General features: G+C 75.1%; 112 protein-coding genes, 1 tRNA gene, 1 other RNA gene and 2 pseudogenes (2 of these 116 cut by a window edge). 54 read left to right on the forward strand and 62 right to left on the reverse strand.

The annotated features are described in order from the left end of the window. From FN207_RS05550 to FN207_RS05570, 5 genes are all read right to left on the reverse strand, one after another. Positions 1-112, reverse strand: the 5' end (the start) of a protein-coding gene (locus FN207_RS05550; RefSeq protein ID WP_221888061.1) for an ABC transporter substrate-binding protein. It extends 821 nt beyond the left edge of the window; the window shows 112 of its 933 coding nt (coding positions 1-112); its start codon is at positions 110-112; its stop codon lies beyond the left edge, outside the window. Positions 113-230: 118 nt separating this feature from the next. Beyond that, on the reverse strand, positions 231-677 hold the full coding sequence (locus FN207_RS05555) for a nitroreductase family deazaflavin-dependent oxidoreductase (protein WP_142457361.1): 447 nt from the start codon (positions 675-677) through the stop codon (positions 231-233). Positions 678-740: 63 nt separating this feature from the next. Continuing rightward, positions 741-1,658 carry an LLM class flavin-dependent oxidoreductase gene (locus FN207_RS05560; RefSeq protein WP_221888062.1) on the reverse strand — a complete coding sequence of 306 codons (918 nt, stop codon included), beginning with the start codon at positions 1,656-1,658 and terminating at the stop codon, positions 741-743. A 73-nt stretch (positions 1,659-1,731) separates the two neighbouring features. Beyond that, entirely contained in the window at positions 1,732-2,955 is a 1,224-nt protein-coding gene (locus FN207_RS05565; protein ID WP_142457362.1) for a glutathionylspermidine synthase family protein, read from the reverse strand. Beyond that, positions 2,956-3,336, reverse strand: coding sequence for a hypothetical protein (locus FN207_RS05570; protein ID WP_142457363.1), 381 nt, complete (start codon positions 3,334-3,336; stop codon positions 2,956-2,958). 128 nt (positions 3,337-3,464) lie between these two features. Here FN207_RS05570 and FN207_RS05575 point away from each other — a divergent pair, with 128 nt between their 5' ends. The 4 genes from FN207_RS05575 (at position 3,465) to FN207_RS05590 (ending at position 7,712) form a co-directional block, all read left to right on the forward strand. Next, positions 3,465-4,310: a formate/nitrite transporter family protein gene (locus tag FN207_RS05575; RefSeq protein ID WP_142457364.1), complete on the forward strand. Its 846-nt coding sequence runs from the start codon at positions 3,465-3,467 to the stop codon at positions 4,308-4,310. A 26-nt stretch (positions 4,311-4,336) separates the two neighbouring features. Further along, positions 4,337-5,923: a helicase HerA-like domain-containing protein gene (locus FN207_RS05580; protein ID WP_142457365.1), complete on the forward strand. Its 1,587-nt coding sequence runs from the start codon at positions 4,337-4,339 to the stop codon at positions 5,921-5,923. Positions 5,924-6,001: 78 nt separating this feature from the next. Continuing rightward, on the forward strand, positions 6,002-6,928 hold the full coding sequence (gene ypfJ, locus FN207_RS05585; RefSeq protein ID WP_142457366.1) for a KPN_02809 family neutral zinc metallopeptidase: 927 nt from the start codon (positions 6,002-6,004) through the stop codon (positions 6,926-6,928). Between the two features lie 4 nt (positions 6,929-6,932). Further along, positions 6,933-7,712: an enoyl-CoA hydratase/isomerase family protein gene (locus FN207_RS05590; protein WP_142457367.1), complete on the forward strand. Its 780-nt coding sequence runs from the start codon at positions 6,933-6,935 to the stop codon at positions 7,710-7,712. 12 nt (positions 7,713-7,724) lie between these two features. On the opposite strand, the gene FN207_RS05595 is transcribed toward FN207_RS05590, so the two are convergent. Then, the gene (locus FN207_RS05595; RefSeq protein WP_142457368.1) at positions 7,725-8,567 is read right to left on the reverse strand and encodes a siderophore-interacting protein; all 843 of its coding nucleotides are present in this window, start codon (positions 8,565-8,567) and stop codon (positions 7,725-7,727) included. 303 nt (positions 8,568-8,870) lie between these two features. On the opposite strand from FN207_RS05595, the gene FN207_RS05600 reads away from it, so the two are divergent. The 5 genes from FN207_RS05600 to FN207_RS05620 all read left to right on the forward strand — a co-directional run bounded on the left by FN207_RS05600 (position 8,871) and on the right by FN207_RS05620 (position 12,925). Then, complete coding sequence (locus FN207_RS05600; protein ID WP_142457369.1) at positions 8,871-9,740, forward strand: hypothetical protein; 870 nt, start codon at positions 8,871-8,873, stop codon at positions 9,738-9,740. A gap of 3 nt (positions 9,741-9,743) precedes the next feature. Next, on the forward strand, positions 9,744-10,361 hold the full coding sequence (locus FN207_RS05605; RefSeq protein WP_142457370.1) for a phage holin family protein: 618 nt from the start codon (positions 9,744-9,746) through the stop codon (positions 10,359-10,361). A 39-nt stretch (positions 10,362-10,400) separates the two neighbouring features. Beyond that, positions 10,401-11,105 carry a DUF3618 domain-containing protein gene (locus FN207_RS05610; RefSeq protein WP_142457371.1) on the forward strand — a complete coding sequence of 235 codons (705 nt, stop codon included), beginning with the start codon at positions 10,401-10,403 and terminating at the stop codon, positions 11,103-11,105. 142 nt (positions 11,106-11,247) lie between these two features. After that, positions 11,248-12,429: a sensor histidine kinase gene (locus FN207_RS05615; protein WP_142457372.1), complete on the forward strand. Its 1,182-nt coding sequence runs from the start codon at positions 11,248-11,250 to the stop codon at positions 12,427-12,429. Between the two features lie 73 nt (positions 12,430-12,502). Continuing rightward, positions 12,503-12,925 (forward strand): hypothetical protein, encoded by a 423-nt coding sequence (locus tag FN207_RS05620; protein ID WP_142457373.1) that lies wholly within the window; start codon positions 12,503-12,505, stop codon positions 12,923-12,925. On the opposite strand, the gene FN207_RS05625 is transcribed toward FN207_RS05620, so the two are convergent. The 4 genes from FN207_RS05625 to budC all read right to left on the reverse strand — a co-directional run bounded on the left by FN207_RS05625 (position 12,907) and on the right by budC (position 16,261). Then, positions 12,907-13,596 (reverse strand): response regulator transcription factor, encoded by a 690-nt coding sequence (locus FN207_RS05625; RefSeq protein WP_142457374.1) that lies wholly within the window; start codon positions 13,594-13,596, stop codon positions 12,907-12,909. The two genes, FN207_RS05620 and FN207_RS05625, sit on opposite strands and share 19 nt — an antisense overlap. A 109-nt stretch (positions 13,597-13,705) precedes the next feature. Continuing rightward, positions 13,706-14,890, reverse strand: coding sequence for an acyl-CoA dehydrogenase family protein (locus tag FN207_RS05630; protein WP_142457375.1), 1,185 nt, complete (start codon positions 14,888-14,890; stop codon positions 13,706-13,708). A 33-nt stretch (positions 14,891-14,923) separates the two neighbouring features. Next, positions 14,924-15,472 carry a class I SAM-dependent methyltransferase gene (locus FN207_RS05635; protein ID WP_142457376.1) on the reverse strand — a complete coding sequence of 183 codons (549 nt, stop codon included), beginning with the start codon at positions 15,470-15,472 and terminating at the stop codon, positions 14,924-14,926. A gap of 12 nt (positions 15,473-15,484) precedes the next feature. Next, positions 15,485-16,261, reverse strand: a complete 777-nt coding sequence (budC, locus tag FN207_RS05640) for a meso-2,3-butanediol dehydrogenase (protein WP_142457377.1) — start codon at positions 16,259-16,261, stop codon at positions 15,485-15,487. Between the two features lie 171 nt (positions 16,262-16,432). On the opposite strand from budC, the gene FN207_RS05645 reads away from it, so the two are divergent. Next, positions 16,433-16,639, forward strand: a complete 207-nt coding sequence (locus tag FN207_RS05645; protein WP_142457378.1) for a hypothetical protein — start codon at positions 16,433-16,435, stop codon at positions 16,637-16,639. A 79-nt stretch (positions 16,640-16,718) separates the two neighbouring features. Then, positions 16,719-17,504: a response regulator transcription factor gene (locus tag FN207_RS05650; protein ID WP_185938203.1), complete on the forward strand. Its 786-nt coding sequence runs from the start codon at positions 16,719-16,721 to the stop codon at positions 17,502-17,504. On the opposite strand, the gene FN207_RS05655 is transcribed toward FN207_RS05650, so the two are convergent. Next, positions 17,505-18,281 carry a MerR family transcriptional regulator gene (locus tag FN207_RS05655; RefSeq protein ID WP_142457380.1) on the reverse strand — a complete coding sequence of 259 codons (777 nt, stop codon included), beginning with the start codon at positions 18,279-18,281 and terminating at the stop codon, positions 17,505-17,507. It lies immediately after the preceding gene. Positions 18,282-18,361: 80 nt separating this feature from the next. Here FN207_RS05655 and FN207_RS05660 point away from each other — a divergent pair, with 80 nt between their 5' ends. From FN207_RS05660 to FN207_RS05670, 3 genes are read left to right on the forward strand one after another with little or no spacing between them, the layout of a single operon-like run. Further along, on the forward strand, positions 18,362-20,206 hold the full coding sequence (locus FN207_RS05660) for a hypothetical protein (protein WP_246065901.1): 1,845 nt from the start codon (positions 18,362-18,364) through the stop codon (positions 20,204-20,206). Continuing rightward, positions 20,203-20,625, forward strand: coding sequence for a cupredoxin domain-containing protein (locus tag FN207_RS05665; protein ID WP_185938204.1), 423 nt, complete (start codon positions 20,203-20,205; stop codon positions 20,623-20,625). Before FN207_RS05660 ends, FN207_RS05665 begins: the two co-directional genes overlap by 4 nt. Further along, positions 20,622-21,923, forward strand: coding sequence for a hypothetical protein (locus FN207_RS05670; protein ID WP_142457381.1), 1,302 nt, complete (start codon positions 20,622-20,624; stop codon positions 21,921-21,923). The genes FN207_RS05665 and FN207_RS05670 overlap by 4 nt, the downstream gene beginning before the upstream one ends. 17 nt (positions 21,924-21,940) lie before the next feature. On the opposite strand, the gene FN207_RS05675 is transcribed toward FN207_RS05670, so the two are convergent. Then, positions 21,941-23,479 (reverse strand): phospholipase D-like domain-containing protein, encoded by a 1,539-nt coding sequence (locus FN207_RS05675; protein WP_246065801.1) that lies wholly within the window; start codon positions 23,477-23,479, stop codon positions 21,941-21,943. Positions 23,480-23,729: 250 nt separating this feature from the next. On the opposite strand from FN207_RS05675, the gene FN207_RS26155 reads away from it, so the two are divergent. Next, entirely contained in the window at positions 23,730-23,891 is a 162-nt protein-coding gene (locus FN207_RS26155) for a hypothetical protein (RefSeq protein WP_185938205.1), read from the forward strand. Between the two features lie 40 nt (positions 23,892-23,931). After that, positions 23,932-24,927 (forward strand): GNAT family N-acetyltransferase, encoded by a 996-nt coding sequence (locus FN207_RS05680; RefSeq protein ID WP_142457383.1) that lies wholly within the window; start codon positions 23,932-23,934, stop codon positions 24,925-24,927. Between the two features lie 18 nt (positions 24,928-24,945). Here the strand turns inward: FN207_RS05680 and FN207_RS05685 are convergent, their stop codons facing one another. The 7 genes from FN207_RS05685 to FN207_RS05710 all read right to left on the reverse strand — a co-directional run bounded on the left by FN207_RS05685 (position 24,946) and on the right by FN207_RS05710 (position 29,953). Beyond that, positions 24,946-26,199, reverse strand: a complete 1,254-nt coding sequence (locus tag FN207_RS05685; protein WP_142457384.1) for a PP2C family protein-serine/threonine phosphatase — start codon at positions 26,197-26,199, stop codon at positions 24,946-24,948. 66 nt (positions 26,200-26,265) lie between these two features. Next, the gene (chrA, locus tag FN207_RS05690; RefSeq protein WP_142457385.1) at positions 26,266-27,687 is read right to left on the reverse strand and encodes a chromate efflux transporter; all 1,422 of its coding nucleotides are present in this window, start codon (positions 27,685-27,687) and stop codon (positions 26,266-26,268) included. Positions 27,688-27,746: 59 nt separating this feature from the next. After that, positions 27,747-28,001: a hypothetical protein gene (locus tag FN207_RS05695; RefSeq protein ID WP_142457386.1), complete on the reverse strand. Its 255-nt coding sequence runs from the start codon at positions 27,999-28,001 to the stop codon at positions 27,747-27,749. Positions 28,002-28,024: 23 nt separating this feature from the next. Beyond that, positions 28,025-28,456, reverse strand: coding sequence for a chromate resistance protein ChrB domain-containing protein (locus tag FN207_RS05700; RefSeq protein WP_142457387.1), 432 nt, complete (start codon positions 28,454-28,456; stop codon positions 28,025-28,027). Next, positions 28,453-28,950: a Chromate resistance protein ChrB gene (locus FN207_RS05705; RefSeq protein WP_142457388.1), complete on the reverse strand. Its 498-nt coding sequence runs from the start codon at positions 28,948-28,950 to the stop codon at positions 28,453-28,455. The genes FN207_RS05700 and FN207_RS05705 overlap by 4 nt, the downstream gene beginning before the upstream one ends. Positions 28,951-29,007: 57 nt before the next feature. Continuing rightward, positions 29,008-29,169, reverse strand: coding sequence for a hypothetical protein (locus tag FN207_RS26160; RefSeq protein WP_185938206.1), 162 nt, complete (start codon positions 29,167-29,169; stop codon positions 29,008-29,010). A gap of 82 nt (positions 29,170-29,251) precedes the next feature. Beyond that, on the reverse strand, positions 29,252-29,953 hold the full coding sequence (locus FN207_RS05710) for a DUF1775 domain-containing protein (protein WP_142457389.1): 702 nt from the start codon (positions 29,951-29,953) through the stop codon (positions 29,252-29,254). Positions 29,954-30,008: 55 nt separating this feature from the next. Between FN207_RS05710 and FN207_RS05715 the strand changes: the two genes are divergently transcribed. Together FN207_RS05715 and FN207_RS05720 are read left to right on the forward strand one after the other, a co-directional pair. Beyond that, positions 30,009-30,404: an ArsR/SmtB family transcription factor gene (locus tag FN207_RS05715; protein WP_142457390.1), complete on the forward strand. Its 396-nt coding sequence runs from the start codon at positions 30,009-30,011 to the stop codon at positions 30,402-30,404. Continuing rightward, positions 30,401-31,444, forward strand: a complete 1,044-nt coding sequence (locus FN207_RS05720) for a cation diffusion facilitator family transporter (protein WP_142457391.1) — start codon at positions 30,401-30,403, stop codon at positions 31,442-31,444. The genes FN207_RS05715 and FN207_RS05720 overlap by 4 nt, the downstream gene beginning before the upstream one ends. 23 nt (positions 31,445-31,467) lie before the next feature. Here the strand turns inward: FN207_RS05720 and FN207_RS05725 are convergent, their stop codons facing one another. The 3 genes from FN207_RS05725 to FN207_RS05735 all read right to left on the reverse strand — a co-directional run bounded on the left by FN207_RS05725 (position 31,468) and on the right by FN207_RS05735 (position 34,568). After that, positions 31,468-32,337, reverse strand: coding sequence for a glycerophosphodiester phosphodiesterase (locus FN207_RS05725; RefSeq protein WP_142458086.1), 870 nt, complete (start codon positions 32,335-32,337; stop codon positions 31,468-31,470). 70 nt (positions 32,338-32,407) lie between these two features. Then, positions 32,408-33,688, reverse strand: a complete 1,281-nt coding sequence (locus tag FN207_RS05730) for a PP2C family protein-serine/threonine phosphatase (RefSeq protein ID WP_142457392.1) — start codon at positions 33,686-33,688, stop codon at positions 32,408-32,410. 145 nt (positions 33,689-33,833) lie between these two features. Continuing rightward, entirely contained in the window at positions 33,834-34,568 is a 735-nt protein-coding gene (locus FN207_RS05735; RefSeq protein ID WP_246065802.1) for a GAF domain-containing protein, read from the reverse strand. A 211-nt stretch (positions 34,569-34,779) separates the two neighbouring features. Here FN207_RS05735 and FN207_RS05740 point away from each other — a divergent pair, with 211 nt between their 5' ends. Then, positions 34,780-35,172, forward strand: coding sequence for an STAS domain-containing protein (locus tag FN207_RS05740; RefSeq protein WP_142457394.1), 393 nt, complete (start codon positions 34,780-34,782; stop codon positions 35,170-35,172). Positions 35,173-35,377: 205 nt separating this feature from the next. Here the strand turns inward: FN207_RS05740 and FN207_RS05745 are convergent, their stop codons facing one another. After that, positions 35,378-36,112 (reverse strand): GAF and ANTAR domain-containing protein, encoded by a 735-nt coding sequence (locus FN207_RS05745; protein ID WP_246065803.1) that lies wholly within the window; start codon positions 36,110-36,112, stop codon positions 35,378-35,380. A 187-nt stretch (positions 36,113-36,299) separates the two neighbouring features. Here FN207_RS05745 and FN207_RS05750 point away from each other — a divergent pair, with 187 nt between their 5' ends. Both FN207_RS05750 and FN207_RS05755 read left to right on the forward strand, forming a co-directional pair. After that, positions 36,300-36,575: a hypothetical protein gene (locus tag FN207_RS05750; RefSeq protein ID WP_142457395.1), complete on the forward strand. Its 276-nt coding sequence runs from the start codon at positions 36,300-36,302 to the stop codon at positions 36,573-36,575. Positions 36,576-36,765: 190 nt separating this feature from the next. Then, complete coding sequence (locus FN207_RS05755; RefSeq protein WP_221888064.1) at positions 36,766-37,947, forward strand: alpha-hydroxy-acid oxidizing protein; 1,182 nt, start codon at positions 36,766-36,768, stop codon at positions 37,945-37,947. A 55-nt stretch (positions 37,948-38,002) separates the two neighbouring features. On the opposite strand, the gene FN207_RS05760 is transcribed toward FN207_RS05755, so the two are convergent. Together FN207_RS05760 and FN207_RS05765 are read right to left on the reverse strand one after the other, a co-directional pair. Further along, positions 38,003-38,075: transfer RNA gene (locus FN207_RS05760), tRNA-Ala, on the reverse strand. 94 nt (positions 38,076-38,169) lie between these two features. Next, positions 38,170-39,078 (reverse strand): M23 family metallopeptidase, encoded by a 909-nt coding sequence (locus FN207_RS05765; RefSeq protein WP_342778723.1) that lies wholly within the window; start codon positions 39,076-39,078, stop codon positions 38,170-38,172. Positions 39,079-39,633: 555 nt separating this feature from the next. Between FN207_RS05765 and FN207_RS05770 the strand changes: the two genes are divergently transcribed. From FN207_RS05770 to FN207_RS05785, 4 genes are read left to right on the forward strand one after another with little or no spacing between them, the layout of a single operon-like run. Next, positions 39,634-41,181 (forward strand): mannitol dehydrogenase family protein, encoded by a 1,548-nt coding sequence (locus FN207_RS05770; protein ID WP_142457396.1) that lies wholly within the window; start codon positions 39,634-39,636, stop codon positions 41,179-41,181. Next, a complete protein-coding gene (locus tag FN207_RS05775; protein ID WP_142457397.1) occupies positions 41,178-41,945 on the forward strand; it encodes an HAD family hydrolase in 768 nt (255 codons plus the stop codon). The genes FN207_RS05770 and FN207_RS05775 overlap by 4 nt, the downstream gene beginning before the upstream one ends. Continuing rightward, positions 41,942-43,069: a CDP-glycerol glycerophosphotransferase family protein gene (locus FN207_RS05780; RefSeq protein WP_142457398.1), complete on the forward strand. Its 1,128-nt coding sequence runs from the start codon at positions 41,942-41,944 to the stop codon at positions 43,067-43,069. Before FN207_RS05775 ends, FN207_RS05780 begins: the two co-directional genes overlap by 4 nt. Then, the gene (locus FN207_RS05785; RefSeq protein ID WP_246065804.1) at positions 43,056-43,877 is read left to right on the forward strand and encodes a phosphocholine cytidylyltransferase family protein; all 822 of its coding nucleotides are present in this window, start codon (positions 43,056-43,058) and stop codon (positions 43,875-43,877) included. The genes FN207_RS05780 and FN207_RS05785 overlap by 14 nt, the downstream gene beginning before the upstream one ends. A 16-nt stretch (positions 43,878-43,893) precedes the next feature. On the opposite strand, the gene FN207_RS05790 is transcribed toward FN207_RS05785, so the two are convergent. From FN207_RS05790 to FN207_RS05810, 5 genes are read right to left on the reverse strand one after another with little or no spacing between them, the layout of a single operon-like run. Continuing rightward, entirely contained in the window at positions 43,894-44,970 is a 1,077-nt protein-coding gene (locus tag FN207_RS05790) for a hypothetical protein (RefSeq protein ID WP_142457399.1), read from the reverse strand. Further along, entirely contained in the window at positions 44,967-45,635 is a 669-nt protein-coding gene (locus tag FN207_RS05795; protein ID WP_142457400.1) for an SCO family protein, read from the reverse strand. Before FN207_RS05795 ends, FN207_RS05790 begins: the two co-directional genes overlap by 4 nt. Continuing rightward, a complete protein-coding gene (locus tag FN207_RS05800; protein ID WP_142457401.1) occupies positions 45,632-46,354 on the reverse strand; it encodes a YcnI family copper-binding membrane protein in 723 nt (240 codons plus the stop codon). The genes FN207_RS05795 and FN207_RS05800 overlap by 4 nt, the downstream gene beginning before the upstream one ends. Positions 46,355-46,384: 30 nt before the next feature. Beyond that, complete coding sequence (locus tag FN207_RS05805) at positions 46,385-48,190, reverse strand: copper resistance CopC/CopD family protein (protein ID WP_142457402.1); 1,806 nt, start codon at positions 48,188-48,190, stop codon at positions 46,385-46,387. Continuing rightward, the gene (locus tag FN207_RS05810; protein WP_142457403.1) at positions 48,187-48,837 is read right to left on the reverse strand and encodes a zf-HC2 domain-containing protein; all 651 of its coding nucleotides are present in this window, start codon (positions 48,835-48,837) and stop codon (positions 48,187-48,189) included. Before FN207_RS05810 ends, FN207_RS05805 begins: the two co-directional genes overlap by 4 nt. Before the next feature lie 68 nt (positions 48,838-48,905). Between FN207_RS05810 and FN207_RS05815 the strand changes: the two genes are divergently transcribed. The 4 genes from FN207_RS05815 to FN207_RS05830 all read left to right on the forward strand — a co-directional run bounded on the left by FN207_RS05815 (position 48,906) and on the right by FN207_RS05830 (position 52,548). Continuing rightward, complete coding sequence (locus tag FN207_RS05815; RefSeq protein ID WP_142457404.1) at positions 48,906-49,463, forward strand: sigma-70 family RNA polymerase sigma factor; 558 nt, start codon at positions 48,906-48,908, stop codon at positions 49,461-49,463. A gap of 104 nt (positions 49,464-49,567) precedes the next feature. After that, positions 49,568-50,185, forward strand: a complete 618-nt coding sequence (locus tag FN207_RS05820; protein ID WP_142457405.1) for a DUF47 domain-containing protein — start codon at positions 49,568-49,570, stop codon at positions 50,183-50,185. Positions 50,186-50,219: 34 nt separating this feature from the next. Further along, positions 50,220-51,221, forward strand: coding sequence for an inorganic phosphate transporter (locus FN207_RS05825; RefSeq protein WP_142457406.1), 1,002 nt, complete (start codon positions 50,220-50,222; stop codon positions 51,219-51,221). A gap of 322 nt (positions 51,222-51,543) precedes the next feature. Beyond that, a complete protein-coding gene (locus FN207_RS05830; RefSeq protein ID WP_142457407.1) occupies positions 51,544-52,548 on the forward strand; it encodes a sulfite exporter TauE/SafE family protein in 1,005 nt (334 codons plus the stop codon). Between the two features lie 107 nt (positions 52,549-52,655). Here FN207_RS05830 and FN207_RS05835 read toward each other — a convergent pair whose 3' ends face one another. The 5 genes from FN207_RS05835 to FN207_RS05855 form a co-directional block, all read right to left on the reverse strand. After that, entirely contained in the window at positions 52,656-53,633 is a 978-nt protein-coding gene (locus FN207_RS05835) for an NAD-dependent epimerase/dehydratase family protein (RefSeq protein WP_142457408.1), read from the reverse strand. Positions 53,634-53,746: 113 nt separating this feature from the next. After that, the gene (locus FN207_RS05840; RefSeq protein ID WP_142457409.1) at positions 53,747-54,247 is read right to left on the reverse strand and encodes a DUF5994 family protein; all 501 of its coding nucleotides are present in this window, start codon (positions 54,245-54,247) and stop codon (positions 53,747-53,749) included. Positions 54,248-54,483: 236 nt separating this feature from the next. Next, positions 54,484-56,379, reverse strand: a complete 1,896-nt coding sequence (gene typA / locus FN207_RS05845; protein WP_142457410.1) for a translational GTPase TypA — start codon at positions 56,377-56,379, stop codon at positions 54,484-54,486. Between the two features lie 103 nt (positions 56,380-56,482). Further along, complete coding sequence (locus FN207_RS05850; protein ID WP_142457411.1) at positions 56,483-56,833, reverse strand: hypothetical protein; 351 nt, start codon at positions 56,831-56,833, stop codon at positions 56,483-56,485. A gap of 200 nt (positions 56,834-57,033) precedes the next feature. Next, positions 57,034-57,597 (reverse strand): YceI family protein, encoded by a 564-nt coding sequence (locus FN207_RS05855; RefSeq protein WP_142457412.1) that lies wholly within the window; start codon positions 57,595-57,597, stop codon positions 57,034-57,036. 88 nt (positions 57,598-57,685) lie between these two features. Here FN207_RS05855 and FN207_RS05860 point away from each other — a divergent pair, with 88 nt between their 5' ends. The 5 genes from FN207_RS05860 (at position 57,686) to FN207_RS05880 (ending at position 63,525) form a co-directional block, all read left to right on the forward strand. Then, entirely contained in the window at positions 57,686-58,192 is a 507-nt protein-coding gene (locus FN207_RS05860) for a MarR family winged helix-turn-helix transcriptional regulator (RefSeq protein WP_110906217.1), read from the forward strand. 79 nt (positions 58,193-58,271) lie between these two features. Beyond that, positions 58,272-59,453 (forward strand): sensor histidine kinase, encoded by a 1,182-nt coding sequence (locus tag FN207_RS05865; RefSeq protein WP_142457413.1) that lies wholly within the window; start codon positions 58,272-58,274, stop codon positions 59,451-59,453. Further along, positions 59,450-60,133, forward strand: a complete 684-nt coding sequence (locus tag FN207_RS05870; RefSeq protein WP_142457414.1) for a response regulator — start codon at positions 59,450-59,452, stop codon at positions 60,131-60,133. The genes FN207_RS05865 and FN207_RS05870 overlap by 4 nt, the downstream gene beginning before the upstream one ends. 146 nt (positions 60,134-60,279) lie before the next feature. Beyond that, positions 60,280-61,053: an ABC transporter ATP-binding protein gene (locus tag FN207_RS05875; RefSeq protein ID WP_221888065.1), complete on the forward strand. Its 774-nt coding sequence runs from the start codon at positions 60,280-60,282 to the stop codon at positions 61,051-61,053. Positions 61,054-61,056: 3 nt separating this feature from the next. Further along, a complete protein-coding gene (locus FN207_RS05880) occupies positions 61,057-63,525 on the forward strand; it encodes an ABC transporter permease (RefSeq protein WP_142457415.1) in 2,469 nt (822 codons plus the stop codon). 49 nt (positions 63,526-63,574) lie between these two features. On the opposite strand, the gene FN207_RS05885 is transcribed toward FN207_RS05880, so the two are convergent. The 3 genes from FN207_RS05885 to FN207_RS05895 are packed head-to-tail and all read right to left on the reverse strand — an operon-like array spanning position 63,575 to position 66,662. Then, positions 63,575-64,459 carry an enoyl-CoA hydratase-related protein gene (locus FN207_RS05885; RefSeq protein WP_142457416.1) on the reverse strand — a complete coding sequence of 295 codons (885 nt, stop codon included), beginning with the start codon at positions 64,457-64,459 and terminating at the stop codon, positions 63,575-63,577. Continuing rightward, positions 64,456-65,448, reverse strand: coding sequence for an acyl-CoA dehydrogenase family protein (locus tag FN207_RS05890; RefSeq protein ID WP_142457417.1), 993 nt, complete (start codon positions 65,446-65,448; stop codon positions 64,456-64,458). The genes FN207_RS05885 and FN207_RS05890 overlap by 4 nt, the downstream gene beginning before the upstream one ends. Further along, positions 65,445-66,662, reverse strand: a complete 1,218-nt coding sequence (locus FN207_RS05895; protein ID WP_142457418.1) for an acyl-CoA dehydrogenase family protein — start codon at positions 66,660-66,662, stop codon at positions 65,445-65,447. Before FN207_RS05895 ends, FN207_RS05890 begins: the two co-directional genes overlap by 4 nt. Positions 66,663-66,770: 108 nt before the next feature. Between FN207_RS05895 and FN207_RS05900 the strand changes: the two genes are divergently transcribed. The 5 genes from FN207_RS05900 (at position 66,771) to FN207_RS05920 (ending at position 72,998) form a co-directional block, all read left to right on the forward strand. After that, the gene (locus FN207_RS05900; RefSeq protein ID WP_142457419.1) at positions 66,771-67,418 is read left to right on the forward strand and encodes a TetR/AcrR family transcriptional regulator; all 648 of its coding nucleotides are present in this window, start codon (positions 66,771-66,773) and stop codon (positions 67,416-67,418) included. Between the two features lie 34 nt (positions 67,419-67,452). Then, positions 67,453-68,271: a class I SAM-dependent methyltransferase gene (locus tag FN207_RS05905; RefSeq protein WP_142457420.1), complete on the forward strand. Its 819-nt coding sequence runs from the start codon at positions 67,453-67,455 to the stop codon at positions 68,269-68,271. A 73-nt stretch (positions 68,272-68,344) separates the two neighbouring features. Continuing rightward, positions 68,345-69,916 carry a long-chain-fatty-acid--CoA ligase gene (locus tag FN207_RS05910; RefSeq protein WP_221888066.1) on the forward strand — a complete coding sequence of 524 codons (1,572 nt, stop codon included), beginning with the start codon at positions 68,345-68,347 and terminating at the stop codon, positions 69,914-69,916. Between the two features lie 176 nt (positions 69,917-70,092). Further along, positions 70,093-71,880: a class I adenylate-forming enzyme family protein gene (locus tag FN207_RS05915; RefSeq protein ID WP_246065805.1), complete on the forward strand. Its 1,788-nt coding sequence runs from the start codon at positions 70,093-70,095 to the stop codon at positions 71,878-71,880. Positions 71,881-71,945: 65 nt separating this feature from the next. Continuing rightward, positions 71,946-72,998: a potassium channel family protein gene (locus FN207_RS05920; RefSeq protein WP_185938207.1), complete on the forward strand. Its 1,053-nt coding sequence runs from the start codon at positions 71,946-71,948 to the stop codon at positions 72,996-72,998. Here the strand turns inward: FN207_RS05920 and FN207_RS05925 are convergent. Both FN207_RS05925 and FN207_RS26165 read right to left on the reverse strand, forming a co-directional pair. Further along, positions 72,983-74,497, reverse strand: a complete 1,515-nt coding sequence (locus FN207_RS05925; RefSeq protein WP_221888067.1) for an adenylate/guanylate cyclase domain-containing protein — start codon at positions 74,495-74,497, stop codon at positions 72,983-72,985. The genes FN207_RS05920 and FN207_RS05925 overlap by 16 nt on opposite strands. Before the next feature lie 36 nt (positions 74,498-74,533). After that, positions 74,534-74,710 carry a hypothetical protein gene (locus tag FN207_RS26165; RefSeq protein WP_185938208.1) on the reverse strand — a complete coding sequence of 59 codons (177 nt, stop codon included), beginning with the start codon at positions 74,708-74,710 and terminating at the stop codon, positions 74,534-74,536. 95 nt (positions 74,711-74,805) lie between these two features. On the opposite strand from FN207_RS26165, the gene FN207_RS05930 reads away from it, so the two are divergent. Next, positions 74,806-75,183 (forward strand): YybH family protein, encoded by a 378-nt coding sequence (locus FN207_RS05930; RefSeq protein ID WP_142457422.1) that lies wholly within the window; start codon positions 74,806-74,808, stop codon positions 75,181-75,183. 11 nt (positions 75,184-75,194) lie between these two features. Here the strand turns inward: FN207_RS05930 and FN207_RS05935 are convergent, their stop codons facing one another. Continuing rightward, positions 75,195-76,052: an SDR family oxidoreductase gene (locus FN207_RS05935; RefSeq protein WP_142457423.1), complete on the reverse strand. Its 858-nt coding sequence runs from the start codon at positions 76,050-76,052 to the stop codon at positions 75,195-75,197. Positions 76,053-76,285: 233 nt separating this feature from the next. On the opposite strand from FN207_RS05935, the gene FN207_RS05940 reads away from it, so the two are divergent. The 5 genes and pseudogenes from FN207_RS05940 (at position 76,286) to FN207_RS05965 (ending at position 83,048) form a co-directional block, all read left to right on the forward strand. Beyond that, positions 76,286-77,422, forward strand: a complete 1,137-nt coding sequence (locus FN207_RS05940; RefSeq protein WP_142457424.1) for a VldE C-terminal domain-containing protein — start codon at positions 76,286-76,288, stop codon at positions 77,420-77,422. Positions 77,423-77,458: 36 nt separating this feature from the next. Further along, on the forward strand, positions 77,459-78,889 hold the full coding sequence (locus FN207_RS05945) for a thioredoxin family protein (protein ID WP_142457425.1): 1,431 nt from the start codon (positions 77,459-77,461) through the stop codon (positions 78,887-78,889). After that, a pseudogene (locus FN207_RS27255) lies at positions 78,889-79,407 on the forward strand (UGSC family (seleno)protein). The gene FN207_RS05945 and the pseudogene FN207_RS27255 overlap by 1 nt, the downstream one beginning before the upstream one ends. Positions 79,408-79,545: 138 nt before the next feature. Next, a complete protein-coding gene (locus tag FN207_RS05960) occupies positions 79,546-81,201 on the forward strand; it encodes an NAD(P)/FAD-dependent oxidoreductase (protein ID WP_142457428.1) in 1,656 nt (551 codons plus the stop codon). 263 nt (positions 81,202-81,464) lie between these two features. Beyond that, positions 81,465-83,048: a serine hydrolase gene (locus FN207_RS05965; protein WP_221888068.1), complete on the forward strand. Its 1,584-nt coding sequence runs from the start codon at positions 81,465-81,467 to the stop codon at positions 83,046-83,048. Positions 83,049-83,227: 179 nt separating this feature from the next. On the opposite strand, the gene FN207_RS05970 is transcribed toward FN207_RS05965, so the two are convergent. Further along, positions 83,228-84,115, reverse strand: a complete 888-nt coding sequence (locus FN207_RS05970; RefSeq protein ID WP_142457429.1) for a helix-turn-helix transcriptional regulator — start codon at positions 84,113-84,115, stop codon at positions 83,228-83,230. 153 nt (positions 84,116-84,268) lie between these two features. Between FN207_RS05970 and FN207_RS05975 the strand changes: the two genes are divergently transcribed. The 4 genes from FN207_RS05975 (at position 84,269) to FN207_RS05990 (ending at position 87,590) form a co-directional block, all read left to right on the forward strand. Next, entirely contained in the window at positions 84,269-85,123 is an 855-nt protein-coding gene (locus tag FN207_RS05975; protein WP_142457430.1) for an SDR family oxidoreductase, read from the forward strand. Positions 85,124-85,210: 87 nt separating this feature from the next. Beyond that, complete coding sequence (locus FN207_RS05980; RefSeq protein ID WP_142457431.1) at positions 85,211-86,101, forward strand: SMP-30/gluconolactonase/LRE family protein; 891 nt, start codon at positions 85,211-85,213, stop codon at positions 86,099-86,101. 60 nt (positions 86,102-86,161) lie between these two features. Next, the gene (locus FN207_RS05985; protein ID WP_142457432.1) at positions 86,162-87,172 is read left to right on the forward strand and encodes an LLM class flavin-dependent oxidoreductase; all 1,011 of its coding nucleotides are present in this window, start codon (positions 86,162-86,164) and stop codon (positions 87,170-87,172) included. A gap of 7 nt (positions 87,173-87,179) precedes the next feature. Further along, a complete protein-coding gene (locus FN207_RS05990; RefSeq protein WP_142457433.1) occupies positions 87,180-87,590 on the forward strand; it encodes a TIGR03668 family PPOX class F420-dependent oxidoreductase in 411 nt (136 codons plus the stop codon). Positions 87,591-87,752: 162 nt separating this feature from the next. Here FN207_RS05990 and FN207_RS05995 read toward each other — a convergent pair whose 3' ends face one another. The 17 genes from FN207_RS05995 to prfB form a co-directional block, all read right to left on the reverse strand. After that, positions 87,753-88,832, reverse strand: coding sequence for an EcsC family protein (locus FN207_RS05995; RefSeq protein ID WP_185938209.1), 1,080 nt, complete (start codon positions 88,830-88,832; stop codon positions 87,753-87,755). 404 nt (positions 88,833-89,236) lie between these two features. After that, positions 89,237-89,610: a transfer-messenger RNA gene (ssrA, locus tag FN207_RS06000) on the reverse strand. 151 nt (positions 89,611-89,761) lie between these two features. Beyond that, complete coding sequence (locus FN207_RS06005; protein WP_142457435.1) at positions 89,762-90,904, reverse strand: magnesium and cobalt transport protein CorA; 1,143 nt, start codon at positions 90,902-90,904, stop codon at positions 89,762-89,764. 271 nt (positions 90,905-91,175) lie between these two features. Beyond that, positions 91,176-92,789, reverse strand: coding sequence for an SLC13 family permease (locus FN207_RS06010; protein WP_142457436.1), 1,614 nt, complete (start codon positions 92,787-92,789; stop codon positions 91,176-91,178). Between the two features lie 45 nt (positions 92,790-92,834). Next, entirely contained in the window at positions 92,835-93,368 is a 534-nt protein-coding gene (locus FN207_RS06015; RefSeq protein ID WP_221888069.1) for a carboxymuconolactone decarboxylase family protein, read from the reverse strand. Next, positions 93,365-94,243, reverse strand: coding sequence for an SCO6745 family protein (locus FN207_RS06020; RefSeq protein ID WP_142457437.1), 879 nt, complete (start codon positions 94,241-94,243; stop codon positions 93,365-93,367). The genes FN207_RS06015 and FN207_RS06020 overlap by 4 nt, the downstream gene beginning before the upstream one ends. Positions 94,244-94,253: 10 nt before the next feature. Beyond that, entirely contained in the window at positions 94,254-94,712 is a 459-nt protein-coding gene (locus FN207_RS06025) for a GNAT family N-acetyltransferase (protein WP_185938210.1), read from the reverse strand. Beyond that, positions 94,709-95,722 carry a GNAT family N-acetyltransferase gene (locus FN207_RS06030; protein WP_142457438.1) on the reverse strand — a complete coding sequence of 338 codons (1,014 nt, stop codon included), beginning with the start codon at positions 95,720-95,722 and terminating at the stop codon, positions 94,709-94,711. The genes FN207_RS06025 and FN207_RS06030 overlap by 4 nt, the downstream gene beginning before the upstream one ends. Before the next feature lie 11 nt (positions 95,723-95,733). Next, complete coding sequence (locus FN207_RS06035; protein ID WP_142457439.1) at positions 95,734-96,144, reverse strand: VOC family protein; 411 nt, start codon at positions 96,142-96,144, stop codon at positions 95,734-95,736. Beyond that, a complete protein-coding gene (locus FN207_RS06040) occupies positions 96,144-97,037 on the reverse strand; it encodes an amidohydrolase family protein (protein ID WP_142457440.1) in 894 nt (297 codons plus the stop codon). Before FN207_RS06040 ends, FN207_RS06035 begins: the two co-directional genes overlap by 1 nt. Positions 97,038-97,069: 32 nt before the next feature. Then, positions 97,070-98,233: a serine hydrolase domain-containing protein gene (locus FN207_RS06045; protein ID WP_142457441.1), complete on the reverse strand. Its 1,164-nt coding sequence runs from the start codon at positions 98,231-98,233 to the stop codon at positions 97,070-97,072. 59 nt (positions 98,234-98,292) lie between these two features. Beyond that, complete coding sequence (locus tag FN207_RS06050) at positions 98,293-99,216, reverse strand: NADP-dependent oxidoreductase (protein ID WP_142457442.1); 924 nt, start codon at positions 99,214-99,216, stop codon at positions 98,293-98,295. Between the two features lie 10 nt (positions 99,217-99,226). Next, on the reverse strand, positions 99,227-99,703 hold the full coding sequence (gene smpB / locus FN207_RS06055; protein WP_110906253.1) for an SsrA-binding protein SmpB: 477 nt from the start codon (positions 99,701-99,703) through the stop codon (positions 99,227-99,229). 9 nt (positions 99,704-99,712) lie between these two features. Further along, positions 99,713-100,729 (reverse strand): acyl-CoA/acyl-ACP dehydrogenase, encoded by a 1,017-nt coding sequence (locus FN207_RS06060; RefSeq protein WP_142457443.1) that lies wholly within the window; start codon positions 100,727-100,729, stop codon positions 99,713-99,715. 111 nt (positions 100,730-100,840) lie between these two features. Next, positions 100,841-101,725 carry a permease-like cell division protein FtsX gene (ftsX, locus tag FN207_RS06065; RefSeq protein ID WP_110004041.1) on the reverse strand — a complete coding sequence of 295 codons (885 nt, stop codon included), beginning with the start codon at positions 101,723-101,725 and terminating at the stop codon, positions 100,841-100,843. 46 nt (positions 101,726-101,771) lie between these two features. Next, positions 101,772-102,461 carry a cell division ATP-binding protein FtsE gene (ftsE, locus tag FN207_RS06070; RefSeq protein ID WP_142457444.1) on the reverse strand — a complete coding sequence of 230 codons (690 nt, stop codon included), beginning with the start codon at positions 102,459-102,461 and terminating at the stop codon, positions 101,772-101,774. A 134-nt stretch (positions 102,462-102,595) separates the two neighbouring features. Further along, the gene (gene prfB / locus FN207_RS06075; protein ID WP_142457445.1) at positions 102,596-103,708 is read right to left on the reverse strand and encodes a peptide chain release factor 2; all 1,113 of its coding nucleotides are present in this window, start codon (positions 103,706-103,708) and stop codon (positions 102,596-102,598) included. A 45-nt stretch (positions 103,709-103,753) separates the two neighbouring features. Here prfB and FN207_RS06080 point away from each other — a divergent pair, with 45 nt between their 5' ends. The 4 genes and pseudogenes from FN207_RS06080 (at position 103,754) to FN207_RS06095 (ending at position 105,829) form a co-directional block, all read left to right on the forward strand. Then, positions 103,754-104,041, forward strand: coding sequence for a DUF6343 family protein (locus tag FN207_RS06080; RefSeq protein WP_142457446.1), 288 nt, complete (start codon positions 103,754-103,756; stop codon positions 104,039-104,041). A gap of 68 nt (positions 104,042-104,109) precedes the next feature. Next, a pseudogene (locus FN207_RS06085) lies at positions 104,110-104,790 on the forward strand (NADP-dependent oxidoreductase); the annotation flags it as partial. A gap of 152 nt (positions 104,791-104,942) precedes the next feature. Then, positions 104,943-105,179 (forward strand): hypothetical protein, encoded by a 237-nt coding sequence (locus FN207_RS06090; RefSeq protein WP_142457448.1) that lies wholly within the window; start codon positions 104,943-104,945, stop codon positions 105,177-105,179. 56 nt (positions 105,180-105,235) lie between these two features. Next, positions 105,236-105,829 (forward strand): pentapeptide repeat-containing protein, encoded by a 594-nt coding sequence (locus tag FN207_RS06095; protein ID WP_142457449.1) that lies wholly within the window; start codon positions 105,236-105,238, stop codon positions 105,827-105,829. Positions 105,830-105,846: 17 nt separating this feature from the next. Here the strand turns inward: FN207_RS06095 and FN207_RS06100 are convergent, their stop codons facing one another. Genes FN207_RS06100 through FN207_RS06110 form a run of 3 tightly spaced genes read right to left on the reverse strand, consistent with a single transcriptional unit; the run spans position 105,847 to position 110,716 of the window. Further along, positions 105,847-106,932, reverse strand: a complete 1,086-nt coding sequence (locus FN207_RS06100) for a glycoside hydrolase family 6 protein (RefSeq protein ID WP_142457450.1) — start codon at positions 106,930-106,932, stop codon at positions 105,847-105,849. Then, a complete protein-coding gene (locus FN207_RS06105) occupies positions 106,929-108,920 on the reverse strand; it encodes a galactose oxidase early set domain-containing protein (RefSeq protein WP_142457451.1) in 1,992 nt (663 codons plus the stop codon). Before FN207_RS06105 ends, FN207_RS06100 begins: the two co-directional genes overlap by 4 nt. Beyond that, on the reverse strand, positions 108,917-110,716 hold the full coding sequence (locus FN207_RS06110; RefSeq protein WP_142457452.1) for a glycosyltransferase family 2 protein: 1,800 nt from the start codon (positions 110,714-110,716) through the stop codon (positions 108,917-108,919). The genes FN207_RS06105 and FN207_RS06110 overlap by 4 nt, the downstream gene beginning before the upstream one ends. 441 nt (positions 110,717-111,157) lie before the next feature. Between FN207_RS06110 and FN207_RS06115 the strand changes: the two genes are divergently transcribed. After that, positions 111,158-111,857, forward strand: partial view of a hypothetical protein gene (locus FN207_RS06115; RefSeq protein ID WP_142457453.1) — the 5' portion only. Its footprint extends 539 nt past the window's final position; 700 of the gene's 1,239 nt are visible here — the first part of the coding sequence; its start codon is at positions 111,158-111,160; its stop codon lies beyond the right edge, outside the window.

Here is a 111,857-nt window from a genome sequence, read left to right on the forward strand (position 1 = left end):
CCCCCATCGCGTGCTCGACCGTGCGGGCCTCCTCGGCGGGCGCGGCCTCCGCGGCCGGCTCGCTCTCCCCGCAGCCGCCCAGCGCCAGCACGCCGAGCACCGCACCCGTCACGACCGCAGGACCTCGCCGTCCCCAGAGCCGTCCCCAGACCACCGTGGCTCTCCTCTCCGGTCGCCGGACCACCCGGCGACCGGAGTCAACTTAGGACAGCCTTCCCTGACCGCAGACGTCAGCCCCGGCGCTCGACGAGGAACACGGGGATGACCCGGTCGGTCTTCTGCTGGTACTCGGCGTAGGGCGGATAGGCGGCCACCGCGCGCTCCCACCACTCGGCCTTCTCCTCGCCGGTGATCTCCCGGGCGACGCCGTCCCACGGCTCGGGGCCGTCCTGCACGCTGACCTGGTCCGGGTACTTCCGCAGGTTGGCCACCCACGCGGGGTCCTTCGGCGCCCCGCCCTGCGAGCCGACCATCGCGTAGACGCCGTCCTTCTCCACCCGCATCAGCGGCTGCTTGCGGACCTTGCCCGTGGTGGCGCCGCGCGTGGTGAAGATGACGACCGGCAGGCCGGTGTCGAGCAGCGTGTTGGCCTCCCGGCCGCCGGTGGCCTCGTAGCGCTCGACCTGGTCGCGGACCCACTGCTGCGGACTGGGCTCGTATTCCCCCTCGACTGGCATGTCCCGACCGTAGGTGGGTCCGCGGACCCGCGCAGACCGGTGGGCCCGACGGCGACCCGGCACTCACACCGATGTCCGCACCAGCGGGACCACCCGCTCGCGCACCAGGCCGAGCTGGCGCACCGGCTCCCCGAGCGGCCACAGCAGGATCCGCTCGACACCGGCCGCCGCGAACGCGGCGAGGCGTTCGGCGCAGACCTCGGCCGGTCCGATCGGCAGCTGCCGCAGCGCCTCGACCGGACGGTCCAGCAGGGGCGCCAGGACGTCGGTGAGCACCCGCTCCGCGCCCGGCGCGTCCTCGCTGACGTGGACCCACGTCGTGGCGAGTGCGGTGGGCAGCGGCGGGTCGCCCGCGGGCCGCAGGCCGCGCAGCGTGCCGGAGCACGCGCGGAAGCGGTCGGGCGTCGTGTTGTACGCCGAGGCGATCCAGCCGTCCCCGAGACGGGCGACCCGGCGCAGGCCGGCGTCGCTGCCCCAGCTGGCCACCCACACGGGGATGCCGCCCGGCCCGGCCGACCGCGGTTCCAGCCGCGGCCCGCCGGCGGGCCCCGCCGATGGCGCGCCCAGCAGGACGCGCAGCGCCCGCAGCGCCTCGTCGAAGCGGCGCCACCGGTCCTCGAACGGGACCCCGACGAGCGCGTGGTCGGCCCGGGAGCTGCCCGGCCCGACCCCCGCGACCAGGCGGCCACCCGAGAGGACGTCGATCGCCGAGAGCGCCTTGGCCAGCACGGCCGGCCCGCGCAGCACCGGCAGGCTCACCGTCGTCGCCAGGGTCATCTCCCCGGACACGTCGATGACCGCGGACAGCGCGGTCAGCCCGTCCAGCCACGGGCGGGCGAAGACGAGGTGGTCGTTCGCGCACAGCCAGGAGTACCCCAGCTCGGAGGCGGCCCGGGCGTAGTCCCTCAGCGCGGTCAGCGACCAGCCCTGGCCCAGGTCGGCGAGCGGCAGGTGGACGCCGTACTCCACGATGGCCACCACCCGTCGACGACCCGGTCCGGCGGCTCCATGGTGCTCCGCCGCGCGCCCGGCGGGAGGTCCCGGCGCCCGCCGCTCAGCGCGCGTCGACGGTGTGGGGGACGAAGAAGGAGAGGTTGTCGGTGATCAGCCCGTCGCTCTCCCGGATGCCCAGGCCCGCCGGCTCGCCGTCGACCACCCAGGCACCGAGCACCGGGTGGTGCGGCCCGTCGACGCCGGCGAAGTCCGGCAGCGGCGCGAACTCCTGGACGACGAAGCCCTCGGTGCCGTAGCGGCCGGGCAGGGCGGTGACCACGTGCCCGTCGCGGACGATCTGCACGTTGGCGCCCTCGCGGCCCCACAGCGGCTTGCGCACGTAGTCCCGCCACGACGAGGGCATCTCGTCGGCGAAGTACGCCGGCAGCAGGTACTGCCCGAGCACGGGGTCGCTGCCGAACAGCTGCCACAGCACCGGCAGCAGCGCCTTGGTGCTCCACAGCATCTTGTAGACCGGCTCGATCCACGTCGTCCCGCCCGGGCGCGCGCCGTCGGCGAGGACGGCGGCGCCGAACTCGTCGTCGACCAGCCACTCCCAGGGGTAGAGCTTGAAGACGACGTCGAGGTGGCGGCCCGAGGGGTCGTAGAAGCGGCCGTCACCGGAGTCCAGCGCGATGTCCTCCACCAGGACCTCGACCGCCTCGTAGCCGGCCTGCACGACGGTGTCCATGAGGTAGGCGACCGTCATGCGGTCCTCGCCGGAGGTCTCCGCGCTGGTCCACGCGAGGTGCACCCGCGGCCGGACGCCGGTGCGCCGCTCCCAGCGGGTGAGGTTGCGCTGCCAGGCGGCCACCAGCTTCTCGTGCAGCGCGTTCCACTGGTCGCGGCCCTGCCCGGTGAACAGGTGCCAGGTCCACTGGGTCACCGCCGCCTCGACCAGGCCGGTCGGGGTGTCGGCGTTGAACTCCAGCAGCTTGGGCGGCCCCTCGCCGTCGTAGCGCAGGTCGAAGCGGCCGTAGACGCTGGGCGGCTCGCCCTCCCACGTGGCGCGGACGCCGGAGCGGGCGATCAGCGGGATGCCCATCCGGTCGAACAGGTCGTTCTCCACGATGTGGTCGCCGGCGGCCACGCACATCTCGAACAGCTGGGCGACGGCGCCCTCGAGCCGCTCGACCTCCGCGGAGGTGAAGTCGTAGTACGGGCCCTCGCGCCAGTAGCTCCGGACCTCACCGCCCGGCGTCGTCGTCCGGTTGTAGACCAGTCCCTGCGCCTCGACCTCGGCCTCCCAGCCGGGCCGGACGACGCCGCCCTCGACCCGCCGCACTCAGGAACCCGAGCTGCCGCCGACGCCCGACCCGATGCCGCCGGTCACGCGGGTGCCGGCGACGACCGCGCCGGCGGCCGGCAGGCCGTAGCGCTGCCGGGCGACGGTGTCGCGCGGGTCGACGCGGGTGCCGCCGCGGGGTAGCACGGTGCCGACGGGCAGACCGGGCCGGAAGGCGCCGAGGTAGAGGAAGAACAGCCCGCCGCCGCCGCGGTAGTCGTCGTCGCAGTAGTCCTCGTCGACGACCTCGCCGTCCTCGTTCGTGCAGTAGGCCACCTGCTCCTGCTCGTCCTCGGAGCCGCAGCCGGCGAGGAAGCCGGTGGCGGCGGTCGCCAGGACCGTGGTGGTCAGGGCGCTGCGCACCCGGTTCCCGAACGCCATGGGCTCCTCCCCGTTCGACCGTCGGCTGCGACCCTAGGGCCAGGCCCGCAGCGACCGCGTCCCCGGGCGGCACGGACGGTCCGGTGCCGCTAACGTCCCGGGACGACGCCGCAACCCCGGGAGGCGCGATGACCGCCAAGGAACCCGCCGAGGTCGCCAGGGTCGCCAGCGCGACCGGTGCCAAGAAGGTGCACCGCACCTGGGACCGCGTCCTGGTCAGCGCCTTCCTCGCCGGCGCCTACATCTCCTTCGGCGCGCTGGTGGCCATCACGGTGTCCTCCGGCCTGGACACCGACACCTGGGGCACGCTCCCGACGCTGTTCATGGGCGCGGCCTTCACCCTCGGTCTGGTCCTGGTGCTCATCGCCGGCTCCGACCTCGCCACCGGCAACATGATGCTGGTCCCGCTCAGCGCGATGAACGGCAAGATCAACGCCGCCGACGTCGTCCGGAACCTCACGCTGGTGCTGCTCGGCAACCTGCTCGGCGCGCTGTTCGTCGCCTACTTCCTCGCCGTCTCCACCGGGGTGATCGGCGACCCGGACAGCACCGGCAGCGCCGGGCTGACCTTCGCCCGGCTGTCGGAGATCGCCGACGGCAAGGTGCACCACACCGCGTGGGAGACGTTCCTGCGCGGCGTCGGGTGCAACTGGCTGGTCTGCCTGGCCGTGTGGATGTCGATGGCCTCCAGCAGCGTCGCCGGGAAGATCCTCGCCGTCTTCTTCCCCGTGATGGCCTTCGTCGCCATGGGCTTCGACCACGTCGTCGCCAACATGTTCTTCCTGCCGGCCGCCCTGTTCGCCGGGGTCGAGGACGTCGGGTGGGACGACACCCTGGTCAACTGGCTGGTGGCCGGCGCCGGCAACCTGGTCGGCGCGGTCGTCTTCGTCGGGACGTCGTACTGGTACCTGTTCCTGCGCGACGCCCCCGACGCCGCCCCGCGCACCGGAGCGGAGTCGGCCGAGCGCGGCTGAGCGGGAACGCCGCTACCGTCCCGGCCGTGAGCCAGCCCAGCGCCACCCCGGACGACGCCGCACCCACCGACGACGCCGCCGCGGCCGCCGCCCGCATCGCGGCCGGCTACGCCGTCGAGGGCCCCGCCCTCGATCTCGGCGCGGTGTCGGTCGGCGGCCGGACGCACCCCGACGCGCAGGTGCGGCTCCCGCTGTCGGTGCTCAACCGGCACGGGCTCATCGCCGGGGCGACCGGCACCGGCAAGACGCGCACCCTGCAACTCATGGCCGAGCAGCTCTCGGCGGCGGGCGTCCCCGTGGTGCTCGCCGACCTCAAGGGCGACCTGGCCGGGCTGGCCCGCCCGGGCGAGGCGACCGAGCGGGTGGCCCGCCGGTCCACCGACACCGCCGACCCCTGGGAGTCCACCGGCTTCCCCGTCGAGTACCTGGCGCTCGGCGGCCTGGGCACCGGCGTCCCGGTGCGGGCCACCGTCAGCGACTTCGGCCCGACCCTGCTGGCCAAGGTGCTCGGCCTCAACGCCACCCAGGAGAGCTCGCTGGGCCTGGTGTTCCACCACGCCGACGACGCCGGCCTCCCGCTGCTCGACCTCGCCGACCTGCGCGCGCTGCTCACCTGGCTGACCAGCAGGGAGGGCAAGGAGGAGCTCGCCGGCCTCGGCGGGCTGTCCACGGCGACGGCGGGGGTGGTCCTGCGCGAGCTCGTGGCGCTCGAGGACCTCGGCGGGGACGTCTTCTTCGGCGAGCCCGCCTTCGACCCGGCCGACCTGATCCGCACCGCGCCCGACGGCCGCGGCGTCATCAGCGCCGTCGAGCTGCCGGCCGTCGCCGACCGCCCGGCGCTGTTCTCGACCTTCCTGATGTGGCTGCTCGCCGAGCTGTTCGAGGAGCTGCCCGAGGTCGGCGACCTCGACGCGCCGAAGGTGGTGTTCTTCCTCGACGAGGCGCACCTGCTCTTCAGCGGCGCGAGCAAGGCGTTCCTCACGGCGGTCACCCAGACCGTGCGGCTCATCCGGTCCAAGGGCGTCGGCGTCTTCTTCGTCACCCAGCAGCCGACCGACGTCCCCTCCGACGTGCTCGGCCAGCTCGGCAACCGTGTGCAGCACGCGCTGCGCACCTTCACGCCCGAGGACGCCGACGCGCTGCGGAAGACCGTGCGGACGTTCCCGCGCAGCGACGTGTACGACGTCGCGGAGCTGCTGACGACGCTGGGCACCGGCGAGGCGGCGGTGACCGTGCTGTCCGAGCGGGGTGCGCCGACCCCGCTCGCGTGGACGGTGCTGCGGGCCCCGCGGGCGTCGATGGGCACCGTCGAGCCCGAGGCGATGGCCGCGGCGGTGGCCGGCTCGCCCCTGCAGCCCCGCTACGGCACCGCCGTCGACCGGGAGTCGGCGCGGGAGCTGCTCGCCGCCCGGCTCGCGCCGCCGTCCGCCCCGGCGCGGGCCGAGGAGCCCGCGCCCCGGCGGCGCCCCCGGGAGGCCGCACCGGAGGAGGAGCGCGGGGTGCTCGGGGACCTGATGGCCTCCTCCGCGTTCCGCTCCTTCGCCCGGTCGGCGGCCAGCACGCTCGGCCGGGAGCTCACCCGCGGCCTGTTCGGGACCCGCCGGCGCCGCTGACGCCCGCCTCCCCGGGTGCGGGCGGGCCGGACCGATGGCACGGTCGAGCGGCACGCGGAACCGGGAGGACACAGGGCGATGCGCTACAGGGAGGGCGGCGACCTCGACACGTCGTCGATCCAGGACCGGCGCGGCAGGGGCGGCGGCGGTCTGGGCGGCGGCCGCGGGATCGCCGTCGGCGGTGGCGGGCTCGGCGTGGTCGGGCTGATCGTCCTCGTGCTGTTCCAGGTGCTCGGGGGCGGCGGGGGCGGCGGCGCCGGTGCCGGCCTCGGCGCGCTGGAGGGGCTGGGCCCGGGCGAGACCGCCGACAACAGCGCCCTCGAGCAGTCCTGCGACGACAGCGGCGACGCCAACGACTCCGTCGAGTGCGCCGTCGTCGCCGACATCGACTCCATCCAGGACTACTGGTCGCAGGCCCTGGGCGGGCAGTACGTGCCGACCGACACCGTGTTCTTCTCCGACCAGGTGTCGACGCAGTGCGGCGGGGCCACGAGCGGGTCGGGGCCGTTCTACTGCCCGGCCGACCAGTTCGTGTACATCGACCTGACCTTCTTCGACACCCTGCGCAGCCAGTTCGGCGCCGAGGGCGGCGCGTTCCCCAACGCCTACGTGCTCGCCCACGAGTACGGCCACCACGTGCAGAACCTGCTGGGCACCAACCGGCAGGTCACCCCGGGCGAGGCCGGTGCCGACAGTGGCACCGTGCGGCTGGAGCTGCAGGCCGACTGCTACGCCGGCGCGTGGGCCAACCACGCCGAGACCGTGCCCGACGAGTCCGGCGCGCCGCTGATCGCCGACATCACGCAGGACGACGTCGACCGCGCGCTGGACACCGCCGGCCGCATCGGCGACGACTTCATCCAGCAGAACCTCGGCGGCGGCACCGTGGACCAGGACGCGTTCACGCACGGCTCCTCCGAGCAGCGCCAGCGCTGGTTCCTCACCGGGTACGAGACCGGCGACCCGGCGCAGTGCGACACCTTCGCCACCGACGACCTCGGCTGAGCGCGTGACCGAGCACCTCCGGGTCAGCCGCGACGGCGCCGTCGCCGTCCTCACCATCGACCGGGCGGACAAGCGCAACGCCCTGACCGCCGGCATGTGGGCCGCGCTCCCCGGCATCCTGGCCGAGCTGGCCGCCGACCCGTCAGTCCGCGTGCTCGTGGTCACCGGCGCCGGGCCGAGCTTCTGCGCCGGCGCCGACATCTCCGACCTGCTCGGCGGGCCCGACGCCGAGGACCCCATGGCCCGGTTGCGCAGCGACAACCTCGCCGCCCAGGCCGCGCTGCGGGACTTCCCCCGGCCCACGATCGCGATGATCCGCGGGCACTGCATCGGCGGCGGGGTGGAGCTGGCCACCTGCTGCGACCTGCGCTTCACCGACCCGACCGGCGTCTTCGGCGTCACCCCGGCCAAGGTCGGCATCGTCTACACGCCGACGTCGACCCGCCAGCTGATGGACCTCGTGGGCCCGGCGACGACCCGCTACCTGCTGTACTCCGGCGAGCTGCTCGACGCCGACGCCGCGCTGCGCACCGGCCTGGTCGACCGGCTGCTGCCCGCCGGCGACCTGGCCGGCGAGGTGCGGCGGTTCGCCGAGGTGCTGGCGAGCCGCTCGGCGCTCACCCAGCGCGCGGCCAAGGAGGTCACGGCGGCGCTGGCCACCGGCGGGGACGCCGAGGAGGTGGCCGGCCGCTGGTACCGGGAGACGATCGCCTCCGGGGAGCTCGCCGAGGGCGTCGCCGCCTTCACCGAGCGGCGCGCCCCGCGGTTCCCGTACGGCTCCTAGGCAGCACGGCTCCTAGGCGACATCCAGGCCGGCGTCCTCGGCCTCGACGGCGGCGTTCCACTCGCGCTTCTCGGCCTGCCAGCGGTCCTCGGTGCTGCCGAGGCGCCAGTAGCCGGAGACCGACAGCCGCTCGCGGGGGGCACCGAGCCCGGTGCGCGCGAACCGGCGCAGCTCGCGGACGGCGCCGGCCTCGCCGTGCACGAACACGTGCACGTCGCCCTCGGGCAGGTCCGCGGCGAGGACGGCCGCGACCAGCGCCACGCCGGGCGCCGCGCTCCGGTGCACCCAGGTGACCCGCACGCCGGGGCCGGTGGTGAGCTCCTGCTCCTCCTCCGGGCCGGCGACCTCGACGAACACCTCGGCGCGCGCGTCGGCGGGCAGCGCCTCGAGCGCGGCGGCGATCGCCGGCAGCGCCGTCTCGTCACCGGCCATGAGGTGCCAGCCGGCGTCCCCGGCCGGGCTGTAGGCGCCGCCGGGGCCGAACATCTGCAGCGTGTCGCCGGGACGGGCAGCGAGCGCCCACGGGCCTGCGACGCCCTCGTCGCCGTGCACGACGAAGTCGATGGTGAGCTCGCCGGCGTCGGCGTCCCACGAGCGGACGGTGTAGGTGCGCGTGACCGGCCACTGCTCGCGCGGCAGGCGGGCCTGCACGTCCTCGACGTCGAACGGGGCGGTGTACGGGGCGCCGGCCGGCGGGAAGAGGAGCTTGACGTAGGAGTCGGTGTGCCCGGGCGCGAAGCCGGCCAGCCCCTCCCCGCCGAGGACGACGCGGACGACGTGCGGCGTCACGTGGCCGGTGCGCACGACGGTGCCGGTGCGGGGCGTCCGCTTCCGGCGCGGGGACTGCTCGGCCACAGGGCCTCCTCGATGTAGGTGAGGCACACCTTACCTGCGCGCCCGATGTGATCGACGTCCGTTTCCGGACTGCCGCGTCCGGGTAGCCCCTGGCCTGCGGGAACGGCGACGTCGCCGGGCACGGACTGCCAGCCCGGCCGGCTCCCGCCCGCACCTTCCCCACGGTCCACCGGGCCGGCGCGCCCCGCGCCGCCGGCCCCGCTCCACCCGCATCCGTCCCGGCGACGGCCGTCGCCGGGACGTGTGTGAGTGATCCATAACTGGGTAGCGCCAGCCTCGACCGAGATCCACTCAGGAGGAACGATGACCCACTCCATCGACGCCCCCCTCCCGCCGCCGCCCTCCTCGGGCGCGACCGGCTACGGGGACACGAGTACGACCTCGACCACCACGACCACCTCCGGCTCGCCGTCGACCACCGACGTCGCGAAGGACGAGGCCCGCAACGTCGGCGAGACCGCCAAGCAGGCCGGCTCGCAGGTCGCCTCGACCGCGGCCGACCAGGCCAAGAACGTGGTCGCCGAGACCAAGTACCAGGCGCAGAGCCTGGTCGAGCAGGGCCGCACCCAGGTGCGCCAGCAGGCCGTCTCGCAGCAGCAGAAGGCCGGCCAGAGCCTGTCGGGCCTGGCCCAGCAGCTGCGCGGCATGGTCGAGGGCAACGCCCCGGCCCCCGGCCCCGCCCGCGACCTCATCCAGCAGGGCGCCAGCCGGGTCGAGGAGTTCGCGACCATGCTGCAGAACCGCGAGCCGGCCGACCTGCTCGACGAGGTCCGCTCCTTCGCCCGCCGCAAGCCGGGCACCTTCCTGCTCGGTGCCGCGCTCGCCGGCGTCCTCGCCGGCCGCCTGACCAGCGGCGTCAAGGCCGCGCACAGCGACGACTCCTCCTCGGGCAGCCGGTCGCAGTTCGCCTCGACGCCGTCGACCTACTCCTCAGGCGGCAACTACGTCGACCCGGCGCCGGCCTACTCGGGCTACGAGTCGACCAGCGGCTACGAGACGACGACCGGCTACGAGACGACGACGGCCGGCGGGTACGGCGAGCACTCGGCCACGCCGGGCACCCCGGTGCCCCCGCCGCCGTACGGCACCGTCCCGCCCGCCGGCAGCGTCGTGCCGCCGGCCGCCCCCGCCGGCTGGGACGACCCCACCCGCCGCCCGGGCCAGGGGGTCTGACCCATGAGCACCCCCTACTCCGGCGCCACGCCGGTGGGTGGCCAGCAGGGCTACCCGCCGGAGCCGCCGCAGGCCAACTACGCCGTGACCCCCGGCTACGAGCAGGGCACGCCCGGCTACGAGCAGGGCGCCACCGCCTACGGCCAGGGCGCCACCGGCTACGACCAGGGCACCGCCTACGACCCGGCCTACGGCGCGCACGCCGGCGACCGCGGCACCCCGATGACCGAGGAGGGCCGCCCCGCGGTCAGCGGCACCTCGGTGGGCGAGCTCATCAGCGAGGTCACCAAGGACCTCTCGGTGCTCATGCGCCAGGAGCTCGAGCTGGCCAAGGCCGAGGTCAAGGTCGAGGCCAAGAAGGCCGGCCAGGGCGCGGGCATGTTCGGCGCCGCGGGCTTCGCCGGCTACATGGTGCTGCTGTTCCTGTCCTTCGCCCTGTGGTGGGCGCTGGAGAACGTGATGGACGCCGGCCTCGCCGCGCTCATCGTGGCCGTGCTCTGGGGCGTCATCGGCGCCATCACCTTCGTCATGGGGCGCAAGAAGTTCCGGCAGGTCAACCCCAAGCCCGAACGGACCGTGGACACCCTCCAGCAGGTCCCCGGCGCCCTCAAGCCCCACTGACCCGCGGGCCTGCGGGCCCCCCACCCCCCTGGAGCAGACATGACCAGCAGCAGTGACCCGGACGTCATCCGGCGGCAGATCGAGGAGACGCGTCGTGAGCTGAGCTACGACGTCGACGCCCTCAACGAGAAGGTCAACCCGGCCCGCGTCATCGACCGGCGCATGGCCACGGCCAAGGGCCGCTTCGCCCGCGCCAAGGACAGGGTCATGGGCTCGTCCCACGACACCTCCTACTCGACGCGCGGCAGCGGGCAGAACGCCCTGAGCTCCGTGCAGGGCACGGCCTCCAACGCGGCCGGCTCGGTGCAGGACGCGGCGTCCAACGCCGCGGGCACGGTGCAGGACGCGGCCTCCCAGGCGGCGCACGCCGTCCAGCAGGCCCCCGACGCGGTGATCCGCCAGACGCAGGGCAACCCCCTGGCCGCCGGGCTGATCGCCTTCGGTGTCGGCTGGCTGGTGTCGAGCCTGCTGCCGGCCTCGGAGAAGGAGCGTCAGCTGGCCCAGCAGGCCGAGACCACGCTGCGCGAGCACAAGGACGAGCTCCTCGCGCCGGCCAAGCAGGCCGCGCAGGAGGTCGGCGAGCAGCTCAAGCCGGCCGCCCAGCACGCCGTCGAGGAGGTCCGGGGCACCGCCACGGACGCCGCCCAGACGGTCAAGCAGGAGGGCCAGTCGGCCGCGCAGGACGTGCAGGGCCAGGCCCAGCAGTCCCGCCAGACGGTGCAGAGTCAGTCCTCCAGCAGCTGAGCACCCGTACCACCCGCTCGACCACACAGCGCCCCGCCGGGTCCGTCCCGGCGGGGCGCTGTGGTGTCCGCCCCTCCCCTGCGGGGGTGAGCCGGTCGGCCGTCGGCTCGACGAGACGGGTGCGCGCGCCGATCCCCCCGGTGTGACCGGGACCGGGGCCGAACTGGCGGCGCTGCGCGCGCAGGTCGCCGAGCTGCGTGCCGAGCGCGCCACGCTGGCCGCGCTGGTCGCCGACCGCGGCGAGGAGCTCGCCGTCGCCGCGCGGATGCTGCGCGCCCGCGCCGCCACGATGACCAGCGTCGTCGACGCGATCACCGAGCAGTCCGTCGTCGGCACCGACCGCGACGGCGTGGTCCGCGTGTGGAACCCCGGCGCGGAGCGGCTGCTCGGGCTGCCGCGCGCCGACGTCGTCCGCCGCCGCCGGATCACCGACTTCCACCTGCCCGAGGAGCTCGAGGGCCGCGGGCTGGACGCGCTGGTGGCGGCCGCGGCCGAGCACGGCAGCGACGTCCGCGACTGGACCTACGTCGCCGCCGACGGCGGCCGCCGGACCGTCTCGGTCGCCGTCACCCCGCGCGCCGACGACGAGGGCGGCCCCGCGGGCTGGACCTTCGTCGGGACCGACATGACCGAGGTGCGCGCCGCCGAGCGGCTCAAGGACCAGTTCGTCGCGCTGGTCAGCCACGAGCTGCGCACCCCCCTGGCGGCGGTGCTCGGCTGGCTGGAGGTCGTGCTGGACGACCCCGCGCTCGACGCCGGCCACCGTCGGTCGCTCGACATCGTCACCCGCAACGCCACCCGCCTCGAGCGCCTGGTCGGGGACCTGCTGTTCACCGCGCAGGTCGAGGCCGGCCGCTTCGTGCTCTCCCCGGGCGAGGTCGACCTCGGCGAGCTGGTGGCCGCCGCGGAGGAGTCCGCGCGGGTCGCCGCCGCGGCCGCCGGCGTCACGTTGACCGCACGCCTGCCCGGGCCCGGGCCGGTGGTGCCCGGCGACGCCGTCCGGCTGGCCCAGGCGGTGGACAACCTGGTCTCCAACGCGGTGAAGTTCACGCCGCGCGGCGGGCGGGTGGAGCTCGCCGTCGAGGCCGGGGACGCCGTCGCGTGCGTGCACGTCCGCGACACCGGCGTCGGCATCCCCGCGGCCGATCAGCCGCGGCTGGGCGGGCGGTTCGTCCGCGCGGCGAGCGCCGTCCGCGCCGGGGTCCCCGGCGTCGGGCTCGGCCTGTCCATCACCCGGGCGATCGCCACCGCCCACGGCGGCCGGCTGGAGCTGGCCGGCGCGGAGGGGCGCGGGACCACCGCCACCCTGGTGCTGCCCCGCTGAGAGCACACCGTCCTGCGGCAGTCTTGCGGGGGTCGCGCGGAGCGGCTGCGGCGCCGGTGGCAGGCTCGTGATCGTGATCCCGGACGACGGCATCCCCGTCCGGCGGGCCTCGATCGTCACCGACGGCGAGCTGCCCGCCCGGCTGCTGGCATTCCTCGAGGACCGCACCGCACCGGCCGGCGACGCCCCGCCCGCGGTCCGGGTCGACCCCGACCTCGTGGCGCGGCTGCGCGCCGCGCACGCCGAGGCCCTGCCGGGGCGGCTGGCCGCCATCACCGGCGCCGCACGGGCCGGGGACGCCCGCGCGCTGGCCGCCGACGCCGGCGCCCTGGCCGGGAGCAGCGCCCAGCTCGGCGATCCCGACGTCGCGCGGCTGTCCGGTGCCATCGCCGTGCAGGCGCGCCGCGGGGTGGTCGCCACCGGGCTGGTCGCCGAGCTCACCGAGGCGGCGGGCGCGGTCCCGGCGCCGCGCGGGGGTCAGGCCACCAGGCGGTAGCCGACCCCGCGGACGGTCCTGATCTGGGCCGCCCGCAGCCCCGCGGCGGTGAGCTTGCGGCGCAGGTTGGACATGTGCGCCTCGACCAGGCGCAGGCTGCCCGACCACTCCGTCTGCCACACCTCGCGCAGCAGCGTCTCGCGCTGCAGCACCCGGCCGGGGCGGGCGGCCAGCGCCGCCAGCAGGTCGAACTCGGTGCGGGTCAGGTCGACGACGGCGCCGTCGACGCGCACCTCGCGGCTGTCCTCGTCGACCTCGAGGTCGGCGAGCCGGACGACGGCGTCGCTCGCGGGCGCGGCGGCCGTCCGGGGGCGCCGCAGCATCGCCTGGACGCGGGCCACGAGCTCGCGCGGGGAGAACGGCTTGGCCATGTAACCGTCGGCGCCGACGGCGAGGCCGACGAGCAGGTCGACCTCCTCGGCGCGGGCGGTGAGCATGAGGACGTAGCAGCCGCTCTCGGCGCGCAGCCGGCGGCAGACCTCGGTGCCGTCCTCGTCGGGCAGGCCGAGGTCGAGCACGACCAGGTCCGGCGCGGACCGGCGCACCTCGGCGAGGCACGCGGCGCCGGTGCCCACGGCACGGACGTCGAAGCCCGCGCGGGCGAGCACCGTGGCGACCAGCTCGCGGATCTCCGCGGTGTCCTCCACGACCAGCACCGACTGCCCGGCCACCGTGTGCCTCCCGTCCCGGCGACCCGGACGGTCACCCCGGGGAGGGCAACGGCAGGACGGGGACCGCGGTGCAGCCGGGCCGCGGTCCCCTCACCCCTGCGAGGTGGGGTCAGACGAACGCGCTGACCCCGGTGAGCGCCCGCCCGACGATGAGGCTGTTGATCTCGCGGGTGCCCTCGTAGGAGTACAGCGCCTCGGCGTCGGCGAAGTACCGCACGACGTCGTTCTCCAGCAGGATCCCGTTGCCGCCGAACAGCTCGCGGGCCAGGGCGACGGTCTCGCGGGCCCGGCCGGTGACGAAGGCCTTGGCCAGGGCGGCCTGCTCGTCCTTGAAGACGCCCTCCTCCTGCAGCTGCGAGACCCGCACCGCCATGCCGAGGCTGGCGGTCACGTTGCCGGCCATGCGGGCGAGCAGGTCCTGGATGAGCTGGAAGCCGGCGATCGGGCGGCCGAACTGCGAGCGCTCCTTGGCGTAGGTGATCGCCGCCTCGAAGGCGCCCATCTGGCAGCCGACCGCCGACCAGGCCACGCCGCCGCGGGTCAGCTTGAGCACCCGGTTGACGTCCTTGAACGAGTTGCCGTGCTCGAGCTTGTTCTCCGCCGGCACCCGGCAGCCCTCGAAGACGATGTCGGCGTTCTGCACGGTGCGCAGCGCGTACTTGCCCTCCATCTTCGTGGGCGTGAAGCCGGGGGTGTCCTTCTCGACGACGAAGGTCTTCACCGAGTCGTCCTCGACGTCGCGGGCGAACACCACGACGACGTCGGCGATCGTCCCGTTGCCGATCCACCGCTTGGCGCCGTCGATGACCCAGCCGTCGCCGTCGCGGCGCGCGGTGGTCTCCAGCCCGCGCGCGACGTCGGAGCCGCCGTGCGGCTCGGTGAGCGCGAAGGCGCCGATCTTGTCGAAGGCGACCATGTCGGGCACCCACCGGGCGCGCTGCTCGTCGGAGCCCAGCAGCACGATCGACCCCATCGACAGGCCGTTGTGCACGCCGAGGAACGTGGCCATCGACGGGTCGACCCGCGCGGTCTCCAGCGCGATGAAGCCGGTGAACAGCCGGGAGGCGCGCGGCTGGTGCTCCAGGTCGTAGCTGCGCCCGACCATGCCCGCCTCGGCGAAGCGGGGCACCAGGTCCATCGGGAACTCCGACGTCTCCCAGGCGTCGTTGACGCGCGGCCGCACCTCCTCGTGCAGGAAGCGCCGGATGCCGGTCAGCTCCTTGCGCTCGTCGTCGGTCAGGAGCGTCTCGTAGCCGTACAGGTCGCCCGGCAGGCCGGGCAGGTCGTCGGTCATCGCAGGGTCCTCCCGTTGGCGGATGCCCCTCTCCTACCCGCCCCCGGGGCGGCGCAACTCGATCGTGGCCGTCGGGAACGGGACGGTGTCCGCCTGCGCGGTGGCGGTCACCGCGAGGCCGCGCTCCCCCGCCGCCCGGGCGGCCTGCGCGCGCACGCGGCCGGCGTCGCCCGCGCGCATGACCGAGGCGCCGAGCACCACCCGCCCGTCCGGGACGAGCACCCGCGCGACGACGTCCCACTCCGGCGCCGGGGGCGTCCAGAACGCCCGGACGTCGACGGCGACCACGACGTCGAAGCGCTCCTCGACGAGGCCGGCGTCGACGAGCGGGGCGGCCACGAGCCGGACCCGCCCCGCCTCGACCGCCGCCCGGTTGCGCCGGGACGCGGCCGCCACCATCCGCGCGGACCGGTCGACGGCGACGACCGGGCCGGGGTCCACCGCCGCGGCAAGGAGGGTGACCAGCACGCCGGCGCCGCAGCCGACCTCGAGCACCCGCTCCCCCGGCCGGGCGGCGACCGCACCGGCGACGGAGGCCAGGCGGTCGGAAGCGCGGCGGTCGGAGGCCGGCCGGGCGGTCACACGTGCGCCCTCTCAGACATGTGCCTGCCCCGTGGAGGCGCTGGTGCCGCCGTCGACGGCCAGGACCGCGCCGGTGACGTACCGGGCCTGCTCGGAGGCGAGGAAGAGCACCGCCGGGGCGATGTCCTCGGGCTCGCCGGGCCGGCCGAGCGCGACGCGGTTGACGAACGGCGCGAGCGAGGCCTCGTCGCGGGGGACGTCCTGGTTGATCTCGGTGAAGGTGAAGGCCGGCGCGACGGCGTTGAGCCGCACGCCCCGCGCGCCCCAGTCCAGCGCGAGCGACTGCACGAACACGGTGATGGCGGCCTTGGTGGCGTTGTAGCCGGCCTGCCCCCAGTCGCCGCGCAGGCCCGACACCGAGGAGACGGCGACCAGGTTGCCGCCGGACTCGGCCAGGCGCGGCAGCGCGGCCTTGGCCAGGTGGAAGAACGCGTCGACGTTGGTGGCGCGCATCCGCTCCCACGCGTCGTCGGCGAGGTCGGTGATCTCCCCGCTCTCGTAGCCGGCGGCGTTGCTCACCACGACGTCGAGGCGGCCGAACCGGTCCACGACGTCGGCGACGACCTGCCGGACCTGCGCGGGGTCGGAGACGTCGGCCGGCAGCACCGCCGCGCGCTCGGTGGGGACGTCCTCGAGCGCGGACTCCAGCCGCTCCCGGCGCCGGCCGGTGACGGCGACGGTGGCGCCGGCGTCGACGAAGGCCCGGGTGATGGCGAGGCCGATGCCCGAGCCGCCGCCGGTCACGAGGACGACGGAGCCGGTGAAGTCGAAGGTCGCGGAGCCGCTCATGCGCCCGCCCTACCCGGCCCGTCCGCGCCACACCCGCATCGGGTCTGCGCCGAGACCTGCGATCTCGTGGCCATCAAGCTGCGATGGCCACGAGATCGCAGGTCTCGATGCGGCGGGCGACCCGAGGGGCCGGCGGTTGACACGTGACACTGTTCGGTGTCACATGGGTGCGTGTCCGCAGTGAGCACCTCGGCGACCGACGGGTTGAGCCTCATCGCCACCGCCGGGTTCTTCGTGCCCGCGGCGGTCCTGGTCGCCGTCGTGGTGATGGCAGTGGTCCGCGACCGGCGACTCGCCGCCCGCGACCGCGCGGAGCACGACGGCGGGCATGAGCGGATCGGCTCCCCCGCGGCCGGCGACCGGCGGCCGGCCGGCTAGGACCCACGGGACGGGGACTGGCCGGGGACGGCGACCCGGTGTCACGCTGTCCGCGCAGCGGTGGGTGTCGGGAGTCGCCATGGCGAGCGCACGGGTAAGACCGGCCGGGCTGGAGCTGGTCGAGCAGCTCGACGGCGGAGTCGACCGGGACGGGTACCTCCGGGTGGTCGCCGGGACGCTGACGGACCTGCTGGGCGCCGACTTCGTCGGCCGGGTCGCCCTCGACCTCCGCGACCGGTCGGCCGAGGTCCAGCGGCATCCGCGCGGCGGCCGGCCCGGGAGCGACCTGGCCCGGCAGTTGCTCGCACTCGCCGACGACCACCCGGTGGTGCGCAGCTACCGCGCCGACCGGTCCCGCGGCCTCCCCGCTCCCCGGCGACTCGGCGACTTGGCCACGCGGGCGGAGCTGTTGCGCTGTCCCGCCTACGTCGACCTGCTCCGCCCGGGTGGCGCCGTGGACCAACTCACGATCATGACCACGCGCACGGCGGGCGGCGGCCGGGCCTGGACGGTGAACCGATCGGAGGGCGAGTTCACCGACCGGGAGCTGGCGGAGGCGCACGCGCTGCAGCCGGTCCTGGCCCTGCTGGACCGGGCGGTGAGCACGGGGGTGACGGCGCCGCCGGACGGCGCCGCGGCGATCGCGCGGCTCGGGCTCACCGCCCGCGAGGTGCAGGTGCTGCGGCACGTCGGGACGGGCGCGACCGCGGACGCCGTCGCGCGCCTGCTACGGATCAGCGAGCGCACGGTGCGCAAGCACCTGGAGAACGCCTACCGCAAGCTCGACCGCCACGACCGGCTGCTCGCCGTCGACCGGGCGCGCGAGCTGGGCATCCTCCCCGCGCACCCGCGACCGGCCGGCTAGCTACTCGTCGGCCAGCGCCGCGAGCCCGGCGGCGACCGCGGCCCCGACCGCCGAGGCCATCTCGGTGCGGAAGCTGGCCAGCAGCGCCTGCGCCGCGGCCGGCTGCAGCCGCTCGACCATCGCGCGGACGTCGTCGAGCTGCTCGGGCGGGGCGCCGGCCTCGACGAAGGCCTGCCAGCCGGTCTCCACGAACATCCCGACGTAGGTGGCCGCGATCTCCCGCACCAGCTCGATCACCCGCGCCTGCGCGGCGACGAGCGCCGACGGCGGGACGCCGAGCTGCACGACCTGCAGGCCCGCGGTCAGCAGCGACGGGTCGGTCACCCGCAGCCGGCCGTCCTCGAGCCGCTCCAGGAGCCCGAGCCGGACCATCTCCTCCAGCGTGGTCGGCTCCACCGGCACCCCGGCGCGCGCGGTCAGCTCGTCGAGCGTCGTGTCCTCGGGCTCGGGCGGCAGCCACGGCGCGAGCAGCGCGCGGTGCAGCGCGAGCGCGGCCGACCCGCCCACCGACGGCGCGGTCGCCAGCGTGCGCTCGATGACGGCGAGCGAGTAGCCCTCGGCGAGCATCTCGCGGACCAGCAGCAGCCGGGCGACGTGCTCGGCGCCGTAGTAGCCGGTGCGCCCGACCAGCCGCGGCGGGGGCAGCAGCCCCCGGGCGGCGTAGGCCCGCACGTTGCGCACGGTGATGCCCACGCGCGCGGCGAGCTCGTCGACCGTGAACTCACGGTCGCCGCCCCCGTCGGGGACGGACGCGGCGTCCTGCTGCTCGGCCTCCATCAGGAAGCGATCCTAACGGTCGCTCCATGTGTCACTTGCGTATGTGACGTCGATCGGTGTTCCATACATCCGTGACGTCCATGGGACCAGTGCTGCTCGCCGTGGAGGACCGTCCCGCCGGGGGTGCCGCCCTCGGCGAGGTCGTGCTCGCCTCGGCCCTCGGGTTCGCCCTCACCGCCGTCCTGCTCGGCCTGGTGTGGGCGCACCGCACCCGGCGGACCACGGTGCTCGCCCGCGCCGGGGACGCCCTCGGGAGGACCACGCACGTGCCCGGCTGGGTCGCCCTGCCGACCGTGCTGACGACGGTGTCCCTGCTGGTCGCGCTGCTCGGGATGCTCTGGGACATCTCGTTGCACATCGGCGTCGGCCGCGACGAGGGGCCGCTGGCCAACCCCGCGCACTACCTCATCCTCTTCGGCCTGTTCGGCGTCTTCTCCGGCGGCGTGCTGGCCTGCTCGATGCCGCTCGGCGAGCGCCCGGGCCCGGCCGCCGTCCGCTTCCTGCGCGGCTGGGACGTGCCCGTCGGCGGCGTCCTGCTCACCGCCGCGGGCTTCTACGCCCTGCTCGGCTTCCCCCTCGACGACGTCTGGCACCGCCTGTTCGGGCAGGACGTGACGCTGTGGGGCCCCACCCACCTGATGCTCATCGGCGGCGCGGGCCTGTCGATCGTCGGCCTGCTCGTCCTGGAGATGGAGGGCCACGGCGGGCTGTCCACCGACGACGGCGACCGGCGCGTCGGCCGCCGCGCGCGGTTCCTCCGCCAGGCCTCGGCCATGGGCGGCCTGCTGCTCGGCCTGTCGGTGTTCCAGGGCGAGTTCGACTTCGACGTCCCGCAGTTCCGGCTGGTGCTCGAGCCGTTCATGGTCGCCGGCGCCGCCGGGGCCGCGCTGGTCGCCGCCCGGCTCTGGATGGGCCGGGGCGGCGCGCTCGCCGCGACCGTCTTCTTCCTCCTCGTGCGCGGCACCATCTCCGTGCTGGTGGGCCCGGTGCTCGGCGAGATCCCGCCCACCTTCCCGCTCTACCTGGGCTCCGCCCTGATCGTGGAGGTGCTCGCGCTGGCCTGGCCGCTGGTGCGCCGTCCGCTGGCCTTCGGCGCCGTCGCCGGCGCGCTGATCGGCACCGTGGGCACCGCCGTCGAGGGGCTCTGGACGCAGGTCACCCAGACCCTGGAGTGGAACGGCGACGTCCTGGTCGAGGGCACGGTCATGGCCGTCGTCGGCGGCGTCGCCGGCGGTCTGCTCGGGGCCCTGCTGGCCCTGGGCCTGCGGCGCCGGCTGCCCCGCCCCGCCGTCGCCCGCGGCGTGCTGGCGCTGGCGCTGGTGGCGGTCGCCGGCGGGGCCGCCAACGGGCTGGTCGCCACCGTCCCCGGCGACCTCGAGGCCACCTTCTCGATCCAGGAGGTCACCGCCGACCCCCGCACGGTCGAGGTCGGCGTGCGGCTGAGCCCGGCCGGCGCCGTCGACGACCCGGCGTGGGTGCAGATCACCGCCTGGCAGGGACAGGGGCTGGTGGTGACCGACCTCGAGCGCACCGGGCCCGGCGAGTACCGCACCACCGAGCCGGTGCCGGTGCACGGCGACTGGAAGACGCTGCTGCGCGTCCACGACGGCCGGGTGCTCACCGCCGTGCCGATCTACCTGCCCGAGGACCCGGCGATCCCGGCCGACGAGATCGCCGCCACCGACGGCGTGACCCGCGCGGCCGTCCCGGAGGTCGACCTCCTGCAGCGGGAGCTGAAGGAGTCCGGCGGCGGGCTCTGGACGGCGGCCGGCCTGGTCGTCCTGGCCTGCACGCTCACGCTCGTCGCGGCGATCTCGTGGGGCGTGGGCCGGTACTCCCGGCTCGGCGGCGCCGGCGACCGGCCCCGTGACCGGCCCCGCGGCCGGCCGGCCGACCGCCGGGTGACGAGCGGGGTGGGCCGGTGAGCCGCCGCCTCCCCGTGGCGTTCGCCGCCGCCGCGACCGCGCTGGTCGTCCTGACCGGCTGCGCCGGGACCGCGCCGTCGGACGCCGGCGCCCCCTCGTCCAGCGCGCCGTCGACCACCCCGGGCACGACGGCGGCGGCCGCCCCCTCCACCGCGGCCGGCCGTGTCCTCGAGGTGCGGGTCTCCGGCGGGCAGGTCACCGGGGACACCGGCCGCGTGCCGGTCGCCCTCGGCGAGGAGGTCACCCTCACCGTCACCAGCGACGTCGCCGACGAGGTGCACGTGCACGGCTACGCCCGCGAGGCCGCGCTGGCACCCGGCACCCCGGCCACCGTGCGGTTCCCCGCCGACATCCCCGGCGTCTTCGAGGTCGAGCTGCACGAGACGGGCACGGTGCTCCTGTCGCTGCAGGTCGGGTGACCGTCCTCGCACACGGCGTCGGCTCGCGCACCGACCTGCCGCTGCCCCTCGGGCTGGCGCTCTACGGAGCCGGCGCGGCGATCCTGGTCAGCTTCACCGTCCTGCTGCTGTTCTGGCGGCGGCCGAAGCTGGGCGACGCGACCTCGGGGCACCCGCTGCCGCCCCCGGTCCAGCGGGCCGCGGACAGCTCGGTCCTGCGCCGGTGCCTGCAGGCCGCCGCGCTCGGCGTGGCCGTCCTGGTGCTGGCCGTGGCGCTGGCCGGCCCCGGTGATCCCGACGGCAACCTGGCGCCGTGGGTCCTCTACGTGACCTTCTGGGTCGGGCTGGTGCCGGCGAGCCTGCTGCTCGGCCCGGTCTGGCGGGTGGTCAACCCGCTGCGGCTGCTCGCCCGCGGGCTGCGGGTGCTGACCGGCCCGCCGCGCGGTGCCGGCCGGCTGCCGGAGCTCGGGCTGTGGCCGGCGGCGGTCTCGCTGCTGGTCTTCGTCTGGCTGGAGCTGGTGTACCCGGACCGGTCCACGCCCGGCACGGTCGCGGTGTTCCTGCTCGGCTACGCGGTCGTGCACCTGGCCGCGGCGGCCTGGTTCGGCGAGGAGTGGTTCGCCCGCGGCGACGGCTTCGAGGTGTACTCGACGGTCCTGGCCCGGCTGTCCGCCGTCGGCCGGCGCGACGACGGGGCCGTCGTCGTCCGCTCGCCGCTGACCAACGCGGTGGCCGCCCCCGACGCCGCGGGCCTGGCCGCCGTCGTGGTGGTGCTGCTCGGCTCGACCGGCTTCGACGGGCTGTCGCGCACCGTGTGGTGGCAGACCGGCCCCGGAGCCGCGGACGACACGCTGTCGGGCACGCTCGGCCTGGCCGCCTGCACCGCAGTGGTCGCGGTCCTGTACTCACTCGGCACCCGGCTGTCGGGACGGCTCGGCCGGCTGCCGTTGCGCCCGCAGCCCCGGCTCTACGCGGCCTCGGTGGTCCCCATCGCGGTCGGCTACACGGTCGCGCACTACTTCTCGCTGCTCGCCCTCGACGGGCAGACGACGTGGATCCTCGCCAGCGACCCCTTCGGCACCGGCGCCGACCTGTTCGGCACCGCCGCGAACGTCGTCGACCTGCGGGCGGTGGGCACCGACCTCATCGCCTGGGTGCAGGTGGGCGCGGTGGTCCTCGGCCACGTCGTGGGCGTGCTGCTGGCCCACGAGAAGGCGCTGCGGGTGGCGCCGCGCGCGCCGGCGTCGGACCAGCTGCCGCTGGTGGCCGTGATGGTGCTGTTCACCGTCGCCGGCCTCGGCCTGCTCTTCGGGTTCTGACCGCCCCGACGTCCGGCTCAGCCGCGCTGCCGGCGCCGGCGGCCGGCGAAGGCGCGCTTCACCCGGCGCCAGCGGTCGGGCGTGTGCTCGGCGTCGAGCAGCTCGGTGTCGGCGAGGAGCCGCTCGACCGGGTCCAGCTGCGGCGGCTCGAAGGGCACCAGCGAACGCCCGGCCGGCCGCATCAGCGCGTCGACGGCGCGCACCAGCGAGCCGCCGTGCTCCTCGACGGCGGCCGCGACCTCCTCCGGCGCCACCCCGAGGTGCTCGCCGAGCAGCCGGTGCCGCATCGACAGCACCGCCTCGCGCAGCTCGGCCTCCCGCGGGTCGCCGGTGCGGGCCTCGATCGACAGGTCGCACTCGGTGTCCAGGCCCATCGAGCGGTTGTTGAGGTTGGACGAGCCGATCCGCAGCAGCCGGTCGTCGACGCAGGTGACCTTGGCGTGCACGTACACCGGCCGCCGTCCCTCGGTGACCGGGACGAGCAGCCGGAACCGGTCGTGCCGGTCGGCGCGGCGGACGAGGTCGAGCAGCTTGACCCGGGCGGTGTCCATGGCCTTGCTCTCCAGCCACCCCTCGGCACCGCGGGGGTTGAGCACGACGAACTCGGGGCCGTCGTCCTCGGCGAGCCGGTCGGCGATCGCCTCGGCGACCCGGCGGTTGGCGAAGTACTGGGTCTCGACGTAGACGGTGCGCCGGGCAGCGGCGATCGCGGCCAGCCAGAGCAGTTCGATCTCGTGCACCAGTTCCGCGCCGCCGTACTCGGGGCGGGTGCGCGAGATCGCGACGTCGACGTCGGTCAGGAACGTCTCCACGCCGTCGGGCCAGCACGCCTCCACGTCGTCCACCGGCTCCAGCCGCTCCCCCGTGCCGCTCTCCCAGCGCTCGCGGGCGAGGTCGCCGATGGCCCGCGCCGCCGGGCCGGACACCAGGCTGGTGACGTCGTGCCACGGGCCGCGCAGCCGGGTGGTGTGCGGGCGGTGGCGCAGCGGGTGGCGGTCGCGGTGCTCGGGGGTGTCCCAGCGGTCGGCGGTGACGTCGATGCCGCCGGCGAAGGCGAGGCAGTCGTCGATGACGACGATCTTCTGGTGGTGGGCGCCGCCGAGGGGGTGGTGCATGTCGACGGCGAACCGCAGCCGGTCGGGGGTGCGCCGGTTGAGCCACACGATCGGGGCCATGCGCCGGTTGAGCGCCACGACCATCCCGAGGTCCCACTGCAGGACGCCGATCTCCAGCCGCGGGTTGTCGCGCACGGCCTTCTCCAGCACCCGGCCCAGGCGGTCGTCCCGGGCGCGACCGGGGGTGCGGGGGTCCAGGCGGATGCGCGGGTCGAAGTCCCAGCCGATGAACAGCACCCGCCGCTCGGCGCGCAGGACCGCGCGCTTGAGCGTGGCGAAGTAGTCGGCCGCGTCGACGAACACCGCGTGCCGGTCGGCGCGCTCGATGCGCCAGCAGGTCTCGCCGGGGACGAGCAGCGTGTCGTCCGTCTGCGCGGGGACGGGCGCCGGCACGGCGGGGAGCCGGGAGGTCGTCCCGGCGGCGTCGGCGCTCTCGATCACCTGCGCAGTCTGCCGACCGGGGCAAGCCGCCGCGCCGTCCCGTCCCCCGTCCGGGTCGGTCGCGCGCCGACCCCACCGCCACGCCCAACGGCCCTTGACCCCGCGGCCCGCAGGAGCGGATCGTCGGACCCCTGGCCCACGGAGCGCCCAGGAGAGGGCCGGCGGTCGGGCCCGTCTCCTCTGCACATCCCCACGCGCGCCCGGACGGATCGTCCGGCGGGCCGGCGTGGGCTCCCCGGAAGGGCCCGCCATGGACAGCCAGCACGACGACCCCGCCATCCGGACGCATCCGCAGGCAGCGCCCGGGGCGGCACCGCCCCTCCCCCTCGACCCGCAGGAGCGCGCCGACCTGCAGGAGGACCTGCGCCGGCAGCGCGAGCAGGACTGGGCCGAGCTCGGCGGGGAGGCCTGACGGGCGGAAACGCGTTTGCACGGCCCGGTAGGTCTTCGGGGTGCAGATCGTGGAGACCGGCCCGGACGACGAGCGCTTCGCCGCGTGGTGCGAGGTGTGGGCGGCGACCCAGCGCGCCGACCGCCCGGGTGAGGCGCCGCGGCCGGCGAGCGACCACGTCGCCCTGGGACGACGGCTCACCACGCCGGGCGGCTCGGTGGCGGGCACCCACCGGGCCGCGGTCGACGACGGCGCCGTCGTCGGCGCGCTGCGCCTGCTGCTCCCGCAGCGGGACAATCCCTCCGTCGCCCACCTCGACGTGGCCGTGTCCCCCGCGTCCCGCCGCCGCGGGATCGGCACCGCGCTGCTGACCGAGGGGGTGCGGCTGGCCGCGGCGGCCGGGCGCCGCTCGCTGGTCGCCGAGGTCGACGAGCCCGGACCGGACACCCCGGGCCGCGCCTTCGCCCGGGCGCACGGGTGGACGTGCGACCTGCAGGAGACCCGCCGCGACCTGCTGCTGCCCGTGCCCGGGGAGCGGCTGGCGGCCCTGGAGGCCGAGGCGGTCGCGGCGAGCGCGGGCTACGCGGTGGTGACCTGGCGCGACCGGACCTCTGACGCCCTCCTGGACGACCGGGCCCTGCTCAGCCGCCGCATGTCGACCGACGCGCCGAGCGGTGACGTGCCGGTCGGCGAGGAGGACTGGGACGCCGCGCGGGTGCGCGAGCAGGAGGAGGTCACCCTGGCCCGGGGCCGCACGGTGCTGTCGGCCGGCGCGCTGCACGACGGCCGGCTGGTCGCCTTCACGGACCTGCACGTGCCGCTCGCCCGGCCGGAACGCGCCAGCCAGAGCGGCACCCTGGTCCTGCGCGAGCACCGCGGGCACCGCCTGGGCGCCCGCGTGAAGATCGCGGTCCTGCGCGAGCTCGCCGCGACCCTGCCGGCGGTCCGGCGGATCAGCACCTACAACTCCGACGGCAACCGGCCGATGGTCGCGGTCAACGAGGCGCTCGGCTTCCGCCCCGCGGGCAGGCTGTCCACCTGGTCGACCCGGCTCTGACGGCGGTCGGCCCGCTGCTCAGGCCCGCGCGGCCGAGGCGAGGTCGGCGTCGGCACCGTGCACGCTGTCGCTCCCGCGTGGCGGACCGCCGTACCAGTCGAGGCACACCATGGTCGCGTCGTCGCGGAGGTCGCCCCCGGTCGCGCGGAGCACCGCCGCGCCCAGCTCCTGGACCACCTCGCGGGGGTGCAGGCCCGCGGTCTCGCGCAGGGCGATCTCGACGTCGAGGACGGCGGCGTTGCGCTCCTGCATCCCGTCGGTCAGGAACACGACCCGGTCCCCGGGCCGCAGCGGGAAGGGCTGCTGCGCGAACGACCGGCCGGGCACGACCCCGAAGGGCGGCTCGATGCCCAGGGCGACCTCCTGCACCCGCCCGTCGCGCAGCCGGAGCGGGAACGGGTGCCCGGCGTTGACCACGGCGGCCGTGCCGGTCACGAGGTCCACCCGGAGGAGCTGCCCGGTGACGAACCGCCCGGGCGGCGCGTTGTCGGCCAGGGCGTCGTTGGCGTACCGGGCCTGGGCGGCGAGGTCCAGGCCCTGGCGGCGGGCGTTGCGCAGCGCCCCGACGAGCAGTGTGGCCAGCAGCGCGGCCTCCACCTCGTGGCCGACGGCGTCGGTGATCGACACGTGCAGCGCGTCGCGGTTGAGCGTGTAGTCGAACGTGTCGCCGCCCACCGAGGCCGCCGGCTCCAGCCAGCCGGCGAGGGTGAACTGCCCGGCCTCGCAGGTGTAGGAGGACGGGAGCAGCCGGCGCTGGATCTCGGCGGGCAGCGAGAAGGGCGTCGTGCGCTGCCCCCACTCGAACACGTCGGTGTGGCGACGGGTGGCGATGACGACGTAGGCCAGGGCATGCGCGGCGGCGGCGACGTCGGCGACCAGGTCCGGGCCCGGGAGCGCGGGGAGGACCAGTTCCAGCAACCCGATCGCGTCCCCCCGGTCGGTGACGGGCGCGATGAGCCGGGCCCCGTCGTCGAGCGGCTCGACGGCGACCTCCTGGGTCCGGAGGACACGGGCGTACCGCGTGCCGGCGAGCGGGACGGTCTCGGCCTGCGCACCGGCCTGCACGCGCCCACCCCGGGCACCGGCCACAGCGGCGGTGAGACGCACGACGGCGTGCCCGCTGAAGTCGGCGATCAGGAAGCTGAGCTCGCTCGCGCCGAGCAGCTCCGCGAGCGCCTCGGTCGCGGCCTCCACCGCCTGGATCGGCGCGATCCCCTCGACCCGGTCGAGCAGCTTCCCGACGTCCAGGCGGGAGCCTGCTGGAGTCGGCATGGGGGGACTCTAGGGGCGACGGACGCCGCCACCGCCCGTCGCCGACCTGCCGCCCCGGGCCCGCGGTCAGCCGAGGGACAGCCCGGCCAGGCCCGCGGCGAGGCCGAGGACGGCGCAGACGCCGAGGGTCCGCAGCACCGACCACTTCACGCGGAACAGCAGCACCGCGGCGACCAGCGCGATGGCCAGCGGCACGAGCCGCAGGGAACCGGGATCGGGCACCTCCAGCGCCAGCGGCCCGCCGTCGACGTCGACGGTGTCGGAGAACAGCGTGTGGACGGCGAAGTAGACGCCCAGGTTGGCGATCACCCCGACGACGGCCGCGGTGATCCCCTTCAGCGCCGCCGACAGCGCCCGGTTGCCGCGCAGCCGCTCCATGTACGGCGCGCCGAGCAGGACGAACAGGAAGCTCGGTACGAACGTCACCCAGGTGACCAGCAGCGAGGCCAGCACGGCGGCGACCCACGGGTCGAGCGAGCCGGGGTCGCGGTAGGCGCCGAGGAACGCGACGAACTGGACCACCATGATCAGCGGTCCCGGCGTGGTCTCGGCCAGCGCCAGGCCGCGCACCATCTCCCCCGGCGACAGCCAGCCGTAGACGGCGACGGCCTGCTGGGCGACGTAGGCCAGCACCGCGTAGGCGCCGCCGAAGGTGACCACCGCGGCGCCGGAGAAGAACAGGCCCTGCTCGGTGAAGACGCTGTCCGCACCGGTCAGCACGGCGACCGCCGCGACCGGCAGCCCCCACACGAGCAGCCCGACCAGCAGCACCCGCAGCGTGCGGCGGGTGGTGGGGGCCTCGTGGTGCAGGACGTCGTCGGAGATGACCGGCGCCGGGCCGGCGTCGGGCCCCTCGGCGGCCGGCTTGCGGGGCAGCGCCGAGGGCCGCCACCGGCCCAGCGCCCAGCCGGCGATGCCGGCGAGGGCGACGACGACGGGGAACGGCACGCCGAAGAGGAACAACGCGAGGAAGGAGGCCACCGCGAGGACGACCAGCGCCCGGCTGTCCAGCGCCTTCTTCGCCACCCGGAGGACGGCCTGCACGACGATCGCCAGCACGGCCGCCGCCAGTCCGGTGAAGACCGCGGTGACGACGGTGGTGTCGCCGAAGGCGACGTAGACCGCCGACAGCGCCAGCAGCGCGACCACGCCCGGCAGCACGAACAGGCCGCCGGCGACCAGCCCGCCGCGGGTGCCGTGCAGGAGCCAGCCCACGTAGGTGGCCAGCTGCTGGGCCTCGGGGCCGGGCAGCAGGGTGCAGTAGTTGAGCGCGTGCAGGAACCGGCGCTGGCCGATCCAGCGCTTCTCGTCGACCAGGGCGCGCTGCATGACGGCGATCTGGCCGGCGGGGCCGCCGAAGGTCTGCAGCGAGATGAGGAACCAGGTCCGCACCGCGGCGCGGAACGGGACCGCGTCCTGCTGGGTCGGCCGGGCGGGTCCCTGCGCAGGCAGCGCGGTGTCCTGCGGCTGGGGGGCTTCGCGGGTCATGGACGTCCTCGTCGATCGGGTCCGGGTCGTGCGGGGGGAGGTCGGTGCGTGCGGGCGTCTCAGCGGGGCGGCGGACACGGCCGGTCGTGGCGGCAGGCCGTCACCCCGGGGTCCTCCGGCAGCAGCAGGCCCAGGCAGAGCAGCAGGATCCCCAGGCCGGTCGTGTAGCCGGCGAAGACGAGGCCGGGGTCGAGACCGGCCGCCGAGGCCAGGCCCAGGCCCAGCACGACGCCGCCGACGACCTGCGCGAACGTGCGCATCCGGCTGCCGGACAGCTGCACGACGATCCGGGGCTCGTGCTCGGCGGGGTGCATGACGGCGACCTCCAGGGACGCGCTCAGGCCGGCTCGCGGCCGAGCAGCAGGCGACGGCGGTGGAACTCGTAGAGGCCGTCGAAGACGGGGCCGGAGACGGCGAGGGTGCGCTCGTCGTCGCCGGTCATCGACAGGCCGCGCAGGACCACGTCGAGCCCGGGCGCCTCGGGCGCGTCGAAGCGCTGGTCGTCGAGGTCGGCCTCGTGGACGATCTCGGCGAGCCGCCAGAGCACCGGGTCGGTCAGCTCGTAGCGGCGCAGGATGGTCTCGAAGGAGCAGTCGCCGCCGTGGTGGCCGAGGTCGACGCCGCGCATGTCGAACGGCGTGGCGTCGACCGGGACCTCGGTGGGGTCGGCGACGAAGACGAACGCGGCGTCCGGGTCGAGGAAGCGGCGGATGAGCCAGGCACACGCCGCCCGGTCGATGTGCACGCCGGCACGGGTCGCCCACCTCACCGCGCCACCTCCGCCCCCGCCGCGACCGAGGCGCCCAGCTCCCGCAGCGCGGCGGCGGCCTCCTCGCGCTCGGCCGGCGGGAAGAAGTCGCGGCGGTCGATCGCCCGCCACTCGGCGCGCAGCCGGCGCAGCGCCCGGGCCCGCTCGGCCGGGTCGCCGGCGGCCACGGCGGCGGCGCACTCCCCGCTCAGCGACCGGTACTCCGCGGCCCGTGCGGCGGACATCGCCGCGGCCAGGTCCCGCTCCTGGGCGAGGGTGCCCGGCCGCGCCACCCAGGTGCCCGCCGTCCCGCCGGCCTCGGTCACGTCGCCGGCCAGCCACTCCAGCTGCTCGCGGGTGCGGGCGTCGGCGGGCAGCGCGACGACGCCGTCGGCGATCTGCACCACGCCCAGCCGCCTGAGCCGCCGCCACAGCGTCGTCCGCGGGCCGGAGGGCTCCCGGGGCAGGCGGTAGCTGAGCAGCACCCACTCACCCGGGGAGGACGACGTCGCCACGGCGGTGATGCAACCACGGTTGCACGGCGTCGTCCAGGCCGGGTCCCGGCCACGTCGTCACCCGTCCGGCCCGCCGGCACCGCCCGGACGCGGCGGCCCGCCGTGCCGGACGAGGCGCACCACCAGCCAGCCGGCCGCGGTCAGGACGGAGCAGGCGGCCAGGACGCCGAGGCCGACGACCAGCATCCCCGCGGCGACGAGAGCGACGAACTCGGCCATCGGGCCCCTCCGGGAGGGCGGCGGACCAGGACGCTGCGCAACGCCCCCAGCATGCTCCCCCGGCGGCCCTCCGGCCCTCCGATCAGGGCCGGGCCCTCCGGCGGAGGACCACGCCGGCCGTGACGGCCACGGCCACCGCCAGGACCGCCAGCAGCACGACCGTCCCGGTGCCGATGCCGCCGTCCTCGGGCGCCCCGGACCCGGCGGCGTCCGACGTCTCCGCGGCCGTCGTCGGCGCCGGGGTGTCGGTGGTCGCCGGTGCCGGGGTGGCCGACGGGGTCACCCCGGGCGGGGCCGGCGCGACGGCCAGCGCGGGCGCCGGCATCCCCGGGTCGGGCACGGCGTCGGTGACCGGCTCGATCCAGGCGTCCTCGCGCCCGTCGGCGTAGCGCTGGACGGTCGGGAAGACCAGCTCGGTGGCGTCGGCGGGCAGCAGCGCGACGGTCACCCCGTACGCGAGGTCCTCCCCCGGGACCGTCGCCGGCCCGCTCAGCTCGAAGCCGCCGGCGATGGGTGCCAGAGCCCAGCCCTGCGGCGCCGACGCCAGGGACACCGCGCCGGGCCCGATCCCCTCGGGGAGCTGGGTGCGGACGCCGACGATCCCCGACGTCGTCGACTCGGCCTCCGCGGAGAACAGCAGGGTCACCGGCCCGGTGCCGGCCTGCGCGGCCCCCTGCGCCGTCACCTCGACGTGGGCGAGGGCCGGTCCGGCACCGAGCAGGACCAGACCGGCGGTTGCGGCGAGGACGGCGGAGGAACGACCGACGGGGATCAGGAGGCTCACGACAGGAGTGGTCGTCCCCGGCTCGCGAGGAGTTCCCGCGGCTTATTATCTGCACATGCGCGCAGACAGCCAGGCATGCAGACGGTCGCTCCCCGACGACCAGGTCGACCTCGCGGCGGAGGTCTTCCGGATGCTGGCCGACGGCACCCGCATCCGGCTCCTGTGGGCCCTGATCGGCCGCGAGCTCCCGGTCAACGAGCTGGCGGCGGAGGTGGGCAAGCCCCCGACGGCCGTCTCCCAGCACCTGGCCAAGCTGCGGATGACCCGCCTGGTGCAGACCCGCCGCGCCGGGACACAGGTGTTCTACCGGCTCGAGAACGACCACGTGGCCCAGCTGGTGACCGACGCCGTGCACAACGCCGAGCACAGCGGGTCCGAGCCGCCGGCCCACCACCTCGGCGACGCCGACCTGGTGCGACTGCACCGCGACGCCGGGACCGGGCCGGCATGACCGCGCACCACCACGACCACGAGCACGGGCACCACGACCACGAGCACGACCCCCACCACGGCGTACGGGGCCGGCTCGCCGCGCTGTTCCGCCCGCACGGCCACGACGCCGCCGACTCCGTCGACCCCGCCCTCGAGTCCAGCGCGCAGGGCATCCGCGCGGTCAAGATCAGCCTCGTCGCGCTCGGCGTCACCGCGGCGCTGCAGGCCCTCGTCGTGGCGGCCAGCGGATCGGTCGCCCTGCTGGCCGACACCGTGCACAACCTCGCCGACGCGATGACCGCCGTGCCGCTGTGGATCGCCTTCGCCCTCGGGCGCCGCGCGGCCGACCGGCGCTACACCTACGGCTACGGCCGCGCCGAGGACCTCGCCGGGCTGTTCGTCGTGGTGGTGATCGCGCTGTCGGCGGTGTTCGCCGGCGTCGAGGCCGTCCGGCGGCTGACGGACCCCCAGCCGGTGCAGCACGTCGGCTGGGTGGCCCTCGCCGGCCTCGTGGGCTTCCTCGGCAACGAGCTGGTCGCCGTCTACCGGATCCGCGTGGGGCGCCGGATCGGGTCGGCCGCCCTCGTCGCCGACGGGCTGCACGCCCGCACCGACGGCTTCACCTCACTGGCCGTCCTCGCCGGCGCCGGCGGTGTCGCCGCCGGGTTCCCGCTCGCCGACCCCGTCGTCGGGCTGGTGATCACCGTCGCGATCCTCGCGGTGCTCCGCACCGCGGCACGGGACGTCTACCGCCGGGTCATGGACGCCGTCGACCCCGCGCTGGTCGACCGCGCCGAGCGCGTCCTGGGCTCCACGCCCGGTGTCGTAGCGGTGCGGGCCGTGCGCATGCGCTGGATCGGGCACCGGCTGCACGCCGAGGCCGACCTCGACATCGACGGCCGGATGAGCGTGACCGACGCCCACCTCCTCGCGCACGACGCGGAGCACCGGCTGGCCCACGACCTCCCGCGGCTCGGGGGTGCGGCCGTCCACGCCTACCCGGCCCTGCCCGCGCACCCCCCGGGAGTCGCGCGGCCGCTGGGCCACCGGACGGCCTGACCCACGCGGGGACGGCCGTCCCGTCAGCCGGACTCCTCGCGGGGTCCGGCGCCGCGCCCCAGCCGGGCGAGCAGGGTGCCCGGGTGGTCGGTGATCACCGCGTCGACGCCGAGCGACAGCACGAACTCGACGTCCTGGGGCCGGTTCACCGTCCAGACGTGGACCTCGGCGCCCGCCTGCTGCGCCACGCGGACGTAGGACGGGTCGCGGCGGATGAGGGCCACCGAGGGCCCCACCGCGGTGTTCGCCGGCGGCAGGCCGGCGGTGCGCATCCACGGCGTCAGCTGGCCCATCAGCTGCACGGTGGGCATGCCGGGAACGAGGGCCCGCACCCGGCGCAGCGCGCCCGGCGAGAAGCTCATGACCCGCACGGCCGGGCGGCCGGCCCACTCGACGGGCCGGTCGCCGTCGAGCAGGCCGAAGCGGCGCAGCGTGACCACGAGCTCGGCCTCCACCTGGACCGAGTGCCGGGTGGGGTGCTTGGTCTCGATGGCCAGCCGGACGCCGCCGGGCGTGCTCGTCACGTAGTCCAGCAGTCGCTCCAGCGTCAGGAGGCGACCCGGGCGGTCCAACGGCTCCTGGTTCGCGGCCCTGGCCCTCCGCCGGAGCCGCGCCCGCCGGGACGCCGTCGCCCGGCCGTAGTCGAACCTCTCCAGGTCGGCGAGGTCGAGGGCCGAGATCACGCCGCGGCCGGTCGAGGTGCGGTCGACCCGCCGGTCGTGGACGCAGACCAGGACGCCGTCGCGGGTGAGCCGCACGTCGCACTCGACGGCGTCGGCACCGAGCCGGACGGCGTGCCGGTAGGCGGCCAGGGTGTGCTCCGGTTCGTCGGCCGAGGCGCCGCGATGGGCCACGACCTCGACGCCGCTCCACGGCGACCCGTGCACTGTCATCACCCGGTCACCGTCTCGGCTCGGCCCTCGGGGACTGCGGCACCGCCGGTCCGCGACGGCCGGGGTCAGCCTAGGGACGCTGCGCCGTCCGGGCCATCACACCCCGCGCGGCCGAGGCGCGGGCAGCGTCCGCACCGTTGAGGCTGTCGTTGGACCGTGGCGGGCCGCCGTACCAGTCGAGGCACACCATGCTCGCGTCGTCGCGGAGGTCACCGCCGGTCGCGTGGAGCACCGCCGCCCCGAGTTCCTGCACGACCTCGCGGGGGTGCAGGCCCGCGGTCTCGCGCAGGGCGATCTCGACGTCGAGGACCGCGGCGTTGCGCTCCTGCATCCCGTCGGTGAGGAAGACGATGCGGTCCCCCGGCCGCAGCGGGAGGCGCTGCACCAGGAAGGACCTGCCGGGCACGACGCCGAACGGCGGCTCGATCTCCAGGTCGACCTCCTCCACCAGCCCGCCGCGCAGCCGCAGCGGGAGCGGATGGCCGGCGTTGACGACCCCGGCGGCCCCGGACGACAGGTCGAGCCGCAGCAGCTGCCCGGTGACGAACTGCCCGGCGGGCGCGTTGTCGGCCAGGGCGTCGTTGGCGTACAGGGCCTGGGCGGCGAGGTCCATGCCCGTGCGGCGGGCGTTGCGCAGCGCCCCGACGAGCAGCGTGGCCAGCAGCGCGGCCTCCACCTCGTGACCGACGGCGTCGGTGATCGACACGTGCAACGCGTCGCGGTTCAGCGCGTAGTCGAAGGTGTCACCCCCGACCGAGGCGGCCGGCTCCAGCCAGCCGGCGAGGGTGAACTGCCCGGCCTCGCAGGTGTAGGAGGACGGCAGCAGCCGGCGCTGGATCTCCGCGGCGAGCGAGAACGGCGTCGTGCGCTGTCCCCACTCGAACACGTCGGTGTACCGGCGGGCGGCGATGACGACGTGGGCGAGCGCGTGCGCCGCGGAGGCGACCTCGGCGACCACCGCGGCCGACGGCGGTGTGGGGAGGACGAGCTCCACCAGGCCGATCGCGTCCCCGCGGTCGGTGACCGGGGCGATCACCCGCGTCCCGTCGGCGAGCGCCTGCACGTCGACCTGCTGCGTCCGCAGCACCCGCTCGTAGAGCGTGCCCGCCAGCGGGAGCGTCTCGGCCTGCGCGCCCGCCTGGGCGCGGGTGCCCTCCACCCCCGCACCGGCCGTCGTGAGACGGACGACGGCGCGACCGCTGAAGTCGGCGATCAGGAAGGTCAGGTCCCGCGCGCCGAGCATCTCCGCCAGCGCCTCCGCGGCCGCGTCGACGGCGGCGATCGGGGCGGTCCCCGTGACCCGGTCCAGGAGCGCGCCGACGTCGAGGCCGAGAGCCGGCGGGGTGCGCATGCGGCGACTGTAGGCAGGGCCCGACGGCAGACGCGTACGGCCGGTCGCGGCGTCGACGCCCGCCTGGCTGCGGGGTCCGCTCGTCTCGTCCTGCTGGTCGGGTCGGACCACGGTTCGGTCCGGGCGGCTGCCCCCCGGGCCGGGACTAGGTGGGGCTGTCGTGGTCGAGGGCGAGGTGCTCCAGGGGGATCTCGCGCTCGACGACCCGTCTGGCGAGCTCGTCGAGGTCCGCTCCGTCCGCGTACGCGTGCGCCCGCAGGAGGGCGAGCGCGTCGGTGCTGTTGACCCCGAGACCGGAGTTGAGGAAGCCCATCGCCTGCCACACCAGCGACCGCCGCTCGGCAGCCGGGGCGTCCAGCCACGCCGGCCCGTCCTCTCCCGGGCGCGTCTCCCGGCCGGCGTCCCGGAGCAGCGCGGCGACCTCGGCGCTGACGCTCAGCGCGTCGGTGAGGCTCAGCGAGGTCACGTCGTTCGGCGGCATCGTGTAGAGGTCCAGCGCCCCGATGCCGCGCAGATCGTCGTGCAGCGGGAGGGAGATGGTCCCGCGGATGGGTGTGTGAGCCACCAGCCCGTCGTAGAACGCCGGCCACCGGGACCGGATCGTGGCCTCGTCGGCCACCAGGGGACGTTCCTCCGCGTGCGCGGACAGGCAGGGCCCCTCGCCGGTGGTGAACTGCAACCGCTCGGCGATCGCCGCGGCGGGACTGCTGGCGCCCAGGGGCAGGCGCCGGGAGTCGGCGAAGAACAGGCTGATGCCCGCGCCGTCGACCGGGAGCACCCGGGCCACCGCCCGGGCCAGCCGCTCGGGCAGCAGTTCCGGACCGGGCAGTTCGAGCGCCGAGGCGACGACTGCGACGCGGAGGTCACCGAGGAGGGTCACGGGTCTCCAGGCGGACGAGCACCCCGACTCCACGTGCGGAGCGGGTGCGGTGGGCGGCTCGTCTTCCCGCCGCCGCCAGCATGCCCGCTCGTGCGGACTCCCGCGCCCCGGAGGGCTGTTAGCGTGGTCGGCAGGTCAAAGGTCCGGCCTGACGCGCACGTCCACGGGACGCCGTCAGCCTCCCGGCCCGGCAATCCCCCAAGGGGATGTCATGGCCACTCGTGTTGCCTCGGGGTCACCGTCCGAGGGCTCCCGTCCACTGCTGGTCTCCACCGACGTGCGGGCCGGTCGCGTCACGGTGACCGGCGAGCTCGAGCGCACCAGCGCCCACCACCTGCTCGATGCACTGGAGGCACTGGTCTCCAGTGAGCAGCACATCTGGACCGTGGACGCGGCGGGGATCACCTTCTGCGACGTCGAGGGGATGCGCGTCCTGGCCGAGGCCCACTCCCTCGCCCGGAGCCGGGGCCGGGGGCTGGTCCTGGACGGCGCCGGGCCCTTCCTCCTCGACGTTCTGACCGCGGTCGGGTTGCACCGGCTCGTGACACGACCGACGCCCGGGCCGGCCCCGTCACTGCGGGACACGACCCGGGCGTGGTCGTGACGGGTGGTCGGCCGTTCGGGACGGGTCCTGGGCCCTGGAGGGGTCCCTCGACCCCTCGCACCGGGCGAGCCGTACGGCGTCGGGGCGGCCCGGTGGCCGGGGTCTCGACCACCGGGCCTGGGGCGTCCGATCGCCGGCAACCGACCACCCGTGCACCGTGGTGTGCCCACCAGCGGATCAGACATGCGGTACGCCGCCGTCCGGGTCACCTCCGCCGCGGCGGCTCCGGCAGCTCACCGGTGGACACGAGCTGCTCGGCGACGTCGCGCACCTTGATCTGGGTCGCCATCGAGGCCCGGGCCAGCACCTGGAAGGCCTGGTCGGGGGTGAGCCGGTGCCGTTCGATGAGGATGCCCTTCGCCTGGTCGATGACGGCCCGGGACCGCAGCGCGGCGTCGAGGTTCGCGGCGAGGTCGCGGGCGCTCTCGTAGGCGTACATGTTGCTCAGCGCCACGGCGGCGTAGGGCCCGAAGCGGGTGGCCGCCGACCGGCTGTCCTCGTCGAACGCCCGGGCCCGGCGGGAGTAGATGTTCAGCGCGCCGTTGATGGTCTCGTCGATGGGCAGCGGCACCGACAGGGAGCTGAGGTTCCCGGTCTCAGCGGCGCGTCGTGCGTAGTCGGGCCACCGGGTCTCGGTGCGGGTGTCGGGGATCTCGGTGAGCTCCCCGGTGCTGGCCGCGTGCAGGCACGGCCCGTGCCCCTCCTCGTACTGGGTCTCGTCCAGCCGGTTGGCGAGGTCGCCGGTGGAGACGACGGTGGTCCGCCGGTCCTTGACCTGCACGAAGATCGACGCCTCCGGGTCCCCCGGCATGACCGACTTGGCGAACTCGGCCACCTGCTGCAGCAGGGCGTCGAGGGGCTGCTCGCGCCAGCTCAGCCGGCCCAGCTGCTCCAGCGCCACGTCGGCCTGGTGGGTCCGCAGACCGTCGTTGCTGGCCACAGGCGTCGCCTCCGGTCGGTGCACCGGGGGGGGTGGCCTCGGTGGGGGCCCTGGGCCCGTCGTGCGCCGACTGTGTGACGCTGCGGCGCGGTCCCCCGCACCTAGTCCGCACCGTACGCGGGTGCACACGGTGCGGCCCCGACCTCGTCAGCTGGTGACTCGCTGACATCCGGCCTACCGTGGGCGCATGCCCGATGCGCGGCCGATCAGCGAGGGGGACGCCGACCGGGTCCGCAGCGCCGTGGCCGGCGTCCGCGCGGCGCAGGAGGAGCTGGAGCGGTCGGTCGCCCAGGCCCTGCTCAACGGCTCCTCGGTGCGGGCGGTGGCGGAGCTCGGGCTCTCCCCCAACACGGTGCAGAAGTACGGCCGGGCCCACGGATGGCCGACCGAGGAGAACCGGAGCCGCTTCAACGAGTCCCGCTGGGACCGCTTCGGCCGCGAGGAGTACGAGCAGCGCGCCTGAGACGGGAGCGGCCCCACCGGCCGGCTGCTCGAACCGATGGGGCCTGACCGCGGAGCTCGTGTTCGGAACGCCACCGGCTTCCCCTGACCGTACGGGGGGGGCAGCCGGAACGGGTCCAGCATGGCAGGTGGTGACTCGGTGCCCAGCTGCGCGGCGGCCCGGCCGCGGCGCCTGCGGCTAGCCTCGGCCCGTGCCCAACCACGGTGACTGGCAGCTCGGCACCTATCTCAACGGCCTGGTGGGCGTGCAGCCCGACCTGCCGATGTCCTACGCCGAGCTCGCGCGCCGGGCCGAGCGGACGATGTCGCAGGAGATGTGGTCCTACGTCGCCGGCGGCGCCGGCGACGAGCGCACGCAGGACGCGAACCCGCTGGCCTTCGACGCCTGGGGCCTGGTGCCCCGGATGCTGCGGGGCGCGGCCGACCGCGACCTCTCGGTGCACCTGCTGGGCCGGACCCTCCCGACGCCCCTGATGCTCGCCCCGGTCGGCGTCATCGGGCTGTGCGAGGAGGACGGCCACGGCGACCTCACGACCGCCCGGGCCGCCGCCGCCACCGGGGTGCCGATGATCGCCTCGACGCTGACGCAGGACCCGATGGAGGACGTCCGCGCCGAGCTGGGCGAGACGCCGGGCTGGTTCCAGCTCTACCCGCCCAACGACCGGGAGCTGCTCGAGAGCCTGGTGCACCGGGCCGAGGCCGCCGGGTTCTCCGCCATCGTCGTCACCCTCGACACGCTCACCCTCGGGTGGCGCCCGCGCGACCTGCAGATCGCCAGCTTCCCGCAGCTCAAGGGCCTGTGCCTGCAGAACTACTTCTCCGACCCCGTCTTCCGCAGCCGTCTCCCGAAGCCGCCGGAGGAGGACGTCCAGGCCGCCACCGGGCACTGGTCGTCGATCTTCGGCAACCAGCGCCTCACCTGGGACGACCTCGCCTGGATCCGGGGCCTCACCGGGCTGCCGATCCTGCTCAAGGGCATCTGCTCGGCCGACGACACGCGTCGCGCCGTGGACGCCGGCATGGACGGCATCTACTGCTCGAACCACGGCGGGCGGCAGGCCAACGGCGGGCTGCCCGCGCTCGACTGCCTTCCCGAGGTGGTCGACGCCGCGGGCGACCTCCCGGTCGTGTTCGACTCCGGCGTGCGCAGCGGGCCCGACGTCGTCAAGGCGCTCGCCCTGGGCGCCACCGCCGTCGCGATCGGGCGCCCGTACGCCTACGGCCTGGCGGTCGGCGGGCAGGCGGGCATCGAGCACGTCCTCAAGTGCCTGCTGGCCGAGATCGACCTGACCATGGCGATCGACGGCTACGCCTCGGTGGCGGAACTGACCCGCGACGCGCTGCGCGAGGTGCGCGTCCCGCGCCGGGGATAGCCCCGGAGACGACTCAGGGCGCCCTCCCTGTGGGAGGACGCCCTGGTCGACGGGGTGGAGCTGAGGGGACTCGAACCCCTGACCCCCACACTGCCAGTGTGGTGCGCTACCAGCTGCGCCACAGCCCCGTTCCCGGCCCGCCCGGTCGTGCTCGGGCCAGGAAGAACGATACCTCCTCCGCGAACCGGCCCCGCGACGGGGGGTCGGTGCGCGCGTCGCGCCTCAGATCCCGACGCCGCGCTCGGCCAGCCACGGCACCGGGTCGATCTTCCGCCCGTTCATGCCGCCCCGGTGGACCTCGAAGTGCAGGTGCGGCCCGGTGGACTGGCCGCGGTTGCCGAGGAGCGCGATCGTCTCGCCGGCCTCCACGAACTGGCCCGGCTCGACGAGGATCTCGTTCATGTGGCCGTAGACGGTGACGTCGCCGTTGTCGTGCAGGACGTAGACCGCCAGGCCGAAGCCGCTCGCCGCACCCGCCCGGACGACGACGCCGTCCATGGCCGCGTACTCCGGCGTCCCGATCGGGGCCGCGAGGTCGATGCCGTAGTGGAAGGTGCCCCAGCGGGAGCCGTAGCCGCTGGTGAAGCGGGCGCCGCTGACCGGCAGCACCGCCTTGGGCCGGGCCGCCTCGGCCGCGGCCTCCGCGGCGGCGGCCTCGGCGGCGGCGCGCTGGGCGCGGCTGGCGGCCACCTCCTGCAGACGGGCCTGCGCCTCGGCCTCGGTGATCGAGGCCATCGGCAGGACCTCCTCGGACACGTCGTCGGTGGCCAGCTCCATCTGCGCACCGAGGACCGAGGCCGGCTCGGCCGCCGCCTGCGTCGAGCCCGGGACGCCGAGGACGCCCGCGCCGATCGCACCGGCCACCAGCGCCGCGAGCAGCAGGTGCGGACGGCGGTCGCGGAGGCCGCGGCGGCGGGCGGGCCCGGCCGTCTGCGCCTCCACCGCGGGCGCCTCGACCGCGGACGCCGCAACCACGGGCGCCTGGACCACGGGAGCCTCGACCACGGGAGCCTCGACGACGGGCGCCGGCGCGAGCTCCGGCAGGACCGTGGTGGCCAGGGAGGCGACGACGTCGTCGGCGGCCGCGCGCGGCACGGGCAGGACCGGCGGGAAGCCCCGCAGCGACGACACGGGCCGGCCGGCGGGACGCCGGTGCGCGCCGGTCCGAGGGGCCGGCACGGCCCCGCCGGCGTCGCTGGCGGGGCGGGGCAGGAGACCCGCGGTCGTCCGGGAACTGGCCAAGATCACGTACCCCGCTCGTGGGAAGCGGCCCGGGCGGGCCCGATCAGGTTGTATCGATCCAAACACACCGTGACCTAGTCGTGACCGACCGTCCCGCGTGTCCGACGGCGACACGCCGTGTGCGCTGTGTCACGTGGGACTGGTGGGTTTACGAACCCCGTCGCGCGGACAGATCCCGTCATCCGGCGTGGAAGAGCTCGCGCCGTCCCGATCGCACCCCGGGACCGGCGCTCCCCCGTCGCCCCGGTGCCCGCGTGCCCCGCACGCCGGCAGCCGACCACGCAGTGCCCGGGACCACGCCGATCCCTCGGGCAGCCCTCTGGGCTCCCCGCAGGACCGGCGTGATCCCATGATCGTTCGCCCGCGCGACCCGCGGCGCCCGCCTCGGCGGTGCGACCGGCCGCGCGGCGGCACCGACCCTCGACAGGAAGGACCGATGCCTCGATGGCACAGCCCGAGCGCTCCCCGTGGGACCTCCCGCGGGCCGGCACCGCGCCGACGGCCGATCCCGTCGCCCACGTCCGGCCGCTGACCAGCGCGACGCTCGAGCAGCACGGCGCCCGGCTCACCGTCCCCACCTACGACCGCGCGGCCCTGACGCCCGCCGTCGTCCACCTCAGCGTCGGCGGCTTCTCCCGCGCCCACCAGCTCATCTACTTCGACGAGGTCGCCCAGCGGCGGATCTCCACCGAGTGGGGCGTCGTCGGCGTCGGCCTGCGGCACCGGACGCTGCAGGAGGCCCTCGCCCCGCAGGACAACCTCTACACGGTCGTCGAGCGCAGCCCCGACGGCGAGCGGGCCAGGGTCGTCGGCGTCCTCACCGACTACCTGTTCGCACCCGACGCCCCCGGCGCGGTCCTCGACCGGCTCGCCGATCCGCGCACCCGCGTGGTGACCATGACGATCACCGACGCCGGCTACCTGCTCGACCCCACCACCCGGACCTTCACCCCCGACGACGACGTCCGGCACGACCTGGCCTCCCCCGCCGCCCCGCGCACCGTCTTCGGGTTCCTCGTCGAGGCGCTCGACCGCCGCCGGCGGGCCGGGACGGCGCCGTTCACCGTCGTCTCCTGCGACAACCTGCACCGCAACGGCGACGCCACCCGCGCCGCCGTCGTCGGGTTCGCGGCGCTGCGCGACGAGGTCCTCGCCCGCTGGATCACCGACCGGGTCGCCTTCCCCAGCAGCATGGTCGACCGGATCACCCCGCAGACGACGCCCGAGGAGCGCGCTGCGGTCGCCCAGCGGCACCGCGTCGACGACCGCTGGCCGGTGATCACCGAGCCGTTCTCCCAGTGGGTCGTCGAGGACACCTTCTGCAACGGCCGCCCGCCGCTGGACGAGGTCGGCGTCCGCTTCGTCCGGAACGTCACCGACCACGAGCTGATGAAGACCCGGCTGCTCAACGCCAGCCACTCCGCACTCGGCTACCTCGGCACGCTGGCCGGCCACGAGCGCATCGACGTCCTCATGGGCGACCCGCTGTTCGCCGACTACGTCACCCGGCTGATGGACGACGAGGTCACCCCGCTCATCCCCGTCCCCGAGGGCATCGACCTCGACGCGTACAAGGCCACGCTGCTGCAGCGCTTCGCCAACCCGGCCATCGCCGACCGGCTCTCCCGGCTGTGCCGGCGCGGGTCGACCAAGCTGCCGCACCACCTGCTGCCCTCGCTGCGCCAGGCCCTGGCCGAGGGGCGCCCGCACGCGCTGCTCACCCTCGCGCTGGCCGGTTGGATCGCCTACCTGCAGCGGGTCGACGACGACGGCCGGCCGGTGCCGGTGGAGGACGACCGCGGCCCCCACCTGCAGGCCCTGGCCCTCGCCGGCGGCACCGACCCGCGGCCGCTGCTGGCCGAGGAGCCGGTGTTCGGCGACCTCGGCGCGGTGCCCGGCTTCGCCGACGAGCTCGCCGGCGTGCTGCGCCGCCTGCAGCGCGACGGCGTCCGGGCGACCGTCGCCGCCGCCGTCCTGGCCGGCGCCCGGTGACCGCCGGCACCACCGCGACGCTGCCCCGGGACGTCGTCAGCGGTCTCACGCACCTGCTCTGCGACGCCGACGGCAACCTCTTCCCCTCCGAGGAGCCGGCCTTCGTCGCCTCGGCCGAGGTGACCAACCGCTTCCTCGCCGAGCTCGGCGACGCGCGCCAGTTCACCCCGGAGGAGCTGCGCCTGGCCACCACCGGCATGAACTTCCGGACGACGTCGCGGCGGCTGGCCGCCGAGGCCGGCCGTCCCGAGGTCGACGTCGAGCCGTGGGTGGCCGAGGAGAAGCGCGCGGTCACCGCGTACCTCGGCGAGCACCTGCGCCCGCACGGGCCGACCACCGAGGCCCTGACCGCGCTGTCCGGGCAGCTGCGGCTGGCCGCGGTCAGCTCCAGCGCGCTGGCGCGGCTGGCGGCCTGCTTCACCGCCACCGGCCTCGACGGTCTGATCCCGCCGGACCAGCGGTTCAGCGCCGAGGACTCCCTGCCGGTGCCCACCAGCAAGCCCGACCCGGCGGTCTACCTGTTCGCCTGCGACCGGCTGGGGATCGCCCCGGAGGCGGGCCTGGCGGTGGAGGACTCCGTCCCGGGCGCCCTGTCGGCGGTCCGCGCGGGGTGCCCCACCGTGGGCAACCTCCTGTTCGTCCAGCCGGCCGAGCAGGAGGAGCGGGAGGCCGCGCTGCGGGAGGCCGGCGTGCTCACCGTCGTCTCGTCCTGGCAGGAGCTCGCCGGCCTGCTCCTGCCCGTCCTGACCGGAGGTGGTCGATGAGGATCGTCTACACCAGCTTCCGCGGCCTGTTCTCCGACAGTCCGCGGGCCGTCTACGAGGCGCTCGCCGCCCGCGGCGACGACGTCACGCACACGTGGCTGACCGCCCCGGTGGCCGAGGGCGCCTTTCCCGCCGACGTGGAGACGATCCCGTTCGGCAGCCCGGAGAGCATCGCCGCGCTCGAGGCCGCCGACGTCGTCGTCTCCAACGACCACGTGCCGCTGGACTGGGAGAAGCGGCCCGGCACGTTCTACCTGCAGACCTGGCACGGCACCCCGCTCAAGCGGATCCACAACGACGTCCTGTGGGCGCCCGAGGGCCGGCTGGCCTACCTCGAGCACGACATCGCCCGGTGGGACGCGATGCTCTCGCCGAATCCGTACAGCACCGCCCGGTTCCGCCAGGCGTTCGGCTACCGCGGGCCGGTCCACGAGACCGGCTACCCCCGCAACGACCTGCTCTCCAGCCCGGAGCGCGACGCGGTGCGCGCGCGGGTCCGGGCGGGACTCGGGATCGACGAGGGCACCCAGGTGGTCCTGTACACGCCCACCTGGCGCGACCAGCTGGTCTTCGAGGGCACCGGCGAGCGGGACTTCGACTTCCCCGTGGACCTCGCCGACTTCACCGACCGGCTGGGGAAGGACCACGTGCTGCTGCTGCGGCTGCACAACATGGTCTCCGACCGGCTGGAGTCGATCGAGGGTCTGCCGGTGCGCGACGTCTCCTCGTACCCGGACATCCGCGACCTCTACCTGGCCGCCGACCTGCTGGTCACCGACTACTCGTCGACGATGTTCGACTTCGCGATCACCGGGAAGCCGATCCTGCTGTTCACCTACGACCTCGACGAGTACCGCGACCGGCTGCGCGGCTTCTACGTGCCGATCGAGGACCTCGCGCCCGGCCCGCTGCTGTCGACCAGCCGCGAGCTCGTCGACGCGGTGGCCGACCTCGACGCCGTCGCCGCCGCCCACGCCGACCGGTACCGGTCGTTCCGGGAGACCTACACCTCCCTGGAGGACGGGCACGCCACCGACCGCGTCCTCGACCTGTTCTTCCCGCCCGGCGGCCCCGCCGGCGCGGACCCGACGACCCGAGAGGGGGACGACAGTGCGCTTCGTTGAGCTCGCGCAGACCACGGGGGTTCCCGCCCTGGAGGCGCTGACCACCCGGACCGGCACCCGCACCGAGACGCACCCCGTGCAGGTGGTCATCCTGGCCGCCGGCATGGGGACCCGGCTCGGGCGCCCGCTGCCCAAGCCGCTGACCCCGCTGGTGGACGGCCGCAGCATCCTGCACCGCCAGCTCGACACCCTGGCCCAGGTGCTCGGCCCCGACGTCGACGTCACCGCCGTCGTCGGGTTCTCGTGCGAGCTGCTCATGCAGGCCGCCCCCGACCTGCGGTTCGCCTACAACCCGCACTTCGCGCGGACCAACACGTCCAAGAGCCTGCTGCGCGGCCTGCGGACCACCCGCTCCGGCGGCGTGCTGTGGCTCAACGGCGACGTCGTGTTCGACGCCGCGGTGCTCGAGGCGGTGCTGCCGGCGCTCGAGGCCGACGAGAGCTTCGTGTGCGTGGACACCTCCGTCGTCGGCGACGAGGAGGTCAAATACACCCTCGACGAGGAGGGCTACATCGCCGAGCTCTCCAAGACGGTGACCGGCGGCCTGGGCGAGGCGGTGGGCATCAACTACGTGTCCTCCGCCGACAAGGCGGCGCTCGTCGAGCACCTCGACGCGTGCGGCGACCAGGACTACTTCGAGCGCGGCATGGAGACGGCGGTCATCGAGGCCGGCCTGCGGTTCCGTCCGCTGGACATCTCCCGCTGGACCGCCGTGGAAGTCGACTTCGAGGCCGACCTGGAGCGCGCCAACGCGATGCTCTCCAGCAGCCGGTCACGCCTGCACCCGGTGCCCGACAGCACCCGCTGACCCTGCGGCCGGGGCCTCAGCCGACCGGCTGGGGCTCCGGCTCGGGCCGGGCCCGCTCGGGGTCGCGGAAGCGCCGCGCGGCGGCCAGACCCCCCACGACCAGGCCGGCGCCCCCGGCCACCAGGACGGCGACGGCCGCGCGGGCCAGGAACGCCGGCCCGCCGGTGGCCACGTTCGCGCTCCACAGCACGTCGACGTCGGGCAGGCCCTGCACCAGCAGCAGCCAGCCGAGGACGACCGCGGTCAGCCCGGTCACCACACCGCGCCCGCGCCGGGCGGCGACGAGCCCCAGGGCCGCCACCAGCGCCGCGGTGACGGCCGGCAGCAGCGCGGACACCACCGCCGCCGCGTGCGAGGACACCGTCACCGGCGGCTCGGGCGTGCCCGCCGCGTGCCACAGTGCGGCGACCGCGCCCAGGGCCATCGCCACGCCCAGCGGCCGCGCCGAGCGGGCCAGCAGCCCGGTGGCCGCGACGGCGACGGCCAGCGCCAGGTGCACGCCCCAGGTGACCGCCGGCGACGGCGGCGGGCTCCAGGTGAGCTCGCCGCGGACGGTCACTGCGGTGTCGCCGTGCCGCATCGGGACGGTCCAGTCGAACACCGTGTGGCCGGTGGTCGGGTCGGCGGCCACCGCGGGCGGCAACTGCTCCTCGCTCATCCAGTGCGTGCGGTGGTCGTGCCACGTGTACTGCGGCTCGGTGGACACCTGCACCCACGCCGGCTCGGCCCGCGGGTCGGCGTCCTCGGGCAGGCTCACGCGGCCGTAGCGGTCGAGGTTGATCGTGGTGGCCGGGCTGTGCGCGTTGCGCCAGACGCCGTCCGGGCCGATGCGCAGGTAGGGCTCGTCGGAGTAGCCGGGCACCGTCACCTCGGTGCCGGTGGTGTTGACCACCTCGAGGGCGTCGCCGAACTGCAGCACCCGCACGGTCACGCCGGGCACGGCCGGCTGGACCGAGGTCACCCGGCCGTCGAAGTCGCTGCCGGCGGCGTCGCCGCCGACGTGCGCCCGTGCCGGGCCGGCGAGGGCCAGGGTGGCCAGCACGCCGAGCAGCACGACCAGCAGCCGCGCCCCGGCGGCCCCGACGCGGGTCACCGGGAGGCGGCGACCGCGGCCAGGTCGCCGGCGATGTCCCGGGCGGTGTTGCCGGCGTCGAAGGCCACGTGCGCCTCGTCGTCGGTCCCGTAGAGCAGCAGCAGCGTGCTGTGCAGCCGGCCCTCGTCCTCCGCCAGCGGCACACCGGCCGAGAGCTGCGCCTGGTCGATGGCGTCCTGCTCGCCGGTCAGGCCGACGAACTGGGTGGGCAGGTCGGCGTCGAAGCGGTCGAGGTACTCGCCGAGCACCGCGGGCGTGTCGGTGGCGGGGTCGGTGGTGACGAAGACCACCTGCACCTGCTCGGCCAGCGCGGGGTCGGTGTCGCGCAGCGCCAGCGCGACGTCGGCCATCGTCGTCGGGCAGACGTCGGGGCAGTTCGTGTACCCGAAGAACAGCAGCGTCGGCCGCCCCGCCGTGGCCGCGGCGAAGTCGTAGGCCGCGCCGGAGGAGTCGGTCAGGGTGAAGGTCGGCCGCTGGAACGGATCGCGCAGGTCGATGCCGGCGTACTCGTCGCCGGGGCCCTCCAGCGAGGCGGGCGCGCCGCCGGAGTGGTCGTGCCCCTCGGCGGCCGCCGCCTCGTCCCCGCCGTCGGAGCCGCAGGCGGACAGCGCCAGGCCGGCGGCGAGGAGCAGCGCGGCGGTCCGGCCGCGCGCGGGAGCGGTCACGAGGACACGGTACGTCGGCCGGCCCGGTAGCCGAGGACGACGCCCGCGACGCCGACGGCCAGCGCCAGGATGGCGAGGAACAGCGCCAGGCCGGCCGGCTCGTTGCTGACCGGGCCGCCGTGGCCGTGCTCGTCGGTGGCCGCGGCGGTGTCGGTGGCGGTGGTGTCCGACGTCAGGGTGAGGGTGGGCGCCGGGTTCTCCGGCTCCTGGCCCTCGACGGTCGGCTCGATCCAGGCGGACTCGGTGCCGTCGCTGTAGGTCTGCACCGCGGGGAACGACAGCGTGTCGGCGTCGGGGAACGGCCCGCCGGACAGGGCGAACTCCTGGAACCGGCCCGGGGCGATCCCGCCGCCGGCGTCGGCGCGGAACTCCACCACGGAGACGTAGCTGGCGATCTCCTGCCCGTGGGCGTCGAGGGGCTCCTCGAGCCGGGCGGACGTGGTGGTGATCGTCCAGCCCGGCACCTCCTGCGCCTGCAGGGAGGCCATCGCCTCGTCCTCCGGGATCGAGATGCGCAGCGAGACGGTGCTCGCGGTGTCGCTCTCGTTGGGCACCCGGAAGGTCAGCTTCCCGTAGCCGCCGGGGGCGGCGTCGGCCGACGAGACCGTCACGTGCGCCGACGCGCCGGTGGCGGCCACGACGGACGCGACCAGGGCGGTCAGGACGGCGGCCAGGACGACACCGGCACGGGCCAGCGGTCGCAGGGGGGTCGGGGACACGTCTCTCCTCGTCTGGGGGTGCAACAGGTCTCAGCGCACCGGGAAGGCGGTGCTGGCGGTGCTGGCGGTGAACTCGTCGAGCCGGACGGTGACCGCCACGGTCCAGGTGCCGGCGCCCGGGATCGACATCCCGTCGGCCACCCAGTGGCCGGGGCCGGCGGGCTCCAGGTCGACGTCGAGCGGGCCGATCTCCTGCTCGGGCTCGGTGAGCGTGACACGCAGGTCGGCCGGCTGGGCGAGCCGCCCGTCGTCGTCGAACAGGTAGACGTGCATCGTGTTGGCGCCGGCCCGGGCCGGGTCGACCGACAGCTGCACGCTGCCGGACTCCCCCGCCGCCGACTGCAGCGGCAGCGTGACGTCGACCGGCTCGGCGACCGTGGCGGCGGCCGGCGGGGTGCCCACGAGCATCGCCGAGAGCACCAGCACGACGGCGGCGACGGTGGCCTCGACGAGGATCGTGCGGCGCAGCGGGGCGACGTCCTCCACCGCGCCGCGGGCCTGCACCGCCGCGCGGGCGCGGGCGGCCGCGACCACCGGGGCCTCGTCGGACCCGCCCACGGCCGGGGCCGCGAAGGCGTGCGCGGTCACCCGGCGGCGCCCGCCGGGTCGCGGCCGCACGAGGCCCAGGTGCTGCTGCACCCAGACGCGCGAGACCCCGGCGGCGGCCATGAGCAGCAGCACCAGGGCCAGCTTGGCGAGCAGGATCCAGCCGTAGGTCGTGGAGACGAGGGCGGCCGGCGAGCCGACCTCCCGGACCGACTGGACGACGCCGGTGACCACGAGGGCGGCCACCGAGGCCGAGGCGACCCGCGACCACCGGGGCAGCGCCTCGGCCAGCACGCCGGCGTCGACCCCCGGCCGCAGCAGGCCGGCCAGCAGCGCGGCCAGCCCGCCCAGCCACACCACCATGGCGCCGACGTGCACCGCGGTCACCGCGGTGGCGAACACCGGGACGCTGCCGGCCACGGGGTGCCCGACCGCGGCGGTGGTGAGGACGACGCCGGCGCCGAGGACGGCCAGGCCCGCGACCTCCTGGGACTGCGGCGGGGTCCCGCGGCGCCACAGCGGCACCAGGAGCGCGGCGAGGACCAGGGCCAGCGCGCCGCGGCCGAGGGTGGTGAGCCCGAAGCCCGAGGACCCGGTGGAGGCCAGCAGCGCGGGGTCGAGCAGCGATCCGAGCCCGGCGCCGGCCGCGTAGGGGCCCTGCAGCAGGAAGGTCAGGATCGCGGCCCCGGCGACCGTGCCGAGCCCGGAGGTGGTCAGCCGGCGCATCCGCCGCGACGCCCAGCCGGCCGGCCAGGCCAGCAGCAGGAACGCCGGCACGCCCAGGCCGACGGCCTCGGCGGCGAAGCCGATGCTGCGCGCCGCGGGCAGCGCGGTGGCCACGAGGGGGTCGGCGTCGGGGTCGGCGGCGACCGCGCCGGCGTCGGCGAGCTCGCCGTCGCCGACGACGAACGCGTAGGCGCCGCTGATGGGGTGCGAGTCGGCCGAGATCACCCGGTAGGTGACGACGTAGCTCGCGTCGGGCAGGTCGCCGCGCAGCGGGATGGTCAGGGTGTCGTCCGCGACGGCGGCCGCGCCGGTGTCCACCCGTTCGCCGCCGTCGCCGAGGACGCGGGCGTAGCCGGCGCCCAGGGACACACCCTCGCTGAAGCGCAGCGTCACCTCGGCGGGCACCGCGTCGAGCCGGGCACCCTCCCCCGGGTCGGTGGAGACCAGCTCGGCGTGGGCGGCGGCCGGCCCGGCGGTGACCACGCCCAGGCCCAGCCAGCCGGCCAGGAGGACGAGCAGCAGCAGGGCCGGCCGCGGCGGGCGGCGGGCCGCGACGGCGCTCACGCGACCACCCGCCGGGCGGGGGCGGAGGCGGGCGCCGCGGCCCGGCGCGGCCGCCGGCGCCAGGCGAGGACGGTGATGAGCACCACGCCGGCCACCAGCAGCAGGTGGGCCGCGGCGCGGTCGGCGTGCACGTGGCCGGCGGCCAGGTCGCGCACGGTGGTCACGGTGAGCAGCACGGCGAAGGTGGCCAGGAACGGCAGCGCGCCGGCGGCCAGCCGCGGTGCCGCCGCGACGGCGAGGAAGGCGGCGGCGACGGCCAGGTTCCAGGCGCCGGTCTCGTGCGCCACGTGCACCGGCGCGCTCATCGCCGCGACGCCCGCAGTCAGCGCGGGCCACGCCAGCCCGGCCTGGGCCACGCCGACCGCGAGCAGCGCCAGGCGCAGCGCGGCGTGCAGCAGCCGGGCGCGCGCCGCCGCGGCGGTGCCCGGCAGCTGCTGCGGCAGCGCGCCGAGGACCGCGGCGGTGAGGTCGGGCACCGGCGGCGCCGGGGCGAGCCGGGCGCGCCGGGTCACGCCCTCGACGGCGTCGGCCCACCCGGCGCACGCGGGGCACGCCGCGAGGTGGCGGTCGAGGTCGGCGGCGGGCATGCCGAGCGGCTCACCGTCGAGTCGCGCGCTGACCGCCTCGCGGAACGGGGCACACTGCATGTCGTAGTAGTCGTCGCGGAGGGCCCGTCCGGTTCCCGGCTCGACGGGATCCGGTACGGAGGAGTGACGTGGACGAGCTGGAGCGGGTCGCGGCGGCGGCCGTCGACGGCGACCCCCTCGCCGCGGCGACCCTCGTGCGGGCCACCCAGTCCGACGTCTGGCGGCTGTGCGCGGCGCTCGGCGACCGCGACTCGGCCGACGACCTGACGCAGGAGACCTACGCCCGCGCGTTCGCGTCGCTGCACCGCTTCGAGGGCCGCTCGTCGCTGCGGACGTGGCTGCTGGCCATCGCCCGCCGCGTCTGCGCCGACGCCGTCCGCTCCCGGCGCCGCCGGCGGCTGACCCTCGTCCGCGACGACGCCGACCTCGAGACCCTCACCCGCGCCGACGACGCCGACCGGGTGGGCGAGGGTGCCGCCGTCACCGACCTGCTGGGCCGCCTGGACCCCGACCGCCGCGAGGCCTTCGCGCTCACCCAGCTGCTGGGGCTGTCCTACGCCGAGGCCGCCGAGGTGGCCGGCTGCCCGGTCGGGACCATCCGCTCGCGGGTCGCGCGGGCCCGGGCGGACCTGGTCGAGGCGCTGGGCGGGGACGCCCGGGAGGGGTCCGGCACGGCGCGCGGGTGACCGTGAGGTGAACCACGGATGGACGGGTACCTATGCTGCCCGACGGCCGTACGACCGCAGGACGCGGCGGGCGACCTCCCCACCCGCCGATCCGGAGCCTCCTCGTGCCCTTCAGCCTCACGCCCAAGGACCAGAGCTTCTACACGATGTTCAGCGCCTCGGCGCAGAACCTCGTCGAGGCCACCGACGTCCTGGGTGAGTTCCTCCACGACCACGCCCGCCGGGGCGAGCTCGCCGACCGGCTGCGCGACCTCGAGCACACCGGGGACCAGTCGACGCACGCGATCTTCCGGCAGCTGAACTCCAGCTTCGTCACGCCGTTCGACCGCGAGGACATCTACAGCCTGGCCAGCCACCTCGACGACGTCATGGACTTCGTCGAGGCCGCCGCCGACCTCGTCGTCCTCACCGGGCTGGGCACCCTGCCCGCGGAGATGAGCCAGCAGACCGCGCTGCTGCAGCGCGCCGCCGAGACCACCGCCGAGGCGATGCCGCGGCTGCAGACGATGAAGGGCCTCCCCGACTACTGGATCGAGGTCAACCGCATCGAGAACGAGGCCGACAAGCTCTACCGGCGGCTGCTCTCCCGGCTCTACAGCGGCGAGTTCGAGGCCCTGGAGGTGCTGCGGCTCAAGGAGGTGGCCGACCAGCTCGAGGAGGCCGCCGACGCCTTCGAGAAGGTCGCCAACGTCGTCGAGTCCATCGCGGTCAAGGAGTCCTGAGCTCCGTGGACCTCCTGCTCACCGGCCGGCGCTGATGGACGCGGCCCTCGTCGCGCTGGTCGTCATCGTCGTCGTCGCGCTGGCGTTCGACTACACCAACGGGTTCCACGACGCCGCCAACGCCATCGCCGTCGCCGTCTCCACCAAGGCGCTGACGCCGCGGGTGGCGCTGGCGCTCGCGGCGGTGATGAACCTCGTCGGCGCCCTGCTGTCCACCGAGGTGGCCAAGACCGTCGGTGAGGGGATCATCGACGCCCCCGTGGGCGGCGAGGGGCTGGAGATCGTCTTCGCCGCGCTGGTCGGGGCGATCACCTGGAACATGATCACCTGGTACTTCGGGCTGCCGTCGTCGTCCTCGCACGCGCTGATCGGCGGGCTGGTCGGCGCGGCGCTGGCGGCCGCGCACTCGGTGCAGTGGCTGGGCATCCTCGACAAGGTCGTCATCCCGATGGTGCTCTCGCCGCTGGTCGGCTTCGGCCTGGGCTACCTGTTCATGCTGGTCCTCCTGTGGACCTTCCGGCGGGCCAACGTCTCCCGCGCGAACCGGGGCTTCCGCTACGCGCAGATCGTCAGCTCGGCCACGATGGCGCTCGGGCACGGCCTGCAGGACGCCCAGAAGACGATGGGCATCATCACGCTGGCGCTGTTCACCGCCGGGGAGATCGACGACTTCGAGGTGCCCCTCTGGGTCGTGCTGGCCGCCGCGGGCGCCATCAGCGCGGGCACCTACGCCGGCGGCTTCCGGATCATGCGCACCCTCGGCCGGCGGATCATCCAGCTGACCCCGGCCGGCGGCTTCGCGGCGCAGACGGTCGCCTCCGGCGTCATGGTCACCACCGCGACGGTCTTCGCCGTCCCGGTCTCCACCACGCACATCACGACGACGTCGATCATGGGCGTCGGGTCCACCCGGCGGCTGTCGGCGGTGCGCTGGGGCGTGGCCGGCAACATCGTCGTCGCGTGGGTCGTCACCCTGCCCGCCGCCGGCGCGGTGGCGGCGCTGGCCTACTTCCTGACCGACCTCGTCGTCGGCTGACGCCGCTCCACACCCCCTTCCAGCGGGCTCCCGGCCGACCGGCCGGGGGCCCGCTGCGCGTGTCCGCGGGGTGACCGGGGCCTCCCGGATCCGTCCGTGGCATAACCCGATCGATCTGGTAGACATAGACCCCGTGGCGGCGACGGCGGTGCTCCTGGTGGGGCGGATCCACGTCGACCTGCTGCGCGTGTGCACGGCCACCTGTCCGGGCCGCTGAGTCCCCGCGCCCCGTCGGCGCACCCTCCCCGCCCGTTCCGCGACGAGTCGCGCCCTGCTGCGCGCCCGCGGCCGCCGCCTCCCTGAGACCAGGAGCCCCACCCCCGTGAAGACCCTCATCGTGCTCGCCCTCGCCGGGCTGGGCGCCCAGCTCGTCGACGGGAGCCTGGGCATGGCCTACGGCGTCACCTCGACGACGCTGCTGCTCGCCTTCGGCACCAACCCCGCCGCCGCCTCGGCCACCGTCCACTTCGCCGAGATCGGCACCAGCCTGATGTCGGGCGTCGCCCACTGGAAGTTCGGCAACGTCGACTGGAAGGTCGTCGCCAAGGTCGGCGTCCCCGGCGCCGTCGGCGCCTTCGTCGGTGCGCAGGTCCTCTCCAGCCTGTCCACCGAGGTCGCCGCGCCGGTGATGTCGCTGATCCTGCTGTCCCTGGGGATCTACCTGCTGGTGCGCTTCACCCTCCGCGGCGTCGATCGCCGCAACATCGGCAAGCCGGTCCGCAAGCGCTTCCTCGGCCCGCTCGGCCTCGTCGCCGGCTTCGTCGACGCCACCGGCGGCGGCGGCTGGGGCCCGGTCGGCACGCCGGCGCTGCTGGCCAGCGGCCGCATGGAGCCGCGCAAGGTGATCGGCTCGATCGACACCTCCGAGTTCCTCGTCGCGCTGGCCGCCAGCCTCGGCTTCCTGCTCGCGCTCGGGTCTCAGGGGATCAACTTCGTGTGGGCCCTCGGCCTCCTCGCCGGTGGCCTGGTCGCCGCACCGATCGCCGCCTGGCTGGTGCACCACGTGCCGCCGCGCATGCTCGGCTCGCTGGTGGGCGGGATGATCATCCTGACCAACACTCGCACGCTGCTGCGCAGCGACTGGATCGACGCCCCCGACGCCGTCCGGTACTCGGTCTACGCGGTGATCTACCTGATCTGGGCCGCCGCCGTCGTCCACTCCTTCCGCCAGTACCGCAGGGACCGGGCGCAGGAGTCCGCCGACGCCCTGGCCGCCGAGGCCGCCCGCCTCGCCGAGCAGCCGGAGCTGCACACGCCTGACGCCGCGGACGCCGCGGACCTCGAGCGCAGCCTCCGCGCCGGCCGTCCCGCCGATCCGCGGGACTGAGTAAGGACCCCGTCCTCCCCACCCTTCGCAAGCTCAGGGTGGGACCCGGAACGGGGCCGGGAGCCGAGAGGCCCCGTCCGGTTCGCCGGACGGGGCCTCTCACCGTCTCAGCGGGAGGACAGCAGGGCGGACTCGAGCTCGGCGGGCAGGCCCGGCTCGGGCAGCCCGCGGGGCGTGGGCTGGCGCTCCCCGCCCGCCTGCAGCCAGGCCCAGGTGTCGGCCAACGTCTCCCCCAGCGGCCGGCTGGGCAGCCCGAGCGCCCGGGCGCGGGTCGTGCCGACGTCCCACGCGGTCGCGGCCATCTCCCGCGGCAGCCACAGCGGGACGTGCAGCCACGGCTCGACGCCGGCGGCCAGCAGGTCCGCCTCGGGCACCTCGACGAACTCCGCGTCGCTGCCGGTGACCTCCCGGCAGCCCGCGAGCAGCCCGCCGAGCGTCGTCATCCCGGCCGGGCCGGTGGCGTTGACCGGCCCGGTCTCACCGCGCTCGGCCATCTCCACCAGCCAGCCGGCCAGGTCCCGGACGTCGACCAGCGCGATCGGCTGGTCGAGCGCGTCGGGGACGACGACGCGGCCGCCGCGGGCGATGCGCTCCAGCCACCACGGCAGCCGGCGGACGTTGTCGTTCGGCCCGACGATCAGCCCGGCCCGCGCGGTGAGGAACCGTCCCGGCAGCGCCGCGCCCAGCACCCGCTCGGCGTGCGCCTTGTTCGGGCCGTAGTCGTCCTCGTCGCTGTCCCACACCGGCTCGTCCTCGTCCCGGACCGGTCCCGGCGGCCACGTGGAGTAGGCGTTGAGGCTGCTGGTGAACGCGTAGCCGCGGACGCCGGCGAGCGCGGCGGCGGCGTTGTCGGCGGCGGCGCGGGTCTGGCAGGAGGTGTCGACGACGAGGTCCGGCGTCCACTCCCGCAGCGCGCGCGGCAGGGCGTCGGGGTCGTCCCGGTCGCCGTGCAGCGCGCGGACGCCGTCCGGGGGCCGGCCGGTGACGCCGCGGGTGAAGGTGGCCACCTCGTGGCCGCGGTCGAGGGCCGCCGTCACCACGTGCCGGCCGAGGAAGACGGTGCCGCCCAGGACGAGGAGTCGCATGGACGCAGCCCAGCCCAGTCGGGGACCCGCCGTCCACCCGGTTCGCGGACGGCGTACCCGGCCCCGTTCAGAGGCTCACCGCGAGCGTGCGAGCGGTGAGGAGAACGGGGTCCTTACACCGCCCGGGTGACCACCGGGAGGTCGGGCACCTGCGGCAGCGGCTGGGAGCGGGCGGCGGCGAGCACCATCTGCGGCGAGTTCGGCAGGCCGCGGCGGGTGCACAGGCGCAGGGCGCGCACGCCGGTGATGACGTCGGTCTCCGGCGGCACGACCAGCAGGTGCGCGACCCGGCTGCCGCCGCCCCAGGTCAGGCAGACCACGCCGTCGTCCATGCTGCGGAAGCCGCCGGTGCGCACTACGCGGCCGTCGACGACGACCTTGCGCGGCGCCGGCAGCCAGGGGTCCAGCGGATAGGTGAAGCGCTCGATCCGCACACCGCGGCGGTCGAGCGCGGCGACGAGCTCGGGCACCTCGACGGCGAGGTCGCGCGTGCGGGGGTACCAGGCACCGTCGAAGGTGTTCTCCCCCGATCCCGCGTCGCCCCGCAGGCTCACGCGCACGTCGATGCCGCCGCGGAAGCCCTCCGGTCCCCACACCGCCTGGGTCGTCGTCATCAGCAGTCCCGCCTCCCGCTCGCGCGCCGCGGACCCGCGTCCGGGTCCACCGGACGACCGTAGGTCGGCGCGTCGCGGTGTCCCCGCGCGGCGGAGCCGGGCCTGTCGCCGCCTCCCGGCTCGCCGTCACGTCTCGTCACGGCCCGGTCACGGCCGTTCCGGTGCATCTCCGCGGAGATGCACGGGAGCCCCCGTCCGGCGGACCGGACGGGGGCTCCTGGGACGACCTGGGGTCGTTACGAGACCGGCTTGGGCTTGCGGTTCTTGGCCTTGCCGCGCTCGGTCTGGTCGAGCACCACCTTGCGGATGCGGACCGAGGCCGGGGTGACCTCCACGCACTCGTCCTCGGCACAGAACTCCAGTGCCTGCTCCAGGTTCAGGATCCGCGGCGGGATGAGCCGCTCCAGCTCCTCGGAGGTGGACTTGCGCATGTTGGTGAGCTTCTTCTCCTTGGTGATGTTCACGTCCATGTCGTCCGGACGGGAGTTCTCACCGACGATCATGCCCTCGTAGACGTCCGTGCCCGGCTGGACCATGAGCTGGCCGCGCTCCTGCAGCGAGAACATCGAGTACGTCGTCGCCACGCCCTGGCGGTCGGCGACCAGCGAGCCGGTCGGGCGGGCGCGCATGTCGCCCAGCCACGGCTCGTAGCCCTCGAGGTTGTGGTTGAGGACGCCGGTGCCGCGGGTCTCGGTGAGGAACTCGGTGCGGAACCCGATGAGGCCGCGCGAGGGGACGATGTACTCCATCCGCGCCCAGCCGGTGTCGTGGTGCACCAGGTTCTCCAGCCGCCCGCGCCGGGTGGCCAGGGCCTGGGTCAGCGTGCCCACGTACTCGCCCGGGGTGTCGATGGTGACCCGCTCGACCGGCTCGTGGACCTTGCCGTCGATGACCTTGGTGACGACGGTCGGGCGGCCGACGGTGAGCTCGAACTCCTCGCGGCGCAGCTGCTCGACGAGGATCGCCAGCGCGAGCTCGCCGCGGCCCTGCATCTCCCAGGTGTCGGGGCGCTCGGTGGGCAGCATGCGCACCGAGACGTTGCCGACCAGCTCCTGGTCGAGGCGGTTCTTGATCAGCCGCGCGGTGAGCTTCTTGCCCGACCGGCCCGACAGCGGCGAGGTGTTGATCCCGATGGTGATCGAGATCGACGGCTCGTCGACGGTCAGCGGCGGCAGCGGGCGCGGGTCGTTCGGGTCGGCGAGGGTGTCGCCGATCATGACGTCCTCGATGCCGGCGATGGCGACGAGCTCGCCGGGGCCGGCGCTCTCGGCCGGGGTGCGGGTGAGCCCCTCGGTGACCAGCAGCTCGGTGATCTTGACGTTCTTGATGCTGCCGTCGGTGCGGCACCAGGCGACGGTCTGGCCGCTCTTCATCGTGCCGGAGTGGATGCGCAGCAGCGCCAGCCGGCCGAGATAGGGCGAGGCGTCGAGGTTGGTGACCTGCGCGCGCAGCGGCTCCTCGGCGTCGTAGACCGGCGCCGGGATGGTGTCGAGCAGGGTCTTCACCAGCGGGGCGAGGTCCGGGCTGTCGGGCGAGGTGCCGTCGGCCGGCCGGGTCAACGAGGCCTGCCCGGTCTTGCCGTTGCTGTAGACGATCGGGAAGTCGAGGTTGTCGACGTCCATGCCGGAGTCCTCGAGCAGCTCCATGAACAGCTCGTAGGTCTCGTCGACGACCTCGCCGATACGGGCGTCGGAGCGGTCGGTCTTGTTGACCACGAGGATCACCGGCATCCCCTTGCCCAGCGCCTTGCGCAGGACGAAGCGGGTCTGCGGCAGCGGGCCCTCGGAGGCGTCGACGAGCAGGACGACGCCGTCGACCATCGACAGGCCGCGCTCGACCTCACCGCCGAAGTCGGCGTGGCCCGGGGTGTCGACGATGTTGACGACGACGGGGTTGCCGTTCTCGTCGGCCAGGTGGATCGCGGTGTTCTTGGCCAGGATGGTGATGCCGCGCTCACGCTCGAGGTCCATCGAGTCCATGACGCGGTCCTGCGTGGAGTCGTTGTCCGTCCCCTCGCCCTTGGCGCGCCCGAGGGCGCCTGCCTGGCGGAGGAGGGCGTCGACGAGGGTCGTCTTCCCGTGGTCGACGTGGGCGATGATCGCCACGTTGCGCAGGTCGTCGCGGGTGGGCATGCGGAAGGGCACCTCAGGGGGAGTCAGGGGGATCCCGCGGCGGCGGCGCACGCGGTACCACGAACAACGGCCGCCGGCCCGGCGACCTTCCCACCGTAGTCGCTCAGTCCGCGGAGATCTCTGCCTGCGGGCGGTCGGCCACCGCGTAGGTGACCCCTGCGGCGGCGATCGTGACCAGACTCACGGCCAGCCAGGCCGGCAGCCCGGCGCCGAGGGCCAGCACGTGCGCGAGGACGAACGCCCCGACGTAGAGCCCGCCGAGACCGAGGGCGACCGCCCAGCCGCGGCGCTGCACCCACAGGTAGCCCGCAGCCACCCCGGCGGCGGCGAACACCGCGCCGCCGAGCGCCCGGACGCCGGTGCCCTGCGCGACGCCGAAGCCGGCCGCCAGCCCGACGGCGACGAGGACGGCGGAGGACAGCCGGGTGCGGGCACGCGTGAGCGACGTCGTCATGAACCCCAGTGTCCCCCGCGGCCGGCTCGCGGATGATCAGGTGAGCTGATCGTGCTGCGTCCTGGATCACGGTCGACGGTGAGCCAGGACACGCCACGGTGAGCCAGGACGTGCGAGGGCCCAGGACGCGCGAGGGCCCCGGACGTGCGAGGGCCCCGGACGCGTGCTGCGTCCGGGGCCCCTCGGTGACGTGCTGCGGATCAGGCGGCGCGGAGCACGGCCTCGATCTCGAGCTCGACGTCGATCTTGTCGCCGACGACGACGCCGCCGCCGTCCATCGGCATGTCGATGTCGACGCCGTAGGCCTTGCGGGAGATGGAGGTCTTGGCGCTGAAGCCGGCGCGGTAGCCGCCGTAGGCGTCGGGGCCGAAGCCGTTGAGCTCGAGGGCCAGCGTGACCGGCTTGGTGATGCCCTTGATGGTCAGGTCGCCCTGGACGGTCCAGTCCTCGCCGTCGGCGACGACGCCGGTGGAGCGGAAGGTCATGACGGTGTGGTTGCCGACGTCGAAGAAGTCGGCGGAGCGGATGTGCGCGTCACGCTGCTCCTGGCGGGTGTCGATCGAGTCCATGTCGATCGTGGCGTTCACCGCGGAGGCGGCGGGGTCCTCGGCGGTGACGATCTCGCCGGAGAACTGGGTGAAGTAGCCGCGGACCTTGCTCACCATCATGTGGCGGACGGAGAAGCCGACGGTGGAGTGGGTGGCGTCGATGTCCCAGGTGCCGGCGACGTAACCGGGGATCTGGACGGCGGTGGTGCTGGTCATGACTGGACCTCTCAGATGGTTGAACGTTTGACCTTCGCTGACCGTAGCGTAGTTGAGCGCTTGACTATTCCGCCAGTATCCTGAGGACATGACGACGCAGGTCTCACCCGGTACGGGGTCGGCGCCCGAGCCGCCTCCCGGAGGGCCGCGCTGGCTCGACGCCGAGGAGCAGCGGGCCTGGCGGGCCTGGCTCTACAGCTCCCAGCTGCTCAACGACCGGCTCGACCGCGAGCTGACGCGGGCCACCGGCATCCCGCACGCCTACTACGAGATCCTCGTGCAGCTGTCGGAGACGCCGGAGCGGCAGATGCGGATGAGCGAGCTCGCCGACCGCTGCCTGTCCTCCCGCAGCCGCCTGTCGCACGCGGTGTCCCGACTGGAGGAGCGCGGCTGGGTGCGCCGGCAGGTCTGCGCCGAGGACGGCCGCGGCCTGCTCGCCGTGCTCACCGACGAGGGTTTCGCCGCGCTCGAAGCCGCCGCGCCGATCCACGTCGAGGGCGTGCGCACCCACCTGTTCGACCAGCTCACCCCCGAGCAGGTGGCGGCGATGCGCGACCTCGGCGAGACGCTGCTGCGCCACCTCGACCCCTCCTAGGTCCTCCTCCCGCGGCACGACGGGCGGGTCCTCCCCCGGGTGGACGACGGAGGGCGCGGCGCTGCCTAGGGTCGCTCCGATGGACGAGCGCCCCCTCCTGGAGACCCTCGCGGCGCGGCTGCGCGAGCGGCCCTTCGAGGTCGACGTCGCGATCGCCGGCCTGGTCGGCCTGGTGACCGTCGTCGCGCCGGCGCAGAGCTACTACGCGAACGAGGTCCCGGCCTTCGTCCTCGGCGTGCTGCTGGTCGCCCCGCTGGCCTGGCGCCGGCGGGCACCGGTCCCCGCAGCCGCCGTCGTCACCGTCGCGGGGCTGCTCGAGCTGGTGGCGGGCACCGACTTCCTCGCCGCCAACGTGTCGGCGCTGCTGATGGTCTACGCGCTGGCCGCCTACGCGCCGCCGTGGGCCGCGCGGGCCGGGCTGCTGGTCGGCCTGGCCGGCGCCGTCCTCGCCGGGCTGCGCTGGTACGCCACCGACTCCAGCGACGCGCTGCTGGTCACCGTCGGCGCCATCGCCGTGTCCGTCGTCGCGGCGTGGGCGCTGGGCCGGCTGCGCCGCTCCCGGCTGGGCGAGATCCTGAGCCTGGCCGAGCGGGCGCGGCTGCTGGAGGTCGAGCGCGACCAGGAGATGCGGCTGGCCGCCACCGCCGAGCGGGCCCGCATCGCCCGCGAGATGCACGACGTCGTCGCGCACTCCCTGTCGGTGGTGATCGCGCAGGCCGACGGCGGCCGCTACGCCGGGCGCACCGACCCCGAGGCCGCCACCGGCGCGCTGGAGGCGATCGCCGCCACCGGGCGCCAGGCGCTCACCGACATGCGCGCCCTGCTCGGCGTGCTGCGCGAGGACCGGCGCGAGGAGTACGCGCCGCAGCCCGACGTCGCCGCGATCCCGGTCCTGGTCGACGACGTCCGGGCCAGCGGGCTCGACGTCGACCTGCTCGTGGAGGGCGAGCCGCGGGCGATGGCCGCCGGTCCGCAGCTGGCCGCCTACCGGATCGTGCAGGAGTCGCTGACCAACGTCCTCAAGCACGCCGGGCCCGCCTGCCGCGCGTGGGTGCGGCTGCACTGGCGGCCCGACGTGCTGGAGCTGTCGGTCCTCGACGACGGCCGAGGCGCCGGCGCGGTCACCGGCGACGGCCTCGGGCAGGGGCTGCGCGGGATGGCCGAGCGCGCCCAGCTGCACCGCGGCCGACTCGAGGCCGGCCCGCGCAGCGGCGGCGGGTTCGGCGTGCACGCGGTGCTGCCGCTGGGAGGTGCCCGGTGATCCGGGTGGCCCTGGTCGACGACCAGCAGATGGTGCGGGCGGGCTTCCGCATGGTCATCGACTCCCAGCCCGACCTCACCGTCGTCGGCGAGGCCGGTGACGGCGACGCGGCGGTGGCACTGCTGCGCACCACCCCGGCCGACGTCGTCCTCATGGACGTGCGGATGCCCGGCACCGACGGCATCGAGGCGACCCGGCAGGTGACGGCGCTGCCCGACCCGCCGCGGGTGGTCGTGCTGACCACCTTCGACCTCGACGAGTACGTCGTGGCCGCGATCGGCGCCGGCGCCAGCGGCTTCCTGCTCAAGGACGCGCCGCCGGAGGAGATGCTGGCCGCCGTCCGCACCGTGCACGCCGGCGACTCGGTGATCGCGGCCAGCTCCACCCGCCGGCTGCTGCAGCACGTGGCGCCGATGCTGCGCGGCGCCGCGCCCACGACGGTCGGCGGCGGCACGGAGCTGGCCGAGCTCACGCCGCGCGAGCGCGAGGTGCTCGTGCAGATGGCGCTCGGGGCCACCAACACCGAGATCGCCCAGCGGTTGTTCGTCAGCGAGGCGACGGTGAAGACGCACGTCGGGCGGGTGCTGGCCAAGACCGGCTCGCGCGACCGCGTGCAGGCCGTCGTCCTCGCCTACCGGACCGGCCTGGTCTCCCCCGCCGACCTCCTCCGCGACGCCTGACCCGTCCCCTCCGCGGCAGAAATGGCCATTTCTGCCGCCCGTACGACCAGGGGATGACGGCGGGATCAGCTCCGGCGACGACGCGGGTGGACGCTCCCGGCGGCGAGGGTTCCTCCGTCCCGAGATCCGATCCGCGGAGGTCCGAAGTGTCCGTCCCCGTCATGACCGTCCCCGGCGAGCCGCCGGCGTCGGTGTCGTCCGCCGCCGTCCGCGCCACCGGCCTGACCAAGGTGTACGGCTCCGGTGAGACGGCGGTGCACGCGCTGGCCGGCGTCGACGTCGCCTTCGCCCGCGGCGAGTTCACCGCGATCATGGGCCCGTCCGGGTCGGGCAAGTCGACGCTCATGCACTGCCTGGCCGGCCTCGACGCCGCCACCTCCGGGCAGGTCTTCCTCGGCGGCACCGAGCTGACCCGGCTGCGCGACGACGAGCTGACCCGGCTCCGGCGCGACCGGATCGGCTTCGTCTTCCAGGCGTTCAACCTGCTCCCGGTCCTCGACGCCCGCGAGAACGTCGTGCTGCCGATGCAGCTGGCCGGGCGCCGTCCCGACCCGGCCTGGTTCGACGCCGTCGTCGCCCGCCTCGGCCTGCGCGAGCGGCTGCGCCACCGCCCCTCGGAGCTCTCCGGCGGCCAGCAGCAGCGGGTGGCCATCGCCCGGGCGCTGCTCCCCCGCCCCGACGTCGTCTTCGCCGACGAGCCCACCGGCAACCTCGACTCGCGCTCCGGCGCGGAGGTGCTCGACCTGCTGCGCAGCAGCGTCCGCGAGACCGGCCAGACCGTCGTCATGGTCACCCACGACCCGACCGCGGCCTCCTACGCCGACCGCGTCGTGCTGCTGGCCGACGGCCGCCCCGCCGGCGAGGTCGACCGGCCGACCGCCGCGTCGGTGCTCGAGGCGCTGCGCGGGCTCGGGGGCTGACCGGTGCTGTCCACCACCCTGGCGAACCTGCGCGCGCACCTGCCGCGGCTGGTCGCCGCCACGCTCGCCGTCGTCATCGCGGTCGCCTTCGTCGTCGCGACGCTGGTCCTCAACGAGACCTCCCGCGCCACGCTGCTGCGCGCCGCGGGTGCGGAGTACGTCGGCACCGACGTCGTTGTCACCGCCGCCGACGGCTCCTCGCTGGCCGGCGCGGTCGGCGCCGTCGCGGCGGTCCCCGGCGTCCGCGCCGTCGACCCGACCACCGCCGCCGAGGTCCAGGCCCGCTTCCCCGGCCGGTCGGAGGCCTACCTGCAGGCGCAGGCCGTGGCCGCCGACCCGGCGCTGCGCTGGCAGCGGGTCACCGACGGCGCCCTCCCCGACTCCCCCGGCGAGATCGCGGTCGCGACGACGACCGAGGCCGCGGTCGGCGACGTCGTGGCCGTCACCGTCTACGACCCCGCCACCGGCGAGGCCACCTCCACCGGCGAGGCCACCGTCACCGGCCTCGTCGACCTCGGCGGCGACCCCAGCGCGGGGCTGTTCGCGCGCGGCTTCGCCGTCGCCGACCAGGTGGCCGCCTGGGGCGGGACCGAGCCCACCGAGCTGCGGGTCGCCGGCTGGAACCGCACCGACCCCGAGGCCCTGGCCGCGGCCGTCGCCCCCGCGCTGGGCTTCGCGGAGGTCGAGGTGCGCACCGGCGAGCAGGCCGCCGAGGACGCCGTCGCCGGCATCACCGGCAACCGGCTGGCCCTGGCCGCGGTCCTGCTCGTGTTCGCCACCGTCGCGGTCCTGGTCGCCGGGCTGGTCATCGCCAACACGCTGGCCGTGCTCGTCGCCCAGCGCACCCGCGACCTGGCGCTGCTGCGCTGCGTGGGCGCCACCTCCCGCCAGGTGCGGCGCAGCGTGCTCACCGAGGCCGCGGTCACCGGGCTGGTCGCCTCGGCGGTCGGCGTGGGCGCGGGCGTCGGGCTGGCCGCCCTGGTCTCGGCGCTGGTGGGCACCGACTCACCGCTGCCGCTCGAGGGCGTCGCCGTGCCGCTGTACGCCGTCGGCGCGGGGCTGGCGGTCGGCACGCTGACCACCCTGCTCGCCGCCCTCGGCCCTTCCCGGGGGGCCACCCGGGTGGCGCCGCTGGCCGCCCTGCGGCCGGTCGACGCCGCGCCCCTGCGCAGCCGCGGCGGGCTGCTGCGGTTCGGCGCCGGGCTGCTCCTCGTGCTCGGCGGCGCGGCCCTGATGGCGCTGGGCGTGCTGACGGTGAACGTCTACGCGTCGCTGGCCGGCGGCACCGCGAGCTTCCTCGGCGTGGTGCTGCTCGCGCAGCGGGCGGTGCCGCCGGTGGTGGCCGCCGCCGGGCGGGCGCTGGGCCGCGTCGGTGGCGTCCCCGGCCGGATGGCCGCGGGCAACGCCTCCCGCAACCCGCGCCGGACCGCGGCGACGGCGACGGCGCTGCTCATCGGCGTCACGCTGACCACCGCGATGGTCGTGGGCGCGGCCTCCACCCGGGCCACCGCGCAGGCCGGCCTGGACGCCGCCTACCCCGCCGACGTCGAGATCGGCGCGTACGGCGAGCTGCCGGCGTCGCTGCTGCCGCGGCTGGAGGACGTCGACGGCGTGGCCGGCGGGACGGCGCTGCTGGGCGTGGACGTGACCGCGCCGGACGGGCAGCCGCTGTGGGTGCAGGGCGTGGACGCCGCGGCGGCGACGCCGGTGCTGCGCAGCACCGCCGACCTGACGCTGCCCGCGTTCGGCGAGGCCGTGCTGCCGCAGTGGGCCGCCGACTCCTACGGCCTGCGGACCGGTCAGACGCTGACCCTGCAGGCCGGCGAGCGCAGCCGGGCGCTGACCGTCGTCGTGGGCGACACCGGCCTGGGCACGCCGCTGCTCTCGACGGCCGACCTGCGGGCGCTCGTGCCCGACGCGACGGCGGCCACGCTGTGGCTGCGCCTCGACGACGGCGCCGGCCAGCGCGACGCCATCGAGGAGGTCACCGAGCTGACCGGCGCGGCGGTCCCCGACGCCTACGTCACCGGCCTGGCCAGCGAGCGCGCGGCGATCGACTCGGTCCTCGACGCGCTGCTGCTGGTGGTCACCGGCCTGCTCGGCGTCGCGGTGCTCATCGCGCTGATCGGCGTGGGCAACACGCTGGCGCTGTCGGTGGTCGAGCGGCGGCAGGAGAACGGCCTGCTGCGGGCGATGGGGCTCACCCGGGGGCAGCTGCGCGCGCTGCTGGCGTGGGAGGCGGTGCTGGTCGCCGGCGTGGCCGCGGTGCTCGGCGTGCTGCTCGGCGGCGCGTACGGGCTGATCGGGACGGCGTCGGTGCTCGGCGGGCAGGACACGGTGCTGCTCGACGTCCCGTGGCTGCAGGTGGGCGGCATCGTCGTCGTCGCGACCGTGGCCGGGCTGCTCGCCTCGGTGCTGCCGGCCCGCCGGGCGGCCCGCACCGCCCCGGTCGCCGCCATCGCGGCGGTCTGAGCGCGCACTTCCGCGGAGATGCACCGTGCATCTCCGCGGAGGTGCGCGGTCAGGAGGTGACGTCGTCCGGGGGCAGCGGCCAGCGCGGCACGCCGGCCACCGCGCCGCTGCCGAGCGGTGCGCGGAACTCCGCGGGCCGCTTGGCGAGGAAGGCCGCGACGCCCTCCGCGGCGTCGGGACCGCTGCCGAGCTCGGCCAGCGCCCGCGACTCGACGCGGTGGGCGTCCCACGGCGAGGACGCGCCGAGCATCGACCAGAGCATCTGCCGGGCCGCGGCGACGGCCACCCCGGAGGTGTTGTCGGCGATCTCGTGGGCCAGCTCGAGCGCGGTGGGCAGCAGGTCGGCGTCGGGGACGACCCGGCTGACCAGCCGCCCGCGCAGCGCCTCGGCGGCGCCGAACACCCGCCCGGTGGCCACCCACTCCATCGCCTGGCTGATGCCGACCACCCGCGGCAGGAACCACGACGACGCCGCCTCGGGCGTGATGCCGCGGCGGGCGAAGACGAAGCCGAAGCGCGCCGACTCCGCCGCGATCCGCACGTCCATCGGCAGGACCATCGTCGCGCCGATGCCGACCGCCGGGCCGTTGACCGCGGCGATGACCGGCTTGCGCAGCGCGGCGAAGGGCAGCGACGCGACGCCGCCCCAGTCCCGCGCCACGCCGTCGACGGTCCCCTGCACCGGCGGCCCCTCGGCGCGGCCGCGGTCGGCGAAGGTCCCCGAGCCCGCGCCGAGGTCGGCGCCGGCGCAGAACGCCCGCCCGGCCCCGGTGACGACGACGGCGCGCACCGCCTCGTCGGCGTCCGCGGCCGCCGCGGCCCGCCCCAGCTCGCCGGCCATGACCGGCGTGAACGCGTTGAGCCGGTCCGGCCGGTCGAGGGTGATCGTGGCGACGCCGTCGGCGACCTCGTACCGCAGTTGGGGAGGGCTCACCCCAGGGCGCCAGCGACGGCGAGCCGGGCGACCGCGTCGAGGTGCTCGGCGGCGTCGCCGAGCAGCAGCCGGTCGACCTTGGCGCGGCGCCAGTACAGGTGCGCGTCGTGCTCCCAGGTGAACCCGATGCCGCCGTGCACCTGCACCACCGTCTCGGTGGCCCGCTCGGCGACCTCGGCGGCGTAGGCCTTGGCGGCCGCGGCGGCCAGCGGCAGCTCCGCCGGGGAGGAGTCCGCCGCCCACGCCGCCCACCACACCAGCGAGCGCAGCTGGTCCACGCCCACCCAGGCGTCGACGAGCATGTGCTTGACCGCCTGGTAGGAGCCGATGACCCGGCCGAAGGCCTGCCGCTGCTGGGCGTACTCCACGCCCATGAGCACCGCGCGGTCGGCGGCGCCGAGGTCCTCGGCGGCCATCACCACCGCGCCGACCTGGCGGGCCCGCGCCCACAGCTCGCCGGCGTCCTCGGCGAGCACGCGGCGGGAGGTCATCCGCACCGAGGCCAGCCCGCGGGTGGCGTCCATCGGCCGGCCCGGGGTCACCTCGCCCTCACCGACGACGAGCGCGCCGCCGTCGAGGCCGAGGAAGAGCGTGGCGTCGGCGGCGTCCAGCGAGGGCGCCGACCCGGTGACCGGCCCGTCGAGGACGGCGATCGAGGCCGAGCCGTCGGCCAGCTGCGCGGCGAGGTCGGGCGCGCCCTCGAGCAGCACCGCCGCCCGCGCCGCGGTGACCAGCGACGGTCCGGCCAGCACCGCGCCGGCCTGCTCGGCGACGACGGCGAGGTCGAGCACGCTGCCGCCCGCGCCGCCGGCGGACTCGGGCACCGTGATGCCGAGGAAGCCGATGTCGGCCAGCGCCTTGCGGCCGGGCGCGGGGAGGCCCTCGCCCTCCAGCGCGGCCCGGGCGGCCGACAGCGGGACCGACCCGGTGAAGAAGTCGCGGGCGCCGGCGGCGGCGTCGCGCTGGTCGTCGGAGAGGTCGAAGTTCACCGGGCACCTCCGGAGAACGGCGCGGTCTTGTCGTTGCGGGGCTCGGGCGGCAGGCCGAGGACCCGTTCGCCGAGGATGTTGCGCAGCACCTGGTCGGTGCCGCCGGCGATCGCGATGCCGGGCACGTAGGCCTGGGCGCGCTGCCAGGTGTCGTCGCCCTCGGCGGTGGCGCCGAGGACGGCGTCGTCGCCGAGCAGCCGGACCCCGGCGTCGGACACCAGCCGGGCCGCGGCGGTGCCGCCGAGCTTGCCGGCGCTGGCCTCCGGACCGGGCACCCCGCCCTGCGAGAGCGTGGTGAAGCGCCGGTAGCCGGTGTAGCGGGCGGCCAGCGAGGCGACCAGCGCCCGGCCCACCGCCTGGCGGGCGAGCGCCTGCCGCTCGGGATCGAGGGCGGGCAGCCGGTCGCGGGCGTGCGCGGTGAGCGACTCCGGCGACGGGCCGATGTCGCTGCCGGCGCCGCCGATGGCCACCCGCTCGTTCATCAGCGTGGTGAGCGCGACCCGCCAGCCCTCGCCGGGCTCGCCGAGACGCTCGGAGTCGGGGATGCGCACGTCGTCGAAGAAGACCTCGTTGAAGTCGGCGCCGCCGCTCATCTGGCGCAGCGGCCGCACGGTGACGCCAGGGGCGTGCATGTCGACGACGAACATCGTCAGGCCGGCGTGCTTGGGGCGCGACGGGTCGGTGCGGGTGAGCAGGATGCCGAAGTCGGAGACGTGCGCCAGCGTCGTCCAGACCTTCTGGCCGTTGACCACCCAGTCCTCGCCGTCGCGTACGGCGGTGGTGCGCAGCGCGGCGAGGTCGGAGCCCGAGCCGGGCTCGCTGAACAGCTGGCACCAGACGTCGTCGGCGCGCAGCAGCCGGGCGAGGTAGCGGGAGCGCTGGTCGTCGCTGCCGTGGGCGATGACGGTCGGACCGCACATCCCGATGCCGATGTGGTTGATCAGCGTGGGCACCCGGGCGCGGCCGAGCTCCTGGCCGACGATCGCCTGCTGGACCAGCGTGCCGCCCTGCCCGCCGTACTCGCGCGGCCACGTGACGCCGACCAGGCCGGCCTCGGCCAGCACCCGCTGGGTGTCGCGCAGCTCGGCCTCGCGGGAGCGGGCGTCGACCGGCTCACCGGGCGCGACGTGCAGCAGCTCGCTCGCGTGCTCCTCCAGCACGCTGCGGACGTGCGCCCGGAAGGACGCCTCCTCCGGGGTGTCGTCGAAGTCCACGCAGGGCCTCCTCGTCGTCGGGCGGTTCGCGCCGCAGCGTGACAGCGGTTCCCCTCGACGGTCAACGGTGACTGTTCACCGGCCGCCCGGGCCCCTACCCTGCCGCGCGTGACCGCCGAGCCCGCCGCAGTCCACGACCCGCCGCGCACGCGGTCCACTCGGACGGCCGACAGCCGGGCGCTGATCCTCGACGCCGCCGTCGCCTGCCTGGTCGAGTCCGGGTACACCGGCGCCTCCACCCTCGCCGTCCAGGCCCGCGCCGGGGTGTCGCGCGGCCGGCTGCTGCACCACTTCCCCTCCCGCGCCGAGCTGCTGGTCGCCGCTGCGGGACACCTGTCGAGCACGCTGCTGGCCGAGGTGCAGGAGCGCGCGGCGGCGGTGATGGCCGACGAGCCGACCGGCCCGGAGCGGGTCGACCGCGCCATCGACCTGATGTGGGCGACGTTCCAGGAGCCGCCGTTCTGGGCGGCGATGGAGCTCTGGACGGCGGCGCGCACCGATCCGCAGCTGCGGGCCGCGCTGCGGGTCGAGGAGCGCCGGCTGCGCGCGGCGATCCGCCGGGTGGCCGACGGGATCTGGGGCCCGCAGATCGCCTCCGCGCCGCGCTACGCCGAGGTGTGCGAGCTGCTGTTCACCAGCATGCGCGGGGTGGCCTGCGTCTACGCCTTCGCCGACCGCCCGGCCGCCACCGATCCGCACCTGGCGCTGTGGAAGGGGCTCGCCGCGCGGATGCTGTCGGCGCGCACGGAGGGCTGACGCCGGGGCCCGCCGCGGGCCACGCTGTGCGGGCATGGACGACGCCCCCGGCTACGTGCTGGGCAACGACGACCCGGCGATGGTCCGGCTCGACGCGCTGTCACGGGTCTACGAACCCGCCACCGCGGCCTGGCTGGACGCCGCGGAACTGACCCCCGGCGCGTCGGTGGTCGACCTCGGCTGCGGCACCGGCGCGGTGACCCTGGCCGCGGCGGAGCGGGTCGGCCCGCCCGGCCGCGTGGTCGGCGTCGACACAGCCCCGCTCCCGCTGGCGGTCGCCCGGCGCCGGGCCGCGGAGGCGGGGCACGGCGGCGTCTCCTTCGAGCAGGCCGACGTCACCACCTGGGCGCCGCCCGGGCCGGTGGACGCCGTCCTCGGGCGGCTGGTCCTGCTGCACCTGCCCGACCCGGTGGCCCTGCTCGCGCGGCTGGCGCGCAGCGTGCGCCCGGGCGGCGTCGTCGCGTTCCAGGAGGTCGTCCTCTCCACCCGGGCCGCGGTCCCTCCCCTGCCGCTGCTGACCGCCTTCAACGGCTGGCTGCTCACCGCCCTCGGCCGGCTGGGCGTCCCCGCGGACCTCGGCCTGCGGCTGGGCGCGGTGTTCCGGGCCGCCGGGCTGCCCGACCCGGTGCTGGTCACCGGCCAGCCGCTCGAGCACGGCGGGGACGCGACCGGGTGGTCGATCGTGGGCGGGGACGTCACCGCGCTCGCCGGCGCCTTCGAGCGCACCGGGACCGCCACGGCCGGCGAGGTCGGGCCGGCCGACTTCGAGCAGCGGCTGCGCGCCCAGGCCGCGGCCGCCGACGCCGTCCTGGTGGACCCGCTGGTGGTCGGGGCGGTGGCCCGGGTGCCGTGACGGTCACGGTTGACCGCCGCGTCCCGCCGCCAGCAGCATGACGCAGGTCACACCCGCCAGGCCAGGAGGACCCGTGAGCGTCCCGATCCCCACCCTGCAGGGGCGCGGCATGACCGCCGCCGACCAGTTGGCCCGCTGGGCGCGCCGGACCCCCGACGCGTGGGCGCTGCGCTTCGAGGGCGGCGGGCGGACCTACGCCGCGCTCGACGAGCGGGTCACCCGGCTGGCCCGCGCGCTGGCCGACCGCGGCGTCGGGACCGGGGACCGGGTCGCGGTGCTCGGGCTCAACTCGATGGAGGTCTGGGAGGCCTACCTCGCCGGGGTCCGGCTCGGCGCGGTCGTCGTCCCGGTCAACTTCCGGCTGGTCGCCGACGAGGTGGCCTACGTGCTGACCGACTCCGGCGCCACCGCGCTCGTCGTCGACGCCGCGCTCGCCGAGGTGGCCACCAAGGCCCGCGAGCAGGCACCGGCGGTGACCACGGTGCTCACGATCGGCGGGGACCTCGAGGAGGCGCTGGCCGCGGCCTCGCCCGAGCCGCCGGCGGTCGAGGTCGACGAGGACGAGCCGGCCTTCATCATGTACACCTCGGGCACGACCGGCCGACCCAAGGGCGCCGTGCTCACCCACCACAACCTGCTCGTGCACGTCTTCAGCCAGGTCACCCACCTCGGCTGGGGCCCCGACGACCGGGTGGGCGTCCCCGGGGCGCCGCTGTTCCACATCGCCGGGCTGGCCGGCGGCCTGCCGCCCCTGTTGCTCGGCGGCACCCACGTGATCCTCCGGTCCGGGGGCTTCGACCCGGTGGCCACGCTCGACCTCATCGAGCGGGAGCGGGTCAGCAGCATCTTCCTGGTGCCCGCGATGTGGGCCGCGGTGGTCGCCGTGCCCGGCATCGCCGACCGCGACCTGTCCTCGCTGCGGCGGATCTCGTGGGGCGCGGCGCCGGCCTCGACCACGCTGCTGCGCACGATGATCGACACGTTCCCGCAGGCCGAGGTGATCAGCGCCTTCGGGCAGACCGAGTGCAGCCCGGTCACCACCTTCCTGCGCGGCGAGGACTCGGTGCGCAAGATCGGCTCGGTCGGGACGCCGATGCTCAACGTCGAGGTCCGCGTCGTCGACGACGCGATGAACGACGTGCCGCAGGGCGAGGTCGGCGAGATCGTCTACCGCAGCCCGATGGTCATGAAGGAGTACTGGGGCAAGCCGGAGGCGACCGCGGAGGCCTTCGCGGGCGGTTGGTTCCACTCCGGCGACCTGGTCCGGCAGGACGAGGACGGCTACCTCTACGTCGTCGACCGCAAGAAGGACATGATCATCACCGGCGGCGAGAACGTGTACTGCGCCGAGGTGGAGGACGTGCTCGCCGCCCACCCCGGCGTCGCGGAGGTCGCGCTGATCGGCGTCCCGGACGCGAGGTACGGCGAAGCGCCGCTGGCCGTCGTCGCCCCACGCGACCCCGCGTCCCCGCCCACGCCCGAGGAGCTCGGCGCCTGGTGCCGCGAGCGGCTGGCCCGCTACAAGCACCCGCGGGAGTACTCGATCGTCCCGGCGCTCCCCCGCAACCCCAGCGGCAAGGTGCTCAAGACCGCCCTGCGCGCCGAACACCGCGCCGGCTCCCTGGTCTCCGATCCCGCCGTGTGACGAAGGACCCTCGCGCCCCCCACCGCTCGCAGGCTCGCGGCGGGCCCCTGCACGAGGGCCGTTCCAGCACGTCACCTGTGCGCGGCGCACATCTGCGGATGTGCTCGGCGCTGCGTGACAGCGGGTGTGACCTGTACCACGCTGACGGGCGCACCGATCCGGACGGAAGGACACGCATGACCGCAATGCCCCCCGCGACGACGCACCCTGCGACGACCGCCGCGCAGGAGCCCGCCACCCCGCAGGAGCCCGCCGTCAGCTGGCCGCCGGGCCTGCCGCGGTCGCTGGAGTACCCGCTGGTGCCGGTGGGGTCGATCCTGCGCGCCGCGGTGCGCCGCTGGGGCACGCGCACGGCGTTCGTCGACCACGACGTCGAGCTCACCTACGAGGAGCTGGGCGCGCGGGCGGCCGCGGTCGCCAACTGGCTGGCCGACGCCGGCGTCGGCCGCGGCGACGTCGTCGCGGTGCACCTGCCCAACTGCCGCCAGTACCCGGCCGTCTACTACGGCGTCATGATGGCCGGCGCCGTCTTCTCCCCCACCAACCCGCTGCTGCCCGCCGCCGACCTGGCCGCGCAGCTCACCGACGCCGGCGCCACCGTCCTGGTGACCTGGGACCAGGTGCTGCCCTTCGTCCGCGGCGCGCTGGAGGCCACGCCGGTGCGGACCGTCGTCGTCACCGGCGAGGCGCACACCCTCGACTTCGCCGCCCGGCTCGAGGGCCTCCAGGACGGCGACGTCGACCTGGCCGACCTGCTGGCTGCCGACCCCACCGACCACCACCGCGACGCCGGGCTCGACCCCGCCGCCGACCTCGCGCACCTGGCCTACACCGGCGGCACGACCGGCGTGAGCAAGGGCGTGGAGCTGCCGCACCGCAACGTGGTCACCAACGTGCTGCAGTCGGCGTGCTGGACGTCGGGATCGCTGCCCGAGCTCGACGAGGCCGGCGACGTCACCGTCCGACAGGTGGGCGGCGAGGACGAGTACCCGACCCGCCTGGGCGAGGCGACGCTGATCAACCTGACGCCGTGGTTCCACGCCATGGGCGCGATCGGCTACCTCAACGGCATGGTCATGGGCGGCACCACCACCGTCATCCACATGCGCTTCGACCCGGTGAGATACGTCGAGGACGCGCAGCGGTACCGGGTCACGAGCATCGGCGGCGCGCCCCCGGTGTTCGTGGCGCTGCTGCAGGTGCCCGGGTTCACCGAGCACGACTGGTCCCACGTCCGCGGCGTCTCCAGCGGTGCCGCGCCGCTCCCGGTGTCGCTGATCGAGCGGCTGCAGGCGGTGCTGCCCAACGCCGTCATCGGCGAGGGCTACGGCCTGACCGAGGTGACCATGCAGGCCACCGGCAACCCGTCGTTCCGGTCGGGCACCCGCAAGCCCGGCACCGTCGGCGTCCCGGTGTTCGACACCGAGATCAGCATCCGCCCCCTCGGCGGCGGCGACGCGCTGCCGGCCGGCGAGCGCGGGGAGGTGTGCATCCGCGGCCCGCAGGTCATGCGCGGCTACGCCCACCGGCCCGAGGCGACGGCGGAGTCGATCGACCCCGACGGCTGGTTCCACACCGGCGACGTCGGGATCCTCGACGAGGACGGCTACCTGTCGATCGTCGACCGCACCAAGGACATGCTGCTCTACAAGGGCTACAACGTGTTCCCCCGCGAGCTCGAGGAGATCCTCTTCGGCATCCCCGGCGTGGCCGGGGCCGCCGTCGTCGGGCGGCCCGACGAGACCGCCGGGGAGCTCCCGGTCGCCTACGTCGTCCGGAAGGCCGACGACGCCGGGGCGGCGCTGACCGCCGAGTCGGTGATGGCCGCGGTCAACGACCGCGTCACGCACTACAAGCGGCTGCGCGACGTCGTCTTCATCGACGCGATCCCCGTCTCGGCGGCGGGCAAGGTGCTCAAGCGGGAACTGGCCGCCCGGGAACGGGAGTCCGTCGCCGGCGCCTGACGCGTTCGGGTGGCGGCCGCCCCGGTTCCCGGTGCGGCCGCTCCCCGCTCGCTATCGTCCGCGGGGTGATCGGCGGACAGGGGTCGGAGGACCCGCACACCGGGGTGCAGATCGCCCACGAGGAGCAGTCGCCGGTCCGCCAGGTGTGGCGCCGGGTCGTGCTCGCGGCGTTCTTCCTCGGCCTGACCGTCTTCATCGTCTGGCTCGACCGCGACTCCTACCGCGACGGCGACGAGGTCGGCATCACGCTGCTCGACGCCATCTACTACTCCACGGTCACGCTCTCGACCACCGGCTACGGCGACATCACGCCCATCACCGAGTCCGCCCGGCTGGTGAACATCCTGTTCATCACGCCGCTGCGGATCATGTTCCTGATCGTGCTCATCGGGACGACGCTCGAGGCGCTCACCGCGCGCTCGCGCGAGGAGTTCCGCATCCGACGCTGGAGGTCCCGCGTGCGCCAGCACGTCATCGTGTGCGGCTACGGCACCAAGGGGCGCAGCGCCGTCCGCTCGCTGCGGGCCACCGGCACGCCGCTGGAGAGCATCGTCATCGTCGACGCCGACCCGAAGGCGATCGACGAGGCCAACTCCATCGGGCTCACCGGCATCGTCGGCGACGCCGGCCGCACCGACGTGCTCCGCCGGGCGCACGTCGAGCGGGCGCGGGCGGTCATCGTGGCGGCCAACCGCGACGACGCCGCCGTCCTCATCACCCTGACCGTGCGCCAGCTCAACCCCAGCGTGCCGATCACCACCAGCGTCCGCGAGGAGGAGAACGCCAGCCTGCTGCGCCAGTCCGGCGCCGACACCGTCATCACCACCTCGGCGACGTCGGGCCGGCTGCTGGGCCTGTCCACCGACAGCCCGCGCGTGGTCTCGGTGGTCGAGGACCTGCTCACCGGCGGTCAGGGGCTGGACCTCTCGCAGCGCACGGTGCGCTCCGGGGAGGTCGGGCTCGGGCCGCGCGACCTGCGCGACGTCGTGCTGTCGGTGACCCGCGGCGGGCGCACGCTGCGCTTCGACGACCCGCTGATCGGCACGCTGCAGAGCGAGGACGTCCTGGTCGTCGTCCGCTCGCACGGCCCCGACGGCCAGGTCTACGCGCGCGCGTAGGTCCGGGTCGGCTCCCCGCGCCCGCGCAGCTCCACCTCCGCGCCGGGCACCCAGTGGGCCGCCTCGCCGCCGCCCGCGGCGCGCACCGCGGCCTCGCTGGCCACCGCCCGGCCGGGGTGCTCCTTGGCCAGCTCGGTGAGCCGCGCGGCCTCGTTCACCGGGTCGCCGATGACGGTGTACTCCAGCCGGCTAGCGGTGCCCACCTGCCCGGCCCACGCCGGCCCGCAGGCCACGCCGACGCCGACATCGACCTCGCCGGCGCGCGCGACGTCGTCGCAGATCCGGCGGGCCGCGCGCAGGGCCGCGCCGGAGGCGTCGGGGTGCGCGGTGGGCGCGCCGAAGACGCACAGCGCGGCGTCGCCCTCGAACTTGTCGACCAGCCCGCCCTCGGCCTCGATCGCGTCGACCACGACGGCGAAGAAGCGGTTGAGCAGGCCGACCATCCCCTCGGGGCCGGTGCGCCGCACCAGCGACGTCGAGCCCACGACGTCGACGAACAGCGCCGCGACCGGCCGCACCTCACCGCCGAGCGAGGCGCCCTCGGCCAGCGCCCGCGCCGCGACCGTCGTCCCCACGTGCCGGCCGAACAGGTCGCGCAGCCGCTCCCGCTCGGCCAGGCCGGCGGCCATCGTGTTCACGCCCTCCTGGAGCAGACCGATCTCGCCGGCGTCGTCGACGGTGACGGCGGCGGTGTAGTCGCCGGCGCCGACCCGCTGCACCGCCTGCCGCAGGTCGCGCAGCGGCTGGCCGACGGCGCGCGCGGTGAGCAGCGTGGCCAGCCCGCCGACGAGCACGGCGACGACGGCGAGGAAGACGACGGCGGTGCGGCCGGGCCCCCCGGGGTTGCTCGGGTCGACGAACAGCAGCACGACGCCGAGCAGCGGGACGGCGCTGGTCAGGCCCCAGGTGAGCAGCAGCCGCGGGCGGACGCCGAGGGCGAGCCGGCCCGACGGCGGGTGCGCGGCGAGCGCGCGGGTGGTGAGCCCGCGGGCGGCGCGGGCCACGAGCAGGTAGACGACGCCGGCGGTGACCGCGCCGCCGAACAGGGCGGCGACGCCGACCCGCAGCCCGACGAGCGGCTCGGGGAACGCGACCGCGGCGACGACGCCGGTGAGGACGGCGCCGAGGAGCCAGACCACGGCGGCGATCAGCGCGGTGTCCACCGGCAGCCGCAGCACGCGGGCGGCCTCGGCCGGGGTGGGGTCGCGGCCGGCGACCAGCCACGCGGTGGTGGCCCGCTGGCGGCGCAGCCCGGCGAGGGTGGCCAGGGGCAGCGCCACGACGAGGTAGCCCAGCGCGGTGAGCAGGACGGGGCCGCGGCCGGCGTCGTCCCCGCCGTCGGAGACGCCGAGCAGGAGCAGGGTCACGGTGCCCACGCCGACGAGGTCGGCGGCGACCACCAGCGCCACGATGAGCGGGACGGCGATCCGCCCGCTGGGCGCCCAGGCCAGCACGTCGTCGGCCCGCCGGGCGGCGGTGCGGGCGCTGGTCGGGATCACGGTCGGCTCAACGACCCCGGCGCGGCGGGGACACGGTCAGACCGGGAGCGCGGCGAGGTCCTCGGCCAGCCGGGCGTCCGCGAGGACGAGGTCGGTGGCGGTGGTGTGCCAGCCGGCGACCAGCAGCAGCGGCCACGGGCGCTCGTCGTCGGCCGAGGCGGTCGCCGCGACCAGACCTGCCTGCGCCACGGCGCGGCACGCGAGGGGGTTCATGTCCCCGGGATCGGCAGGCGGGTGGGGTTCCTCCAGCCGGGCGGCGCACCTCACCCGCGGGGATGAGATCGGCCGGCCCGCGGGGTCTGCCCTGCATGGACGGCAACGAGTACGGAGTGCGCGCGGCCCTCGAGGCGTGGGCGCAGGCGGTGCGGCAGGCCGACGTCGACGCGGTGCTGGCCCTGCACAGCGACGACGTCGTGCTCTTCGACGTCCCGCCGCCGATGACGATCACCGGGACGGAGGGCTACCTCGCCCAGTGGCGGCTGTTCTGGGACGCGCAGGGCGAGGGCCTCTTCGACGTCTCGGACCTGACCGTCGTCGCCGGGGACGACGTCGCCTTCGCGCACGGCCTGCTGCGGATCGGCGCGGCCGGCACCGAGGGGTTCCAGGTGCGGCTGACCGTGGGCCTGCGCCGCGACGGGGAGCGCTGGCTGGTCACGCACGAGCACCACTCGGTGCCGGCCGGCTGAGCGACCGCCGCTCAGCCCCGGGCGGCGCGGACGGCGTCGGCCAGCGGGGTCACCGGCCGGCCGAGCAGGGCGGCGAGGTCGGCGTCGCCGGTGTCCAGGTCGCCGCGGGCGATGGAGGTGTCGATCCCGGCGACGAAGCCGGCGGTGCCGGCGTCGAGGCCGCCGCCCTGCAGGGTCGCGACCAGCTCCCCGGCCGGCAGGTCGCGGTAGCGGACCGTCGTCCCGGTGACCTCGGTGACGGCGGCGGCGAGGTCGGCGAGGGTGACGCCGGGGCCGCCCAGCTCGCGGACGACGGTGCCCTCCTCGTCGGCCAGCAGCGCGGCCGCGGCGGCGACGGCGAAGTCGTCGCGCGGGGCGACCGAGACCCGGCCGTCGCCCGCCGCGCCGACGATCTCGCCGGTGGCGAGGTACTCGTCGATGCGGGAGGTGTAGCCCTCGGCGTACCAGCTGTTGCGCAGGACCGTCGCCGGGACGCCGGAGCGGCGCAGCACCTCCTCGGTCTCCCGGTGCTCGGGGGCCAGCGGGTTGGTCGAGGTGTCGGCGTGCGCGATCGAGGTGTAGACGATCCGCTGGACGCCGCCGGCGGCCGCGGCGTCGATCACCGCGGTGTGCTGCGGGACGCGCTGCCCGGCCTCGCTGCCGGAGACCAGCAGCAGCCGGTCGACGCCGGCGAGCGCCGCGGGGAGGGTGTCCGGCCGCGAGTAGTCGCCGTGCCGCACCTGCACGCCGCGGGCGGCCAGGTCGGCGGCGGCGTCAGGACGGCGGACGACGGCGACGACGTCGGACGCGGGGACACCGCGGTCGAGCAGCTCCTGGACGGCGCGGCGGCCGAGGCCCCCGGTGGCTCCGGTGACGGCGTAGGTGGTCATGCGGTGGCTCTCCTCCTGCGGGCGCGGTTGCTTGCGTCTTCAACAACTCCGGCGCGGGTGCTCCTCATCCCGGCCGCGTGTCCCCCGTCCGGCGGACCCGGAACCGCGCGTGGCGCCTGCACTGCGTACCGCCACGCCGGGCGGCCTCCCGGGGGAGGGAGGAGAGGGTGGACCGCCGCGGCGCCGTCCTCCTGGGATGGGCCGGCCGGACTCCCGAGACCGTGGAGGACGCCGTGCACGCGACCCGTCGCACCCGCCCGCTCGGCAGCGCCCTGCTCGTCACCGCCCTGCTCGTCACGGCTGCGGCCGTCGTCCTGCTGGCGCCGCCCGCCGCCGCGGCCGGCCCGACGGCGGCCGCGGCCGCACCGGAGACCGTGGAGGCGCCCGCGCCCTACGTGGCGCAGGCGGTCTGCGATCCCGCGGCCAAGCCCGGCACGGCCGCGCTCGCGGAGCTGCTGGTCGACCACTACGGCACCGGCAGCGTCGGGATCTCCCGCGACTGCTCGGTCGGCGGTCCGAGCGAGCACAAGGAGGGTCGCGCCCTCGACTGGATGCTCGACGTCGGGGACCCCGCCGAGCGGGCCGTCGCCGAGGACGCGCTGGCGTGGCTGGCCGCGGCCGGGCCGGACGGGGAGCCCGCCTGGGCGGCCCGGCGGCTCGGCGTCATGTACGCCATCTGGGACCAGGGGATCTGGTCACCGGCGCGGGGCTGGCGGCCCTACACGGGGGTCAGCCCGCACACCGACCACGTGCACGTCTCGCTGTCGTGGGCCGGGGCGATGGGCGCCACCTCCTGGTGGACCGGCGTGACCGCCCGGGTGGACACCGGCCCCTGCACCCCCGACCCGGCCCCCGGCGACCTGCCGCCCTGCGCGCCGGGCGCCGAGCAGCCCGCGCCGAGCACCGACGCCGCCGCCGAGCCGCAGGAGGGGGCCTCGGCCCACGACACGGACGCGGAGGCCGGCGCCCTGGCCGAGCTCGCGGCGCTGCGCGCGGAGTCCCTCGCCCGGCTGACGACGGACGGCCGCTGGGTGGCACAGCTCGCGTCCAAGGACGTCGGCATCACCGATCCGCTGCAGACCGCGCAGAACGGCACGCACGTCTTCCAGGCGGTCGACGTCCTCGCCGAGAGCCGGGCGGCCCTCGCGACCGTGACCGACCCGGCCGCGGTGTCCGTGCTGCACGGCACCGACTTCGGGCAGCGCTCCACCGCGCCCGACGGCGACCCGTACTGGATCACCGTGGTCGACGCCGGGTTCGGCGGCCGGGCCGACGTCGGGGCCTGGTGCGCGGCCACCTACCCCCAGCTCGCCGGCGACGAGCTGACCAACGCCTGCCTGCCGCGGCGGCTCACCCCGCCGCACGGCTGACCCGCCCTCCGTTGACACGCGTGCCATGGTCGGGCCGTGGCACCGGTGCCCGACGGACTCGTGGCGGTCGTCAAGCGCGACTGCCCCACCTGCTCGCTGGTCGAGCCGGTCCTCCAGCAGCTGGCCGGCGCCGGCGCGCTGACCGTCGTCAGCCAGGACGACCCGTCCTTCCCCGCCGGGCTGCCGGTGACCGACGACCGCGAGCTGGAGGTCAGCTGGCGGCTGGGCATCGAGACGGTGCCCACCCTGCTGCGGATGGCCGACGGCGCGGAGACCGGCCGCATCGAGGGCTGGCTGCGCGGACAGTGGGAGTCCTTCACCGGCGTGACCGGCCTCGGCGAGGGGCTGCCCGAGCACCGGCCCGGCTGCGGGTCCCGCAGCGTCGAGTGGGGCGTCGAGGAGGAACTGGCCCGGCGCTACGGCGGCCGGGTGCTCCGCGCCCGCAGGGTGGAGCTCGCCGACCTCGAGGACGACGTCGAGGCGGTGTACGACCGCGGCTGGAGCGACGGGCTGCCGTGCGTGCCGCCCACCGAGGAGCGGGTGCTCCGGATGCTGGCCGGCACGCGGCGGGCTCCCGACGAGGTCGTCGCCGTCGTCCCGCCCGACCTGGTCGAGTGCACGGTGGAGAAGGTGGCGGTGAACGCCGTCCTCGCCGGCTGCCTGCCCGAGCACCTCCCGGTGGTGCTCGCCGCGGTCGAGGCGGCCTGCCGCGACGAGTTCGCGCTGCACGGCGTGCTGGCCACCACCTGGTCCGCGGGGCCGGTGCTGGTGGTCGACGGCCCCGTCACCGCGCGGCTGCGGATGAACTCCGGCGTCAACGCGCTCGGCCAGGGCAACCGGGCCAACGCCACGATCGGGCGCGCGCTGCAGCTCGTCGTCCGCAACGTCGGCGGCGGCCGGCCGGGTGAGGTCGACCGCGCGACGCTCGGCAACCCCGGCAAGCTCGGCTGGTGCTTCGCGGAGGCCGACGACGACCTGCGGCCCTTCCCCCCGCTGGCCGAGTCGCGCGGCGTCCCCGGCTCGGCGCTCACCGTCTTCGCCGGCGCGGGGCTCACCCCGTTCCTCGACCAGGCCAGCCGGACGCCGGAGTCGCTGGCGCGCACGCTCGCGCTCGTCCTGCGCACCGTGGGCCACCCGAAGGCCGCGCTGGGCATGGACGCCCTCGTCGTCCTCGGTCCGGAGCACGGGCGGGTGTTCCGCGAGGCCGGCTGGGACCGCGAGCGGCTGCTCGCCGAGCTCGACCCGCTCCTGGAACTGCAGCCCGACGAGTTCCGCCGCGGCGCGCTGGGCATCGCCGAGGGGATGCCGGACGCGCTGGCCGACCGGCCGCTGCCCAAGTTCCGCCCCGGCGGGCTGCTGTTCGCCTACGCCGGCGGTCCCGCCGGCATGTTCTCGGCGGTGATCGGCGGCTGGGTCAGCGGTCCGGCCGGCAGCGTGCCGGTGACCGTCCCGATCGAGGAGGCCTGATGGCACGAGTGCTGCTCGACCCGACGAGCGAGCGACGGCCGGCCGAGCGGGCCCTGACGGCCCGGCCGGCGTCGCTGGCGGGGCTGACGGTCGGCCTGCTGGACATCTCCAAGAACCGGGGCGACGTCGTCGTCGCGGAGCTGGAGGCGCTGCTGGCCGCCGACGGCGTCCGGACCCTGCGCTATCGCAAGCCGACGTTCGCCCGCCCCGCGCCGGTGGACCTGCGGCACGAGATCGCCACGCGGTGCGAGGTGGTCATCGAGGCGCTGGCCGACTAGGGCTCGTGCACGTCGTGCAGTGTGCACGACATCGCCGATCTGGAGGCCCGGGGCGTGGTGGGGGTCTTCCTCGCCTCCTCGGAGTTCGCCGACGCCGCGGCCGTCCAGGCGCGGGCGCTGGGCCTGGCGGTGCCGCACGTCCTCGTGCCGCACCCGATCCAGGACCGGACCGACGACGAGCTGCGCCGGCTGGCCCGGGACGCCTACCCCGCGGTGCTCGGGGCGGTCACGTCCGGCTGAGCCGGCCCGGCGGGCGCCGGGACCTCCGGGCGCCGGGACCTCCGGGCGCCGGGACCTTCGAGCCTGGTGCCCGGGCGCACCGCGCTCCTAGCCTCCCGGGATGACGGCACCGCCTGCCCGACGCGCCGGCCGGCCCACGTGACCCTCCCCCTGCTGGTCGCGGTCGACGACGACCCCGGCCTGCTGCGGGACGTCGAGCGGGAACTGCGCACCCGGTACGCCGGCGACTACCGCGTCTGCTGCCTGGGCTCGGCCGGCGAGGCGCTGGCCGTGCTGCGGCGGCTCGCGGGGGCCGGCGAGGAGGTGGCCCTCGTGCTCGCCGGCGAGGTGGTCGACGGCCGCTCCGGCACCGAGCTGCTCGCCGAGGTCCCGCGCTCGTTCCCGCACGCGCAGCGCGTCCTGCTCGTCGCGTGGGGGCACCTCGGCGACTCCGGGACCGGCAACGCGATCTTCGACGCCGTCGCCACCGGGCGCATGGACCACTACGTGATCCGGCCCGCCCCGCCACCGGACGAGCAGTTCCACCAGGCGATCTCGGGCTCCCTGCTGGCGTGGGCCGATGCGCGCGGCTCCGCTCCGCACACCGTGGACGTCGTCGGGGAGACCTGGACCGGCCGGGCGTCCGAGCTGCGCGAGGTGCTGGGACGCTGCGCCATCCCGCACCGGTTCTGCCTGGCCGACTCCGAGCAGGGGCGCACGCTGCTGGCCGGCACGGGCCCGCGGACGCTGCCGCTGGTGGTCATGCCGAGCGGGCACGTCCTGGAGGACCCGAGCGACGCGGAGATCGCCCGGGCCGCGGGCTCGACGGTGGACCCGGACAGGGACCGGTACGACCTCGTGATCGTCGGGTGCGGGCCGGCCGGCCTGTCCGCGGGTGTCTACGGCGCCTCCGAGGGGCTGCGCACCCTGGTCGTGGACTCGGGCAGCCTCGGCGGGCAGGCCACGTCGAGCTCGGCGATCCGCAACTACCTCGGCTTCCCCCGGGGGGTCAGCGGCGCGGAACTGGCCCGCCGGGCCTACCAGCAGGCGTGGGTCTTCGGCGCCCGCTTCGCCTTCATGCAGCGGGTCACCGACCTGGCTCCCGAACCCGACGGCATCGCCCTCACCCTCGACACCGGCGGGGTCGCGGTCGCGCGCGCCGTCGTCCTGGCGACGGGTGCCAGCTACCGCCTGCTCGGCGTCCCGGCGCTCGAGGCGCTGCGCGGCGCCGGCGTCTTCTACGGCGCCGCGGCCTCCGAGGCGCCGCTGGTGGCGGGGAGGGACGTCGTCGTCGTCGGGGGTGCCAACTCCGCCGGGCAGGCCGTCCTGCACCTGGCCCACTACGCCCGCCGGGTCACGCTCGTCGTGCGGGCCGCGACGCTCGCCGCCGGGATGTCGGACTACCTGGTCCGGCAGATCGAGGCGACCCCCACCATCGAGGTCCGCACCGGGACCGAGGTGGTCGACGGCGGCGGGGAGGGCTGGCTGGAACGGCTCGTGCTGCGCGACCGCGCGACCGGGACCCGGGAGACGGTCGCCGCCGACGGGCTGTTCCTGATGATCGGCGCGCGGCCGCACACCGAGTGGCTGCCCCCGGCCGTCCAGCGCGACGCGGCCGGGTTCGTGATGACCGGGCCCGACGTGGACGCGGGCGGACGCGACCGCGCTCCCCTGCCGCTGGAGACCAGCCTCCCGGGGGTCCTCGCGGTCGGGGACGTCCGGCACGGCTCGGTGCGCCGCGTGGCCTCCGCCGTCGGCGAGGGCTCGATCGCGATCCAGCAGGTCCACCGCCTGCTCGCCGCCACGGGCGCCTGACCTGCGGGGCACGCGCGGGCTCCTCGACGCGCGGGGTGGCCCCGCACTACGGTCCGGGGCCACCAGGGGTGCCCCGCGTGCCGTCCGTCCGGCCGGCCCCACCCGTGCCGCTCGGCGACCCGGCACCCGTACCGCGGTGTCAGTTGGGACCGTGCACCGTGTCCGACCTCCCCTCCGCAGGATCCCCCGATCACCGGCTCCGCGTCGGCGGCCGCAGGTCCCGGCGTCGCCGTCCACTGCGGCCGTCGCGCCCCGCAGGTCCTGTGGTCGTCGTCGCGGCCGTCGCGGCGCTGACGACCGCGTGCGCCACGGCCGGCGGAGGTGTGGCCGCGCCGGCGACGAGCAGCGGGCTGCCCACGGCGCCGCCGCCACCGGCGGCGCAGCTGACCCCGGAACAGGTCGAGCACGCCGTCGCCTCGGTGGACGACCTGGTGGGCGACGCGATGGAGCGGACCGGGGTACCCGGTGTGGCGGTCGCCGTGGTCTACCGGGACGAGGTCGTCTACTCGCAGGGCTTCGGGGTCCGCGAGGTGGGGAAGCCCGAGACGGTCGACGCCGACACGGTGTTCCAGCTGGCCTCCCTGTCCAAGCCGCTGGCCTCCACCGTCGTCGCGGGTGTGGTCGGGAGCGGGGCGATCGAGTGGGACGACCCGGTCGTGGCCTCGAACCCGGACTTCGCCCTCCGCGACCCCTACGTCACCGCGAACGCCACCTTCGCCGACCTGCTGTCGCACCGCAGTGGTCTCTCCACCGGCGCCGGTGACCTGCTCGAGGACCTCGGCTACGACCGCGACCACATCCTGGGACGGCTCGACCAGCAGCCCCTCGCCCCGTTCCGGTCGAGTTACAACTACAGCAACTTCGGCTTCACGGCGGGCGCCGAGGCCGCGGCGGACGCCACGGCGACGCCCTGGGAGGACCTCGCCGAGCAGACGCTGTTCGAGCCCCTGGGCATGGCCGAGACCAGCTACCGCCACGAGGACTACCTGACCGCGGCGAACCGGGCGGCGATCCACGTGCCCACCGGCGACCGGACCTGGGCGGCGCGCTACCAGCGGGACGCCGACGCCGAGGCACCCGCGGGCGGCGCGAGCTCCTCGGTGCACGACCTGGCGCAGTGGATGCGCCTGCAGCTGGGCGCCGGTCTGTACGACGGCGAGCAGGTGATCGACGCGGACGCGCTGACCGTCACCCGCACCCCGCACTCCGTCTCCAACCCGCCGGGGAGCCCGGTCTCCCGCACCGGCTTCTACGGGCTGGGGTGGAACGTGTCCTACGACGACCGGGGGCGGCTGCAGATCGGGCACTCGGGCGCGTTCAACCTGGGTGCCGCCACCTCGGTGCAGATGCTCCCGGTCGAGGAGCTCGCCGTCGTCGCGCTGACCAACGGCCGCCCCGAGGGCATCGCCGAGGCGATCACCACCGGCTTCTTCGACGTCGCGAACAACGGTGCGCTCACCGTCGACTGGCTCACCGCCTTCGCGGGGCTCTTCGCGCAGCTCGAGGAGGAGGACGCACCGGAGACCGACTGGACGCAGCCCCCGGCGCAGCCCGAGCCCGCCCGGGCCCCGGACGCCTACGTCGGGACCTACGACAACCCCTACTACGGACCGCTCACCGTGACCGCCGACGGCGACGCGCTGAGCATGTCGATGGGCCCGTCGGACCGGCCCACGGTGTTCCCGCTGACGCACTACAGCGGGGACGTCTTCACCTTCGAGAGCATCGGGGAGAACGCCAACGGCCTCGCCGGGGCCCTCTTCACGGTCGGCCCGGACGGGAGGGCCTCCAGCGTCCGGCTCGACTTCTACGACCGGACGGGACTGGGGACCTTCACCCGCGGCTGACCGCACGCGGGCGCTCGGCGGCCGTCCCCCGGCGCTACGGCGAGGGGCGGTCGCCGGGCACCGGGGCCGGCGCCTCGCGTCCGGCCGCCACGGCGAGGACCTCGATCACCAAGGCCACCTCGCTCACGGCTCGCACCGTACGCGCGGCGGGTTCCCCGGCCCGGTCACGAGGAACCGGATCACTGCGCGTCGGTCGCGTCGCGGGCGGTCGTCGGGTGCGGCGAGCCGGCCCAGCTGGCGAGGAAGGTCAGCGCCTGCTGGGACGGCGACCCGGGCTCGGCGGTGAAGGTGATCAGCGTCTGGCCGGGGTCGCCGGTCAGCTCCAGCCCCTCGTAGGCCAGGACCAGGTCGCCGACGACGGCGTGGTGGAAGCGCTTGGTGCCGGTGGTGTGCCAGCGGACGTCGTGCGTGGCCCACAGCGCGCTGAACCGCCGGCTGCGGGTGCTCAGCTCACCGACGAGTCCGGACAGCTCCCGGTCGCCGGGGGTGCGCCCGGCCTCGGCACGCAGGAGCGACACGCTGTCGGCGGCGGCGCGGTCCCAGTCGGGGTAGAGGTCGGTGGCCCGGGGGTCGAGGAAGGTGAACCGGGCGTGGTTGGGCACCCGGTCGGCCGCGGTGCCGGCGAACAGGTCGGCGTAGAGCGCCCGGGCGAGCGCGTTGGCGGCCAGGACGTCGAGCCGCCCGTTCTGCACGAACGCCGGGACGTCGGGCATCGCGTCGAGCAGCCGCTGGACGCCCGGACGGACGCGCCCGCGGGCGGGACGGCGGCGCGTGCGGGCCGCGGCCTCCGGGGTGCGCGCCAGGTCGTAGAGGTGCGCGCGCTCGGCCTCGTCGAGCCGCAGGGCCCGGACGAGGGCCTCCAGCACGCTGTCGGAGACGCCGGCCGCGTGGCCGCGCTCCAGCCGGGTGTAGTACTCGACGCTCACCCCCGCCAGCATCGCCAGCTCCTCGCGGCGCAGGCCCTTCACCCGGCGGTGGCCGCCGGAGGTCGGCAGCCCGGCCTGCTGCGGCGTGATCCTGGCCCGGCGCGTGGCCAGGAACTCGCGCAGGTCCTTGCGGGTGTCCACGGCACCGAGGCTAGGTCCGTCCGTCGTTGGGAGGGGGTCCCTGCCGGTACCCCCTCCCGGCAGGCTCTCCCACCCCACCGCCGCCGGGGGTTGTCTCGGTCGCAGCGAGTCCGCGGTCCCGCGGGCGCTCACACCGAGAACCCGGAGGACGACGTGAGTGAGAAGAAGGTCTGGCTGGTCACCGGCGCCGGCCGCGGCATGGGCACCGACATCGCCCGGGCCGCGCTCGACGCCGGTCACGCCGTCGTCGCCACCGGCCGCGACCCCGGGCGGGTCGCCGCCGCCGTCGGCGCGCACGACGACCTGCTGGCCGTCGCCCTGGACGTGACCGACCCGGCCGGCGTGCGGGCCGCCGTCGACGCCGCTGTCGAGCGCTTCGGCCGCATCGACGTGCTGGTCAACAACGCCGGCAACTTCCACGCCGGCTTCTTCGAGGAGATCACCGCCGACGACTTCCGGGCCCAGCTGGAGACCAACCTGTTCGGCCCGCTGGACGTCACGCGCGCCGTGCTCCCGGTCATGCGCGCCCAGCGCTCGGGGCTCGTGGTGACCGTCAGCTCGACCGCCGGCATCGTCGGGCAGGCGTTCTGCACCGCCTACTCCGCCAGCAAGTTCGCGCTGGAGGGCTGGAGCGAGTCGCTGGCCCCCGAGGTCGCGCCGTTCGGCATCCGCACGCTGCTCGTCGAGCCGGGCTTCTTCCGCACCGAGCTGCTCACCCCGAACTCGACCCGCTACGCCGAGCCCGTGATCGACGACTACGCCGAGCGCACCCGGCAGACCGTCACCGCCTGGACCGGGATGGACGGCCGGCAGGGCGGCGACCCGGCGAAGCTCGCCCGCGCGCTGGTGCGGCTCGCCGGCTCCGCCGAGCCGCCGCTGCGCTGGGCCGCGGGCGCGGACGCCGTCGGGACGCTCGAGCAGAAGGCGCACGACCTGCTCGCCCAGGCCGGCGCCCATCGGGAGCTGTCGAGCTCGCTGGCCCACGACGACGTCCCGGCCGGCGCCTGACACCTCGCCGGGCCCGGGTGCACGAGCGCCCCGGAGGGGGTGGGACCCGGGCTAGGCTCCCGCGCACCGAGGGCGCCGAGGTGAGCCATGCGGCAGATCAGCACCATCCTGGACGGCCTGTCCTACCTGGAGTGCCCGCGCTGGCACGAGGGCCGGATCTGGGTGTCGGACTTCTACACCCACCAGGTGCTCTCGGCCCGCGACGACGGCAGCGATCTCCGGGTCGAGGCGGAGGTGCCGGGCCGGCCGTCCGGACTCGGGTGGCTGCCCGACGGCCGGCTCCTGGTCGTCTCCCAGCACGACGAGCGGCTGCTGCGCCGCGAGCCCGACGGGTCGCTGGTGACACACGCGGACCTGTCGGCGCACGTCACCGGCGAGCCCAACGACATGGTGGTCGACCAGCAGGGCCGCGCCTTCGTCGGCGACTTCGGCTTCGACCTGATGGCCGGCGCCCCGGTCGCACCAGCGGTCCTGCTGCGCGTCGACCCCGACGGGGTGGTGACCCAGGTGGCCGACGACATGTGGTTCCCCAACGGCAGCGTGATCACCGACGACGGCACACTGCTGGTGGACGAGACGTTCGGCAACCGCATCACCGCGTTCGACATCGGCGCCGACGGCACGCTGGCGAACCGGCGGGTGTGGGCGTCGTTCGGCGCGCTGCCGACCGACCGCGACCTGCAGGCTGCACTCGGGCAGCTGGTGGTCGCGCCGGACGGTTGCGGTCTGGACGCCGAGGGAGCGCTGTGGGTCGCCGACGCGCTCGCCGGCCGGGTGCTCCGCATCCGGCGAGGCGGCGAGGTCCTGGAGGAACTACCCGTCGGCACCGGCGTGTTCGCCTGCATGCTCGGCGGTGAGGACGGCCGCACGCTCTTCCTCTGCACCGCGCCGGACTTCGACCGCACCGCGCGACGTGCCGCGCGCGAGGCGCACCTGCGCTCCTGCCGGGTCGAGGTGCCGCACGCCGGCCGCCCGTAGTCGGAGAGCACTCCCAGACCTCAGAGGTCCGCGACACCGTCGTCAGCAGAGGGGAACAGCATGGACGTCTCGGTCGCCTTTCCGACCGCGTTGGACTCGCACGAGAACATCGCGCTCGCGGAGGAAGTCGGCTATGCGCGGGCATGGCTCTACGACACCCCGCAGAACAGTCCCGACGTGTGGATGTGCCTGGCGCTCGCCGCGGAGCGCACCACCCGGATCGGCCTCGGGCCCGGCGTCCTGGTCCCCTCGCTGCGGCATCCCATGGTGAACGCCGCCGCGACGGCGATGCTGGCGGCGCTGGCGCCCGGCCGGGTGGAGGTGGCCTTCGGGACGGGGTTCTCCGGGCGTAGGGCCATGGGTTACGGGGCCATCAAGTGGTCGTTCATGGCGGAGTACATCCGGACCTACCGGGGGCTGCTGCGCGGTGAGGTCGTCGAGTGGGAGGGCGCCAGGATGCAGATGCTCCACCCGGCCGGTCACGCCCCTCCCCGACCGGTCGACGTCCCCGTCCTGATCAGCGCCCTGGGACCGAAGGGCGCCGAGGTCGCGCGGGAGCTGGGCGACGGCCTGTACGCGACCCTGCAGCTCCCCGACTTCGCCCGGGAGTTCCCGAGGGTCTCGTACCTGGCCTGGGGCACCGTCCTGGACGACGGCGAGGACCCGACCTCCGAACGGGTCCGCCTCGCGGGCGGTCCCGGCACCGCACTCGCGTGGCACGGCGCGTACGAGTTCGGCGGACAGGCAGCCGTGGCCGGGCTGGCAGGCGGAGGAGCCTGGAACGAGGTGGTGGACCGGACTCCGGAGGAGCTCAGGCACATCGCCGTGCACACGGGTCACTGCGTCGAGCTCAACGAGGCCGACCAGGCGGCGTGGGATGCGGGGGGCTCCTCGTTGCTCGGACCGACCACGCTCAGCGGGACGCGGGAGGAGGTCCGCGGCAAGCTCGCCGAGCTCGCCGACCACGGTGTCACCGAGATCGTCTTCCAGCCGTGCGGACCGGACGTCCGCCGTGAGCTCGAGACGTTCTTCGAGGTGGCCGGTCGCTCGACGACCGCTGTCAGCAGCTGACCGGCCGGTGCGGACAGCGGAGCTGCGCGAGCGTTTCTCCTCTGCCGCCGTCGCTCGCCTGGCGACGGTCCGCCCGGACGGTGCTCCCCACCTCGTCCCGGTCGTGTTCGCGGCATCCGCCGACACCGTCTGGCTGGCCGTCGACGCCAAACCCAAGCGGACGACGCAGCTGCAGCGGTTGACCAACCTGCGGCGTGAGCCCCGGTGCGCCCTGCTGGTCGACCACTACGAGCAGGACTGGAGCCGGCTGTGGTGGGTGCGTGCCGACGGCGTCGGCGTCGTCATCGACGACCCGGGCGCCCACCATCCGGGACTGGCCGCACTCGTCGAGCGGCATCCCCAGTACCGCGCCCAGCCTCCGGCGGGACCGCTGGTCGTCGTCAGGATCGAACGCTGGAGTGGATGGTCGAGTACGTGAGCAGGAGCCCGGACGCACGAGAGCCCGCACGGACGTCGTCCGTACGGGCTCTCGCCGGGGTGAGGTTCTCCCCGAATGCGTCTCCACAGGTCAACGACCTGTGGTTGATCCTGGGCATAGGACCATCACAACAAGATCACGATTCGTTCACACCGCGACCGGTCAGGAGCCGACCGGCTCCTCGCCACGGTCATCGTCGTCGTCTCTGTCGAGCTCCTCGTCGAGCAGCTCGGCCACGTCGATGACATGGGCCTCCTTGCTGACATCAGCTTCCTCGGTGCGCTCGCCGCTGGGGGAAGACATGTCAGGCGCCGGGAGGCAGCCGTAGCGTTCCCCCAGGAAGCGCTCGCGATAGATGTGCTCGGCATCGTCGGTGACACTCATGAACAGCTTGGCGTTCATGCCGGCGCCGAACACGGTGCCGACGATCGGCACCGCCTGGCCGAGCTTGCGCTGGGTGATGCGGATGCCGAGTCGGGCGAAGACCTGCTCGACCACCCGGGTCACCGCGTTCTTGCGCAACTGCTCCCAGGTCGCTCGGCGGGCCAGCATCTGGACGAGCTTGTTGATCTCCGCGTAGGCGGCCACCTTGCCTGCCCCTGTCGCGGTCCCCATGCCGAGCACCGCCAGCGCGAACAGCCGCTCGTCCGGCTTGTCGACGTCGTAGCCGTAGTAGGCGGCGATGTGCGCGACGGCACGGTTGGCTCCCAGGAGCACGGCGACGGCATCCGCCGCCATCGCCCCGATCACCGTCGCCGCGCCGGGAGCGCCTCCGGCGCCGACGCCCAAGACGCCGCCGGCTGTTGCGAGGAGTTCGCCGCCTGAGACGGCGAGACCGGCGACAGCGCCTTCCGCGGTGGCACCGGCGGTGTAGGCCAGCGCCAGCTTCGGCTTCACGCGGTCGATGACCTGCAGATCCAGCTTTCGGATGTCATCGAGGTCATCGACGGTGTGGCCGCGCTTGCGGTAGGCCTCGATGATCGCGTCGTCGCGCACGCTGGCCATCGCCGTCCGGGCCCCGAAGTCGCCCAGGCCGCCGAGGGCCTCCAGAAACCGTGACTCGAACTCGTGTGCACCTGGCAGCGCCTCGAACTTCTCCTTCGCGTTCTGCCCTGCCTTCACCGCGCGGTCTCGCACCGCGGCTGGCAGCCTTCGTCGCGTCCGGGCGGTGAGTCGGTTCTGACGCCACTCGACGATCTCCGCCCACGCCCGCTCTTCGTACGGCGTCATCTCGGTCGACACACAGCCCCCCGTCATCTGCGCTTCCTCCGACATCAGAGCACCGGATGTGCCAGCAGGACCCCCTCGGCACGCCGGGACCGCTCGACCGGGTGGGCAACTACCGCGTCGCGCCACCGGCGCCCGGTTGGCCTGCCCTCCTCCTGCCGGCACCCGCAGCGCTGCACGACACGCGTGACAGCGGCGTCTTCTGAGTCCGTCGCAGCCGAGGACGGGGGCGCGCCTGTCGCGTTCGACGTCTTCGCGGTAGGGAACGGCGACGACTTCGATCGCCCGTAGGACCGCCGTCCGTGGCCACAGACGCACGTAGGGCCCGGTCGTTCGACCGGGCCCTACGTGGCTGAGCTGCAAGTTCTCCTGAAGCGCCGGATTCGAGGGAACGAATCCGAGTTCTCGGGGAGAACGCGGGGTGGAGGTGGCGGGAATCGAACCCGCGTCCTGCGACGCATCACCAGGGCTTCTCCGAGCGCAGTCCGCTGCGTCTCTGCTCGGCCCTCCCGATCTCACGAACGAGTCGAGACGACGGGCCCAGTCACTGTTTGGTGTCCCGTGCACGCCCGCGACCGGCGCACACGGTTAGTCATCTAGCTGATGCCAGGATCCGGGCCGATGACGAACCCGGGCTGACAGAGTCGCCTCGCTACTTAGGCAGCGAGGGCGAACTCGCGCTGACTGGAGTCGGCGCTTGTGTTGTTTCCGACGCGTGGTTAACGAGCTCATCGTCGGCTTCCTCGGCTCGCTTCCCCTGGTCACCCGACCGCAGTCGAGACCATTCACCCCCTGTGCAGTTGTGCATCCATCCTAACCGGGCAAGCCACCGCGTTGTTCCCGCGGCGCCCCGGCGGGCTGATCATCGGATGTCTGCCGCTCGACACGCCGTGCGACGGCGTGTCGTCGTGCATGCGTCCGATGATCAACAACCCGGCGCGGCGTCAGATCCAGTCGCGGCGCTTGAAGACGGCGTACAGCGTCAGGCTCACGCCGAGCATCAGCACCAGCGCGAACGGATAGCCCAGGTGCCACGACAGCTCGGGCATGTGCTCGAAGTTCATCCCGTAGACCGTGCCCACGAGCGTCGGCGCGAAGAGGATGGCCGCCCACGCGGAGATCTTCTTGACCTCCTCGCCCTGCGCGATCGAGGCCACGGTCAGCTCGCGGATCTCGTCGTTCTGCCGCTGCGCCACCAGGGTCGCGTTCACCGTGAGGATGTCGCGCAGCTGCAGCCGGAAGGCCTCGATGCGCTCGTTGACCTGCGTGACGTGGTCGGCGACGTCGCGGAGGTAGCTGCGCAGGTCCTCGTCGACGCCGTACTTGTCGAACCCGGCGGTGATCGCGGCGAGGATCCCGGTCAGCGGCTGCGCGGCGCGCTGGAACTCCAGGACCTCCTGCGACAGCTCGTAGATGCGCCGGGAGACGCCGGGGTCACCGCGGAAGACCTCGGTCTCGATCTCGTCGATGTCGTTGGCCAGGCCGGCGACCACCGGCGAGTACCCGTCGACGACGGCGTCGAGGATCGCGTACAGCACCGCCTCGCTGCCCTTGGCCAGCAGCGCCGGCTCGCTCTCCAGGCGCCGCCGCACGCGGGCGAGATCGGGCGACTCCGAGTGCCGGACGGTGATCGCGAACTGCCGGCCGAGGAACAGGTGCAGCTCGCCGAACTCGACCTCCTCGGCCGCGTCCAGGTACCGCGCGGCCTTGAGGACGACGAACAGCGTGTCGCCGTAGCGCTCGAACTTCGGCCGCTGGTGGGCCTGGATGGCGTCCTCGACGGCGAGCTCGGGCAGGTCGTACTGCTCGGCCATCTCCCCCAGCTCGGCGGGCTCGGGCCGGTAGAGGCCGAGCCACACGAGCCGGTCGTCGAAGCCCTCGGTCAGCCAGTCGTGGCTCTCCTCGGCCGACGCCGGCGTCGCGATGCGCCGGCCGCCGGCGTAGACGGCGTTGTCGACCAGGCGCGAGAGGCGCTCGGGCTGCGGCGGCGCGGGCGGCGGCGGGGCCACCGGCCGGAGCACCTGCGGGCGGGGACGGCGCCCGAGGGTGGACAGGGCGGTGAGGGGCGCGAGGCGACGGTCGGCCATGACGGGCTCCCGGGGGACGCTGGGTGACGGGACTCAGCGGAGGCCCTCCACGCACCGGCACCCGGCGCGCGCGGCGGCCGGGATCAGGCGGCGAGGGCCTCGGGACTGGGACTGGGCGGTTCGCTGCGCACGCGCTCGCCCTCCCTCCCGTCGACCGGCGCCCGACGTCGTGCGGGCCGTCGTCCATCGTGACACGCCGGAACGTGTCCGGCCCGCCACGGGGGGATGACTTCCCTCTCCGTTCACCCCCCTGCCATCGGCGGCGGGAGGCTCAGACGTTCAGCACGAGCTCGATCATCACCGGCAGCAGGACGACGATCAGCAGCGCCCCGAGCACGTCGAAGGAGATCCCCGAGCGGATCATCTTCGTGATGGGCACGACGCCGGAGCCGTAGACGATCGCGTTCTGCGGCGTCGACACCGGCAGCATGAATCCGAAGGACGCCGCGAACGTCGCCGCCAGCGCGGGCACGAACGGGTTGATGCCCGCGGCCATCGCGACCGGGATGACGATCGGCACCACGACCGCCGCGGACGCGGTGTTGCTCGTGGTCTCGGAGATGATGATCGCGAGGATGACGGCGAACACCGTGATGGCGAAGGTGCTGGTCAGGCCCAGAGTGTCGGCCGAGCTGGTGCCGATCGTCTCGGCCAGGCCGGTGTCGGCCAGCAGTGACCCGAAGATGATGCCGGTGCCGAAGAGCAGGATCGTGCCCCAGTCGATCTTCGCGGCGTCGGACCAGTTGAGGGTGAACTCCCGCTTCTTCCAGTCGGTGGGCAGCAGGAACAGCAGCGAGGCCCCGAGGACGGCGATGATGCCCTCGTCCATCCGGTCGCTGATCGTCACGTAGAGGTCGGACTCGGTGCCGGCGGTCAGCGCGATGACGCCGGGGAAGATCCAGCACGCGACGGTGAGCCCGAAGGCGATGAGCGTGTTCTTCTCCGCCCGCGTGACCGGGCCGAGCTGGGCGCGCTCCTGCTCGACGTACTCGTGCACGCCCTCGATCCGCCGGATCTCCGGCCGGTTGAGCAGCAGCAGGACGAAGGCCAGCGCCACGAACATGAGCGCGCAGATGGGCAGCGCCATGAGCATCCAGTCGAGGAAGCCGATCCGCTCCCCCGTCGCCTCCTCGATCAGCCCGCGGCCGATCAGGTTGGGCGGCGTGCCGACGGGCGTGAGCAGCCCGCCGACGCTCGCGCCGTAGGCCAGCATGAGCATCAGGGCGACGCCGACCTTCAGCCGCAGCGGGTCGAAGTCCGGCGCCACCAGCTCCTTGTCCTGCATCAGCTTGGCGATCACCGACAGGATGCCGATCGCCGTGGGCAGCAGCATCGCCACGGTCGCGGTGTTGGAGACGAACGCCGACAGCAGCGCGGTGATCAGGCCGAAGGCGATGACCACCCGCGCCGTCGAGGCCCCGACCCAGCGCATCGACAGGATGGACATGGCGAACCGCCGGGCCACCCCGTGCTTGAGCATGGCGGCGGCCAGGATGAACGCCCCGATGAAGGTGAACACCGTCGTCGAGCCCAGCGGGCCCACCGCGTCGTCGGCCGGCACGACGCCGAGCACGACGATCATCCCGACGCCGATCAGCCCGCCGATCGGGATGGGGACCGGCTCGGTGATCCACAGGACGATGACGCCGAGCAGGATCGCGGCGAGCAGGTGCTGGTCGCGCGGCAGGTCCAGGGGCAGCAGCGCGAAGACGATCGTCACGGCCGGGGCGAGGAACAGCCCGACGGTGCGCCGGCCCTTCTCGAAGCGTTCCTCGGCCGGGCTGAGCTCCTGCTCGCCCAGGCTCCGGTAGGTGGCCGAGCCGCGGAAGGCGGCGTCCACGTCGGTGCGCTGACCGGAACGTCCCGGTCGGTCGATGATGCTCATGGCGACTCCCCGGCTCGTGTGACGCACACCATAGGGAGCCGGAGGTCAGCCGGGAACCTCCCCGTCCGGCGGTGGCACGTCCATCGCCACGAGGAAGCGGGCGACCATCCCGTAGGCGCCCACGAGCACGGTGAGCTCGACGACCTGGCGGTCGTCGAGGTGCCCGCGCACCGCGGCCAGGACCGGGTCGGGGACGGCGACGTCGCGGGCCGAGGCGTCGGTGAAGGCGAGGACCGCGGCCTGCGCCGGCGTCCACACCGGCTCGGCGGTCGGGTCGCCGGTGCGCAGCACCCGCAGGTGCAGGTCGGTGAGCCCGGCGCGGCGGGCGATCGGCTCGTGCGCGGCCCACTCGAACGCCGCCCCGGTGAGGACGGCGACCCGCAGGACCACCAGCTCGCGCAGGTCGGCCGGCAGCGTCGTGCTCCCCCGCAGCGCGCCGAGCAGGGCGTTCCAGCCCTCGGCCACCGGCGGGCTGTGCAGCAGCAGCCGGTCCAGCGCGGTGAGGACGCCCCCGCGCCGGGCGCGCAGCAGGTCGGCGGTGGGTCCCTCGTCGGGGCCCTCGGGCAGGCGGGGGCTCACCGGCCCGCGAAGACCCCGGCCGGATAGGCGCCGTTGGCGACGAGGTTGGCCGACAGCCGCTTGCCCAGCTCGATCACGCGGGCCGTCCGCTCCGGGCCCAGGTGCGCCCACGGTGCCGTGGCCAGCGCGTCGGTCTCGGTCTCGAGGTCGGCGCGCAGCTGCCGGCCGGCCTCGGTGAGCCGGTCGCCGTCGAGCAGGCCGCGCTCGGCCAGGCGGGCCGCGGCGGCGTCCCAGTCCTCGTCGCTCCAGCCGCGGGTGGCCTTGGCTGAGGCGGGCAGGAACCCGCGGCCGGTGGCGGTGTGGGTGACCAGCGCCTCCAGTCCCGACAGCCCGGCCCGCACCAGGAGCGCGACGTGCCCGTCACCGCGCCACTCGCGCAGCAGCGAGGTGGCGTGCCACAGCCGGGTGACCGTGTCCTCCGGCCAGGGCAGGTCGGCGTGCCCGGCGTACAGCGGGCGGCCCTCGGCGGTCAGCACGGTGCACGCCTCCACCAGCAGGCCGGTCAGCTCGGCCACCTCGGGGGCGGCCGCGGCCTCCTCGCCGCCGAGCAGCCGGGTGAGCGAGGCGCGGGCGGAGGCGGCGCGGGCCGCGACCACCTGCTCCGGCGAGGCGAGCGTCCACGCACGCGGGATGTGCCTGCCCACGATCGCCGGCGAGAAGTTGGAGAAGGTCGCCGTCACCACGCCCGGCCCGACGGCGCCCATCGGCGCCGCGCGGCCGGCGAAGTAGACCATCCGCCCGGGCCGCAGGCCGATCGCCGTGAGGTGCTGCTCGGTCTCCGGCACGAAGTACACGTGGTTGTGCAGGGGCTCGACGGCGCGGTGGGCCCGGCCGACGAGGGCCGGGTCGAGGACGGGCTGATCGGCGCTGACCATGCCGTGGACCCTAGCCAGCGGCCGGGACCGCCGTCCGCCGGTACAGCAGATAGGCGCCGTCCTCCCCCGCCGGCGCGAAGCCCGCCGCCTCGTACAGGGCGCGGGCCGGGTTGTCGCGGTGCACGCCGAGGCGCACCTCCGCGTGCCCGGCCGCCGCGGCCTGGCGGGCGCACTCCTCCAGCAGCCGGCGGCCCAACCCCCGGCGAGGGAAGGACGGCAGCACCTGCAGGGTCACCACCAGGGCGGCACCGTCCTCGGGCGTCCACACGACGAACCCGGCCGGCGTGCCGCCGACCTCCAGCACGGTGGTGCGGGACAGGTTCGCCCGCCACAGCGCCCGGTTGCGGCCGAGCGCGGCGGTCCAGACGGTCTCCTGCCCGGGCTCGACGTCGCGGATGTAGGCGCGCTCGGCCTCCTCGACCAGCGGCAGGTCGGCCTCGGTCGCCGAGCGTGTCGCCGGGCGGGTCACCCGCCGACGGGCGGGACGGCGAGGGCCCAGGCGGTCCGGGTCCGCGCGGTGCGGAAACCGACCCGCTCGTAGAGGGCCAGCGCCCCGGTGCTGTTCTCGCTGTCCACGTCGAGGGCGGCGCGGCCGCAGCCGGCCTCCGCCGCGGCGCGCAGCGAGGCCGCGATGGCCGCCGTCGCCACTCCCCTGCCGCGCGCCGTCGGCAGGACGCCGATCTGGCCCAGGTGCACGGTGGCCACGCCGGTGGCGCGGGTGTCGGCCTCGTACACGTACCCGAGGACGTACCCCGCGACGGCGCCGTCGACGAGCGCGAGCACCGACAGGTCGGGCCGGAAAGCCCGCTGGCCGGTGAACCAGCTGCGCCAGGCCAGCTCGTCGCGCTCGGTGGAGCCGTGGTGGGCGGTGAAGGAGGCGTTGTGGGCGCGGCGCACCTCGTCGTCGCGGTCCCAGGCGAAGGGCACCAGCTCGACGCCGGGCGCCGGGCGCACCTCCGGCACGTCGGCCAGGTCCCGCTCCATCGCGTGGTAGTACCGCTCGGCGGTGAAGCCGGCGCGCTCGAACAGCCGCGCAGCCGAGGTCATCGCCGGGTACGCCGACGCGACGAGCCGGCCGGGCAGCCCGGGCGGGGCGAACGCGGCGTGCTGCTCGGTGCCGCGGCGCACCTGCCAGTCCAGCAGCGCCCGGCCGATCCCGCGGCCGCGCCACTCCGGGTGCACGCGGCCCTCGGTCCACACACGCAGGGCGTCGCGGCCGCCGCGCGGGGCGATCGAGGTCGCCCAGGCCACCAGCCGGCCGTCGTCGGTGACCACGGCCCGGCCGTCGTGCGGGAGGTCGACCAGCTCGCGGCCCCACCACTCGGTGAGGTCGGCGGCGTCCTCGTGCTCGCCGGTGTCGTCGACGGCCTCGGCCGCCTCCAGCAGCTCGGCCGCGGCGTCGGCGTCGGCCAGGGTGAGCAGCCGGGCCGTCAGGCCGGCGGGGAGGGCGGTCGGGTCAGCGGAGAGCACGTCGGACACGGGCCGTCACGCTAGGCGGGCTCCCCCGCCGACGGCGACCCGTTTGTCAGCGACACGAACAGGCAGAACGGGTGGCCGTCGGGATCGGCGTAGACGCGCACGACCTCCTCGGGGTCGTCGTAGCCCCCCAGGCGCCGGGCGCCGGCCTCCTCGGCGAGCGCACAGGCGGCCTCGAGGTCGTCGACCTCCAGGTCGAGGTGCGTCTGCATCTGCTGGGTGCCCGGCTCCGGCGGCCACACCGGCGGCACGTGGTCGCGCTCGAACTGGAAGGACAGCCCGGTGCCGCCGTCGGCGGGGCGCAGCGTCGCCCACCCGTCCTCGTCGTCGCGGAGCCGCCAGCCGAGCAGCCGCTGGTAGAAGCGGGCCAGGGCACGCGGGTCCGGGCTGCCGAGCACGGCGGCGGTGAGGTGGAACTGCGGCATCAGCCCTCCAGTGCGAACAGCCGGGCGCCGTTGTCGTGCAGCACCGCGCGCAGCCAGTCCTCGCCGAGGTCCAGTCGGGAGAGTGCGGCCAGCTGCTCGGCATAGGGGTACGGGATGGACGGGAAGTCGCTGCCGAGCAGCACCTTGTCCCGCAGCGCGGCCAGCCGCGGCCGGTCGGCGGGATCGAAGGGCATCAGCCGCTCGGTGAAGTCGGTGGCGAACATCGTGGTGTCCAGGTGCACCCGCTCGTACCGCTCGGCGAGGTCGAGGAAGTCGCGGTACTCGGGCATGCCGAGGTGGGCGATCACCAGGCACAGGCCGGGGTGCCGCTCGAGCAGGCCGGTCATCGGCGCGGGCCCGGTGTGCTCACCGCGCAGCGGCCCGGACCCGCAGTGGATGACCACCGGCGTCCCGGTCTCCTCCAGCCGCGCCCAGACGGCGTCGAGGAGAGGGTCACGCGGGTCGAAGCCGCCCACCTGCACGTGCACCTTGAACACCCGCACGCCGCGGTCGAGCGCCTCGGCCACGTAGTGCGGCGCCTCCGGCTCGGGGAAGAACGTGGCCGACGACAGCACCCGCGGGTGCGCGGCGGCGAACGCGGCCGACCAGTCGTTGAGCCACGCGGCCATGCCCGCCTTGTGCGGATAGGGCAGCGTCGGGAACGCGCGCACGCCCAGCCGGCCGAGGACGGCGAGCCGCTCGTCCTCCGCCAGCGGGTAGTGCACCGGCCAGGCCGCCCCGTAGTGGGTCTCGGCCGCCTCGAAGTAGGACCACACCTTCGCCTGCACCCGCGGTGGCAGGAAGTGCACGTGCACGTCGACCAGGCCGGGCAGGCCGAGTTCGCGCCAGAACCGCGGGACGTCGTCGTCGTCGACGGGCGGGAGGGGGCTCATCGGAGGGAACGTAGCGCTCCCCGGCCCTCCGCTCAGCGGGAGCCCGGCGAGACGGCGGCGCAGGTGGCCAGCTCGAACACGTCGTGCAGCTGCTCGAACTGCTCCGGTGCGCTGTCGGGGGTGATCTGTCCGTTCACCGACACCGTCACCGTCCGCCGGCCGTCCGCCGTGGCGGCCGCGAACTGGGTGTACCCGGCGGTGTTGCCGGTGTGCCCGTAGACGGTGCCGCAGCGGGTGTCGTACCGGAACAGCCCGAGGCCGGCGGAGTTGTCCCCCGGTCCCGGCGGCTCCGACGACCCCGGGCGGAAGCGGAACTGCTCGGCCCGGGTCCACCGGTCGGTGAAGGCGCCACGGACGTCCGCGCCGATGAAGCGGGCCATGTCGGCGGGGGTCGACACCACTCCTCCGGAGGCCCACGTCCAGCCCGCGGCGAACGCCGTGCTCACGTCCTCGGGCGGCTGCTCCGACACGTCGTAGCCGGAGATGTACGGCACGGGGAGGGCGGAGTCCTCGGGCAGGCTGGTGTGGGACAGACCGGCGGGCTCGAGCACCTCGTCGCGCAGCACCTCGGCGTAGGTCCGGCCGGTGGCCGCCTCGACCATGAGCGCGACCGCGATGTTGTCGGAGTTGGAGTACCGGTACTCCGTTCCCGGGGGGAACAGCAGATCCGGGTCCTCGACGTAGGACAGCAGGACGCGGTGGTCCGACGGCGCGTCCTGCAGCGAGGCGAGCAGTGCGTCGCGGAACCTGGGGCTCTGGCTGAAGTCCGGGATGCCGCTGGTGTGCCCGAGCAGCTGGCGCAGCGTGACCTCCGACCACTCCTCCGGTAGGTAGGGGGTCAGGTCGGCGACCCGATCGTCGAGGGAGAGGACCCCGCGCGACACCAGCGACAGGGCCGTCGCGGCGCTGTAGGCCTTCGCCACGCTCGCCACCCGCATCGCGTCGCCGGCGTCGGGCGTCCGGCCGGTCTCCGTGTCGGCGACGCCCGCGGTCAGCACGTGGAGTCCGTCGTCGCGGCCCAGCGTCACGATGGCCCCGGGTGGCCCGCCGGGCTGCCGCACCAGCTCGTCGAGGGCGCTCTGCAGGCCTCCGGTCCGTGGCCCGTCGTGGGCGACCGCGGGCGCCGCCGCGGCGACCACGCAGAGCCCGGTGACCAGGGGCGCGAGGAGGACCAGGGCACGCCGTCGTCTCAGCATCCGCCGAGCCTCGCGGGGCCGACGGTGCGCCGACCAGGGTCTTCGGGTCCGCCGGCCGGCTACCGCAGCGTGACGACGACCTTGCCGCGGACGTGCCCGCCGGCCACGAGGTCCTGCGCCTCGGCGGTGCGCTCCAGCGGGAACGCCTTCGCGATCGCCACGCGCAGCTGGCCGGCGTCGGCCATCCGGCCCAGCTCCTCGAGGTCGTGCCGCTCGGGCCGCACGAACACGTAGCGCCCGCCCATGTCGTTGACCGAGGGGTCCACGACGCTGGCGACCCGGGAGACGTCGCGCACCTGCTTCGGCGCATCGGCCAGCGCCTCGCCGCCGTTGAGGTCGAGGACGGCGTCGACCGGTTCGGACAGCTGCCCGCTCACCGGCCCCGCCGAGTAGTCGAGCACCTCGGCGGCGCCGGCGTCGCGCAGGAAGCCGTGGTTGCGCGGGCTCGCGGTGCCGATGACGTGTGCGCCGAGCGCGGCGGCGATCTGGACGGCGAAGAAGCCGACCCCGCCCGCGGCGCGGTGGACCAGCACGCGGTCGCCCTCGCCGACCTCGAGCACCTCGGTGAGCGCCTGGTAGGCGGTGAGCCCGGCCAGCGGCAGCGCCCCCGCCTCGGCGAAGGACAGCGACTCCGGCTTGTGCGCCAGGCAGCGCTGCGGCGCGGGCACGAGCTCGGCGGCGGTCCCCCACTGGACCTCGTCGCGGCGCAGGTACCCCATGACCTCGTCGCCGGGCGCGAAGTCCACGACCGCGGGCCCGACCGCCTCCACGGTGCCGGCGAGGTCCCAGCCCGGGACGATCGGGAAGTGGTGCGGGAAGAGCCCGGCGAGGTGGCCCTCGCGGATCCCGACGTCGACCGGGTTGACGCCGGCGGCGTGGGTGCGGACGAGCACCGTGTCCGGGCCGACCGGCGGCTCGGGGAGGTCGTCGCGCAGCGTCAGGACGTCCGAGCCGCCGAACCGGTCGTAGGCGATACCTCTCATGCGGGCCCGATCACCTGCGCCCCTTCACGTAGCGGCCGAAGGCCTTCTGGATCTCGCGGCGGGAGTCCCGCTCGGCGAGGTCGTGGCGCTTGTCGTAGGACTTCTTGCCCTTGGCCAGCGCGAGCGTGGCCTTGACCTTGCCGTCCTTGAAGTACAGGTCCAGCGGCACGAGCGTCAGGCCGCCCTCGCGGGTCTTGCCGACCAGCTTGTCGATCTCGTCGCGGTGCATGAGCACCTTGCGCTTGCGGCGCGGGGCGTGGTTGGTCCAGGTCCCCTGCGTGTACTCGGGGATGTGCACGTGCTGGAGCCACACCTCGCCGTCGTCGACGGTGGCGAAGCCGTCCACCAGCGACGCACGGCCGGCACGCAGGCTCTTGACCTCGGTGCCGGTGAGCACCAGGCCCACCTCGTAGGTGTCGAGGATCGAGTAGTCGTGCCGCGCCTTCTTGTTCTGGGCGATGAGCTTCCGCCCCTGTTCCCGCGGCATGTCCCCAGGTTACCGGGGTCCGGCGGCGGTGATCTCGCGCCGGAGCTGGCCGTACGTCGGGGCCTGCACCGGGAGGAACGCCGCCTCGCGCACCCGCCGGGCGGTGTCGCTGCCGACGAGGTAGCCCGAGCCGCCGGCCACCGCGGTCTCCAGCCGGACCGCCTCGGCGGCGACGTCGAGGGCCGCCAGCCGCAGCGCCGCGAGGTCGCCGGGGTGCACGCCCACCCGGTCCCCGGCCAGGTCCTCCAGCCGCCGGCCGACGTCGTCGCGGCGCTCGCCCAGCGCGGTGGCGTCGGGCCGCAGGACGGTGGGCAGGTGCCCGGCGGCGGCGGAGAGCGCGGCGTCGGCGACGCCGAGGGACAGCGCGGTCTGCAGCAGCAGCATCGCCGGGCGGCACACGGCCATGAAGGCGGCCAGGTCCTCGCTGAGCACCTGCCCGGGCCCGACGGCGACGCCGTCGAGGTGCAGGCCCCCGGTGCCGGTGCCGCGCAGGCCGAGCAGGTCGTGCGGCCCGGTCGGCGTCACGCCGGCGTCGGTGCGCCGGAACAGCACGACCACGCGTCCCTCGTCGGCGGTCCGCGCGGGGCTCACGACGACGGCGTCGTCGAAGAGGTTGGACGCCCAGCCGACGGTGCCCGACAGCCGCCAGCCCGCGCCGTCGCGGACCGCGGTGATGGGCAGCGTGCCGGTGCCGGCGAGGTCGGCCACCGCCGGGGCGAGCGCGGTGGCCCCGGGCACGGTCCCGGCGCGCAGCTCGGCGACCAGCCCGGTCAGCGGCTCCGGCGGCGGGCAGCAGCGCAGGTACTCCAGCACCATGCGCTGCGACCACGCGGCGAACGCGGTGGCCAGCGACACCGCCGCGAGCTGGCGGAGCATCCGCACCGAGGCCAGCAGCGCGACGGTCGGGTCGTCGTCGTCCGCGCCGAACGCGCCGACCTCCCCGAGCCGGCGCAGGGCGGGGCGGACGTCGGCCCGGCCGGTGTCGAGGTCGTCTGCCGTGGCACCAGGGGCCGTCGTCGTCGTCATGGCCCCTGCCTACCCCGCACCGGCCCCCGACGCGCGAGATCCCGTGATCTCGTCCGCCCCGGGGACCGGAGGCGTGCGAGATCACGGGATCTCGACGGGAGGGGAACCGGACTACAGGCGCACGTACAGGCGCAGCGTCACGTACGCGGCGACCGCGGCCAGGCCGACGCCGGCGGCACCGATGACCGGGGCGATCGTGGCGATCGCGCCCCAGTCGACCGGCGGGATGATGCCGGCCTTGATCGGCCCGGCCAGCGTCTTGTCGACGAAGAGCACCTTGGTGAGCACCAGGCCGCCGACAGCGAGCAGCGCACCGATCAGCCCGGCGAGCGCCGCCTCGAGGATGAACGGCAGCTGGGTGTACCAGCGCGAGGCGCCGACCAGCCGCATGATGTTGGTCTCGTTGCGGCGGTTGAACGCGGCCAGCTGGATCGTGTTGGAGATCAGCAGCAGGGCCGCCAGTGCCTGCACCACCGCCACGGCGATCGTGGCGTTGCGCGCGCCGTTGAGCAGGCTGAACAGGCGGTCGAGGAAGTCGCCCTCGTCGCGCACCTGGTCGACGCCGTTCTGCCCGTTGGGGAACTCCGCGGCGATGACCTCGTAGCGCTCGGGGTTGACCAGCTCCACGCGGAAGCTCTCCGGCAGCGCGTCCGGCGGCGTGTTCTCGACCAGCTCGGGCTGCTGGGAGAACTGCTGCTGGAAGCGGGCGTAGGCCTCCTCCTTGGACTCGTACAGGTAGTTCGCGACCTCGGGCGAGTCCGACAGCTGGGCCTCGATGGCGCTGCGCTGCTCGTCGGTGACGTCGTCGGCCAGGAAGATGGAGACCTGCACCTTGTCGTAGTAGATCTCCTTCATGTCGGAGATCATCCCGGCGATGAGCAGGCCGGTCCCCATGAGACCGAGCGAGATGGCCGTGGTCAGGATCATCGCGACCGTCATGGTCAGGTTGCGACGCAGCCCGGTGGCCACCTCGGAGAGGACGAAGTTGACGCGCATGGATTCCCTGTCGTGAGGTGCAGGTCGAGGTGAGCGGAGGGGTGCTCTACCGGCCGACGCCGTAGACGCCGCGCGTCTGGTCGCGGGTGATCTGGCCACCGTTGAGCTCGATGACGCGGCGGCGCATCGAGTCGACGATGTGGTAGTCGTGCGTCGCCATGATCACGGTGGTGCCGGTGCGGTTGATCCGCTCCAGCAGCAGCATGATCCCCTCGCTGGTCTCCGGGTCGAGGTTGCCGGTGGGCTCGTCGGCGAGCAGCACCAGCGGCCGGTTGACGAACGCGCGGGCGATCGCGACCCGCTGCTGCTCACCACCGGAGAGCTCGTGCGGCAGGCGGTTGGCCTTGCCCTCGAGGCCGACCATCTCCAGCACCTCGGGCACGACCCGCTTGATCGTGCGGTGCGGCTTGTTGATGACCTCGAGGGCGAAGGCGACGTTCTCCGACACCGTCCGGTTGCGCAGCAGCCGGAAGTCCTGGAAGACGCAGCCCATCGTGCGGCGCAGCTTGGGCACCTGCCACTTGCTCATCGTGTTCAGCGTCTTGCCGTTGACCGTGACCGTCCCGCGGGTCGGGTCGTCCTCCTTGAGCAGCAGCCGGAGGAAGGTCGACTTGCCGGAGCCCGAGGAGCCGATGAGGAAGACGAACTCGCCCTTGTCGATCTCCGTCGACACGTCATCGAGGGCCGGCCGTGCGCTGGCCGGGTAGAGCTTGGTGACGTGTTGCAATTCGATCACGAGGGGCCACGGTACCTGCCCGGAACCGCACGATGGTCGGTTCTCGCGGAGACGCACCGGCGCTTCTTGCCGACCCGCCCTCCTACCCAGCGGGATCGCCCGGGCAACCTCGTCAGGCTGTGACCGAGCCGACCCTAGTTCGCCGGGACGGCCTCCTGCTGGCGGCGCCACCGGATGCCGGCCTCGATGAAGGAGTCGATGTCGCCGTCGAGGACCGCCGACGTGTTGCCGGTCTCCTGCTCGGTGCGCAGGTCCTTGACCATCTGGTACGGGTGCAGGACGTAGGAGCGCATCTGGTTGCCCCAGCTGCTCCCCTCCCCCTTGAGCGCGTCCATCTCGGCGCGCTGCTCGGCCTGGCGGACGGCCAGCAGCCGCGCCTGCAGGACCCGCAGCGCCGCGGCGCGGTTCTGGATCTGGCTCTTCTCGTTCTGGCAGGACACGACGATGCCGGTGGGCAGGTGGGTGATCCGGACGGCGGAGTCGGTGGTGTTCACGCTCTGCCCGCCGGGGCCCGAGGACCGGAAGACGTCGATCCGGATCTCGTTCTCCGGGATGTCGACGTGGTCGGTCTGCTCGACGACGGGCAGCACCTCGACGCCGGCGAAGGACGTCTGCCGCCGGCCCTGGTTGTCGAACGGCGAGATGCGCACCAGCCGGTGGGTGCCCTGCTCGACCGAGAGCGTGCCGTAGGCGTAGGGCTGCTTGACCGCGAAGGTGGCCGACTTGATCCCGGCCTCCTCCGCGTAGGAGGTGTCGTAGACCTCGACGGGGTACCTGTGCCGCTCGGCCCAGCGCAGGTACATCCGCATGAGCATCTCGGCGAAGTCGGCCGCGTCGACGCCGCCGGCCTCCGAGCGGATGGTCACCAGCGCCTCGCGGGAGTCGTACTCGCCGTTGAGCAGCGTGCGGACCTCGAGCTCGTCGATCTCCTTGCGGAGCGCGTCCAGCTCCCGCTCGGCCTCGGCGGTGACGGCCTCGTCGGACTCCTCCTGGGCCATCTCGTGCAGCACGCCGACGTCGTCGAGCCGGCGGCGCAGCTCCTCGACCCGCCGCAGGTCGCCCTGCAGGTAGGAGAGCTTGGAGGTCAGCGCCTGCGCGGCCTCGACGTCGTTCCAGAGGTCGGGCGCGGCGGCCTGTTCCTGCAGCTCGGCGACCTCGCGGCGCAGCCGCTCGACGTCGAGGACGGACTCGATGCTGGAGAGGGTCGTGTCCAGTTCGTCCAGGACGACGGAGAAGTCTGCGGCCACAGCGATCCAGGGTAGTGCGCTCTCGTCCAGGGGTACCGGCAGCGCATGGAGGAACCTCGCCGGAAGCGGACCCGCGAGGAGTACGAGCAGGGGCTCCCCGGCTACCACGACCCGACCGCGGGGATCGGCGGCGCGGCCCCCGCGCAGTCGGCGCTGACGCTGCGCCTGGTGCTGGCCGCCTTCGGCCTGGTGTTCTGCCTCGTCGCCGGGATCCTGTGGCTGGCCACCGACCTGCCCGCCTGGCCGGCGGTGCTGCTGTTCGTCTTCGCCGCGGTCGCGATCGTGGACCTGGTGGTCGTGGCCCGCAGGAAGCTCCGGGGCGAACCCGGCTGAGTCGGGAACGTGTCGGCGGTCACGGCGGTTGCAGCCGCACGTCGACCGCCGACCGGGAGGAGCGCGGGGTGCGCGCCGTCGTGTACACGGAGTTCGGGGAGCTCGACGTGCTGCACGTCGGGGAGGTGGAGGAGGTGCACGCCGGGCCGGGGCAGGTGCGGATCGGCGTCCGTGCGGCGGGCGTCAACCCGTTCGACTGGAAGGTGGTCACCGGCCTGATGGCCCGCGGCGAGCGGCCCGCCGGGCCGACCGTGCCGGGCGTGGAGGCCGCCGGGGTGGTCGACGAGGTCGGCGAGGGCGTGCACGGCGTGCAGGCCGGCGACCCGGTGTTCGGCCTCGGTGGGGCGACGGCGGCCGAGCACGCCGTGCTGCGCGCCTGGGTGCCGAAGCCGCCGGAGGTGTCCTTCGAGGTCGCCGCGGGGCTGGCCGTGGCCGGGGAGACCGCCGTCCGGGTGCTCGACCTGCTCGGCCTGCCGCCGGGGCGCACGGTCGTCGTCGACGGCGCGAGCGGCGGCGTCGGCACCGCGACCGTGCAGGTCGCCGTCAGCCGCGGGCTCGGGGTGATCGGCACGTCGTCGGCGACCAACGCCGACTTCGTGCGCTCGCTCGGCGCGCTGCCCACCACCTACGGCGAGGGTCTGGTCGAGCGCGTGCGGGAGATCGCGCCCGACGGGGTCGACGGGGCGGTCGACACCGCGGGCCGGGGGTCGGTGCGCGACCTGGTCGCGCTCACCGGCGACCCGGGGAGGGCAGGCGGCCAGCCGCTCCTCGACGAGGGTCCGCGTGTAGCCGGCCAGCCAGTCGGCGTCCGGACCGGTGACGACGACCTCGCAGCACTCGACGCTGTCCACCTGCCCATCGTGGGGTGCGTGCCCGGGGGCGCGCGGGGTAGGGCCCGCCCATGAGCGACGACCTGACACTCGACATCGACGGCGAGCAGTACGTGCTGCGGCAGGGCGGCGAGGGCCTGCAGGTGGGCCGCCGCAACGGCGGCGACGTGGCCTGGCTCGACGACGTCGACCCGGCACTGCTGCCCGAGGACGCCCGCGCGGCGCTCAGCGAGGGCGACTCCTCCAACGAGTCGCTGCGCGTCGCGATCAGCGGGATCGTGCAGGCCGAGGTCGAGCGCGGCGGCTGACCCGGACGCCCGTGCGGGCGGCCACCGCGGTCGCGGTCACGGCCTAGGGTGCCGCCGTGACCGCGACCCGTGAGGACGAGACCCTCCGCGGCGACGACCGCTGGGGTGAGGACCTCTCCGGCGAGTCGTTCGTGCGCTGCACCTTCCTCGACGTCGACCTGTCCGAGACGACGTCGGTGGGCGCGACCTTCGAGGACTGCACGTTCACCGACTGCCGGTTCTCCGCCGGCCGGCACGAGGCCTCGGCGTTCCGCGGCTGCCGGTTCACCGCGTGCTCGTTCACCACCGCGGAGTTCACCGACTGCACGTTCCTCGGCAGCGCCTTCGCGTCGTGCTCGCTGCGGCCGCTGCGGGTGAGCGGCGGCGACTGGTCCTTCGTGTCCCTCGTCGACGCCGACCTGCGCGGCGCTGTGTTCGCCGGCGTGAAGCTGCGCGAGGCCGACCTGCGCGGCGCCGACCTCACCGGGGCCACCGTCACCGGCGCCGACCTCTCGGCCGCCGCGCTCGAGGGCAGCCGCTGGGCCGGCGCGGACCTGCGCGGCAGCGACCTGTCGGCGTTCGACCCGCGCGAGCTGCCGCTGGACGGTGCCCTCATCCGCGCCGAGCAGGCCGTCGTCCTCGCGCAACTGCTGGGGCTGCGCGTCGGCTGAGGGGCCGGCGCGAGGCGTCAGTCGGTGACGAGGTCGGCGGCCGACTCGGGCCACCACTGGCCGGCCGGCGGGCCGCCGCCGCAGGTGCCGTCGGAGTCGCCGGGCTGCTTGACCCACAGCAGCGCGTCGAGCCGGGGGGCGTCGGGCGACGTCGTCGGCGGCTCGCCCAGCGCCCGTCCCGGCGGGTTGCACCAGCGGCCCTCGCCGCCGGGCGCGTCCTCGGGCGGGCCGGCGCCGTTGCGGCTGGTGTCGATCACGAAGTGGGCGACGAGGGTGCCGGCGGGCGCCCCCTCCTCCAGCTGCTCGGACAGCGCCAGGCCGTACTCCGCGTTGGCCTCGGTGGTCTCGTAGTTGGAGACGTTGAGGGCGAACCCGTCGGCCACGTCGACCCCGCTCTTGCGCAGGGCGTCGGCGAGCGCCGGCAGGTCGTCGATCCAGTCGGCGTTGCCGGCGTCGAGGTAGATGCGCGTCTCCGGCTGCCGGTCGAGGATCGCGACGGCCTGGGAGAGCAGGTCGTAGCGCGCGGCGGAGTCGACGCCGTCGCAGCCGGCCACCGCGTGCGGCACGGCGTCCGGCTCCAGGACGACCACCGCGGGGCGGTCGGCGAGCGCCGCGGCGAAGCTGCCGATCCACTCCAGGTAGGCGCCGGCGTCGGCGGCGCCGCCGGCGGAGTAGAGACCGCAGTCGCGCCCGGGCAGGTTGTAGGCCACCAGGACCGGCATCCGGTCCTCCTCGGCTGCGGCCCGGGAGATCCGCTCCACCACCGGGTACGGGTTGTCGGGGCTGGCGATCCAGACGGCGGTCGGCTGCTCGGCCAGCGGCGCGAGCGCCTCGGCCTCCTCGGTCCGCCCGGCGGCGCGGGCCTCGCTCACGGCGGCCGGGCCGTGCCCGGTGGGGTCGAGCCAGAGCTCCTCCCCCGCGAGCCGGCTGGACTCCTGCGGGGCGGCGGTGGCGGTCGCGGTCGCCGTGCCGTCGCCGCTCCCGCCGTCAGCGCTCCCGCCGCCGCTGCCGTCCGACCCGTTCCCGCAGGCGACCGCGGTGCCGGCCACGGCGGCCAGGACCGCGGCCCGCACCGAGCGCCGCCGGTGGAGACGGGTCCTCACGCGACGTGCACCCAGCGGGCCGGCGAGGGGACGCCGTCGGAGTCGAGCACCACCAACATGTACCAGCCGGAGGGGGTCAGCCCCTCCTCCTCGGGCACGGTGAGCTCGACCGTGCCGCTGCCGCAGCAACCGTCCGGGCAGTGCTGGCCGCCGTCGGCGGCGGTGTGGCCGGTCGCGCCCTCGGGACAGGACGCGGGCGCGACGTCGAGGGCCACCGACCGCTGCTCGGTGTCGGTCTGGTGGGTCACGGCGCTGGGCCGCATGAGCCGCGCCTCCGCGACCTCGGCCCCCTCGACGGTGACGGAGAAGCCGGTCCCCCGCGTGACCTCCTCCGGGGCGTCGGCGATGGCCGGCCGGTCCCCGGCGAACAGGTACGGCGGGGAGTAGATCTCGATCCGCGTCTCGAAGGTGCCGGTGCGGGTCTCCTCCGCGTCGGCGAACAGCGGGTCCGACCCCATGGTCATCACCCGCCCGTCGGGCAGCAGGATCGCCGTCGCGTGGTAGTTCCGGCCGATGAAGTTGCGGGCCGCCTCGTCGAGCTCGCCGGTCTCCGGGTCGTAGATCGTCGTCAGGTGGAGGTCGCTCTCCTCGTTGCCGCGGTAGTCGACCGACCCGCCGGTGAGCAGGGTGGTGTCGTCGGGCAGCGTGACGGCGTTGAGGTAGCGCACCGGGCTCGGGTAGTCCGGCGCCGGCTCGTAGCGCGGGGCCTCCTCGTCGAGGTCGACCACGTTGAAGCGCGCCGTCGACTCCGGGCTGTCGCCGACCAGGCCGCCGCCGACGATCCCGACCCGCTGGTCCTGCACCGGGGCGAGGAAGAACGACGCGCTGGTCTCGTTGTACTCGGGGTCCTCGAGGCCCGGGACGTCCTGCCAGGTGTTGTCGCGCAGGTCCCAGATCCCGGGCTGGCGCCCCTCCTCGGCCGGGCCGTAGCCGGTGTTGGAGCCGCTGTAGAAGACGCGCTGACCGTCCTCCAGCCGGAACAGCGCCGGGTAGGTCGGGAAGTAGCGGAAGAGGTCCGGCTGGTCGGTCCAGGTCCGGGTGGCCGGGTCGTAGATCTCGTTGTCGCCCGGGAGGATCCGGCCGTACTCGTCCAGGCCGGACACGGCCAGCACCCGGCCGCCGTCCAGGCCGATCAGGGTCGGGTACCAGCGCGCCTCGTCGAGCCGGCCGGTGCGCCGGTAGGTCTCGGTGGCGACGTCGAACTCGTAGGAGGCGTCGAGGCCCTGGAAGTTCTGCTTGTCCTTCGTGATGCCGGCGCCGCGGGCGTGGACCTCCCCGCGGTGCCGCGCCGGGAGGTCGGGCACGCCGAACGTGCGCTCCTCCTCGACGACGTACTCGTCGCCGGTGCCCTCGGCCTCCACCCACACGTCGGCGACGCCGTCCATGTCCGAGCCGTCGGGCATCTCGTGCGCGGCGGGCAGCCGGACCTCCTCGGTGGAGGTGTAGGTCAGGCCGCTGACGGTGAACGGGGTGCCCACGGGCAGGGTGAGCGGCTCGTCGTGCTGGTTGGTGAGCGACAGGACGCCGGCGGCCCGGTCGACCTGCTCCTCGAGCCGCTCGTAGCGGCGGGTGCCGCCGGCGATGAGCAGGTTGCCGTTGGGCAGGTAGGCGTGCCCGCCGCAGAAGAGGTCCTCGGGGGTGGGCACCTCCTTGGTGTCGCCGGTGACCGGGTCCCAGACGATCGAGCGGAAGGTGCCCGCCTCGAACCGCTCGGCGTTGTTGCCCGAGCCGGCGATCAGCAGGACCTTGCCGGTGGGCAGCAGGGCCGAGTGGATCGCCGACAGCCGGTACTCCTCCGGCAGCTCGACGGTCTCCCAGAAGCCGTACTGCGCCTTGTAGTCGTCCTGGTTGCGCTGGAAGTCGTAGACCAGCCGGTCGGCCACGTCGACGACGACCGGCCCGTTCGCCGCGACGACGCCCGTGACCGCGGCGCCGACCAGCGCGGCGTTGCGCAGCCGCCGCAGCGGCCCCGGCACCCGGCGGGTCATCGGAGGCTCTCCTGCGGGACGCCCGCGAGCTGGGCGGGCGCGACGACCTGGGTCACGACCTGGGTGACGGCCTGCGGAACGACCGGCAGGTCCTGCACGATGTTGCCCTCGATCCGGTGGGGAGAGGCCGCCGCCCGGCGGCCGGAGAACGTGGTGCCCAGCCAGCAGGCGACCGGGACGAGACACATGAGCGCGCTGAGGCCCGCCCAGGCGGAGACGGCGACGTGCACGTGGCCCAGCGGGAACGAGGCGACCAGCACCCCGACCAGCACGGTGCCCCAGGCCAGGTGCCGCCGGAAGACGCCGAGGTGGTCACCGGAGACAGCGCCCTTGCGGGTGACGACGAAGGCCGGCTCGCGCCGCCGCATCGCCTGCACCAGCGCCTGCACGTAGACCGGCGCCGACATCGCCGACATCGCCATGCCGGCCACGCCGGAGGAGCCCTCCTGCTCGTGCGGGCTCACGTTGTGCCGGCGGTTCCAGAAGTAGACGCCGAGGTGGAGCACCGCGGAGTTGACGTAGAGCATCAGCCAGATCTGCGCGGTGACCTGCAGGCCGCCGACGCCGGTCAGCAGGAAGGCGGTGAGGTTCAGCGCGCCCAGCACCCAGCTGACCGCCGACGACGGGTAGTAGGCCAGCAGCATCGTGTAGTGCGCCCGGCCGGCCCACGACAGCTTCCGGAACGAGCGGCGGAAGTGGCGGAGGATCGTCTGGTCGGCCCCGCAGGCCCACCGGTGCTGCTGGGTGAAGAAGTCCCGCCAGGTGGCCGGGCCCTCGCCGACGGCGAGCACGTCGGGGGTGTAGACGGACTTCCAGCGCGCGCCGGTCTCGGGGTTGTGCGCGGCGTGCCAGACGATGCTGGTGGCGGCGTCCTCGGTGATCGAGTCCTGCAGCCCGCCGATGGCGCGCAGCGCCGAGATGCGGACGGCGTTGTTGGTGCCGACGAACATCGCCGAGGCCAGCCGGTTGCCCGCGCGCTGCAGCACGCTGTGGAACATGTACTGCTGCGACTCCGCGCCCCGGGTGACGACGTTGTCGTAGTTGCCGTACACCTGCGGGCCGACGACGAAGGCGACGTCGGGGTCGCGGAAGTAGCCGACGAGCCGCTCGACCATGTTCGGCTGCGGCACGTGGTCGGTGTCGACCGACACCCAGAAGTCGTAGTCGTCGCCGTGCGCGTCGAGCCAGGCGTTGTAGTTGCCGTGCTTGGTGCGCGCCTTGAACCCGCCGCTGGGCTGGTTCCAGCGCTCGACACCCTTGCGGCTGAAGTGCCGGACGCCGAGCTCGGCGCACATCGCGCGGACGGCGGCGTCGTCGCCCTCGTCGAGCAGCCACACGTCGAGCGGGCCGTCGTAGCGCATCCGCAGCGCCCCCTCGAGGGTGCCGCGCACCATCTCCAGCGGCTCCTTGCCGGGGACGATCGTGGTGAGGAAGGCGACCCGCTGGCCGGCCAGGGGGGTCATCGGGACCGGGTCGCGCGCGTTGAGCGTGGCCAGCGCCAGGGTGACGACGTTGACCATCTGCAGCAGCCCGATGACGGCGACGCTGCCCAGCAGCACGACCGCGAGCACCGAGCGCCAGTCGCCGACCCACTCGGGGTGGTGCGCGGGGAGCATCAGCCAGATCAGGAAGACCAGCTCGAAGGTGAAGGCGCCGAGGACCAGCAGCCGCGCGCGGACCCGGGCCCAGCCACGGGTGACCGGCCGGAAGCGGACGCGGCCGTCGGCCGGCGGCTCCTGCAGCGGCCCGGCGAGCTCGCTGAACTCCTCGTACGGGTAGGCAGCGGCCTCAGACACGCCGGGACGTGACCAGGAGGCTGCCTCCTTCCCGGTCGGACACCAACGGGTGCGTCGCAGCCCGGCGGGGCACGGCGGTCTGGGGCAAGGCGGACCCAATCGTGAGACGGCGGTCGGGCGGTGCACGCGGCGCAGCGCCGGCGGAGGAGGCCGGCGGACGGAGGGACCGTGGCGTGCCTCAGTGAGGGACTCCGTCCCAGCGCGCCTCTGCGTGGGTCGGATCCGACCGGTCCGTTCCGTACAGCATCGGTGGATGCCGCGACGGACGGTAACCAGAGCCGATCGGCGGAGGCCAACTGATCACACGTTCGGGACCGTGTCGGCCTCGTTATAGGGGTGTCGGTCACCTCTCCCTCGGGCGACGCTCACGCTGCGTGACATCGGTGGTCCGTGCGTGCGACCTCCCTACAGGGCCCCCGCCGCCGCTACCCTCCCCGGCCCGTGACCCGACCCCCGGTGGCCGCCCGCATCCGCGGCCGCGCCGCCCTCGACCCGCGGGACCGGGAGGACGCGCGGCGCGGGCACCCCGCCGTCGACCTCACCGCGTTCGCGCGGGCCCGCGGCCTGCAGCCGCTGGGCAGCCAGAACCCCAGCGGCTACACCGCCGTGATGCCGATGGAGCCCGAGCTGCAGTCCAACGTCGTGCGCGGTCAGGTCGGCACCCGCGACGCCGTCCTGTGGCACTGGCGCTACCCGTGGCCGCTGGACGACGACGGCCCGGTCGGCTCCTACGCCTTCTCCGGCGTGGCCTCCGCGGCGCGGTCGGGCTGGCGCTCGTTCCTCGGCATCGGCGTCGACGACGACCAGTACGTCGGCGTCCCCTGCACCGGGGCGGCCGCGCTCGTACCGGAGGCCGGGCTGCTCCCCCCGCTCCGCATCGCCTGCGGTCCGGGCGCGCGGCAACCGCCCCGGCGGGCGGTGGACCTCGGCCCGTCCGGCCTGCCCGGCGCCGCGCTGGACGCCGACGGCCCGCTGCCGGAGGGGACCGCCGCGGCGCTGGTGCGGGGACCGCTCGGTGCGGTGGTGCGCGCCGGGTCGCGGTGGCCGCTGTTCGACGTCGGCTACCGGTTCGGCACGGTGGTGCTGCGCCGCAACGGCTACCTGGCCGACGAGCGCGACCTCGACGGGCTGCTGCGGATGG

It is taken from the genome of Geodermatophilus aquaeductus (assembly GCF_900182545.1).
GTDB lineage: Bacteria > Actinomycetota > Actinomycetes > Mycobacteriales > Geodermatophilaceae > Geodermatophilus > Geodermatophilus aquaeductus.

Excerpts from the sequence above, each read along its gene's own strand:
- FN207_RS26160 (WP_185938206.1), bottom strand. The coding sequence starts at position 29,169 with ATGGCCGAGTTCGTCGCTCTCGTCGCCGCGGGGATGCTGGTCGTCGGC.
- FN207_RS06045 (WP_142457441.1), bottom strand. The coding sequence starts at position 98,233 with ATGCTGAGACGACGGCGTGCCCTGGTCCTCCTCGCGCCCCTGGTCACC.
- FN207_RS05555 (WP_142457361.1), bottom strand. The coding sequence starts at position 677 with ATGCCAGTCGAGGGGGAATACGAGCCCAGTCCGCAGCAGTGGGTCCGC.
- FN207_RS05650 (WP_185938203.1), top strand. The coding sequence starts at position 16,719 with ATGGCGAGCGCACGGGTAAGACCGGCCGGGCTGGAGCTGGTCGAGCAG.
- FN207_RS05980 (WP_142457431.1), top strand. The coding sequence starts at position 85,211 with ATGCGGCAGATCAGCACCATCCTGGACGGCCTGTCCTACCTGGAGTGC.
- FN207_RS05600 (WP_142457369.1), top strand. The coding sequence starts at position 8,871 with ATGACCCACTCCATCGACGCCCCCCTCCCGCCGCCGCCCTCCTCGGGC.
- FN207_RS06080 (WP_142457446.1), top strand. The coding sequence starts at position 103,754 with ATGGAGGAACCTCGCCGGAAGCGGACCCGCGAGGAGTACGAGCAGGGG.
- chrA (WP_142457385.1), bottom strand. The coding sequence starts at position 27,687 with ATGACCCGCGAAGCCCCCCAGCCGCAGGACACCGCGCTGCCTGCGCAG.
- FN207_RS05860 (WP_110906217.1), top strand. The coding sequence starts at position 57,686 with ATGACGACGCAGGTCTCACCCGGTACGGGGTCGGCGCCCGAGCCGCCT.
- smpB (WP_110906253.1), bottom strand. The coding sequence starts at position 99,703 with ATGCCGCGGGAACAGGGGCGGAAGCTCATCGCCCAGAACAAGAAGGCG.
- FN207_RS05715 (WP_142457390.1), top strand. The coding sequence starts at position 30,009 with ATGCGCGCAGACAGCCAGGCATGCAGACGGTCGCTCCCCGACGACCAG.
- FN207_RS05695 (WP_142457386.1), bottom strand. The coding sequence starts at position 28,001 with ATGCACCCCGCCGAGCACGAGCCCCGGATCGTCGTGCAGCTGTCCGGC.
- FN207_RS06050 (WP_142457442.1), bottom strand. The coding sequence starts at position 99,216 with ATGAGAGGTATCGCCTACGACCGGTTCGGCGGCTCGGACGTCCTGACG.
- FN207_RS05835 (WP_142457408.1), bottom strand. The coding sequence starts at position 53,633 with ATGCGACTCCTCGTCCTGGGCGGCACCGTCTTCCTCGGCCGGCACGTG.
- budC (WP_142457377.1), bottom strand. The coding sequence starts at position 16,261 with ATGAGCGGCTCCGCGACCTTCGACTTCACCGGCTCCGTCGTCCTCGTG.
- FN207_RS05605 (WP_142457370.1), top strand. The coding sequence starts at position 9,744 with ATGAGCACCCCCTACTCCGGCGCCACGCCGGTGGGTGGCCAGCAGGGC.
- FN207_RS05985 (WP_142457432.1), top strand. The coding sequence starts at position 86,162 with ATGGACGTCTCGGTCGCCTTTCCGACCGCGTTGGACTCGCACGAGAAC.
- FN207_RS06020 (WP_142457437.1), bottom strand. The coding sequence starts at position 94,243 with ATGGTCAGCGCCGATCAGCCCGTCCTCGACCCGGCCCTCGTCGGCCGG.
- FN207_RS05610 (WP_142457371.1), top strand. The coding sequence starts at position 10,401 with ATGACCAGCAGCAGTGACCCGGACGTCATCCGGCGGCAGATCGAGGAG.
- FN207_RS26155 (WP_185938205.1), top strand. The coding sequence starts at position 23,730 with ATGGACAGCCAGCACGACGACCCCGCCATCCGGACGCATCCGCAGGCA.
- FN207_RS06090 (WP_142457448.1), top strand. The coding sequence starts at position 104,943 with ATGAGCGACGACCTGACACTCGACATCGACGGCGAGCAGTACGTGCTG.
- FN207_RS05725 (WP_142458086.1), bottom strand. The coding sequence starts at position 32,337 with ATGACAGTGCACGGGTCGCCGTGGAGCGGCGTCGAGGTCGTGGCCCAT.
- FN207_RS06010 (WP_142457436.1), bottom strand. The coding sequence starts at position 92,789 with ATGAGCATCATCGACCGACCGGGACGTTCCGGTCAGCGCACCGACGTG.
- FN207_RS06105 (WP_142457451.1), bottom strand. The coding sequence starts at position 108,920 with ATGACCCGCCGGGTGCCGGGGCCGCTGCGGCGGCTGCGCAACGCCGCG.
- FN207_RS05865 (WP_142457413.1), top strand. The coding sequence starts at position 58,272 with ATGGACGAGCGCCCCCTCCTGGAGACCCTCGCGGCGCGGCTGCGCGAG.
- FN207_RS05905 (WP_142457420.1), top strand. The coding sequence starts at position 67,453 with ATGGACGACGCCCCCGGCTACGTGCTGGGCAACGACGACCCGGCGATG.
- FN207_RS06060 (WP_142457443.1), bottom strand. The coding sequence starts at position 100,729 with ATGACGACGACGACGGCCCCTGGTGCCACGGCAGACGACCTCGACACC.
- ftsX (WP_110004041.1), bottom strand. The coding sequence starts at position 101,725 with ATGCGCGTCAACTTCGTCCTCTCCGAGGTGGCCACCGGGCTGCGTCGC.
- FN207_RS05660 (WP_246065901.1), top strand. The coding sequence starts at position 18,362 with ATGGGACCAGTGCTGCTCGCCGTGGAGGACCGTCCCGCCGGGGGTGCC.
- FN207_RS05935 (WP_142457423.1), bottom strand. The coding sequence starts at position 76,052 with ATGACCACCTACGCCGTCACCGGAGCCACCGGGGGCCTCGGCCGCCGC.
- FN207_RS05825 (WP_142457406.1), top strand. The coding sequence starts at position 50,220 with ATGGACGCGGCCCTCGTCGCGCTGGTCGTCATCGTCGTCGTCGCGCTG.
- FN207_RS06005 (WP_142457435.1), bottom strand. The coding sequence starts at position 90,904 with ATGGCCGACCGTCGCCTCGCGCCCCTCACCGCCCTGTCCACCCTCGGG.
- FN207_RS05730 (WP_142457392.1), bottom strand. The coding sequence starts at position 33,688 with ATGCGCACCCCGCCGGCTCTCGGCCTCGACGTCGGCGCGCTCCTGGAC.
- FN207_RS06040 (WP_142457440.1), bottom strand. The coding sequence starts at position 97,037 with ATGAGCCCCCTCCCGCCCGTCGACGACGACGACGTCCCGCGGTTCTGG.
- FN207_RS05630 (WP_142457375.1), bottom strand. The coding sequence starts at position 14,890 with ATGACCGACGACCTGCCCGGCCTGCCGGGCGACCTGTACGGCTACGAG.
- FN207_RS05575 (WP_142457364.1), top strand. The coding sequence starts at position 3,465 with ATGACCGCCAAGGAACCCGCCGAGGTCGCCAGGGTCGCCAGCGCGACC.
- FN207_RS05855 (WP_142457412.1), bottom strand. The coding sequence starts at position 57,597 with ATGACCAGCACCACCGCCGTCCAGATCCCCGGTTACGTCGCCGGCACC.
- FN207_RS05685 (WP_142457384.1), bottom strand. The coding sequence starts at position 26,199 with ATGCCGACTCCAGCAGGCTCCCGCCTGGACGTCGGGAAGCTGCTCGAC.
- ypfJ (WP_142457366.1), top strand. The coding sequence starts at position 6,002 with ATGCGCTACAGGGAGGGCGGCGACCTCGACACGTCGTCGATCCAGGAC.
- FN207_RS05770 (WP_142457396.1), top strand. The coding sequence starts at position 39,634 with ATGGCACAGCCCGAGCGCTCCCCGTGGGACCTCCCGCGGGCCGGCACC.
- FN207_RS05915 (WP_246065805.1), top strand. The coding sequence starts at position 70,093 with ATGACCGCAATGCCCCCCGCGACGACGCACCCTGCGACGACCGCCGCG.
- FN207_RS05720 (WP_142457391.1), top strand. The coding sequence starts at position 30,401 with ATGACCGCGCACCACCACGACCACGAGCACGGGCACCACGACCACGAG.
- FN207_RS05780 (WP_142457398.1), top strand. The coding sequence starts at position 41,942 with ATGAGGATCGTCTACACCAGCTTCCGCGGCCTGTTCTCCGACAGTCCG.
- FN207_RS05740 (WP_142457394.1), top strand. The coding sequence starts at position 34,780 with ATGGCCACTCGTGTTGCCTCGGGGTCACCGTCCGAGGGCTCCCGTCCA.
- FN207_RS05570 (WP_142457363.1), bottom strand. The coding sequence starts at position 3,336 with ATGGCGTTCGGGAACCGGGTGCGCAGCGCCCTGACCACCACGGTCCTG.
- FN207_RS05655 (WP_142457380.1), bottom strand. The coding sequence starts at position 18,281 with ATGGAGGCCGAGCAGCAGGACGCCGCGTCCGTCCCCGACGGGGGCGGC.
- FN207_RS26165 (WP_185938208.1), bottom strand. The coding sequence starts at position 74,710 with ATGAACCCCCTCGCGTGCCGCGCCGTGGCGCAGGCAGGTCTGGTCGCG.
- FN207_RS06035 (WP_142457439.1), bottom strand. The coding sequence starts at position 96,144 with ATGCCGCAGTTCCACCTCACCGCCGCCGTGCTCGGCAGCCCGGACCCG.
- FN207_RS05750 (WP_142457395.1), top strand. The coding sequence starts at position 36,300 with ATGCCCGATGCGCGGCCGATCAGCGAGGGGGACGCCGACCGGGTCCGC.
- typA (WP_142457410.1), bottom strand. The coding sequence starts at position 56,379 with ATGCCCACCCGCGACGACCTGCGCAACGTGGCGATCATCGCCCACGTC.
- FN207_RS05850 (WP_142457411.1), bottom strand. The coding sequence starts at position 56,833 with ATGACGACGTCGCTCACGCGTGCCCGCACCCGGCTGTCCTCCGCCGTC.
- FN207_RS05840 (WP_142457409.1), bottom strand. The coding sequence starts at position 54,247 with ATGACGACGACCCAGGCGGTGTGGGGACCGGAGGGCTTCCGCGGCGGC.
- FN207_RS05930 (WP_142457422.1), top strand. The coding sequence starts at position 74,806 with ATGGACGGCAACGAGTACGGAGTGCGCGCGGCCCTCGAGGCGTGGGCG.
- FN207_RS05810 (WP_142457403.1), bottom strand. The coding sequence starts at position 48,837 with ATGCAGTGTGCCCCGTTCCGCGAGGCGGTCAGCGCGCGACTCGACGGT.